This window comes from Pimelobacter simplex (assembly GCF_900114845.1).
GTDB classification, from domain to species: domain Bacteria; phylum Actinomycetota; class Actinomycetes; order Propionibacteriales; family Nocardioidaceae; genus Nocardioides; species Nocardioides simplex.
The window spans coordinates 724,777-836,261 of sequence record NZ_FOUK01000003.1 but is presented as its reverse complement, the minus strand read 5'-3'; the positions used below and the strand labels follow the sequence as shown (position 1 = coordinate 836,261).

The window sequence follows — 111,485 nt, the reverse complement described above, 5'->3', positions numbered from 1 at the left end:
ACGGGGGCTGCGCCCTTTGCTGCCTGGGACGAGAACGAGCGGACGGACTTGCGCGCCGCCAGCGTCTGCTCCGAGGCGTACTTGGACGACTGCCCCATCCGGTACGCGACAGTGCCCCACTCCTTCATGGAGGGTGTCGCCGACTTCAGATCCTTCCCGAGGCCGCGCGTGAAGCCGAAGACCCCTCGCTCGGCCAGTCGGGCCGAGGCCGCGCCGCCGTAGAGCTTGGTCTGCAGGGCGGCGGCAGCCTGGAGGCCACGGGAGTAGAGCGCGAGCGCGGCGACGCCGGCCAGGATCGGGGTGCCGAGGTCGCTGTCGGCGATCGCCGACACGGCGTCGCCGAAGATCTCGATAATCTTGAGCGAGGGACCACCGAGGGGTGCGAGCGCCTCGATTATCTGGAGGATCGCGTCGCCGATCGCACCGGCGGCAGCAGCGACTCGAGGACCGTTGGTCTCGATGTAGTCGATGAACTCCTGGAATCCGTCGGAATCCTTCAGCTCCTCCGACCACTTCGCGAAGTCGCGAGACTGCTCAAGGAGCCAGTCACCGAACTGGTTGTTGGTCGGCTGGAACGCCATCCACAGCTCAGCCAGCCCCTTGGAGAGGTTCCCGACCGTCCGGAGGAGGTCTTCGACAGCGCCGGGCGCCTCCTGCTCAACGAAGGACCAGAACTCGTCCCACTCAGGGCCCGCGAGGGCGTCGGCGCCTTCTGCGATCAGGTCACCGCCGCGGCGGCCGATCAGTTCGGAGATGTCGGCGAACCGGGGCCCGAGCCGGTCGAAGTCCTTGAGCGCCTCCGTCAGCCCCGGGAACCAGCCCGCCGCCGAGGCGTCGCGAATGTAGGTGAGGGTCGGCCGGATCTTGTCGAACTCACGCACGAACTTCCGCGCGTCCGGCCCGAGGCGCTCCATTTCCTCGCGGGCCTTCTGCAGGTTCTCGGCCGTCGGCTCGATCGCTGCCTTGTTCGCCGCCTTGAGGGCGTCTCCAACCCCCTGGGACGCTGCGACGAGCGAGATGGCGCCGATGGCCGCGAACCCGAGCTGGGAGGCGAGTCCAGTGACGGCGGGGACGGCGGTGCCAGCAATGGGGATCGCCGAGGGGCCGAGGACAGCCATGAGGTCCGCGAAGATCCGCACTCGCCCCGAGAGGCGGTCGATCTCGGGGCCAGCCTTGCGCGAGGAGCGACCAATGTCGTCGATCCCGTCGGACACGGTCGGAAGGGTCTTCTTGACCCGCACCCCGGCGCCATCAACGTGGTCGAGCGTGGCGCCGAACATGGCCGCAGCGGCGGTCATCTTCGCCATCGACGTCGAAAAGCCAGCGTCCTCAGCGGAGACGCGGACCGATTCCAGACGCACCGACATGGGGCCTCCTCACGCGGGGGTTGTCGAGACAGATCGCGGCGAGTGCGGCTACGGTCCGTGTTCATGAGCGATGTGCAGACCGACGACCTGACGTTCGTCCGCCGCGACATCGGCCTGGCGCTCCTCGGTGCGCTGGTGGCGAACGTCGGGGTCGGACTCGGGGCCCTCGATCAGGCGTTCTTCGCGCTCGCGGGCATCGCGGGCGTCTGGGTCTTCGTGGTCCTGTGGCACCTCGGCTGGCGCCTCGCCTTTCCGCGTCGAATGGCGCCAGGCGGTCAGGATCGCGTGATGCTAGTTGTTGCCACGCTCGGCGGGCTTGTGCTCGCGGGGCTGCTGGCCGTCGTCGCGATCTTGCTGCTCGACTGACTTCTTCCCGCGGTATCGGACCGAGACGCGGCGGCCGTCGCCGGGACGCTTGCGGGTGGACGGGATCTTGTCCTCGTCACCCATCGCCTTGAGCGCCTTCTTGTCGGCGGCGTGCTGGATGCGGTCGTTCTTGGCGACGCCAGCGCACACGGGGCAGTGGTCCACCTCGATCGCGAAGTGGTTGTCCAGGTCGGAAGTCAGTGAGACGTGGTACCCGCACCCTGAGCAGACGCCGGCCTCGTAGAGCCGCAGCTCAAGCATCTTGGCGACCTCGGAGTCAGACCACTCGGCCTCGCGGTGGATGACCGTGTAGCCGGTGAGGTTGCCCTCGGCGTCGTAGTGCTCGTGGTGCTCGGACGGCTCCCAACCGTTGAGGCGCCGTTCGGAGATGCCGAGGTCGAAGGCTAGGCGTCGGCGCTCACGATCGAAGTGGTCGAGTGCGAGTCGCTCAGGGCTTTTGGGAGGACGGTGACCTTCGACTCCTGCATCTCCACTACGCGACGGACCAGCCCGATCATGTCGGCCGGCGCGATCCGCTTGCGAAGCCAGCCAGACCAGTCGCCCTCCGGGATGGGCTCGCCCTCCCACGACTCGGCCCAGTCGCCGAGGTCGCGCATCAGGTCGGTGGTGTTGACGACGTTGTTGCCGTGGCGTGCGTCGGAGACGTTGTCTTCGCGGGGCGGGTGCTCGTCCTTGTAGGTCTGCCAGGCGTCACCGTCGATGCCACGGAGCACGAGGTCACCTTCGTACTCGCGCATCCGATCCCACAGACTCGCGAGTTCGGCCTCGATCTCGGCGACCCGAGGGGGCATGATCGCCTCCTCCGCGACCTCATCGCTGAGGGGGCCGTCGCCACGCTCGCCGCCCTTGCGGACGCGAGCCTTCGACTCCTTCGCCTCGTCGCTGACCGCCGGCTCGGCGGCGTTGGCGTTGATGACGAGGTCGGCCTTCTCGGCAGAGAGGCGCTGGACCTCGCCGAGGAGCTCGAGGTTGAGGCAGAGGCGCTCGGAGCGGGTGGGGAGCTTGGCGGCCTTCTCGGCGCGCAGCTCTGCGAGGGTCTTGGGCATGGGGTTCTCCTGCCGAGTGGTTGCCGAGTGGGCCCCGTCCGCGACTCGGCAGCGCGGACGGGGCCGTCTTGGGGTGGGTCAGGCCGCGACGACGCCGTTGATGGGCTCGCCGCCGTCGGCGTAGATCACGGACTGGGTGATCGAGAACTGGTCGAACTCGCCGTCACCCGTGCGGCCGCGCCGCTGGCGGCCCAGCTTGACCTTGTGGGCGATGTAGGAGTCGCCGGCCACGAAGGTGGAGCCCTTGCCGTCCATGCCCTGGAACTCGAGCAGGATCTTGGTCGTGCCCGGGGTCATGAGCGTGCGGGCCTCGTTGCCGGGGGCGGCGTCGTCCTCCTGCGGGAGGTGGCTGTACTGCAGGTCGGTGATGGTGTCGGTGGTGTTGCCGAACTCCTGGGGCACCTTGCGGCTGCACATCTTGCGGGGGCCCTCGCCGACGTTCTCGCCGCCCTCGGAGACGAAGTCGCCGTAGAGGTGGCAGGTGAGGATCTCGCCCGCGGTGACGGCGGTGAGCGGGATGGCGGCGAGGTTGGTCGCGGTGTCGAGCACCACGAGTCGGGAGTACCCCTGGGACTTCTGGGTCTCGGGCATGGTGACGGTCATGTCAGTCCTCCTGGGAAGGCGGGTTGGTGATCGGGCTGTCGCCGGTCGACGCAGCCGGGGCGGACGACGCAGCCGACGCCGCCTTCTTCGCCGCCGCCTTGTCGGCGACGGACGTCTTGGGCTTGACCGGCCGCCCGCCGGACCGGGTCTCGGGGCGGGGGTTGCCGGAGCGGGTGCGGGTGGGCTCGTCGAGGACGGTCAGGCCGCGACGCTCGGCGTCGGCGCGGCCGACGTTGAACTCGGTGTCGCCGACGCGGACGCGGACCAGGTCGGTGGCGAGATCGGACATGAGGACTCCTTGTGGTCGATCGACTCAGAGGGCGTGCGTGTACTGCTCGGCGCCGGAGAACCAGCCGTTGTCCGGGCCGGCAGGGCGAGCGGTCTCGAACTGGATCGGGGTCGTGACCTGGCCGGCGACCGGGAGGCACTGGAACTCGAGTGCGATCCGGCAGGTGTCGAGCGTCTTGTGGACGTTGTCGACGCTGGCCTGGGACACGGCACGGAGCAGGGTTCGGTAGCCGGCGACGTCGGAGACCGCGCTGGCCTTGGGGTTGCCGCCGAAGCGCCGGGTCACGATGACCTCGACGTACTCGGTCGGCCGGTCAGCGGGCACCTGGCCGAGCGGGTAGGCGCGGCACTTCGGCGGCAGGGCAGCATTCAGTGCCTCGACGATGGCGTCGAGGTTGGTGGCCGTGGACATCTACCGGAACCCGGCTCGCTGGAACAGGCCGCCGAGTTCGTCGCCGATGGCCTTGGGGAACTCGACGGCGAGGATGTCGACGGAGCGGTCGAGGTTCTGGTGCGGCGACGCCTGGTTGATCGACCCGAACTCGTAGCCGCTGGCCTTCGAGCCCTGCGGCAGCGCGGAGTCGGGCCCGTACTCCCAGTCCAAGTCCCCGCGGCGCTCGGTGGTGAACGAGGGGGCGTAGTCGATGTCGACGTCGGAGTGCATCGTGTGCTGCTCGGACGCGAAGCCCTTGGCGGCGTCGTTGCCGCGCTTGGCGGCCTCCTTGACGACCTTCGCCACCTGAGGGTGGAAGCGGCGCTCGATCGTGGTCATGTCGTCGACCAGCTCGTCGATCTGGTGCTGCACGTGGACGCGCATCAGACCTCCAGCTCGATGACGTCGAGACGCCGTGCGGTGGCGTAGGACTTCACGGGCACCGAGACGACCATGTAGCGGCGCCCGAGCAGAGCGAGGTCGGCGTCCGAACCGACCGCGAGCACGACGTACTCCCACGCGCCACCGACCTGGCCGCGCTCCTCGCCCGGGTTCGGGATCTTCGCGGTGATCGGGATGTGCAGACCGCTGGCAAGCACGGGACGGTCGGTGCCGCCGATCTTGATGTAGCGGGTCGGGGTGTCGCCGCCGGCCTGGGCGCCGGCCTGGACCTTCCCGAACGTCTGGCCCTCGAACGTGAAGGTGGGGATGTCGTAGCCGTCGGCGTCCTTGGTGAGGCCGGTGGGGGAGTAGGCGGCCAGGGTGAGGGTCATCATCGACTCGGCCTGGCGTCGCAGCTCGGGGAGGGCGGCGGTGATGTCGTCGTTGATGGTGGGCTCGAGGCTCACGAGATGTCCTGGGGGGATCGGATGGCGATGGTGTAGCTGGTGGCGTTGACTGCGGGGCCGAAGAGGCTCCAGAGGTCGTCGGTGATGTCGGCGGGCGTGACGGGGTCGTAGCGGCGGGTGACGTTGCCGTCGTCGACCGAGACGGTGATGCTGGTCGCGCCTCCACCGGCGAGGAGGGGGCGGGCCTTGGCGGCGGCGATCTCGGTCTCGACGTACTTCACGGCGTCGGGGTCGAGGTCAGCGATGGGGCCCAGGCGTGCCTTGAGGTGGAGTTCGACGCCGTTGAGCCAGTAGGTGATCTGGTGCTGCTGCTCGGGGGTGAGCGAGTCGGAGGGGCGGCCGAGGGCGACCGCTACGTCTTGCCAGGTGGCGAGTGCCATGACCGCCCCTCCTTCGTGCTCAGGACCGCCGGGTGGCGGTCTTCTTGGCGGTCCGCTTCGCGGCGGGCTTGGCCGGCGCCTCGGCCTCGTCCTCGACCTGGGCGTCAGCCTTGGTCTCGGTCTCGGCGTCGGGCTGGGTGTCGGTCGTGGCGTTGGCGCGTCCCTGCTTGGCGGAGCCGGGGTCGGAGATGTCGAGGTCGCCGCGGTCACTGGTGTCGGGGACCTCGACGGCGGCAGCCTCGGCTGCCGTCTTCCCCTCGACCAGTCGAGCCTGGGCGAACTCGGTCTCGCGCTTGTCCTGCTTGCCGGCGTCCTCGGCGAACACCTCGCCGGGACGGATGCCCGCGGGCCCGGAGGCGTGGATCTCGGGGGAGATCACGTCCGAGCCGTGGGGGTTGCCCTGGCCGGCGTTGGTGGGGGCGAGGAAGTCCTCGGGCTCGGGGTCGACGGCTGCGTCGCGCAGCCGGGTGCCGACGGTGACCTCGGTGAGGTCTCGCGGGTCCGGCGGCTCGGGTGCAGCGTGGGGGTTCTCGGTCTCGCCGTCCACGGTGTAGCCCGCGGCTCGGTAGTAGTTGAGAGCCGCCTCGTCCTCGACCTCGGCGACGCCGTCGGTGAAGACGGCGCCGCCGGGCCCGGGGCCGGCGTAGTGCTTGTTGGGGGCCTCGACCTTCGCCATGGCTACCAACTCCCTTCTGTCTCGGTCCCGGCTCTTGGTCAGGAGAGTCGGATGTTGCGGCGGACCGCGGCGGCCTTGGTGGCCTTGAGGGCGACCGAGACGGGGCCCAGCTCGACCTCTCCGGTCTTGACCGCACCGGCGGTGGTGAAGTCCGGCAGCCACGTGTTGATGAGCGGCTGGCCGGCCAGGGAGACGCCGTGGAAGCCCTGCATGCCCAGGCGCACGGCGTACAGGTCGGTGTAGTTGCCGGCCTGGCCGCCCACGGTCTTGGCGGTGACGGGGATGACGTCGGTGTTCGTGCCGGCCTTGGTGCCCATGTCGACGATCCAGACGTTGCCGAACTTCTCGACGCGGATGGTGCCCTCGGGGCCCTCGTCGATGATGACGGGGTCGCTGACGTACATGCTGGCCCGGCGGGCGATGCCGCGGAGCTTGGTGAGCAGCTTGGTGTTGCCGAGCAGGGCGGTGGCGGGGCCGTTGAGCATGGCGAGCAGCTCGTCGACCACGTCGATGGCCGCGAACGCGGTGTCGTTGCCGGCCGCGACCGTGGTCCAGTCGGTGCCGGCGGCGGCGCCCAGCTCGGTCGAGGAGCCGGTGAGGGCCTTGGACAGGCCGTCGAAGCCGTTGGCGTCGACCGCGGTGTCGCCGTTAATGATGGCGTCGTTGAACGCGGCGACGGCGCCCTCGATCTTGTTCTTCATCTGGAACTCGGTCTCCGCGGCGGCGGCGACCTTGTCGAGAACGCGGTCGATCTGGAACGACCCGCCGAGCGGCTTGAGGTCGGTGGAGAACCGCTGCTTGGTGACCTCCTGCGGCGTGTACTCGCTGTTGATCGCGCGGAAGCCGGCGGTGGCCTGCGTGATCTGGCGGTTGTAGCCGTAGGTGAGGGTGCCGCCGGCACCGGCGCCGTTGACGGCGTCGTGGAAGGGCAGGTTGCCCACCAGCCACGACTGCTTGAGGAACTCGTTGATGACGAAGAGGTCGACGTCGTCGGTGGTGTTGAGCTTCGCCTGGGCGAGGGAAACGGGCATTGCTGTGCTCCTTCTTTGCTCTGCCCGTAGTGCCTACGGGTCAGTGGGTCTGGGCGGCGAGCCGGTTGGCGATCGCCTCACCCAGCGACCCCGCCCGGGCGGGCGGGTTCGGTCGGGGGCCGCCGGGGAACGGCGGGGTGGCCGGGACGGCCGGGGTGGTCTTGAAGACGGGGTCGGCCTCGACCGCGGTCTCGATGGCAGCGCTGACCGCGTCGGCGTCGGTGGGGTCGACGTCCTTGAGGGAGGCCAGGAACGTGGCGGAGTCGAGCAGCCGGGCCGCGTTGGCCTCGTGCTTTCCGGCGGCCTTGAACACGGCGAGCTGCAGGTTCGCGGTGCGGGCGTTGTTGCGCTCGGTGGCGATCTCGGAGGCCAGGGCGTCCGGGTCGGGCGGGGCGTCGTCGTCCTTCTTGAGGCCCAGGGCCTTGGCGAGGGCGTCCATCTGCTGCTGGTGCGCGGTCTGCATCTCGCTGACCTGGGTCTCCAGCGCCTGGCGCTTGTCGCGTTCCTTGGCGAGGTCGGCGAGGATCGCGTCCTTGCCGCCCTTAGAGGGGTCGGGCTCGGCCGGCGGGTTGGCTGGGTCCGCCGGAGGCGTCGGGCTCGGCGCGGGAGCCGGGTCGGCCGGAGCCGGGGTGGGGTCGGGGTTCGGGGTGGGGTCGCCCATCTCGGGTTCTCCTGAGGGTTGCGGGCGCTCCCTCGCGGAGCAGCCCTGTGGGCCCCGTCCGCGTCTCGCGGCGGGAGTCGGTGAGGGTCGAGTGGCGTCGGTGGCGATCCAGTGGCCCGGATGGCGCTGTCGGCGTACACTCGAAGGTGAAGCGGGGCGGCCTCGGTGTTAACTGGGGATGCGCCCCGCTTTGTTAGTTCAGCGGGACCCTGATCAGCCGGCCGTGGCTCATGACCCACAGGCGCTCGATCTTGCGGCCCGCGGTGTGGTTGTAGTCGCGCAGGGCCTCGAGAGCCTCCGGCGCTACGTCGCGGTCTCCGACGTCAACCACGACGTTCGCGACTGTCGGACGGCGCTTGTTCTTGGCTGTGGCCTTCGCGATCTGTCGAGCGATGTGCTTGGCATCGACCGGGGTCGTCGCACGCAGGCCCTTGTGTTCGACCAGGAGGTCGACCGGGAGCGATGGGTCGAACTCGGCACTGCTGTGCCACGCGAAGTCGTTGGCCGGCAGGGTGCCGATCTCGTCGGCGCCGTTAGACCCGGTCGGAATCCACGAGATGCGCTGGCCGAGTCCGGTGACCATCCGCTCGGCGAACCGGACCTCGTCGTCCTCGAGCGACTCGCCAGAGGCGGTGAACTGCTCGCCTTCGAGTGCAGCTTGTCGGGCATTCCAGTACCGCACGTAGTCCGGGTCGCCCGGCTCGGGTTCCGGCGCGGGCGTAGGCGGCTGCGGTGGCCGTGGCGGCTGCGGTGGCCCGTCTCCTGAGGAGCTGTCGGCGCTTGGCGCGGGGGTGCGTCGGCGGCTGGACAGGTCGACGTAGCCGTTGTCGGACAGCAGGTCGACGAGGGCGTCGCGGTCCTCGCCGGCCGCGCGGAAGATGCCCTCGGGTGTCATCTTGCCGTTGCGGGCCAGAACGTGGCCGGACTCCTTGAGTCCAGCGGCCTTCGCGCGGACGTTGACGACCTGGTTGAAGTCGGCGTCGTGCTCGAGGATCGCCCGCCGGTCGGCCTTCGACAGGCCGGTGACGAGTCCGCGGCGAGCGAGGTCGACGGGGTCCTGCACGAGGTCGCGGTTGGCGAGCGTCGTGGGGATCATGACGCAGTCGCAGCCGGGGTGGCGCAGGAACCCGGTGGAGTAGCGGTAGACCCGGCCAGCCAGGACCACGCAGCGTGAGCACGAGGGCGGGTCGAGGTAGCGGACGTGTCCGATGTCCTCGCGGACCGCCACGGCGACCTCTTCGGCTGCCCGGCCTGCGTCTTGGACGAGGGACTCGACGAGGCGGTCGAAGCCGAGGTCGCCGGCCTCGTCGAGCATCGCCTCGAGCATCTGGACCGAGGTGGTGAACGCGGCCGAGTTCAGCAGCGCGTCCGCGGCGGCGTCGAGCGACTGCTCATCGAGCATCGCGGCCACAGCGCGGCTGGCGAGCTGGGCCTGTGCGACCTGGTACTTCGCGACGACCGTCCCGACGGCGATGGTGCCGCGGGATCGGACCCGGCGGGCCTCCCGGGCGGCCGAGCGGGCGGTCAGCGCGGAGCGGCGGTAGTGCTCAGTTGCGGTCCGCAGCATCGCGGCGCACCTGGTCCGCGACGGCGGCGGTGATCGGGTCGAGGAGCTGCCGCTGGCGCTTCTCGGCCCAGTCCTTCACGTCGTCCCCGTCGGCGTTGAAGTACCGCTCCCAGGCGACCTCTTCGGGCATCCCGGCGCTGATGGCGACCTTGGCGGCGTTGGCCTGCTCGGTGTCGGTGACGAACTCCGGGTTGCGCCACTCGGTGCTCATCCGGTTCATGTTGGGCACCGACTTTCCGGCGGCCTTGAGCACGAGCCGGTTGACGTCCTCCCACGAGTCGTCCTCTTCGGCCATCCGGTCGCGAGTGCGGGATACCTCGGAGGACTGGGCGAGCTTGAGACCGTCGGCGGCGACGTTGACGAGCTTGCCCATGATCGAGTCCGCCGAAGTCGGCACCAGCACGGCGCAGTCGATGACGTCGTCACGGACGGCGTCGAGCATCTGCTTGATGTCCTCGGCCTGGAGCTGGCCGTACTTGCCCTCGGGGTTCTCGTTGACGAACATCCGGTTCACGGCCTTGACGAAGCCCTCGACGGGCTCCTTGGTGACCGGGTCGCGGGGGATCTTGAGGCCGGTGGCCCACATGGCCTTGAACGCGCCCTGGTCCTGCATCGCCATCCGGTCCAGCAGCGACTTGTTGAGCCGCTTCTGCGCAGGCAGCGCCCGGTGCCACTCCGGCACGGGAGCGTCGAGCATCCGGGACCGGTTGGGGAACGGCACCAGTGCGACCTCTCCCAGCGAGTTCGTGCCGGTGCCCCGCTCCTGCAGTTCCCAGGACGGCTTCATCGACAGCGCCGAGCGGGCTTGAGTGGCGTAGACCCGGGTCTTGGCGGCGTAGGTGAACACTCCTTCGCTGCCGAGGTCGAGGAACGCCATGATGAGCGGCCCGCCGACGGCGGTCTCGTCGAGCCACACCTTCAGGCCGGCAACCCGAGTCCGACTGCTCCCGGGCGCGTACTCGACGATGCACTGCTCGGGGTGCTCCGGCGTCATCTTCGGAACGCCGGAGTTGGGGTCGACCATCACGTATGCCTCTGAGAGCGAGTGCTTCTCGTGACGCACGAGCCGGGAGCCGCGGTCGAAGTTGTTGGCCTGCCAGACGTCCCAGATGTCGTCATTCGGCTTGCCGTCGACCTTGAACCCGGCGATCCGCATCCGCGCCAGCGGGGCATCCGAGACGACGCCGAGCATGTTGAGCCCGACCGTCTCCAGGAGGCGCTGGAACAGTTCCTCGGCGTCCGCATAGCCCTGCGGCGCGGGGTGGGCGCCGGTGTACCAGGCGTTCCACGTCTTGATCGTCGGCTGACGCTCGCGCAGCTTCTTGTACAGCCGGTCCAGCCACCAGTCGGGAGTCCCAGGCTCAGCCATCAAAGGGCCTCCTTCTGGCGTAGTAGGGGGTGGGCGAGGTCAGTACGAGACGGAGGCGTAGTCGGGCTCGACGATCCAGCCCGCCGCACGCTGGTCGGCTGCGGCCTCGTGGCAGATCACCGACGTGACGGCGGTGTCGATCTTCTGGTGGTGGGCCGGCTTGCCGAGGGTGTACGTGCGGCCAGTGCGGGCGATGATCTTGCGGGCGTTGCGCATGCCCGATTCGGTCAGCGGACAGCCGTCGTGGGTGATCCACTGCAGGTCGGCCTCGAAGCGCCGGATCGCGGGATACATCCGCTGAGCCGAAGTCGTCGGGAACGTCACGAACCGCGGCGAGCCGTCCACGTGCGGCCACTCGGTGGCCCACTCCTCGATCTCGGTCTCATAGGAGGTCTCGTCGTGGAACCCGGGGTCGCAGTAGGCGCGCAGCAGGTCGTAGGTCTCGACGATCTCGGCCCACGCCGCCCGGATCTGGCCGCGGGGGATCTTGTTGTCCCAGTCGCTCGGCTTCCAGATCGTCGGGAGCCGGTCCGGACCGTAGCGGGGGGTGAAGAGGTAGCCCTCGCGGGTCTCGAGCTTGATGACGGTCCAGTCGTTGTTCTCCGAGCCGTCGAACCCGCCACAAACGGCGGTGCCCTCAGGCGGCGGTGGCAACCACATCGGCTCGCCTCGCTGTCCATGCCCCGTCCGGCAGCCACGCGCCGCCACCAGCGCGGATGCGGTTGCCGAAGAACCGCTCGGCCTGCGCCGGGTCGCGCTGCACCAGGGCGACCGCGAGGCCCTCGATGCTGTCGAGGTCCACGTGGTCGGAGCCCTCGTAGACGTAGGCGTGGATCTTGCGGCGGTTCGCCTTCGTTGAGTACGGCAGCGGCTTGCCGTCCTCGCCCAGCAGGTCCGGGTTGGTGTCGGGGTTGCGGTAGTAGGTGAACACGTTGGGCAGGTCGGCCTCGTGGGTCAGCTGCGCGAACGACTCCATCGCCGGGTCGTAGCAGTTGGTGGTCTGCTTGCCCCGCCCACCCATGCCCGCCGCGCCGCGCTCCTGAGCGTCGGCGACCTCGACCATCCCGTTCTGCTTGGTGTAGAGCCCCGACTCGTCGTGCAGGTAGTCCGAGATCGGGTTCCCGAGCCGCGACTTCGCGCTCGAGGACACCATGTCGATCCGGTCGGTCTCCGGGTCGGTGCCCTCGGCCGCGATCCGCATGAACTCCCCGCGTGGCAGCAGCAGATCGGCCAGCGGGGAGCCCTGCCGGCGGATCATCGCGTTCAGTGGGCCCCACACGTTCGTCTTCACCTGCTCCTGGCTGTTGGCCGTGAGCTGGATCAGCGGCGAGGGATGGCGCACACCCATCGGCTCGCCGACCTCGTACTCGTAGTACCAGCCACACGAGCAACCGTGGAGATCGCAGCGGTACACGTCGCCGCGCTTGGCCCAGCCGCCGAACAGCTCCGGGCCGACCGCCGAGACGCAGGTCAGGCACGCAGCCCACGGACCCTTGCCGGTCTTCTGTGGCGCCATGACCTGGGTCAGCCGGTAGACGAACGCCTGGTTCATCGGCGGGTCTTCCGGGTCGTAGACCGCGTCCTCGCGCACCCGGTAGTGGTTCGCGGTGCACCAGAACTGCCAGTCGTACTGACGGAACGGGCGCCCCCGCTTGAACCCCTGTGGGATCACGCAATGCTGCTCGATCCACTCATCAACCAGATCGCCCAGCGTCGGGAAGTCGATCTTCCCCGGGCCCTCCGACAGCATCAGCGCAGCCGCTTCTGCCGGCGCTGACCGACCTCGTCACCCTCCGCAGGCTCGCGCTGCTCCGCGGCCTTCTCGGCAGCCTTGTCACCGACCTCGTTGCGGGCGATCGCCCAGCCGTTCTCCTTGAGTCCGGCCGGCGTCATCCCGATCTGGTCGGCGAACCGGTGGATCGAGCCCTTGTCGGCCGCCGTCGCCTCGCTGGACTCGCACACCACGGTGGTGCGGACCCACATCGCGATCGTGTTCCACCGCCACGGCTCCATCGACCAGGCACACGCCTGCGGGTAGGACCACGCCTGCTCCCACAGCTCGAGCTCGCGCTCGCGGAACGCCTCGGTCGCCTCGGCGTCGAGCACCTGGAACCGGCGCTTGTCCTCGAACTCCCACCGGTAGACCGTGAACGTCATCAGCGGGAAGTCCGGCACCTCGCCGTCATAGCCCTCGCTCGGAAGCGCGGTCAGCGTGTAGCCCTGGCGCTCCGAGGTGCGGCTGTTCGGGTCCTTGCCAGGCCCCGAACGGTTGCGTGCTCCACCCTTCGTCATGGTTCCTCAACTCCCTCGCAGCCTCTCGCTGCGTAGGCAACCCGCCGGGCATCTCGCCCAGCGGTTGGCGCGGTGGCGCCGAAAGCTCTGAACCCCGCGCACCTCCGAGACGCCTGACTTCCGGTTCTTCCCTCGATCCGCGAGGGGGGTCGGGTGGGGGTCTCAGTCCCAGCGTCCAGCGGTGGCGAGGTTGCCGGGCGGGCACTCGGGACCGCGGTAGACGCTGCGGTTCAGGTCGTCGTGGCCTAGGTGCCAGTCGGCTGGGTCGACGTGGTGCGGCTTGCCCTGCTCGGCACAGCGCCAGCAGATGAACTGCTCGCCCGCGTCCATGCGTCGCTGGTAGTCAGCTCGCAGCCGGTCGTGGTGCTTGTCGTAGCCGCGGGCCTGGCGTGTGCCGCGCGCCCGGTCCTTCGCTCGTGCGTGGATGGGGCAGCGGCTGGCGTTGGTGAGCGTGGGGCATCCGGGTTCGAGGCAGACCTTCATGCCCACCCCCGGGTACGACGGACGCCCCGTCCGATGGAGCGGGGCGCCTGGCTGCGGGAACACTTCTCCCGTGCGACCAATTGTGCACGACCGAACGGGGGCGTCGCAAGCACGCCCCGTTCGCGCGTCGTCAGGCCGCATCGTCCTCTTGGTTCTCGAGCCTGACGTGCTCGGCGAGCAGGGTGATGGTGGTCGGGTCCCAGGTCTCGCGGCAGGACACGCACAGCGCGGTGACGTCGGGGTAGTCGCTGATCCGGATGCGGAGGGTGCCGCGTCCCTCGCAGAGCGGGCAGGTGTTGCGGGGCTTGAAGGCGGCGACGTCCCAACCGCTGACGATGCGGGCCTGGGTCCACCAGCGGCGGACGTCGTGCTCGATGGCGTGGCGCGCGCAGCAGTCGGGGGGCTGGTTGCCGTCTCGTCGGGGACGTGGGCCGCACACCTCGGTCGAGGGCAGGAGGCTGCCGAGCAACCGGACGCACAGCTTTGTGTTGATGGGGTCGTCCTCGCCGAGGTCGCGGACCCAGCGGGAAGCCTCGCGGTCGATGTGGATGAACGTGTCGATCGCCTCGATGGACGCGGCCGGCCGGGATGCGTGGCCGCTGCCGCTGCCGATGATCGCGCCCCCGATGGACGGCAGGGTGTTGTTGAGCTGGTCGAGGAGCGAGGGCGCGTCCACGTGGTGGCGCTGGGTGTACGACGTGCCGGCGTTCTCGACGGTGTAGGGCTCGGAGTTCCGGAAGGGGCGGGTCAGCTGGGCCACCATGTCGGTGATGGAGATGTCGGTGCTCAAGATGCGATCCCTGCTGCGTAGTCGTTGGCGTCGCCGTGGGGGAGCCAGCGGGACCCGTCGGCCTTCCTGATGCGCTGGGGCCAGGCGCGTTCCTCCCGAGGTCCACGCCACTGGACGAAGTCGGCGTACCCGGCGGCCACGCTGCGGAGGCCGAAGCCGAACTCGGGCCAGCCCATGAGCGCCGAGGAGCCGCGGGGCCGGAGGTCGCGCTTGCCCTCCTTGCCGGCGGAGTGACCGGCGTGGGCTTCGATCAGCAGGGCGATGCCGCGGTCGCGGATGCTGTCGATGGCGGCGAGCACGGGGGCGGCGTCGTCGTCGGTCTGGAGGGCCTTGGGGTAGAGCCGGTAGAGCGGGCCGATGACGACGAGGTCTGGGGCCCAAGTGTCGAGGAGGTGGTGGATCTTGGCCAGGTCGCGGTCACGGGTGATGTCGATGCGCGGCAAGTTGTCGACCATCAAGTTCTGGGTCGGGTCGCCGACGTAGCGCTGGACCCAGTCGGTGGTGCCGCGGAGCTTGCGGCGGACCTGGCCCTTGGTGTTCTCGCAGTCGATGATCGCGGCCCGGATCGGCTTGAACCTGACCATGGAGTCGAACGGGTGGGCGCCGGCCGACGCGTGCACCGCGAACTGGCGCAGGAGGTGCGACTTGCCGAGGCCCTCCTCGCCAGTGAGCAGCAGCCGGTCGCGTCGCTCGAGGAGCCCGGGTATCAGCCAGTCGGGCTCGTCGTCTTTCTCGGCGAGCAGCTCGGCCAGCGTGACCGCGGTGAAGTCGTCCTCGGTCTGGCCGCTGTCGCGGATCGCGGTGAACTTGGCCGCGTACTTCCCGGCGAGCAGGGCTGGGTTTTCGGTCTCGCTCATGGACGCCTGGAGGGCCTCGCGGGCGGTGCGGTTGACGTTGCGGCGGATGGCCCAGGATCGGACGATCGCGGCGTAGGTCTCGACGTGGTCCGGGATGCTGGCGGCGCCGACGAAGGTGAGCACGGTGGCGTGCTCGGGGGTGCCGGCCGGGAACATCGCGGCGACGCTGACGAAGTCGACGTCCTTGTCGGCTCGATCGAGTGCGCCCATGGCGTCCCAGATCCGCTCGTTGACGAGGCTGTCGAAGTCGCTGCCGATGACCGCCTTGCGCGCCTTCGCCCGGGCGGTCTTGGACTCCATGCAGACGGCGAGCAGGGCGTGCTCGGCCTGGGGGTCGGATCGAACATCGTCTTGGGTCATTCGAAGACTCCCTTCGGCAGTGGCGGCAGGAGGCTGCCGTCGTGGGCGATCTCGCCGGCGGCGGGCGGCCGATCGGTGGGGTAGGGGATGACGTTGCCGGCCTGGCCCTGCTGGGCCTGGAGGCGGATCTGGTCGTACTTCTCGCGCAGCTTCGGCATCGAGAGGATGTTGCTGCGCCAGAAGTCGTGGTCTTGGCACCAGTCGATGGCGCGGTGCACCTGCTCCTCGGTGCGCCCGTCGCGGTCGAGGAGGAGCCGGGCGGAGGTGCGCCAGCCCTTGACGATGGCGGGGCGCTTGGAGCCGTTGGCCTCGATGCGGTCGGCGAGGTGCTGGCAGATCCGCTCGACGTCTTCCCGTTCGTTTTCGGACTTCGGACGTAAAGGGGTTTTCGGGTTCGGGTCGGGTTCGGGTCGGGTCGGGGTAGGCGATAAACCCGAATCGCCTACCCGATCGGCCCCCGATATCGCCCCCGAATCGGGGGGCGAGTCGCTACCCGATTCGGGGTCCTCGGGGCAGAACTCACAGCCCGGCTTCACGATGCCGCGCTTGACGTGCCACTTGACGTGGTTGCCGTACTTCCCGTCCTCGGACTGGCGGTCCTTGCTGATGTTCCAGTCGGTCCAGTCGATGAACGCGTAGCCGGCCTCGCCGCTGCGCTCCTCGGGCCACCAGAAGTCGGCCGCGACTAGCCGCTCGGCGTGCCCCTTCCAGTTGTCGTCGAACCGCTCGAGCTCGTCGACGGGGATCCAGCCGGTGGTGTCGTTCTGGCCGGCCCAGGACCCGGCGAGGACCCAGAGGCCCATGGGGGCGGCGTCCCGCAGGACGCCGTCGGGATTGCTGCGGAGAAGGATGCGGGTCTTGCGGTGGGCGTGAAGTCGATCGTCGACCTTCATCCACGACATGGGGTACGTACTCCTTAGGTGAGAGGCGCCTAGCGGGGGCCGCGAACGAGGTCGGCTACGGCGGCGGGATGGGCGCCTCGAATGTCGAGGAGCAGCCGGTGCTCGTGTTCGTGAACGAGGTGGGCAACCTCGTGGCTGACGTACTTGCGGGCGCCGAGATCGATGAGCACGTGCGCGCCGTCCGGGCAGACGGGGAGGACGCTGAGGGCGCGCCGGTCGACGTCAAGCTGCTCCCGGCCGTCCTCGGCGAGGGCCAGGTTCACGACCACGGTCCCGGTGATCAACTGGGCACCGCCGCCGTCTCAGCCGGGCCAATTGACCCGGCTGGAACAAAGGGCTGTTTGCAGCCCTTTGTTTCCGAGTGTCCAAATTGGACGGGGTCGAGCAGCGGGTAGAGCTGCTCCACGAGGGCATCGAGGGACTCGGCGGGGAGCCGGGCCGGCAGCGGAAACTTGGTGACGCCGTCGGACTCGACCTCGGCGACGATGCTGTTCATCTCCTCGATGAGGCCGACGTAGACCTGGTGGCTGATGAAGTCGGCCAACTCCTGGTTGGTGGCGTCGACACCCGGGGGCCCGCCGTCCATGATCCGGCGGTAGCCGGCCTCGGTCTGATCGCGCCCGTACTCCAACCTGGTGGTGAGGGTGGCCGGCGGGACGCCGAGAATGAGCAGTTCGTACCCGGTCGAGACCATGTGCGCGAAGCCCATCCCGAACGCGTCTCGGGCACGCTGAGTCGACTCCTCGGCCCGAGCGCGCCGCTCGCTGCGGACGGTCCCGACGGTGGTCGGCGAACACCCGACCCGGCGACTGATAGCCCGGTCCGAGTCGTCCGGCCGGCGGATCAGCTCGTGCTCGATCAGGGCGCGCTTCTGCTCCTGGTTGAGGTGCCGGCGCGCGCCGTTCAAGGTGACCGCGAGGTCCATCGCGGCCTCGTCGTCGGCGACCTCCACTACGACGGTGGGGTAGTCGATCCCGAGTTCGCGGGCGATCGCGGATCGGTTGTGGCCGTCGAGGACCCGGCCGTGCTGGTCGACGGTGACTGGGACGAGGACGCCGTTCTTGGCGATGTCCTCCCTGAGGGCCGCGAGCTGGTCCTCGCTCAGCGGCGGCATCGGCTGGAAGACGGACTCAGACGTCTTCGAGGTCACCCGGCACCTCCTCGGCCCGCTCGGCGGTCAGGGTCAGGTGGCGCGCGAGCATCCGGGCCTCGGCCGGCGTCATCACCACGGGCCAGTGTCCGACCTTCATGACGACGGCGCCGGCCCCGACGCCGTGCAGCATCGAGATGTTGGGATCGAGCGGGTAAGCGTCGAGTTCGACGGGGGTCGTGCACAGGATGGAGTGGACCCGGATCATCAGACCGGGCCCCCGTCCGCGGGGCCGGCCTGCTGCTCACGGAGGCGCCGGAGCCGGGCGTTCCGGGCGGCATCTTCCTGCTGCCGGAGCAGCTCGCGGCGGCGAAGGTCTTCGGCGATCGGGCCGTCGAACTGCGCCAGGCGGGTGATGTTGCCGACGGCCGCGTTTGCCGTCGGGTCAGCTGCGGTGTGACGCTTGGACATGCGTCTTCCTCTCGTCTGTGGGGGAGTCGTGTTCAGTGCGTGGCGGGGAGCGTCGTTCTTGGCGGGATGCGCTCCCCACCACGTCATCCGGTGGCCTTCTCGAACTGGGCGTCGATCCACTCCTGGACGTCGGACTCGCGGTAGACGATCCGCTTGCCGAACTTCGCCGACGGAGGTCCGACGTACTGCGGGTCGTCGCCGAAGGACAGCGAGCGCCAGTAGCGGAGCGTGTATTCCGACACGCCAGTCCACTTGGCGACCTCGTCGACGCGGAGTAGCCGTTCGCGCTGGCCGCCCTCTCTGGCGCGGGGGATGTCGGTCATCAGATACCTCCTAAGGTCCGGGGATCGGTGATGCGATCTCCACAGCGAGGTGTGCTGACCGCACTCTCATGCTGCCACTGTCTTTGGTGTGCTGCAAGCACTACAGTGCAGTGGTGCACCAGGAACAGGTAGGGGTCGGCGAGGCCGACGACGACGCGGCCAAGCGCGCGAACCGGCGGTTCGGTGATCGAGTGAAAACGGCTCGGGAGAGCGTGGGGCTAACTCAGCGTGGTCTTGCGGAGCGCATCCAAGCGGACTACGGGCTGACGATCGACCCGTCAGCGATCACCCGCATCGAGAAGGGGGACCGCAGCGCCAGGACCGCCGAGATCAGCGCGATCGCGGGAGCGCTCGACACGACGGTCGCAATGCTCTTCGGGGAATCGCGCACATCGAGCCTTCGCGATCTGCGCGACGAGGCCGACCGGTCGATGCGTGCCGCGCGCCGGGACCTCTCCGTGTGGCTGAGCACGTTGAGCACCATCCGGCACATCCTGAGGATTCACCCTGGGCTGATCGCCGAGATGGGCAGTGCCTCGGTGCCAGGGCCCGAGAGTCCGGAGGACTACCTGTCCTGGGTGCGTCAGCGGCTCCAAGACATCGTCAGGGACTGGGACCCGGTCCTGGCGCCAACCGAGGAGGATGCGCAGGCGCTCCGGAAGATCGGAGCTTCGTTGTTGGGCCACCTCGTGCGGGTCGACCCGCTGGCGTTCCCGATGCCGCCCGCGACGTGGGATGACGAGGGCGGGGGTGATGGCGATGGCGAATCTGCAGAGGCGTGAGAACGGCAAGTGGCGCGCCCGCTACCGCGACCAGACCGGCAAGCAGATCGCGCGGCACTTCGGCCGGAAGATGGACGCGCAGCGGTGGCTTGACGAGGTCACCACCTCGGTGGTCACCGGGCAGTACGTCGACCCGAAGGCCGGACAGGTCACCTTTCGCGCCTACGCCGAGACCTGGCGCAAGGCGCAGGTCCACCGCCCCAGCTCGGCCGCGCACGTCGAGACCATGCTGCGCCGGCACGCGTACCCAGCCCTGGGTGACCGGGCGATGGCGTCGATCCTGCCGTCGGAGATTCAGGCGTGGGTGAAGCGGATGAGCGAGGGCCTGGCGCCGTCGACCGTGGGCGTCATCCACGGGATCGTGTCGTCGGTCTTCAAGGCCGCGGTCCGGGACCGGCGCATCATGGCGAACCCGTGCGAGGGCACCAAGCTACCCACCGTGGTGAGGACCAAGGTCAAGCCGCTGACCACCGAGCAGGTCGACGTCCTGTACGACAAGGTTCCCGACGAGCTCAAGGCCCTGGTGACGTACACGGCCGGCGTCGGGCCGCGGCAGGGTGAGGCGCTGGCGCTGGCTCGAGACGAGCGGCTTCGGCTGCTCGGCACCAACCCGATGGTCAAGATCGACCGCCAACTTGTCACGACCCGCAACGGCAAGACCGAGTTCGGCCCGCTCAAGACGAAGGCGTCGTACAGGGACGTGCCGCTGCCCAAGGTCGTCGTCGTCGCGCTCAACGCGCACATCGCCACGTTCGACGTCGGCGCGGGCGAGCTGCTCTTCACGCTGAACGGCCAGCCGATCACCCGGCAGGCGTTCGGCCACGTCTGGCGCCCGGCGGCGAAGGCGGCTGGGCTCGACGCCGAGACCGGCACCGGGATGCACGCGCTGCGGCACTACTACGCGTCCCTGCTGATCCGGCACGGCGAGTCGCCGAAGGTCGTCCAGGCCCGGCTCGGGCACGCGACGGCGGCCGAGACGCTCGACACCTACAGCCACCTGTGGCCGGACTCCGACGACCAGACGCGCGCCGCGATCGACAGCGTTCTGGGGACCGCGGCTCGCGGTTTTGGGGACTGTGTGGGGACTGGCGACGCCTAGATTCAGAGTCTGCGCAGGTCAAGTGGCATTTGAGGGACGGGCTGGCCTGTAAGCCGGGTTCTGTCGTGGCGACCATCCATCTAGGACTGCCGTTGCCGGCAGCCTCCAGCGACCTACCCGCACACTCGGGCGAGTCACCCTCTCGGCCGAGGCCGTCGTGTGCTGTCTGGTCTTGCTCCGGGTGGGGTTTGCCGAGCTGCGCCGGTCACCCGGCGCACTGGTGGGCTCTTGCCCCACCGTTTCACCCTTACCTCCGGCGAGCCGGAGGCGGTCTGTTCTCTGTGGCACTGTCCCGCGGGTCACCCCGGGTGGGTGTTACCCACCACCCTGCTCTGTGGAGCCCGGACTTTCCTCGGGACCCGTCGCCTCACGGCGGGGGTCACGCGGTCGCCCGGCCAGCCCGTCCGCGGCTCACTCTAGGGAACAACGGCGGGTGGCGGACAGTTGAGGGGCACATGAACGAGACGCCCGAGATCCGGATCCTTCCGCCGATCGTGTTCCCGGGTACGACGGCACGCCACGAGACGGCGTACCGGATTGCCCACGACTTCCTGTCCCGGAGGGCGCCGCGCGAGGCGCTGCAGGTGCTGGAGCCGGCGTTGGAGCAGGAGCCGGACAACCGGGGGCTGCGGTCGTTGCGCGCGTGGGCGTACCTGATGCGGGCGCAGCTGGTGAAGGCGTCGGACGAGCTGGCGACGCTGGTCGCCGACGACCCGGCCGACGTGTGGAGCCGGCATGCGCTGGGGCGGGCGCTCGAGAGGCAGTCGAAGTACGACGACGCGCTCCCGCACCTGCGGCTGGCCGCGGCGATGACCGGCGACCCCGAGCACGAGTACGACGTGCTGCGGGTCGAGCGCCTGGCGGGTCGTCTGGAGTAGGTTCGGGGCATGTCCACGGACGCCGAGTACTGGTTCTGCCTGAAGCATCACACCGTCGAGGGCGTCGAAGGCTGCCCGAACAAGGACCGCCTCGGTCCCTACCCGACCGAGGCGGAGGCCGCCCGGGCGCTGGAGAAGGCGGCGGAGCGCACCGAGGCCTGGGACGACGACCCGGCCTGGAACGACGACGCCGAGGACAAGTAGCCCGTTGGTGCTCTCGCGCCGCCGCCGGATCCGTCCGGTGGCGATCGACCCTGCGACCGGACGGCGGATCTCGCCGTGGCCGTTCGCGGGGCTGGTGCTGCTCGTCTCCTCCTTCTTCCTGTACGTCGCGTCGGGGCTCCTCGCCCCGGCGTGGGCGGTCGCGCTCCTGCTGCTGTCGTGGCTGGTGATGCTGGTCCTCTGCTTCGCGTGGTGGACCTCGCACCCGCGCTGGACGGTGACGCTCGGGTTGTTCTCGTTCGTCTGGTGGTTCGCCGCGATCACGGCCGGCGGGGTGTTCCTCGACTGGACCGCCTGAGATGGCGGGGGAGCAGCCACGGCGCCGCCTCGCTCCCGAGGCACGACGGGCCCAGCTGATCGCCGTCGCCGAGCAGGTGTTCGTCGCGCACGGCTACCAGGGCACGGCGGTCGAGGACATCGCGGCGGCGGCCGGGGTCACCCGGACGCTGATCTACAAGTACTTCGCCGACAAGGACGAGATCTACCTCGAGTGCCTGCGCGCGGCCCGCGACGAGCTCGACACCGCGGTCGTCGCGGCGGCCGGGGGAGCGGCGTCGCCGGAGGACCAGCTGCGGGCGGGGTTCGGGGCGTACTTCCGGTTCGTGCGCGACCGCGGCTCCACGTGGGACGTGCTGTTCGGCGGGGGCGCGGCGGTCGCCGGCCGAGTCGCGGAGGCGGCCGCCGAGCAGCGCTACCGGACGGCGGAGGTCATCGCCGGTCTGGTGCGGACGGCGGCACCCCACGTCGACGGCGAGGCCGCGTCGGCCTACGCCCACGCGATCTCGGGGGCGGCCGAGCAGCTCGCGAAGTGGTGGCGCCGGCACCCGGAGGTCGCGGTCGACGTCCTCGTGGCGCGGATGATGGACGCGCTCTGGACCGGCCTGCGCACGATCGCCGAGGGCGACGTCGCCGAGGCGGACTAGCCGCGCTTCGCCCGGAAGGCCCCGGGGCCGTTGCGCAGGCCGAGCCACAGCGCCGCCTCGCCCCAGGTACGACGGGGGTCGGGCTCCTTGCCCGCGCCCATCCGGTGCAGCTGGTCGGTGTGCCACGAGAGGTCGAGCGCGCCGTCGAGCTGCTTGAGGTTGGCGACCTTGCCGAGGACCGGCCGCAGCCCGGCCTTGACCTCGGAGCTCGGCAGGGTGGCGAGGCCGTCGTGGAGGATCGCGCGCGGGGCGTCGGGCAGCAGGCAGGTCGGACGGCCGAGGCCGACGACGTCGCAGTCGCCCGAGGCGACGGCGGACTCCATCGCGGCGCTGGAGCGGAAGCCGCCCGTCACCGCGATCGGCACGCCGGCCGCGAGGTCGCGCACGGAGGCGGCGTACTCGAGGAAGTAGGCCTCGCGCGCGGCCGTGGAGGCCCGCATCGTGCCCATCATCGCGGGCGCCTCGTACGAGCCGCCGCTGATCTCGATCAGGTCGATGCCCTCGGCGACGAGCGCGGCGACGACCTCGCGGGACTCGTCCTCGGTGAACCCGCCGCGCTGGAAGTCCGCCGAGTTGAGCTTGATGCCGACCGCGAAGCCGGGGGAGGTGGCGGCGCGGATCGCGCGGAGCACCTCGATCACGAACCGGCGCCGGCGCTCGGCGTCGCCGCCCCAGGCGTCGTCGCGCTGGTTGGTGAGCGGCGAGAGGAACTGCGTGACGAGGTAGCCGTGCGCGCCGTGGATCTGGACGCCCGCGAAGCCGGCGCTCTCGGCGACGGCGGACGCGGTGGCGTAGCGCTCGACGATGTCGCGGATCTCGGCGTCCTCGAGCGCGCGCGGCTTGACCGAGCCGGGGACGCGCGCCTGGATCGCGCTCGGGGCGACGGGGCGGGTCCGCCCGACGAGGGCGTTGGCCTGGCGGCCGGGGTGGTTGACCTGCATCCACAGCGGCGTGCCGCCGTCCTGGAAGTCGCTCGCCCAGGCGCGGAGCCCGGCGAGGTGCCGCTCGTCCTCGATGACGACGTTGCCGGGCTCGCCGCGGTGGCGGCGGTCGACCATCACGTTGCCGGTGACGACCAGGCCGTAGCCGCCGCGCGCCCACCAGGCGTAGAGCCGCTGCAGCCGCTCGGACGGGCCGCAGTCGCGGTCGCCGAGGGACTCGCTCAGCGCCGACTTCATGAACCGGTTGGCCAGCTGCTGGCCGCCGGGCAGGGTGAGCGGGGAGGAGAGGTGCGTGGTCATGCGGAGACCTTCTTCTTCGTCGTCGTGGGCGCGGCGAGCGAGGTGGTGAGCCGGCGGGAGACGGCCGCGAACGGGCGCTGGTACGCCGCGCCGAGCACGCGCACGACCAGGTCGACGGCGACGGCGTCCGCGCCGATGAGGACCTTGGGCCGGCGCCGGCGCACGCCCCGCAGGATGGTCCGGGCGGCGTCCTCGGGCGAGGTCCGGGTGAGCTTCTCGTTGAACGTCCGCGCGATCGAGGAGGTGTCGGCCGCGTTGCTGGCGGTGGCGTTGTTCACGATGTTGGTCCTGATCCCGCCGGGGTGGACGCACGTGACGCCGACGGGATGACCGGCCAGCAGCATCTCCTGGCGCAGCGCCTCGGTGAACCCGCGGACCGCGAACTTGGCCGCGTTGTAGGAGCTCTGGGTCGGGACCCCGAAGAGCCCGAAGATGCTCGACACGTTGACGACGTGCCCGTCGCCGGAGGCGACCAGGTGGGGGAGGAAGGCCTTGGTGCCGTGCACGACGCCCCAGAAGTCGACGTCGACGACCTTCTCGATGTCCTCGTACGGGCTCTCCTCGACGGTGCCGAAGATGGTGATGCCCGCGTTGTTGACCACCAGGTTCACGGTGCCGAAGTGCGCCGCGACGGCGTCGGCCCAGGCATGGACGGCGGCCCGGTCGCGGACGTCGAGCACGGTGCAGTGCGCCGTCGTCCCGCGGGCGTCGAGGAGCGCCGCGGTCTCGGCGAGGCCGGCGGCGTCCCAGTCGCTGATCGCGACCCGGGCGCCCTCGGCGGCGAGCTGGAGCGCGAGTGCCCGGCCGATGCCGGACCCGGCTCCGGTGACGGCGGCGACCTTGTCCTGGAAGTCCTTCATGGGCGCCGAACCTAGTTCCCAGTCGAGTGACTTGACAAGTCATCCGACTTGCAAATCTCGCGAGACCTGCGCCACGATCGCGCCATGAGCACCGGGGTCCGCCGCCAGGTCGATCGTCGCGCCGCGACGACCGAGCGGCTCCTCGACGCGACCATCGAGTGCCTCGCCGACGAGGGGTACGTCGCCACGACCACCCGCCGCGTCGCCGAGCGTGCGGGCGTCAGCCAGGGCGCCCAGCAGCACTACTTCCCGACCAAGGCCGCGCTCGTCGACGCCGCGATGACCCGCCTCGTCGAGCAGCTCCTCGCCGACGCCGCCGCCCGCGGCGTCGAGGCCGCGACCGAGCGCGAGCGCGCCGAGGCGCTGCTCGACCTGATCTGGGAGATCCACCACCTCCCCATCACGCCCGCGGTCCTCGAGCTCTTCAACGTCGCCCGCACGGAGCCGGTCCTGGCCCAGCGGGTCGCCGAGATCATCTGCGCCGGCATGAGCGAGATCGAGGCGCTCGCGGCGGCCGCGCTGCCGTCGTACGCGGGGCGCGCGGGGTTCGGCGACTTCATCCAGATCGCCATGGCCACCGTCCGCGGCACGGTTGTCGTCGCCGCGATCCCCGGTGCCACGGCGGCGCACCCGTCGTGGCCGGCGTTGAAGGCGCACCTGCTCGGCAGCCTGGAGCGGCTAGGATCGCCCGCATGACCCTCCGGAAGCACTAGGACGCCGCGGCTCGTTCCCGCGTCCCTGCTCACCTCGTTCCTTCCGGAGGACACCCATGTCCGGCGTCACCGACGCCGGGAGCACCCGCCTGCTTCTCGCGGGCCCTGCCGTCGCGCGCACCTTCGGGTGCGCGCTGCTCGGCCGGCTCGCGTACGGCGTGCTCCCGCTCTGCTTCCTGTTCACCGTCCGCGACGCCACCGGATCGCTGGCGCTCGCGGCGTCCGCCTCGGCCCTGCTCGGTCTCGCCACCCTGGCGATGCCCGTCCACGCGCGGCTGCTCGACCGCCTCGGCCAGCGCCGCGTGCTGCCCGTCGCCGCCGGCGCCTGGTCCGCCTGCCTGGTCGCCGGGGCGGTCCTCGCCCACCGCGGCCACCACTGGCCCGCAACCTGGCTCGTCCTGGCCTTCCTCACCGGCCTGAGCGGCCCGGTGCTCGGGCCGTCGATGCGCGCCCAGTGGTGCGAGATCGCGCCCGAGGGCCCGCAGCGGCGGCGGGCCTACGCCCTCGACGCGGTCGGCGAGGAGTCGCTCTACCTCGTCGGCCCGATCGTCGCCGGCCTCCTGCTCGCCACCGGGCCGGCCTGGATGGGGCTGCTCGTCGCGCCCGCGCTCGTGTGGTGCGGCACGCTCGCCCTCGTCCTGTCGCCGTACCGCCCGGAGGTCGGGGGCGTCACCGCCCCCTCCGGTGGCGCCCGGGTGCGCGCAGCCGGCGCGGTCCGCGCGATCGGCGGCCTGGTCGCCGCCCTGGCGCTGTTCGGCGCCGGCAGCGCCGCCGCCTTCGTCGGCATCGCGGCGCTGGCCGACCGAGCCGGACGGCCCGGCCTGGCCGGCCTGGTCGAGGCCGCGCTCGCCGCCGGCGCCGTCACCGGCGGCCTCCTGTGGGCCCGGCACGGCCGGAGCCGTCCGGCGGGGCTCGTGCTCGCGGTGCTGCTGGCCGTCCTCGCGCTCGCCCAGGGTGTCGTCGCCCTCGCCGGCGGACTGGTGGCCGCGGCCGCCGTCCTGGCTGTCGGCGGGCTCGCGGCCTCACCGGTCTTCGTCGTCGCCTACGCCGCGGTCGACGACCGCGTCCCGGTCGCACGCCGTACCGAGATGTCGACGTGGGTCAACGTCGGCGTCAACGGCGGCAGCGCGCTCGGGACCGCAGTCGCCGGCCTGGTCGCGGCCGGGGGAGCGGCCCTGCCGTTCGCGCTCGCCGCGGCCCTGTCGGCCGGTGCTGCCGGGGTCGCCGCGGCGTGGGGCAGGATGTCCCCATGGCCATCCACATCACCGACGACGCCGCCGCCGACGAGCTGCTGACCAACAACTCCTTCGCGCTCCTGGTCGGGATGATGCTGGACCAGCAGTACCCGATGGAGCACGCGTTCCTGGGCCCGCAGAAGGTGGTCGGCCGCTTCGGCAGCTTCGACCCCGCGGCGATCGCGGTGGCCGACCCCGAGGAGTTCGCGGCGCTGTGCGCGACGACGCCGGCGATCCACCGGTTCCCGGGGTCGATGTCGGCGCGGCTGCAGGAGCTGGCGCGCATCGTCGTCGACCAGTACGACGGCCGCGCCGAGCGGATCTGGACCGAGGCGGCCGACGGCAAGGACCTGCTGAAGCGGCTGCAGGCGCTGCCGGGCTTCGGGGCGCAGAAGGCGAAGATCTTCGTGGCGCTGGTGGCCAAGCAGCTCGGCGTCCGCCCGGCGGGCTGGGAGAAGGCAGCCGGTGACTACGCGCTCGACGGCTTCCGCTCGGTGGCCGACGTCGTCGACCCGGTCTCGCTGCAGAAGGTGCGCGACTACAAGAAGGCCGCCAAGGCAGCGACCAAGGCGGCGGCCACGGCCGGCTGATCGCTTGTTGAACGCGGGATGACGGGGGCCTGAGAGCTTCCTGAGGGCCCGGTGGCACGGGCTCTTCAGGGCCCGTGGCAGAATGACGACAGCGGTCTTGACACCTCCGGTCTTTGCCGCGCCCTAGAACCGTCAGCATCGAGAGGTGTTCGTGTCCTCGAACCATCGTTCGGTCCCGCCCGCCCTGCTCGGCCACCCGTCCATCGTCGCGCTGATCGAGCGCGGAGCTCCGGTGGGCAGCGTCACGGCCGAAGACGTCCGGCAGGCCTTCGCCGCCGCTGAAGTCGCGCCCGCCCAGCTCAAGGCCCTGATGGCGCACCTCGCCGGCCTGGGCATCTCCGTCGCGCTCGGCTCGCCCGTCGACCAGCGTGCCGTGGCCGCGGCCGCGCGCAAGACGGCGGCGAGCACGGCGACGACAGCCAAGAAGGCGCCCGCGAAGCCCGAGGCCGCCAAGCCGGCCCCGAAGCCCGCTCCGGCCAAGCCCGCGGCTCCGGCCGCACCCGCGGCCAAGAAGGCCGCGCCCGCCAAGAAGGCCGACGCCGCTCCGGTCGCCGGCGCCGAGGCGGCCGCTCCCGCGGTGGGCCCCGACGGCAAGAAGGTGCTCCCGGACATCTCCGACGAGCAGTTCGAGAAGGACGTCGCCGCCGACCCCACCATCAAGGAGGACGAGGAGGAGGCCAGCGCCACGTCCTCGTTCGTGGTCTCGGCCGCCGACGACACCGACGAGCCTGCCCAGCAGGTCATGGTCGCCGGCGCCACCGCCGACCCGGTCAAGGACTACCTCAAGCAGATCGGCAAGGTCCCGCTCCTCAACGCCGAGATGGAGGTCTCCCTCGCCAAGCGGATCGAGGCCGGCCTCTTCTCCGACGAGAAGCTCGCCCGTGGCGGCAAGATCTCCCCGAAGATGCTCGAGGAGCTCGAGTGGATCGCCGAGGACGGCCGCCGCGCCAAGAACCACCTGCTCGAGGCCAACCTGCGTCTCGTCGTCTCCCTCGCCAAGCGCTACACCGGCCGCGGCATGCTCTTCCTGGACCTCATCCAGGAGGGCAACCTCGGTCTGATCCGCGCGGTCGAGAAGTTCGACTACACCAAGGGCTACAAGTTCTCGACCTACGCCACGTGGTGGATCCGCCAGGCCATCACCCGCGCCATGGCCGACCAGGCCCGCACCATCCGGATCCCGGTGCACATGGTCGAGGTCATCAACAAGCTCGCCCGCGTCCAGCGCCAGATGCTGCAGGACCTCGGCCGCGAGCCCACGCCCGAAGAGCTCGCCAAGGAGCTCGACATGACGCCCGAGAAGGTCGTCGAGGTCCAGAAGTACGGTCGTGAGCCGATCTCGCTGCACACCCCCCTGGGTGAGGACGGCGACTCGGAGTTCGGCGACCTGATCGAGGACTCCGAGGCGATCGTCCCGGCCGACGCGGTCAGCTTCACGCTCCTGCAGGAGCAGCTGCACGCCGTCCTCGACACGCTGTCCGAGCGCGAGGCGGGCGTGGTGTCGATGAGGTTCGGCCTCACCGACGGCCAGCCCAAGACGCTCGACGAGATCGGCAAGGTCTACGGGGTCACCCGCGAGCGGATCCGCCAGATCGAGTCGAAGACGATGTCGAAGCTGCGGCACCCGTCGCGCTCGCAGGTCCTGCGCGACTACCTCGACTGACGAGAACCAGCCGTGCCGGCGAGGACGACCACGAGTGTGGTCGTCCTCGCCGCATTTCTGGCGGGCTGCAGCACCGAGCCGACCCGGGACCGGACGCCGCCCCCTTCCCAGCAGCCCGCGACCGCGGCACCGGCTCCGACGCCGCCGCCCGCGCGCCCGGTCACCTTCGACGCCGCGAGGGCCGACGCCGCGGTGCGCCACCTCGCCGTCCGGATCGGCCCGCGCCTGGCCACCGGTCCCGGCTTCCGCCGCGCCGCCGACTGGGCGGCGGGCGAGCTGGAGGACGCCGGCTACGAGGTGCGCCGGCAGCGCTTCGCCGTCCCGGCGGGTGACTCGTGGGGCGTGCCGGTGCCGGCCGGACACAGCCAGAACGTGGTCGCCGTCCCGCCGGGGTTCGACTCCACCCGGCCGCACCTGGTGCTGGGCGCGCACCTCGACACCGTCGCGGTCTCGCCCGGCGCTGAGGACAACGCGTCCGGCGTCGGCGTGCTCCTCGCCCTGGCCCGAACGGACCTGCGCGCACGGCTGCCGGTGGTGCTGGTGCTCTTCGGGGCCGAGGAGCCGCGCGGCCCGGGCGACGACGACCACCACTACGGCTCGCGGCACTACGTGGCCGGGCTGAGCGCTCCCGAGCGGCGGGCGGTGCGCGGGATGCTCGCTCTCGACCGGGTCGGGACCGGCGCCGTCGTCCCGGTGGGCAGCGCGACCGAGGACCCGCCGCGGGCGCTGGTGCGGGCGGGACGCCGGGCCGGGGTGCCGACCGCGGCCGAGACCGGCCAGCGCTCCAGCGACCACTGGTCGTTCGTGCGGGCGGGCCTGCCCGGGTTGCGCGTCGGCAGCACGCCGTACGCCGGCTACCACAACGCGCGCGACCTGCCCCGGCTCGTCGACGCCCGGCAGCTCGACCGGGTGGGCCGGCTGGTGCTGGCCTGGCTACGGGGCTGAGGAGCGGAACGGTCCGGTGCTGTTGGTCCAGACGTCGCCCAGGATGTCGGCGGCCAGCCGGCCCCGCACCGGACGCGGCGCGAAGTCGTCGTCCATCGCGTAGGGGACGAGCTGGAAGCCCTTGAGCTCGGTGCCCCAGAACACCGCCTCGAGGACGACGCCCTGCTGGGTCTCGGTCATGAAGTCCATGTCGAACACGAAGTTGCCCAGCGAGTGGGCGATGAGCGTGCCGTCGTGCCACTCCAGCCCCTGCACCCAGTGCGGGTGCCCGCCCACGACGAGGTCGGCGCCCGCGCGCGTGAGCCGGCGAGCCACGCGGGACTGGATCGGCTCGGCGACGTGCGTGTACTGGGTGCCCCAGTGCGGGAGCACGACGACGACATCGACCTCGGTGTCGAGCCGGCGGACCAGCCGCTCGACGTGCGCGAGGTCGCTGTCGACGAGCGGGCCGGTCCGCGGGGGCATCCGCACCGACAGCGCGCCGGGACGCCGGGCGGTCGCCCGCGGGGTCTCGCCGATCGCGTTGAACCCGATCACGCCGAAGCGCACGCCGTTGCGCTCGGCGACGTACGCCGTGCTCGCCTCGGCCAGGTCGCGGCCTGCGCCGAACGCCCGGACCGGGCCGTCGGCGAGCAGGTCGAGCGTGCGCAGCAGCGCGCGCTCGCCGAAGTCGCCGGTGTGGTTGTCGGCCAGCGAGACCGCGTCGAAGCCGGCGTCGGCGAGCCCCTCGAGGATCGCGGGCGGCGCGGCGAAGGAGTCGTCGCCCTGCTGTGGCGGGCCGTCGTCGGAGAGTGTGCTCTCGAGCGTGCCCAGGGTGAGGTCCGCGGAGCGGAGCCGGCGCTGGAGCGGACGCAGCGGCAGGCTCGGGTCGCCGGCCGCGGTCGCGCGGACGCCCACGCGCCGCCCGAGCATGACGTCGCCGACCACCGTCAGCGTGGTGACCGCCGGCGGTGGCGGGCCGGCGACGAGCAGCGGGTAGTCGGCCGGCCGGCGCAGCGGGTCGACGCCGCCGACCCGCGCCGCGCGCACGGTGGCATCGAGCTGCGAGGCGGGCAGCAGCGCGACGGCGTCCCGGTCGCGGCGCACGGCCCGCACCGTCGTGACCAGGCGCAGCGGCCGGTCGCTACCGTCGAGGGTGCGCCAGGTGTCGGCCTCGCCGGCCACGAGCGCATCCGCCTCGGCGACGCTCAGCCGGGGCGCGGGCCGCGACGCGTGCACCGCGACGACGAGCGGGTCGCGGGCCACGGGTGCGGGCGTGCGGCCGGCGGAGGGCGGGTCCGGCGGTGGCTGCTCGGCCGGGGCCGTGCAACCGAGCACCAGCCCGAGCCCGGCGCCGAGGACGCCGAGCCCGAGAGCACCGCGGCGCCGGGTCATGCCGTCATCGTCGCCGAGCCCGGCGGCAGGGTCCAGCAGCCCGGCCGCGGGTCAGTCGCCGGCCGGCACGATCATCGGCGTCCCCGCGACCGGGTCCGGGACGACGACGCACGGCAGCCCGAACGCCTCCTCGACCACCGCGGCGGTGACCACCTCGGCCGGCGGTCCCTCGGCGAGGACCCGGCCGCCGGCCATGACGACGAGGTGGTCGCTGTAGCGGCACGCGAGGTTGAGGTCGTGCAGGACGGTGACGATGGTGCGGCCGGTGGCCCGGTTGAGCGTGCGCAGCAGCCGCAGCAGGTCGACCTGGTGACTGATGTCGAGGTACGTCGTGGGCTCGTCGAGGAGCAGGAGGTCGGTCTCCTGCGCGAGCGCCATCGCGATCCACACCCGCTGCCGCTGGCCGCCGGACAGGGCGTGCAGCGGCCGGTCGACGAGCTCGACGGTGTCGGTCGCGGCGAGCGCGGCGGCGACCGCCGTCTCGTCGTCGGCCGACCAGCTGCGGAACCAGCCTTGGTGAGGGTGCCGACCGCGCGAGACGAGGTCGGCGACGGTGATGCCGTCGGGCGCGACGGGCGTCTGGGGGAGCAGGCCCAGCACCCGGGCGACCTCGCGCGAGGCGCGGTCGAGGATGGGCGTGCCGTCGAGCAGCACCTCGCCCGCCGACGGGCGCAGCAGCCGGGCGAGCCCGCGCAGGAGGGTCGACTTGCCGCAGGCGTTCGCGCCGACGATCGCGGTGACCCGGCCGTCGAGGACGTCGAGGTCGAGGGCGTCGACGACGGTCCGGTCGTCGTAGCCGAGCGACAGCGCGCGCGCTGCCAGTCGTGGGGTCGCGGTCATCCGCCCAGGCCCTTCCGGTTGGTGGTGGCGATCAGCCACAGCAGGTACGGCGCCCCGACGGCGCCGGTGACGACGCCGGTCGGCATCTCGACGGGCAGGAGGTTGACGGCGATGTAGTCCGCGACCAGGCACAGGATCGCGCCCGTCGCCCCCGCCGCGACGATGCTGCCGCGCGCCGGGCCGAGGAGCCGGTCGGCGACCGGTCCGGCGACGAGCGCCACGAACGTGATTGGCCCGGCGACCGCCGTGGCGAGCGCGGTGAGCAGCACGGCGACGCCGATGAGCGTGAGCCGGCACAGCTCGAGGCGGGTGCCGAGCCCGCGGGCGGTGTCGTCGCCGAGTTCGAGTGCGCGCAGCATCCGCTGGAGCAGCGGGACCGTGGGCGCCAGCGCGAGCAGGCACCACAGGAGGACGGCGTTCTCGGCGTCCCCGGCCTGGCCGATCGAGCCGGTCAGCCAGTGCAGCGCCTCGCGGGCCTCGGTCAGCGAGGTCCGGGTCAGCAGGTAGCCGGTGATGCCGGTCGCGAAGGCCGACATCCCGATGCCGATCAGGATGAACCGGTAGCCGCTCACCCCGTCGCGCCACGCCAGCAGGTACATCGCCAGCGCGAAGGCGAGCGCTCCGACCAGCGCCAGCACGGGGATGCTGAGCCCGGCCAGCGCCGGCACCGCGATGCCGGCGACGGCGAACACGCTCGCGCCTGCGGAGATCCCGACGAAGTCCGGCGAGGCCAGCGGGTTGCGCAGCAGCTGCTGGAAGATGGTGCCGGCGGCGCCGAGCGCGATGCCGACGCCGATCGCCGCCTTGACCTGCGGGAACGCCAGGTCCTGCACGATGAAGTCGACCGCCGCGCTCTCCCGGGTGCCCAGCAGCGAGCCCAGCACCTGGTCGAGGCTCAGCCGGACCGACCCGAAGCACAGCGTGAGCAGCCCGAGCAGCACCGCGAGCGCCAGGAGCACCAGCGGGACGAGGACCGCCCGGCGTGCCCGTCGCCGGCGGACCTGGCGCAGCGCCACCGTCGCGGTGCTCACAGCTCCGCCAGCCGGGTCGAGCGCACGAGCGCGATGAAGAAGGGGGCGCCCAGCACGCCGAGCACCACCCCGACCTGGAGCTCGCCGGGCGAGCCGAGCACCCGGCCGAGGATGTCGGCGCCGAGGAGCAGCAGCGGCCCGAGCAGCAGGCAGTAGGGGAGGATCCAGCGGTAGTCCGGCCCGCAGATCGCGCGCGCCACGTGCGGCACGACGAGGCCGACGAAGACGATCGGCCCGCAGGCGGCGGTGGCCGCGCCGCAGAGCACGGCGACGACGGCGAACAGGCCGATCCGGGTCCGGGTCAGCGAGATGCCCAGGCCGCGCGCGGCGTCGTCCCCGAGGGCGAGGGCGTTGAGCGGGCGCCCGCACAGCAGGCCGACCGCCAGCGCCACCAGCAGCACCGGCGCGACGCCGGTCACGATCGGCGCGTAGCGCCCGGACAGCGAGCCGACCTGCCAGAAGCGGAACTCGTTCTGCGCCTGGAGGTCGGTGAGCAGCAGCCCGATGGTGACCGCGCTCAGCCCGGCGGTGATGGCCGCACCGGCGAGCGCCATCTTCACCGGCGTCGCGCCGTCGCGCCCGAGCGAGCCCACGCCGTACACGAGGGCGGTTGCGGCGAGCGCCCCCACGAACGCGAGGACGACGTGCACCTCGATCGCGGTCAGCCCGCCGGCGGTGATGCCGAGGACGACGGCGAGCGCGGCGCCGGACTCGATGCCCATGATCGACGGGTCGGCCAGCGGGTTGCGGGTCAGCCCCTGCAGGATCGCGCCGGCCACGCCGAGCGCGGCGCCCACCAGCACGCCGAGGATCGTCCGGGGCACCCGGAGCCGCACCGTCACGGTGTCGTCGGTGGTCACCGCGCTGAGGTGGCGCAGTGCGTCGAGGACGTCGTGCAGCCCGATCTCGCGCGAGCCCTGGGTGATGCTGAGGAAGACGACGCCCAGCAGCAGGACGAGCAGGACGCCGAGGCCGGCCGGCCGGCCCGCGCGGACACCGCGCCGGGCCGGGGCCTGGGCCTCAGTCACCGATCGAGTCGTCGAGGCCGGAGAGCTGCTCGGTCAGCTTGGTCAGCGCCGTCGCGTAGTGGCCGTAGGTGTGCAGCCAGAAGCCCGGCCACTCGACGATCTGGTCGGCCTTCGCGGCCCGGATCGTCGACCACGTGGGCTGCGACTTCACGGTCTTGCGGTCCGCGGCCATGCTCCGGTTGTCGAACATGAGGACGTCGGGCTGGTACTTGTCGGCGTTCTCCCAGCTGAGGTTCTCCCAGTAGGGGAAGCTCGGGTCCGGGGAGTCCGGCTCGATGATGTCGAGGCCCCAGCGGTCGAAGTCGAGCAGCTCGGGGGCGTACTCCGGGTTCGCCACGTAGAGCACGTCGGTGGCGGGGGAGACGGCGAGGGCGGTGAAGTCCTTCTCCTTCATCGCGGCGACGAAGGTGTCGCGCGCCTCCTCGAAGGCGGCCTTGTCCTTGGCGCCCTGGGAGCTCTCGGTGTCCGCGCCGAGGCTCGCGGCGAGCTTCTCGTAGCCCTCGGCGAGGTCGAGGATCGAGTCGCCCTGCGCGACGCCGACGACCGGGGCGAGCTCGGCGATCTTCTTGCTCTTGGCCTTGACGCCCTCCTCCATGCCCGAGTGCGCCTTCTCGGCCGGCCACCAGTCGGCGACGATCAGGTCGGGGGACAGGGTGGACGCCTTCGCGACGTCGATGGAGCCCCACTCCTCGCCGAGGATCTCGATGCCGTCGAGGTCGAGGCCCTGCAGGTTCGGGTCGGTCTTCACCGACTCGTCGCCGTAGATGCCGACCGGGCGGATGCCGTACGACATGAGCGCGGCCGCCTCGGCGGCGTGGGCGATGATCCGGGTCGGGACCTCGTCCAGGGTGACCTTCTCGCCGGAGCCGTCGGTGAACGACCACGGGCCCTCGGGGGTGGCCGAGGCGCCGGAGGCCGGCTGCGTGTCGTCGTCCTCCTGCAGGTCGGAGGAGCAGGCGGCGAGCGCCAGGGCCAGCGCGGCGGCCGTGACGAGCGACAGGGGGGATCTCATGAGGGAAGGCTAACCTAAGCGATCTGGCAGGACCGCGGAGTCCCAAAAATGCCCGAGGCCCCGAGGAGTGCCTCGGGGCCTCGGGTCCGACGGGCCGGTCAGTCGGCGACGGGCGCCGGCTTGTCGGACAGCTTGTGGGTCTCGTCCTGCACGGTGACGGCCACTTCCTTGAGCGCGTCACCGTGTTCACGAGCGTGGTGGGCGCAGAAGAGAAGCTCGCCGCCGGACGCGAGCTCTACGCGGAGGTAGGCCTGTGCGCCACAACGGTCGCAGCGGTCCTCCGCGGTCAGCGGAGCGCTGGGAGCAACGGCAGTTGTCATCTCTCGGCCTCACTTTCTAGCGATCGCCATCCGTATCGGATGTCGTCCGGATCAACGTAGCGACTAGGTCAAAGATTCCCGTCCTCGGGTGGTCCATGCCACGTTCGCCACATCTCCATCCAAGCACCCGGACCAGGTCCGGTGGTTCATTTTCCACTGCCTGAAACCAGGCTGTGACCATCCGATCGACCAGGATCGCCTGACCCGAGCGGGCGAGCGGCCGATGCTCGCCATGGTCCTCCCGCACGAACGGGTGTGCCTGCACCGACTCCCGGCGTGTCGCGGGTAGATTCATCCCTTCGGAACACCGTTTCACCAGCACCACCCCCGATGAAGGAGCCGGTCATCGCCGACAACACCTACAACGCCGCCCACCTGCTGGTCCTCGAGGGACTCGAAGCCGTGCGGAAGCGTCCCGGGATGTACATCGGCTCCACCGACACCCGCGGCCTGATGCACTGCCTCTGGGAGATCATCGACAACGGCGTCGACGAGGCCCTCGGCGGCTTCGCCCGGCGGGTCGAGGTCACCCTGCACCCCGACGACTCCGTCGAGGTCTACGACGACGGTCGCGGCATCCCCACCGACAAGGAGCCCAAGACCGGGCTCCCCGGCGTCGAGGTCGTGGCGACCAAGCTCCACGCGGGCGGCAAGTTCGGCGGCGGATCGTACGTCGCCACCGGTGGTCTGCACGGCGTCGGCCTGTCCGTCGTCAACGCGCTGTCGAGCCGGATGGACATCGACGTCGACCGCTCGCCGGCGCGCCAGGGGCTGAGCTTCCGCCGCGGCGTCCCCGGGGTCTTCGCGGGCGAGGGCCCGTCGGCCGCCTTCGAGCCGCAGTCGGGCCTGACCCGCAAGGGCGCCCGCGTGGCCAAGGGCAAGTCCGGCACCCGGATCCAGTTCTGGCCCGACCGCCAGATCTTCACCAAGGACGCCGAGTTCGTCCTCGACGGTCTCATCGGCCGCGCTCGCCAGACCTCGTTCATCGTGCCCGGCCTCGAGCTCGTCATCCGCGACCAGCGCGCCGCCGACAAGTCCGAGTGGACCGAGGAGAAGTTCCGCCACGACGGCGGCATCGGCGAGTTCTGCGACTACCTCGCGACCGGTGACCCGGTCACCGACGTCCTGCGGCTGCAGGGCAGCGACGTGTTCACCGAGACCGTGCCGCTGCTCGACGACAAGGGGCACATGACCCCCCAGGACGTCGAGCGCGAGCTGACCGTCGACGTCGCCGTCCGCTGGGGCACGGGGTACGAGAGCGAGCTGCGCTCGTTCGTCAACGTGATCGCCACCCCCAAGGGCGGCACCCACGTGTCGGGCTTCGAGACCGCCCTGACCAAGACCTTCAACGACGCCATGCGCGCCTCGAAGGCGCTCAAGGTCAACGACGACGACGTGATCAAGGACGACATCCTCGAGGGGATGACGGCCGTCGTCACCGTCCGGCTCGCCGAGCCGCAGTTCGAGGGGCAGACCAAGGAGATCCTCGGCACGCCGGCCGCGCGGACCGTCGTCCGCAAGGTGGTGGCCAAGGAGCTCAAGGAGTTCCTCACCTCGACCAAGCGCGCCGAGAAGGCGCAGGCCAAGCTCCTCATGGAGAAGGTCGTCGGGGCGTCCAAGACCCGGATCGCGGCGCGCCAGCACAAGGAGACCCAGCGCCGCAAGAACGCCCTGGAGTCGTCGTCCCTGCCGGCGAAGCTCGCCGACTGCCGCTCCGGCGACAACGAGCGCACCGAGCTCTTCATCGTCGAGGGTGACTCCGCACTCGGCACCGCCAAGCTCGCCCGCAACGCCGAGTTCCAGGCCCTGCTGCCCATCCGCGGCAAGATCCTCAACGTCCAGAAGGCCTCGGTCGGCGACATGCTCAAGAACGCCGAGTGCGCCTCGATCATCCAGGTCGTCGGCGCCGGCTCCGGCCGCACCTTCGAGCTCGACGCCCGCCGCTACGGCCGGATCATCTTCATGGCCGACGCCGACTCCGACGGCGCCCACATCCGCACCCTGCTCGCGACCCTGTTCTTCAAGTACATGCCCGACCTGGTCAAGGCCGGCCGCGTCTACTCCGCCGTCCCGCCCCTGCACCGGATCGAGATCTCCAACCCCAAGAAGGGCCAGGAGAAGTACGTCTACACCTATTCCGACGACGAGCTGCAGCGCAAGCTCGCCGAGCTCAAGAAGAAGAACGTCAAGTGGAAGGACCCGGTCCAGCGCTACAAGGGCCTCGGCGAGATGGACGCTGACCAGCTGGCCGAGACCACCATGGACCCGCGCCGTCGTACGCTGCGGCGGCTGACGGTCGACGAGCTCGAGGTCGCCTCGGAGGTGTTCGAGCTGCTGATGGGCAGCGACGTGGCACCGCGCAAGGAGTTCATCATCCAGGGGGCGTACGAGGTCGACATGGAGACCCTCGACGCCTGATCCCGCCCCCGCGAAGTGCGTGGGTTGCGGGGCCGAAGTGCGCCGGTTGCGGGTCCGAGATGCGAGGGCGCGCTCGGGTCTCGCACCCGCAACCTCCGCACTTCGGACCCGCAACCTCCCTACTTCGCGAGGATGACCAGCTCGCCCGTGGCGCGGGTCATCGCGACGTAGCGGTCGACGGCGCCCTCGATGCCGTCGCCGAAGGCCTCCGGCTCCACCAGGACGACGAGATCGAACTCCAGGCCCTTGACCAGCTCGGGCGACAGCGACCGCACCCGCCCCGACGGCGACCGGTACGACGGCGCGCCGATCACGCACGCGATGCCCTCGCCGTCGGGGTGCTCGGCCAGCCAGGTGTCGACGACGGCGTCGAGGTCGGCGGGGGAGCCGTGGCGGACGGGGAGGCCGGAGCGGCGGATGGAGGTGGGGACGTTGGCGTCGGGGAGGGCGGCGCGGATGACGGGCTCGGCCTCGCGCATGACCTCCTCGGGGGTGCGGTAGTTCACGGTCAGCGAGGCGAGGGTGATCCGGTCGAGGCCGGCGGCGGTGAGGCGGTCGGTCCAGGAGTCGGTGAAGCCGTGGCGGGCCTGGGCGCGGTCGCCGACGACGGTGAAGCTGCGCGACGGGCAGCGCAGGAGGAGCATCTGCCACTCGGCGTCGGTCAGCTCCTGGGCCTCGTCGACGACGACGTGGGCGAAGGGGCCGGCGAGGAGGTCCGGGTCGGCGTCGGGGACGGCGGACGGGTCGTCGAGGGCGCCCCGCAGGTCCTCGCCGCGCAGCATCGACATGATCATCAGGTCCGAGTCGTCGGCGGCGATGAGGTGGTCGACGACGGCGGACATCTCCTCGCGGTCCGCGGCCCGCTGCGCGGCCTGGCGCTGCCGGCGGCGGGACGCGCCAGGGTCGCCGAGGCGCTGCCGGGCGGCATCGAGGAGGGGCAGGTCGGCGGTGGTCCAGGGCGAGCCCTCGGGGCGGCGCAGCGCCCGCAGCTCGTCGGCGCTCAGCCAGGGGGCGCACGCGCGGAGGTAGGCGGGCACCGCCCACAGGTCGCCGACGACGTCGGTGTGGGTGAGTAGGGGCCAGGCGCCGTGGAGCGTGTCGACGAGCTCGGGATGGCGGCGCAGGGAGGCCCGGACGGCGTCCTCGGGCACGTCGGCGGCGGCGTCCGCCGGCAGCTTGTCGACGAGGATGTCGAGCAGCGCGTCCCAGACCTGGTCGCGCGCCTCGTTGTGGGGGACGCCGGGCTCGGGGGCGGTGAACGCCTCGGCCCAGTCGGCGGTGCTCACCCAGAAGTCCGCCCAGGGGGTGTCGACCGACATCCCCTGGGTCGGGGGCTCCTCGTAGATCGCGACCGCCTTCTCGATCGCGCCGACGAGCGCGGCGGACGCCTTGAGCCGGGCGACCTCCGGGTCCGGCTCCCGGACGGCGGCCGCGCCCTCGGGCACCAGGTCGGCCAGGGTGCAGGTCTGGACGCCCTCCTCGCCGAGGCTCGGGAGGACGTCGGCGACGTAGGCCAGGTACGGGCGGTGCGGGCCGACGAAGAGGATGCCGCCGCGGTGGTGTCCCGCGCGGCCCAGCCGCGGGTCGGCGTACAGGAGGTAGGCCGAGCGGTGCAGCGCGACGACGGTCTTGCCGGTGCCGGGCCCGCCGTCGACGACGAGGGTCCCGCGCGAGCCGGCCCGGATGATCGCGTCCTGGTCGGCCTGGATGGTGCCGAGGACGTCGCGCATCTGCTCCGAGCGGTGGCTGCCGAGGCTGGCGATGAACGCGGACTGGTCGTCGAGCGCGGCCCGGTTGCCGGGGTCGTCGAGGCCCTCGGCGGTGAACACCTCGTCCCAGTAGTCGGTGATCCGGCCGCCGGTCCAGCGGTAGCGGCGCCGGCTGACCAGGCCGAGCGGATGGGCGTGGGTGGCCGCGAAGAAGGCCTCCGCGGCGGGCGAGCGCCAGTCGACGAGCAGCCGGCGCCCGTCGGGGTCGGTGAGGCCGAGCCGGCCGACGTACACGGGCTCGGGGGAGTCGGCGGCGACCATCCGACCCAGGCACAGGTCGCGGCCGAACCGGCGCAGGGCGCGCAGCCGGCTGCTCAGCCGGTGCACCTCCTGGTCGCGCTCGAGGGCGCCGGTGCCGCTGCCGCCGGGCGCGCGGCGGGCCTCGTCGAGGCGGGCGGTGAGGTCGGCGACGGTGTGCTCGATGCTGGCGGAGACGGCGGCCAGGTGCTCGTCGTCGTGGGCGATCAGGGTGGGGTCGTTCTTGGCGGAGAGGCGGTCGGGCAGGGCGAAGGCGGAAGCGGTCCGAGGCGTCACGGCGGGAGATTCTCCGGTACGGACGGGGCCTTGCGGCAAGCCCCCATCGGCGCTATACGTTGAGAGTGGTGATGAGCGCCGACCGCGCGGCCGTCGTCAAAGCGCTCAAGTCTCACGGCGCCAAGGCACGTCGCGGGCACCTGAGGATCGCTGTCGGCGACCTCTTCTGGTACGTCGACCCGCGGGTCGAGGGCGCCGGGCCGAGTGCCGCGCTGCGGCTCGAGGTCGGCTGCTGGCCGCCCGCGCTGCCGCCGGAGCCCGACGGCGGCGCCGTCGACTGCCCGCTGCTGCTGGACGTCGCGCTCGGCGACGACCCGGTGGCGCGCACGGACGAGCTCGTCGCCCGGGTCGGCGCGATCGGCGACCTGGGCGCGCTGTCGGCCGCGCTCGGCGACCTGCCGGGCGCGCTGGTCGACCAGGCCCTGCGGGACCTGCTCAGACCTCCTGGCTGAGCAGACCCGTGTCGACGTCGTAGATGAACCCGCCGACCTTGACCGACTCGGGGATGAGCGGGTGCGAGCGGACCTTGCGGACGTCCTCGGCGAGCGACTGCTTCTGGTCGGCGATCACGTGGAAGGCGTGCCAGGTGACGTCGTGGCCGACGGCGGCGCCGATCTTCTCGTGGATCTCGGCCTCGGTGCTGGAGGCCATCGCGCAGCGGGTGTGGGGGATCACCAGGATCCGGTCGACGTTGAGCAGGTGCGCGCCGAGCACGAGCGCCTCGAGCGCCGCCTCGGTCACCCGGCCACCCGGGTTGCGGAAGATCTTGGCGTCGCCGTAGTCGAGGCCGAGCATCCGCAGCGGGTCGATGCGCGAGTCCATGCAGGTGACGATGGCGACCCCGGCATGGGCCTTGCCGTCGAACCCACCCTGGTCGAAGGTGGCCGCGTAGTCGTTGTTCGCCTTCAGGAGGTCGTCGAAGTCACCCATGCGACCAAGATTAGCCACCGGCGCGGAGCACCTCGGCGGTGTCCACGTCGCGAGTACGGGCCCGGGCGAAGACGACCAGCGCGAGGACGGCGGCCGCGAACGCGGCGACCGCGGCACCGAGGAAGACCGAGTGCTCCTGGAGGATGCCGAGCTCGGTGATGCTGAGCTTCGGGTCGTCCTCCTGGGCGGCGTAGAGGCGGCGCAGGCCGATGGTGGTGAGCGCGGAGATGCCGACGAGCATGCCGACCATCCGGGCCACGACGACCAGGGCGCTGGCCAGGCCGTGGGTGTCGTCGTCGGTGGTGGCGAGGATCGCGGCGTTGACCGGCGCGAGGGCGATCCCGAACCCGAGCCCGCCCAGGACGAGTGGGAGGTTGGCGGCGAAGCCGTCGAGGCTGTGCGCGTCCCACTGCGCCATCAGCAGGAAGCCCACGCCGGCGGCGCTCATGCCCACCGCGGTGAGGACGCCGGCGTTGACCCGGCGCAGCAGCCAGCCGCCGAGGACGGCGCCGACCGGCAGCGCGGCGAGGAAGCGGAGCAGGACGAGCGCGGCGCCGAGCTGGGAGGAGCGCTCGGTGGTGGTCCGGGCGAAGAGCGGGATGTCGACCAGGGCCGCGATGAGCGCCCAGCCGACGAGGAAGCTGACGACGAGCGCCCCCCAGGCCGGCGTCGGGCGCAGCGCGCCGCGGGGGACGATGGGGGACGCGGCCCGGCGCAGGTGGAGCAGCAGCAGGACGACGGCGATCGCCGACCCCGCGAGGAACCAGGGTCCCTGCGGCGAGAACACCGCGACCTCAGGGTCGGCGGTCGCGAAGGCGAGCACGATGCCGCCGAGCGCGAGGGCGAGCAGGCCCGCGCCGAGCAGGTCGGCCGCGAGCAGGTGGCCGAACCAGCCGCGCAGGTCGACGAGCGGCGGACCGCCGAGCCAGCGGCCGAACCAGCACCACAGCGCGAGCAGCACGAACGCCGCGATCGTCGCGACGCCGACGGGGGTGACCCAGCGGCTGCCGCCGTCGACGTAGGGGATGAAGAGCTGGCCCCAGGTCAGGTCGCGCTGGAGGCCGCCGGGCTGGACGAACGTGAGGAAGCCCGCGGCGAGGGTCACCGCGAGCAGCGCCAGGCCGACGACATCGGGCAGCCGGCGCCGCCGTGCGGCCATCGCGTCGGCGCCAGGGGAGTCAGGCGTGCCCGCGACCCGCGCGACCACACCCACCGCGACGGTGAGGAGCGCGCCGACCGCGAGGTTGATCGCGAAGATCCCGCGCCAGCTCGTGAACGACAGGACCATGGCGCCGAAGAGCGGGCCGAGGACGCTGCCGAACTCCTGGACGGCCGAGACCAGGCCGAGCGGCAGCCCGCGCCGGTCGACGGGGTAGAGCGCGGCGACCAGCGACATGGTGGCCGGGACGAGCCCGCCGCCGCCGACGCCCTGGAGGAAGCGTCCGGCGACCATGCTCGGCAGGTCGTAGGACAGCGCGGTGATCAGCGAGCCCGCCGAGAAGACCACCAGCGACATCGCGAGGACGGGGACCTGGCCGCGGAGGTCGGCGATCCGCCCGATGAGCGGCAGCATCGCGACGTACCCGAGCAGGAACCCGGAGACGATCGGGGCCGCGCGCTGCAGCTCCTCGACGGGGATGCCGGCGCCCGCCATCATGTCCGGCAGGGCGAGGACGACGACATAGGTGTCGACCGCCGCGAAGGCGACCGCGACCGCGCAGAAGCCCAGCAGCAGCCGGTTCGCCGTGCTCACTCGGGGCTCACTTGGGGGCCGTGATGTCCTTGTCGACGTCGTACTTCGTCACGTCGATCGTGTACGTCATCGGGTCGGCGTCGGGGAAGAACGTGCCGGAGAGCCGGGCCGTGCGCAGGTGACCGCTGTCGTCGACCCGGTAGGTCGCGTCGAAGTCGTCGCCCTCGGCACAGGGGAGGATCTTGCGGATCGAGTCACCCGTGGCGGTGCCCTCGTAGGTGGTGAAGATCTCCTTGTTGTCCGTGCCGCCGCGCTCGGACTTGCCGGCCTTGACGTCGGTGCTGCTGGTGAGCACCGACGAGACGCCGCTCGTCGCGTCGAGGAGCAGCGCCGGGTCGGGGGCGCACAGCTCCTTGGGCTGGAACCGGTCGCTCCAGCCGCCGAGCGCGAGGTGGTTGATCCACAGCGTGCCGTCGACCGAGATCACCGGCACCTCGGAGACCGCGAAGCCGGACACCTTGCCGTCGACCGTCCCCTCGAAGGCGGGCGGGTCGGCGACGATGGTGCCGCTCGCCGACTTGAGGTAGTCGACACCGGGGTCGTCGGAGGTCGAGATGGAGACCTCGACGCCGGACGTGCCGTCGAGCAGCTCCTTGGCCTTCTTGCCCGCGTCGGACCAGGACGGCGCGCCGTCGCCGCCACCGCCGTCGTCGCCGGAGCAGGCGGTCAGGCCGCCGACGGCGACGAGCGTGGAGAGCAGGCCGGCGGCCACACGGGTGGAGGTCGTCATGCGCTCACCCTGACACATCGCCCGAGGACGGCGGCGCGGGATCCGCGGACGAGCCGCCGGACGGGGCGGCGCCGAGGGCCACGGACAGCGGGCCGGCGACCGCGACGATCGGCTGGCTGCCGGGCAGGCCGGAGCCGTCGCGACGGCCGGTGGCCTCGGGCAGGTCGACCGGCGCGCCGCTGGCCGCGGTGGCCCGGGCGGGCGCGGGCCCGGCCCAGGCGAAGACGAGCGTGTCCTCGCCCTTGAGGAAGCGGTGGCAGCGCACGCCGCCGGTGGCCCGGCCCTTCGCGGGGTACTCCCAGAAGTCGGTCACCTTGACCGAGCCCGGCTCGGTGCCGGGCAGGGCCGTGGCCGAGCCCGAGGCGGTCACCAGGACCACGCCGCCGGGCGCGTTGAGGTCGAGCACGCCGAACCAGACGACCCGCTCCTTGTCGGTCACCCTGATGCCGGCCATGCCGCCGCCGGAGCGGCCCTGGGGGCGCACGCCGTCGGCGGGGTAGTGGAGCAGCTGGGCGTCGGAGGTGACGAAGCAGAGCTCCTCGGAGCCGGTGGTCAGCTGGACCGCGCCGACGACCTCGTCGCCGTCCTTGAGGGAGATGACCTCCCACTCGTCCTTGTTGAGCACCTCGGGGTTGACCCGCTTGACCACGCCCTGGCGGGTGCCGAGCGCGAGCCCGGGACCGTCGGTGGTCAGCGTGGTGAGCGCGAGCGCGCGCTCGCCCTTGGCCAGCTCGAGGACCTCGCTCAGCGGCAGGCCGCCCTGGAGGTTGGGCTCGTTGGCCGAGGGCGGGATCGCCGGCAGGTCGAGGACGGCGAGCCGCAGCAGCCGCCCGGCCGAGGTCAGCACGCCGAGGTCGGCGCGCGCCGAGGTGCGGACCGCCGAGACGACGACGTCGTGGTTGGCGCGGCCGCCGCCGGTGCCGATCTCGTCGGCGGACGTCGTCCGGGCGAGCAGGCCGGTCGCGGACAGCAGCGCGAAGCACGGGTCGTCGGCAACCTCGAGGGGCGCGGCGGCCGCGGCGACCGCCGTGGTGCCGGCCGACTCGAGCAGGACGGTGCGCCGCGGCGTACCGAAGGTCTTGGCGACCTCGGCCAGCTCGGAGGAGACGAGCTTCTTGAGCAGCGCCTCGTCGGCGAGGATGGCGTCGAGCTCGGCGATCTCCTTGCGGAGCTCGTCCTGCTCCTTCTCGAGCTCGAGCCGGGAGAACTTGGTGAGCCGGCGCAGCTCCATGCCGAGGATGTACTCGGCCTGGATCTCGGAGAGCTCGAAGACGCTCATCAGCCGCTCCTTGGCGGCCGCGGCGTTGTCGCTGGTGCGGATGACCTGGATGACCTCGTCGATGTCGAGCAGCGCGAGGAGCATGCCGTCGACCAGGTGCAGCCGGGCGGCCTTCTTGTTGCGGCGGAACTGCGAGCGGCGCCGGACGACCTCGTAGCGGTGCTGGAGGAAGACGTCGAGCATCTCCTTGAGGCCCATCGTGCGCGGCTGGCCGTCGACCAGGGCGACGTTGTTGATGCCGAAGGAGTCCTCGAGCGGCGTCAGCTTGTAGAGCTGCTCGAGCAGGGCCTCGGGGACGAAGCCGTTCTTGACCTCGATCACCAGGCGCAGGCCGTTCTCGCGGTCGGTGAGGTCCTTGATGTCGGCGATGCCCTGGAGCTTCTTGGACTGGACCAGGATCTTGATCCGCTCGACGATCTTCTCGGTGCCCGTGCCGTAGGGGAGCTCGGTGACGACGATGCCCTTGCGGCGTCCGATCGTCTCGACCCGGGCGGTCGCGCGCATCTTGAAGACGCCGCGGCCGGTCTCGTAGGCGTCGCGGATGCCGTCGAGGCCGACGATCTTGCCGCCCGTCGGCAGGTCGGGGCCCGGGATGAACCTCATCAGCCCCTCGATGTCGGTCTTGGGGTGCTGGATGAGGTGGCGCAGCGCCTGGACCACCTCGACCAGGTTGTGCGGCGCCATGTTCGTCGCCATGCCGACCGCGATGCCCGTCGTCCCGTTGACGACGAGGTTGGGGATGGCCGACGGCAGCACCGACGGCTCGTACTCGCGGCTGTCGTAGTTGGGCCGGAAGTCGACGGTGTCCTCGTCGATCGACTCGGTCATCGCCAGCGCGGGCGGCGCCATCCGGCACTCGGTGTAGCGCATGGCCGCCGGCGGGTCGTCGGGCGAGCCGAAGTTGCCGTGGCCGTCGACCATCGGCAGCCGCAGCGACCACGACTGCGCCGTCCGCACGAGGGCGTCGTAGATCGCGCCGTCACCATGCGGGTGCAGCCGGCCCATGACCTCACCGACGACGCGCGCCGACTTCACGTGCCCGCGGTCGGGCCGCAGGCCCATGTCGTTCATCGTGTAGAGGATGCGCCGCTGGACCGGCTTGAGACCGTCGCGCGCGTCGGGCAGCGCGCGGGAGTAGATCACCGAGTACGCGTACTCCAGGAAGGACGACTGCATCTCGTCGCGGATGTCGGTGTCGAGGATGTGCTCCTCGAAGTCCTCCGGGAGGGGATCCTGCTGGGTACGCCGTGCCATGGGGGGCATTCTTCCGGGTGGCGCCGACAGGTGCGGCAGGGGCTCGCCGTGTCCCGTCTGTGTTCCCGCGAAGTGACACGTTCCGTGCTCCTTCGCCCGCCGGAACGTGCCCCTTCGGCGGCCGCGTGCAGCCGATGATTCCTGGGGCGGGCGCCGGTCTGACCCACCATGGCGACAGTGATGATGCACGCGGTGGCGTCCCTCGACGGCTTCATCGCCGATGACAACGACGACGTCGGACCGCTGTTCGACTGGTACTTCAACGGGAGCCGGCCGCTCACCGACGGCGCCGACCACGGTCCCTTCGCCGTCTCGGAGGCGTCGGCGGCCTACGTGCGGCCGATGTGGCAGAGCATCCGGGCGATCATCCAGGGGCGGCGCCTGTTCGACCAGACCAACGGCTGGGAGGCGACCCCGCCGGCGGGGGAGCACCTGCTGGTCGTCTCGCACCGGCCGAAGCCGGAGGGCTGGCACCCGGAGGCCGAGGTCCCGTTCTTCGACGACATCGCGGCGGCGGTCGAGGAGGGGAAGCGGCGAGCCGGTGACGGCGTGCTGGCGATCTGCGCCGGCGACATGGGTGGGCAGGCGCTCGCCGCGGGTCTGGTGGACGTCGTGGCGATCGATGTCGTGCCCGTGGTGTTCGGCTCCGGGAGGCGCTACTTCGGGTCGGTGGCGGGCCAGCACCTGCTCGAGGATCCGGACGTCGTCGTGCAGGGGGACCGGGTCCTGCACCTGAAGTACCGCGTGCGCCGCTGACGCGTGTGGCCGGGGCCGATAGATTTCTCCCCGTGAGCCCCGACCCGACCCCGACGGACGAGATCGAGGCGCCGCCCGCGCACTGGGAGGGCGACGTCCTGCTCCGTGACGGGCGGACGGCGCACATCCGGCCGATCCGGCCCGAGGACGACGAGCTGCTGGTCGAGTTCTACGCGCGGGTCTCCGACGAGTCGAAGTACTACCGCTTCTTCTCGCCGATGCCGGTCCTCTCCGACCGCGACGTACGACGGTTCACCCACGTCGACAACCGCGACCGGGTCGCGCTGGTGCTGATCCTCCAGGAGCGGATGATCGCCGTCGGCCGCTACGACGTCGTCGAGGCCCGCGAGGCCGAGGTCGCGTTCCTGGTCGAGGACGAGCACCAGGGCCGCGGGATCGCCCAGCTGCTGCTCGAGCACCTCGCCCAGGCCGGCCGCGAGCGCGGCGTCGAGCGGTTCACTGCCGAGGTGCTGCCCGACAACAGCCGGATGATCCAGACCTTCCGCGACGCCGGCTACCGGGTGGCGAGCGGCTACCACGACGGCGTGATCACGCTGGAGTTCCCCATCGACCCCACCGACACCGCGATCGGCGTGATGCGCGACCGCGAGCACGCCGCCGAGGCCGCGTCGATCCACCGCTTCTTCCACCCCCGCTCGGTCGCGATCATCGGTGCCAGCCGCCGGCAGGACACGATCGGCCAGGTCCTGGTCCGCAACCTGGTGACGGCCGACTTCACCGGCCGCGTGTACGTCGTCAACCCGAGCGCGCCCGCGGTGTCGGGCATGCCGGCGTACAAGAACGTCAACGAGATCCCCGACGAGGTCGACGTCGCGATCGTCGCGGTGCCCGCCGACGCGGTGACCGACGTCGTGCTCGACTGCGCCAACAAGGGCGTGCACGGGCTCATCGTCATCTCGTCCGGCTTCGCCGAGACCGGCGAGGAGGGGCGCAAGCGGCAGCGCCACCTGGCCGGCCTGTGCCGCTCCTACGGCCTGCGGCTGATCGGCCCCAACTGCCTGGGCGTCCTCAACACCGACCCGACCGTGCAGGTCAACGCGTCGCTGTCGTCGGTGATGCCGGCCCGCGGCCGTGCGGGCTTCTTCTGCCAGTCCGGCGCGCTCGGCTCGGCGATCCTCGAGAAGGTCAAGAACCGTGGTCTCGGCATCTCGACCTTCGTCAGCGCGGGCAACCGTGCCGACGTCTCCGGCAACGACCTCCTCCAGTACTGGGAGGAGGACGACGCGACCGAGGTCGTCATGATGTACCTCGAGTCCATCGGTAACCCGCGCAAGTTCTCCCGGATCGCCCGCCGGGTCTCGCACCGCAAGCCGATCGTCGCCGTCCGCTCCGGGCGGACGACGCAGGGCGTGCCGATGGGCCACACCGTCCGCCGGATCGGCGCACCGCAGGCCGCGGTCGACGCGATGTTCCGCCAGGCCGGCGTGATCCAGGTCGACACCCTCGACGACATGTTCGACGTCGCCCAGCTGCTCGCCCACCAGCCGCTGCCGCGGGGGCGCCGGGTCGCCATCGTCGGCAACTCCGACGCGCTCGGGCTGCTCGCCGCCGACGCCGCCTCCGCGGTCGGGCTCGTCGTCAACCGCTCGGTCGCGCTCGGCGCCGACGCCACCGCCGAGGACTTCGAGGACGCCCTCGACGACGCCATCGACGACCCGGACGTCGACTCGGTCATCGCCGTCTACATCCCGCCGCTCGACATCTCGGGCGAGGAGGTCGCCAACGTCCTGGCGGCCGTGGGGGAGCAGTCCGACAAGCCGCTCGTCTCGTCCTTCCTCGGCGCCGAGGGCATCCCCGAGCTGCTGCGGGTTCCCGACGTCGCGGGCTCCTCGGCCGGCCGCGGCTCGGTGCCGTCGTACCCGGCGGTCGAGGCAGCGGTCCGCGCGCTGGCTCGCGTCGTCGAGTATGCCGTGTGGCTGCACGCACCCGACGGCCCCTCCGCCGATGCCGGCGAGGTCGATGCCCGCAGCGCGAAGCGGCTGGTCGACCGGATCCTCGCCGACCCCGAGGTCGCCGCCACCGATCGCGAGGTCGAGCTCGACCAGGCCCAGCTGACGACACTGCTCAACGCCTACGGCATCCAGCTCTGGCCGACGATCCCGGTCGCGAACCTCGACGAGGCGATCGCGGCGGGCGAGCAGCTCGGCTGGGACGTCGTCCTCAAGTCCACGCTGCCGGCGGTGCGCGAGCGCCCCGACCAGATCCACGTGTGGCGCAACATCCCCACCGCTCCCGAGATGCGCGAGGCCTGGGACTACCTGGGCGGCCTGATCGACCCGGGCATCGGGCGCTTCGTCGTCCAGCGCAACGCTCCGACGGGCGTGCCGATCTCGGTGCGCTCGTTCGAGGACCCGCTGTTCGGGCCGGTCGTCTCGTTCGGCATCTCCGGGCCGGTCATCGAGCTGCTGGGGGACTGGTCCTACCGGATCCCGCCCCTGGGCCAGCACGAGGTGGCCGCCATGGTGCGCGAGGTGAAGAGCTCGCCGCTGCTGTTCGGCTACCGCGGCGCCGACCCGGTCGACGTCGGGGCCATCGAGGACCTCATCACCCGGGTCGCCGAGCTCCAGAACGACCTCCCGCAGGTCGCCTCGCTCGAGCTCTCGCTCGTGCTCGCCGGGGTCGACGCGGCCACCGTGCTCACCGCGTCCGCGCGGGTGGCGGCGGTCAAGGACCCGCGGCCGGACTCGCTCGTGCGCCGGATGCCCGACCTCGCCACCACCATCCCGGACTGAAAGCGGGCCTGAGGGCGCCTCTCGCCGCGCTGCCGCGCCGGTCGTGCGAGGATTCCCGCATGCCCACACGTGCCCGCGCTCACGAGGGAGACCGCCACGCCGAGCTCCAGGCCGCGATCAACCGGACCGGCTACTACCCCGAGGTCGTCTCCGACGCGGTCACCGACGCACTCGGCGGGGAGCCGGTGGTGTCGTACTACGTGCACCACGAGCCGACCTTCGAGCGTGACGAGGTCCGCCGGCACCAGACCGTGATCGTGCTGACCCCGAGCCGGCTGATCCTGGCGCACACCGACGAGCACGCCGGCGACGACCTGCTGCCCGAGCCGTACACGTCGACCTCCACCGAGGCGGTCAGCCTGCGCGCCGTCGCCTCCGTCGTCGTCACCCGGATGACGACCAACCCGACCGCCGGCCCGCGCCCGCCCGCCGAGGCGGTGCTGACCATCGGCTGGGGTGCGGTGAGCCGGATCGACCTCGAGCCGGCCGGCTGCAGCGACCCCCAGTGCGAGGCCGACCACGGCTACACCGGGACGTCGTCGTCCGACGACTTCTCGCTGCGGGTCTCCGCGGCCGCCGACGGCACCGACGCGGTCGGCGGGCTCCTCTCGTTCGCCGCGTCGCTCTCCGCGCTGACGAGGGGCTGACCGGGTGGACCAGGTCGAGCAGGCCGCCTTCTGCGAGCCGGCCTACGGCGTCCGCTCGCTCGGCGACGTGGTTCCCGCGATCGCCCACGCGCTCGGGAGCCCTGTCGGGCCGGCCCCCACGGGGCTGACCCTGCCGGACGCGACGTCGTACGTCGTCTTCCTCATCGACGGGCTCGGCGCCCGGCTGCTGGAGCGCTACGCCCACGCGGCGCCGTACCTCTCGTCGCTGCTGGAGAGCTCGACGCCGGCCACGGCGGGCGTGCCGTCGACCACCTCGACGTCGCTGACCTCGCTCGGCACCGGCCTGACGCCGGGCGCCCACGGGCTGGTCGGGTTCACCACGCGCATCCCCGGCACGAGCGAGCTGCTCAACGCCCTGCTGTGGGACCACGACATCGAGCCGACCCAGTGGCAGCCGCACCAGACGGCGTTCTCGTCGCTGCAGAACGCCGGCGTGCGGGTGACCGTCGTCAACAAGCGGGAGTTCAACGGCAGCGGGCTCACCGTCGCCGCCCACCGCGGTGCAGACTACGTCGGCGTCGACCGGGTCGGCGAGCGGATCGCCGCCGTCCTCGACGCCTCGACCCCCCACGCGGGCCAGGCGGCCCTCACCTACGTCTACGACGGCGACCTCGACTGGACCGGTCACCGCTGGGGCGTCGCCTCCAGCCAGTGGCTCCAGCAGCTCGCGATGATCGACCACGAGGCCGAGCAGCTCCGCGAGGCCCTGCCCCACGACCGCCGCCTCCTCGTCATCGCCGACCACGGCATGGTCGACGTCGGGCCCGACCACCGCATCGACGTCGCCGCCGACGACGACCTGCGCTCCGGCGTCGCCCTCGTCGGCGGCGAGGCCCGGTTCCGCCACCTCTACTGCGCCGGCGGCGCCGTCCCCGACGTCGTCGCCACCTGGCGCGAGCGCCTCGGCGAGCGCGCCGACGTCCTGACCCGGGCCGACGCGATCGGCCGCGGCTGGTTCGGCCCGGTCGACCCGTCGGTGCTGCCGCGGATCGGGGACGTCGTCGTCGCGTGCAAGGGGGAGTTCGCGGTGCTCTCGACCGAGGGGTTCCCCTATGAGTCGCGGTTGATCGGCATGCACGGGTCGCTGACGCCGGACGAGATGTTGATCCCGGTGCTGCTCGACTGAGCTTCGCTGGCCCGATCACAGCCAGAAGGTCGGAGGATCGACCGGGGCCGGCCGGGGGCGGGCATCAAGCTCGCGAAGATCCCGGCCACGAATCTGGGCATTCCGCCTCCACTGTCCGGGACCCGGTCCTAGTTTCGATTTCATGATGCTCCCCCACAAGATCGCAGCGCTCGGCGCTGCCGCCCTCCTCGCTCCTCTCGCCCTGACGGTCGCGGCGCCCGCCGCCCACGCGGACGAGAGCTACGCCGGCTCGATCGGTGCTGCTCCGATCGGAGTCTTCTACCAGCCCAACGCGAACGAGACCTGCAGCACGACGAACGCGTCGGTCGCGCTGCCCTACAGCTCGGTCGACTACGTCTCGCAGTCGTCGGGGCCGCGTCGCTTCGTGGTGCACGCCGCGGACGTGCCCGCCGCCGCGCAGCTCGCGTTCTACGTCTACCGCAACGGCGTCTGTGTCGCTGCCGACTACCAGCCCGACCCGGGCGAGGAGTCCACCGCGACGGTCGACCTCGATCGCGTCGTCCTCGCGAAGGGTGACCGGGTCTCGGTGCGCATCATCTCGTTCGCGAACCCGGCTTGGCGCCTCGACATCCTCCAGCCCGGTACGGCGAACGCCGCCGCGGCAGGCAAGGGCGCGTCGTACGTGAAGCTGCCGTACCAGGTGAGCTGCGCGAGCAAGAAGGCCACGGTGCAGGTGGCCGGCAAGGCGAAGGCGCGCAAGATCAAGTCGATCACGTTCACTGCCGGTGGCAAGAAGGTCGCTGCGGTCAAGGGCGTGCGGGCGCGGCAGAACATCAAGCTGAAGGGCATCCCGGCGTCGGCGACGTCGATCAAGGCGGTCGTGAAGCTCAAGGGCGGCGGCAAGGCCAAGGTCACCCGGGCCTACAGCGCCTGCCGCTGACGCGGCGTCCGGTTGGCGGAGGCGGATCTCGGCAAAACGCCTCCGCCGACCGGGCCGGGGTCCTAAGTTCGAATTTCATGAGGACCCCCCACAGAATCGCAGCGCTCGCCGCTGCCGTCATCGCGCCGGTCGCCTTCGTCGCCCCGGCCGCCCACGCGGACTCGACCTCCACCGGGACGATCGAGACCAGCGACCCGCAGATGAACTTCCTCGAGCCGGACCCGAACACCGACCAGTGCGTCAAGGCCGTGGATCCGGGCAACCAGACCGCCCACTACGACACGGTGGCGTTCGTCTCGAAGACCAACGGGCCGCGCCGGATCACGGTCCGGAGCACCCTCCCCACGCCGGTGCCGTTCGCCATCTACGCCTACCGCAACGGCACCTGCGTCGCCGCCGACTACATGCCGGACGACGCCGCAGAGGCTTCCCAGGGCGTCACCGACCTCGACAACATCGTCTTCGCCAAGGGCGACCGGGTGACGATCAAGTTCTTCGCCCTCGGCCCGACCGGCATCCCGTGGCGGCTCGACATCCTCCAGCCCGGTTCCGCGAACGCGGTGGCCGTGGGCAAGGGCAAGTCGTACGTGAAGCTGCCGGAGCAGGTGTCGTGCGGCAGCAAGAAGGCCACGGTTCAGGTGGCCGGCAAGGCGAAGGCGCGCAAGATCAAGTCGATCACCTTCACTGCCGGTGGCAAGAAGGTCGCGGCGGTCAAGGGCGTGCGGGCGCGGCAGAACATCAAGCTCAAGGGCATCCCGGCGTCGGCGACGTCGATCAAGGCGGTCGTGAAGCTCAAGGGTGGCGGCAAGGCCAAGGTCACCCGGGCCTACAGCGCCTGCCGCTGATCAGGAGAACGGCAGCGGCTCCGGCGAGAGGCTGACCGCGCGGGCTCGGGCCGCGGTCAGCCCACGCCGGTGGTGCTGGCGGCAGAGGACCTCGTAGGCGACCTCGACCTCGTCGTCGACGGCGGGCACCTGCTCGGTGGGGTCGACGTCGCCGACGACGACGACCTCTCCCTCGGTGACCATGACGCCGTTCTCGGTGCGGGCGTTGTGGGTGGCGCGCTTGCCGCACCAGCAGAGGGCCTCGACCTGGAGGACCTCGGTGCGGTCGGCGAGCTCGACGAGGCGGGCCGCGCCGGGGAAGAGGCGGGTGCGGAAGTCGGTGAGGATGCCGAAGCAGAAGACGTCGATCTGGAGCTCGTCGACGACCTTGGCCAGCTGGTCGATCTGGTCGGGCGTGTAGAACTGCGCCTCGTCGCAGATCATGTAGTCGATCCGCGCGCCCTGGGTGAGGGCCTCGACGGTGTAGCGCCAGAAGTCGAAGGCGCCGTCGACCTCCTGGGCGTGGGCGCTGAGGCCGAGGCGTGAGGAGACGATCGCGACGCCGGCCCGGTCGTGCGAGGTGAAGAGGCGGCCGACCCGGCCGCGCGCGGCGTGGTTGTGGTTGGTCTGCAGCGCCAGGGTCGACTTCCCGGTGTCCATCGTCCCGGTGCGGAAGGTCAGCTCGGCCACCCGCGCATCCTCTCATCGCCCCAAGATTGGGGACGCGTCGGCGCCGGGTCGGTGAAGTTCTGGTGAAACGGGTGCGCTCGGGGCCAACCGGGCGAACACTGGGACTCCAGCCCGACTCAAGGGAGGTGGGGGACGTGGGGGACGTCGCCGCACTCGTACGACGTGGCGCTCGGCGCGCCCTCCTGCTCGCCGTGGTGCTCGCGCTCGTCGCGGTCGTGCTCGCCACCACCGGGATCCTGGACCGCGGTGGGCCGCCGCGGCCGAGCGCCGGTCCGGCCGCCCCGGACACCGCGGCGCCGACCCCGGCCGCGCCGTCGCCCGCGCCCGTCGTCCCGGCTCCCGCGACCGTCGACCCGCCGGCCGCTCCGGCTCCGGCCGCGAGTGCGGACCGGACCGCGACGGTCCAGGCCGCCGGCCTCCTCGTCGTCCCCGAGATCGACGCGCGGCCGGCCGCCGACCGGCTGGCCGCGGCCCCGCTCCCGGCGGTGACCGCCTACCAGCGGGCCGCGACGGTCATCGACACGGCGACGACGTGCCACCTCGACTGGCTGGTGCTCGCGGCGCTCGGCCGGATCGAGTCCGGTCACGGGCTGGGCCTCGGTGAGCCCGGCGCCTACCGGGTGACGGCGAAGGGCCGGGTCCGCCCGGCGTACTACGGGCGGCCGCTCAACGGCCGCGGCGGCCGCTCCGCGGTCTCCGACACCGACGGCGGTCGCCTCGACGCGCGCCCCCTGTGGGACGCGCCGGTCGGGCCGATGGGACTCCTCCCGGCCACCTGGAGCACCGTGGCGGTCGACGCCGACGGCGACTCCGTCCGCGACCCGCAGGACCTCGACGACGCCGCGCTCGGTGCCGCCGTCCTGCTCTGCGCCGAGGGCCACGACCTGGCCCGGCCGAAGGCGCTGCGCAAGGCCCTCGGGAGGTACGACGCCACGAAGGGCTTCCCGGCCGCCGTGCGGCGCCTGGTGGCCGGATACGAGAAGGACCTGGCCGCGACGACGGTGCTGCTCCCGGGCTCAGGGCTCGCGCCGGTCCCGGCCGACCTCGTCGACGGCACCGTGCCCGCGATGACCGCCCGGACGCCGGAGAAGAAGTTCGTCCGCGCCCCCGAGCCCACGCTGGTCACCCCGCCGAAGCCGACGCCGGCCCCGCAGCCGACGCCCACCCCGGAACCGGAGCCGGAGCCCACGCCCGAGCCCACGCCCGAGCCCACGCCCGAGCCGACGCCCGAGCCCAAGCCCACACCGGAGCCGACCCCGGACCCCCAGGACGACCCGACCCCCACCCAGGAGCCGACCCAGGAGCCCGCTCCCGAGCCCGCCCCGGAGCCGACGCCGGAGTCCGGCCCGGCGTCCTAGAGTGGGGTCCGTGACGACGGACGCACTTCTCGGGACCAGCGACCTGCCCCACCAGCTGCCGCGGTTCGCGGCCATCACCGACGACGACTACGCGCCCGCGGTCGCGACCGCGATGGCCGAGCAGATCGCGGCGATCGAGGCGATCGCCGCCGATCCGGAGCCACCGACGTTCGCCAACACGCTGGAGCCGCTGGAGCGCAGCGGCGTCCGGCTCGGTCGGGTGCTGCGGGTGTTCGGCAACAAGGCCAGCGCCGACTCCAACCCGGCGATCGACGCCGTCCGGGCGGAGCTCGCGCCCCGGCTGGCCGCGCACAGCGACGCGATCCTGCTCGACCCGGCGCTGTGGGAGCGGCTCCAGGCGGTCCATGCCGACCGGGGCGCGCTCGACGCGGAGGCGGCGTACCTGGTCGAGCGCTACGTCACCGAGTTCCGGCTCGCGGGCGCGGCGCTCGGCGACGACGACAAGGCGCGGCTGCGGGCGCTCAACGAGGAGATCTCGACCAAGGAGACCGCCTTCGAGCTCGCCCTCCAGGCCGACAGCAACGACCTCGCGGTCGTGGTCGGCGACCCGGCGCAGCTCGACGGGCTCACTCCGGGCGAGGTGTCCGCGGCGGCCGCGGCGGCGGAGTCGCGCGGGCTGACCGGCCAGCACCTGCTCACGCTCGTGCTGCCGACGGCCCACCCGCACCTGGCCTCCCTGACCGACCGCGACCTGCGCCGCCGGCTCTCCGAGGCCCAGCGCAGTCGTGGCAGCCGCGGGGGCGAGCACGACACCCGGGCGCTGGCGCTCGCCATCCTCCGGCTGCGCGCGGAGCGCGCCCGGCTGCTCGGCTTCGACAACCACGCCGCCGTGGTGACCGCCGACAACACCGCCGGGACGCCGAAGGCGGTCCGCTCGCTCCTCGAGCGGCTCGCCGCGCCGGCCGCCCGCAACGCCCGCCGCGAGCAGGAGGCGCTCTCCGAGGAGGCCGGCTTCGCGGTCGAGCCCTGGGACTGGCCCTACTACGCCGAGAAGGTCCGCACCGCCCGGTACGACGTCGACCTGGCCGCGCTGCGACCGTGGTTCGAGGCGGAGCGGGTGCTGCGCGACGGCGTCTTCTTCGCCGCCGAGCGACTCTACGGCCTCAGCTTCACCGAGCGCCCGGACCTGCCGGGCTACCACCCCGACGTCCGGGTCTTCGAGGTGAGCCGCGACGGCACGCCCATCGGGCTCTACCTGCTCGACCTCTACACCCGCGACTCCAAGCGCGGCGGGGCCTGGATGAGCAGCTTCGTCACGCCCTCGACCCTGCTCGGCGTCGAGTCCGCGGTCGTGTTCAACAACCTCAACGTGCCGAAGCCCGCCGCGGGTGAGGCCACGCTGCTGACCTGGGACGAGACCCGCACGCTCTTCCACGAGTTCGGCCACGCGCTGCACGGGCTGCTGGCCCGCGCGACCTACCCCAAGTTCGGCGGGACGGCGGTCTTCCGCGACTTCGTCGAGTACCCGTCGCAGGTCAACGAGATGTGGATCCTCTGGCCCGAGGTGCTCGCGAACTACGCGGTGCACCACGAGACCGGCGAGCCGATCCCGGCCGAGGTGGTCGAGCGGCTGCGTGCGGCCGAGACGTTCAACGAGGGGTTCGCGACGAGCGAGTACCTCGCCGCCGCGCTGATCGACCTCGCCTGGCACGAGCTCGGTCCCGACGAGGTGCCGTCCGACGTCGCCGAGGTCGCGGCGTTCGAGCAGCGGACCCTGGCCGGCGCGGGCCTCGACAACGCGGCGGTGCCGCCGCGCTACTCGACGCCCTACTTCGCGCACAGCTTCAGCTCGGGCTACGCCTCCGCCTACTACTCCTACATCTGGAGCGAGCTGCTCGACGCCGACACGGTCGCCTGGTTCAAGGACAACGGCGGCCTGACCCGTGAGAACGGCGACCAGTACCTGCGCCACGTGATCGGGATCGGGGGCACCCGCGACCCGCTGGAGTCCTACGAGGAGTGGCGCGGACGGCCGGCGCCGATCGAGCCGCTGCTCGCCCGGCGCGGGCTCGACTGAGTCAGGACCGGCGCCAGCGCGACCGCGGCGCCGGGCTGGGGGCAGTCGGCGGGGCTTCCTCATAGGTGCGCCACTCGCCCTCGTACGGCGTCAGCCCGTCCTCGTCGATCCGCCGGCGCAGCTCGGCCACGGCGGCGCGCGGGTCGTCGAACCGCAGCCCGGCCAGCTGGTTCGGGCTGAAGCGCCACCAGGCGACGTCGAGGAGGTCGGCGACGAGCTCCGGCTCGAAGCGGTAGCGGATCACTTTCGCGGCGACCCCGCCCACGATGGCGTACGGCGGCACGTCGCGGGTCACGACCGCGCCCGCGGCGACGACGGCCCCGTCGCCGACGTGGACGCCGCGGAGCACGACCGCGTTCGCGCCGATCCAGACGTCGTTGCCGATGGTCGCGGGAGGGCGGCTGAAGCCCTCGGCCCTCAGGGGCGCGCCGTCGTCGGCGGAGGGATGCCAGCCGAACCGGCTGCCGTCGTACTGGAAGGGCGAGGTGGACAGCCAGCCGGTGGGGTGGTCGGGCTCGCCGATCCGCACGCCGGCGGCCAGCGAGCAGTAGCGGCCGATCGAGGAGCAGCTGTCGATCACACCGCCGACGAGATAGCTGAACGCGCCGATCTCGAGCGCGGTCTTGGAGACCGTCGGGCCCATGAACCGGACCGGCCCCTCGATACGCACCCGCGAGACTCGCTGGTGCTTCAGCCGGGCGCGGCCCTCGACGTGCGGCGTCTGCGACATGACGGCGATGCTGTCATATCGCCGGCCCGGCTCAGCCGGTCGGCCGCACCCGCAGCAGGACGTCGTGACCGTCGCCGTTGTCGGTGGTCACCAGCAGCGACCCGTCGCGGGCCGCGGTGACGTCGCGCAGCCGCCCGAAGCGGCGCAGCTCGGTGGGGGCGGCGGTCCAGCGCAGCACGCCCTTGCGGTTGAACCGCACGAACAGCAGCCGCTGGTCCTTGAGGACGGCGACGGCGAGCGCGCCGTCGTAGCGTCCCCAGGCGGCGCCCCGGACGAAGGCCGCGCCGGACGGCGCGATCGTCGGGTCGCCCGAGCGCCAGCGGGCGGCGAGCTGCTTGCCGGGCAGCCGCTGGTCGGTCATGGGGCGCTCCTCGTTGTAGCCGGGCACCGGGTTCCAGCCGTAGTTGCCGCGCTTGCGGATCAGGTTGATCTCGTCGTCGCGGTAGGAGCCGTGCTCGACCGACCACAGCGTGCCGTCGGCGCGCTGGGCCAACCCCTGGACGTTGCGGTGGCCGTAGCTGAGGACGTAGCGGCGCTTGCCCTTGCGGTCGGCCCACGGGTTGGTGGGCCACGCGCGTCCCGTCATCCGGTCGATCCGCAGCACCTTGCCGCCGAGCGAGCGGAGGCTCTGGGGGTTGCGCCCCTTGGCCGCGTCGCCGGTGCCGACGACGAGCGCCCCGTTGCGCATCACGAGCAGCCGACAGCCGCCGTGCCGGCCGATGCTGTTGGACGGCAGCCCGGTGAGCAGGGTGCGGACCGCGGTGGCGCGGGTGAGGCCGGCGTCGAGGGTCCAGGCGATGACCCGGATGTCGTGGCGTCCGCCTGCCAGGCGCCAGCCGGCGCAGGTGTAGATCCGCCGGTTGGCGCTGAACTGCGGGTCGACCGCGAGGCCGAGCAGCCCGGTCTCGCCGCGGGCCCAGACGCTCGCGCTGGGGAAGCCCAGGTCGCGGTGGCTGCCGGTGGCCGGGTCGACCAGGGTCAGGGCGCGCCGCTCGCGCTGGGTGACGAGCAGCTCGCCGGTGGGCAGCTCGGCGACCTCCCACGGGTGGTCGAGGCCGTCGGCGACGACGCCGACCTGCAGTGCCGGGGCGGCCGTCCGGCCGGGCTCGTCGGCGCGGCAGCCCGCGGCCGAGAGGGTGGTGGCGAGCAGGGCGAGGACCGGCAGGACGACGAGACGACGCACGCGCATGCGACGACGCTACGCCGTCCCGCCGGTCGGCGCGCGCTAGAAGGTGTGCTCCTCGGCCGGGAAAGCGCCGGACTTCACCTCGGTGTCGTAGGCGCGGGCGGCGTCGAGCAGCGTGGTGCGCAGGTCGGCGTACTGCTTCACGAACCGGGGGAGCCGGCCGGTGCGCAGGCCGAAGGCGTCCTGCCAGACGAGGACCTGGCCGTCGCACTGGTTGCCCGCGCCGATGCCGATGGTCGGGATCTCGAGCTTGGCGGTGACCTCGGCGGCGACGTCGCCGGGCACCATCTCCATGACGACGGCGAACGCGCCGGCCTCCTGGACCGCCTCGGCGTCGCGCAGGATCCGGTCGGCGGTCGCGCCGCGGCCCTGCACCCGGTAGCCGCCGAGCGTGTGCTCGGACTGGGGGGTGAAGCCGATGTGGGCCATCACCGGGATGCCGCCGCGCGTCATCCGCTCGATCTGCGGGGCCATCTCGGCACCGCCCTCGAGCTTGACGCAGTGCGCCTCGGCCTCCTTCATGAACCGGGCGGCCGTCAGGTACCCCTGCTCGGGCGAGGCCTGGTACGAGCCGAACGGCAGGTCGCCGACGACGAGCGCCCGCGAGACCGAGCGGCTCACGGCCCGGGTCAGGGGGAGCAGCTCGTCGACCGTGACCGGCAGCGAGGTGGTGTTGCCGAAGACGTTGTTGGACGCGCTGTCGCCGACGAGGAGGATCTCGATCCCGGCCTCGTCGAAGATCTGCGCGGTGTACTGGTCGTAGCTGGTGAGCATGGAGAAGCGCTCGCCGCGCTGCTTCATCTCACGCAGGTGATGGGTGCGGATCCGCTTGATCGGCGCGGACGCGCTCGCGGCAGGTGCCGCGGGACCGCCGTAGGGGGCGGCTTCTTCGGGGGCGTTGCTCATCGTCGAGCTCCGTTTCTGGTGACTCGCGGCCCGCAGCAGCGGGTCCACGTTCGTTGACGGACACCGACGAGGCTAGTCGTGGACCGCCCCGGTGCGCGCTGTGTGCTCGGTCACCCCGGAGCCGCCGTACCGACCGCCGCGTCGGCCGCCGCCTCGAGCTCGGCGACGACGATGCGGCGCATGCCGAGCATCGCCCGGGTGGCGGCCATCGCCCGCTCCGGGACGGGGTCGGCGACGAGCTCGTACAGCCGCACCGGCACGATCTGCCAGGACAGCCCGAACCGGTCCTTGAGCCACCCGCACACCGACTCCTCGCCGCCGTCGGCGAGCGAGTCCCAGTAGTAGTCGACCTCGGACTGGTCGCGGCAGGCGATCGAGAACGAGATCGCCTCGGTGAACGGGAACGCGGGCCCGCCGTTGATCCCCCGGAACGTCATCCCGTCGAGCGTGAACTCCCCGGCCATCACGCTGCCGGGCGTGCCGGGGCCGGCGTCGCCGTAGCGGCTGAGGTGGTCGATCGAGGAGTTCGGGAAGATGCCCGTGTAGAAGCGCGCCGCCTCTTCCAGCGTGTCGTCGAACCACAGGCACGGCTGGATCGGGCTCCTCGTGATGCTCATGCGGAGGGAGACCGCCGCCGTGCGCGGGACTCATCGGCCCGCCGGCAGGTCGCGCCAACCATCCGGGCCGGGTTCGCGTTGGATGGGTGGACGGACCGGAGGACGCAACCCCATGGACGACGACTTCACCGCCTGGGCGGCGGGCGCGGAGCAGGCGCTGCTGCGCTCGGCGTACCTCCTCACGGGGGACCTGCACCGGGCCGAGGACCTCGTCCAGGAGGCGCTCGTCAAGGTGGCACTGCGCTGGCGGCGGCTGCGCGCCGGCCACCCGACGGCGTACGCGCGGCGGATCATCGCCAACGACCACATCTCGCTGTGGCGCCGGCACGGGCGGGAGGTGCCGGTCGCCGCGCTCCACGACGGGGCGTCCGCCGTCTCGTCCGACCCCGAGGCGGTGCTCGTGGTGCAGAAGGCGCTGGCCCGGCTCACGCCGTCGCAGCGCGCGGTGGTCGTGCTGCGGCACTTCGACGACCTGAGCGAGCAGGAGACCGCCGAGGCGCTCGGCGTCTCGGTGGGCACGGTCAAGAGCCAGAACGCGGCCGCGCTGACCCGGTTGCGGACGGGCGCCCCCGAGCTGCTCGACCTGGTGGTGCCCACCGGCCTGGGGGAGCGGGCGGCGCGCGAGGCCGGCCGCCGGACCCAGCGGCGGGTGCTCGGCGGGACGGCGGTCGCCGTCGTGCTGGTGCTGCTGGCCGGCGTCCTGGTGCTGCGCGGCGGCGGGGACGCCGAGCCGCCGCCCATCGCGCCGACCACGGCGCCGACCAGTGCGCCGACCAGTGCGCCGACCGATCCGGCGTCGGCCGCGCCGGGCGTCGAGCAGTGGGACCCGTTCACGGTGCCCCGCGCCCCGGTCCGCGCCTCGATGCTGCCGCGCCGCCTCGACCCGCCGCCCGCCGGCACGGTGCCGAACGTCCGCGACGAACCACTGCCGGGCGGCGCGGTGCTCGCGTGGCCCGAGCGCGGCGCCGACCTGCGCCTGCTCGGCGCCGACGGCACCTGGCGCTGCGTCAAGGGGACCGGCGACCTGCTCGCCGACACGCTCGGCGGCACCGTCGTCCCCGCCCTGTCGGACGACGGCACGCAGGTCGCGTTCGCCACGTACGACGGCATCCGGGTGGTCGACGTGACCGCCGGCGGCGCCGTCGGCGACCGGACCGTGCCCTGGCCGCAGCCCCTCGCCGAGCGCTGGGACAACCCGCCGGCGCTGACCTGGCTCCCGGACGGCGAGGGCTGGTTCGTGGCGCACTGGACCGGCGGCTGGCTGGTCCGTCCCGACGGGAGCGGCACGCGGGCGCCTTACGGCACCGCCGGCGGGACCTCCGTGAGGGTCGCGCGCGACGGCACCGTGGTCACGCAGCAGGAGGCCTTCCAGGGCTTCGACCTCTGGCAGGGGGATCGCCGGGTGCGGAGCCTGCCGTCCAACTACTGGGCGACGGGGATCGTCAGCGGTTTCGGCCGGATCGCGTTCGTCGGCGCGGGCACCCGGCTGCCCGCAGGCACGACCGGCCTGGTCGCGCTCGACGACACCACGGGTGACCTGGTCGCCGCGGCGATGGTGCCCGACCCGAGCTCGGTGTACGGCGACAACGGCTACCTCCGCACTGTCGGGCTGCTCGACGCCGACACCCTCCTGGCGCTGGTCGGGCCGATGAGGTTCGGCGAGATGGAGATCGGTGACGAGACCTGGCACCTCGTCGCGTGGCACCCGAGCACGGGTGCGTTCGAGCGGCTCACCAGCGGGCCGCCGTCGATGCGGGGCGTGAGCGTCGCGGTGGGTCCGCTGGCCGGTCCCTAGACTCGACCCCGTGGACTTCTACTCGGCCTATGCCCACGGGTTCGCCCGGGTCGCCGCGGTGACGCTGCCGGTCGCCGTCGCCGACCCGGCGACCAACGCCGCCCGCACGATCGAGCAGGCGCGGGCCTGCCACGACGAGGGGGTGGCGGTCGCCGTCTTCCCCGAGCTGGGGCTCACCGGCTACGCCGTCGACGACCTCTTCCTGCAGGACGTGCTCCTCGAGGCGGTGCACGCCGGGATCGCCGAGATCGTCGCGGCCTCGCGCGACCTGATGTCGATCCTGGTCGTGGGGGCGCCGCTGCGGCACGGCAACCGGCTGGTCAACTGCGGGGTGGTCATCCACCGCGGCACGGTGCTGGGGGTGGCGCCGAAGTCGTACCTGCCGACCTACCGGGAGTTCTACGAGCGGCGCTGGTTCGCGCCGGGCGACGACCTGCTCGGCCAGGAGATCGTGGTCGCCGGCGAGAGCGTCCCGCTCGGGCCCGACCTGATCTTCACCGCCACCGACGTGCCCGGGCTGCACCTGCACGTCGAGATCTGCGAGGACATGTGGGTGCCGGTGCCGCCGAGCGCGCAGGCCGCGCTCGCGGGGGCCACCGTGCTGGCCAACCTGTCGGGCAGCCCGATCACGATCGCCCGGGCCGAGGACCGGCACCTGCTGGCGCGCAGCGCGAGCGCCCGGTGCAGCGCGGCGTACGTCTACGCCGCCGCCGGGCAGGGCGAGTCGACCACGGACCTCTCGTGGGACGGCCAGACGATGGTCTACGAGCTGGGCGACCTGCTCGGCCAGAGCGAGCGGTTCCCCGACGGACCGCGCCGGACCGTCGTCGACGTCGACCTCGACCGGCTCCGGCAGGAGCGGCTGCGCCAGGGCACCTTCGACGACAACCGGCGGGGGACCGGCGTCGAGGCCGGTGACTTCCGCTGGATCGAGCTCACCCTCGACCCGCCGGCCGGCGACCTCGGGCTGCGGCGCAAGGTGGCCCGCCACCCGTTCGTGCCCGACGACCCGGCCCGGCTCGCGCAGGACTGCTACGAGGCCTACAACATCCAGGTCTCGGGCCTCGAGCAGCGGCTGTCCGCGATCGGCCAGCCCAAGATCGTGATCGGCGTCAGCGGCGGCCTCGACTCCACCCACGCGCTCATCGTGGCGGCCAAGGCGATGGACCGGCTCGGCCGCCCGCGCAGCGACATCCACGCGTTCACGATGCCGGGCTTCGCGACGGGCGACACCACGAAGTCGTACGCCACGCGGCTCTCGCTCGCGCTCGGCTGCACGTTCGAGGAGCTCGACATCAAGCCGGCCGCGCGGACCATGCTCGAGGGCCTCGGGCACCCCTTCTCCGACGGCGAGCCGGTCTACGACATCACGTTCGAGAACGTCCAGGCCGGGCTGCGCACCGACTACCTCTTCCGGCTGGCCAACCACCGCGGCGGCATCGTGCTCGGCACCGGCGACCTCTCCGAGCTCGCGCTCGGGTGGTGCACCTACGGCGTGGGCGACCAGATGTCGCACTACAACGTCAACGCCGGCGTGCCGAAGACGCTCATCCAGCACCTGATCCGCTGGGTGATCGACACCGACCAGCTCCACGACGGGCACTACGACGACGACGCCGACAAGGTGCTCCAGGCGATCCTCGAGCAGGAGATCACCCCGGAGCTGATCCCGGGTGGCGAGCAGCGCACCGAGGACTCGGTGGGGCCCTACGCGCTGCAGGACTTCACGCTCTACCACGTGCTGCGCCGCGGCTACCGGCCGAGCAAGATCGCCTTCCTGGCGCACCACGCGTGGGGGAGCGGCGAGGCGTCGTACGACCTGGCGACGATCCGCAAGTGGCTCGAGGTGTTCGTCCGCCGCTTCTTCAGCAGCCAGTTCAAGCGCTCGGCGCTGCCCAACGGGCCCAAGGTGAGCCCGGGTGGGACGATGTCACCCCGGGGCGACTGGCGGATGCCGTCCGACGCGAGCCCGGCCGCCTGGCTGGCCGAGCTGGCGGCAAACGTCCCGGAAGCGTAAGGATGGGGAAACACCTGCCGACAGGACACATGAGGGCCTGATCAGGCCCCTTTCAGGGGACGAGGGAGGTCGACGGGCCGTGGGTCGCAGGACAGCCACCGCCTCGGGTGCTCCCCGGGTCGCTGTCGCCGAGCGGGTGGTGGCGTACGCCTCGTGGGGCTGGCTGATCGTCGGGCTGCTGGTCAACCAGGTGGCCGCGTCGGCGACCCACCAGAGGAGCCAGACCATCCTGCTGGCGACGCTCACCGTCTTCTTCCCCATGCTGGTGCTGCGCCTGGCGCTCGCCGTCCGCCTCTACTCCGGGCGCCGGACCGGGCTGCTCCTGCTCCTGGCCGCGGTGACCGCGTGGGCGATCGGCTCGATGTCGGTCAACTCCGGCGGGGTGGCCACCCAGCACCAGTTCCCGGCGACCGGCGAGTGGTTCTTCCTGCTGTCCTACCTCGGGATGGCCGGCTACCTCATGCTCGACGTCGACCGGCGTCAGATGCAGCCCACCCGCGGGTGGCTCGACATCGCCGTGATCTGCGGCGGCACCTCGTGCGTCGCCTCGCTCCTGCTGGTCACGCCGATCCGGCTGGCCTCGGGGCAGGAGGGCGTCCCGCTGCTGCTGGCGATGATCTACCCGCTCGCCGACCTCGTGCTCGCGCTGGCCGTGCTGGGCCAGTCGCTGCTGCTGGCCCGGACGGACCTGGTGAAGTCGGTCATGCTCGGCGTCGCGTTCACGCTGCTGGCCGCGGCGGACTCCGCCTTCGCGCTGCAGGCCTCGGCCCGCACCTACGACTTCGGCAACATCAGCATCGCGCTGTGGGGCGGCGCCTTCGCGCTGCTGGTGACGGCGGCGTGCCGGCCGCCGACGCCCTTGATCCGGACCGTCCCCAAGGCGGCGGGCACCGCGGTGCTGGTGGCCGCGGGCGCGGTCGCGATGGCGGTGCTGATGATCCGGCCCGAGGAGGAGCTCGCCTACTACACGGTGCCCCCGGCCGTGTTCACGATGGTGACCGTGGCCTGGCGGATGGGCCTCGCCCTGCGCGACGCCAACCGGGCGACCGAGGCGTTCGCGCTGTCCCGCACCGACGACCTGACCAAGCTGCCGAACCGGCGGGCCGTGCGGGTGCGGCTGGAAGACAGCATCGCCGCCCGCGAACCGCTCGCCCTGATGCTGCTCGACCTCGACGGCTTCAAGGAGATCAACGACGCGCTCGGCCACCAGGTCGGCGACACCGTGCTGCGCCTGGTCGCGCTGCGGATGCGCGAGGCGGTCGGACCCCGCGACGTCGTGGCCCGCCTCGGCGGCGACGAGTTCGCGATCATCGTCCCCGGCTGCGACGAGATCGAGCTCATGGAGACCGCGCACGAGGTGCTCCGTGAGCTCGGCAAGCCGATCTCGGTCGACGGCATCGAGATCTGCCCGTCGGGCTCGATCGGCATCACGGTCGCCGGACCTGACGAGCCGGGCAGCGGCGAGATGCTGCGCCGGGCCGACGTCGCGATGTACCAGGCCAAGGCGACGAGCATGGGCGCGGCGCTCTACGACGTCGAGCTCGAGGACTTCTCGCGAGGCCGTCTGCAGCTGGCCGAGGAGCTGCGCAAGGGGATCGCCGACGGCCAGATCGAGGTCTGGTACCAGCCGCAGCTCGACGTCGCGTCGATGCGGATCTCCGGCCTCGAGGCGCTCGTGCGCTGGCGGCACCCGGTGCAGGGCGTGATCAGCCCGGTGTCCTTCCTGCCCGCCGCGCGCCGGGCCGGGCTGATGGCGGCGCTGTCCGAGACCATCGCGCGCCAGGCCGTGCGCGACCACCGGCGTCGCCTCGACGCCGGGGTCGACCTGCGCGTCGCGGTCAACTGCGCGCCCACCGAGCTGCTCGGCCAGGCCTTCCTCCCCCAGCTCTACGCGGCCATCGACGAGCACCAGATCCCCGCCGAGGGGCTGGTCCTGGAGATCACCGAGGACTCCTTCCTCGCCGACCCGCACCACACCCGCGAGGTGCTGATGGGCCTGCGCGAGCACGGCGTCCAGGTGTCGATCGACGACTACGGCACCGGGTTCTCGTCGCTGACCTACCTGCGCAACCTGCCGGTCCAGGAGCTCAAGATCGACCGCTCGCTGGTCCGCAACGTCGCCGTCGACGACCGCAGCCGCGAGATCGTGGCCTCGACGATCCAGCTCGCCCACGCCCTCGACATGCGCATCGTCGCCGAGGGCGTCGAGAACGCCGCCGACCTGGCGGCCCTCGCCGAGATGGGCATCGACACCGTCCAGGGCTACCACATCGCGCGGCCGATGCCGCCGACCGAGATCGACGAGTGGGTCCGGCATTGGCGTGCGGACGCGGCCGCGGTGATGATGCTGGGATGAACGCCGCCCCCCTGCGCTTCGTCCTCGATCCCGTCGGTGCCGAGCTGGAGGCCGCGCTGAAGTGCGAGGCCGACGTCTTCCTCGACACCTACGGCAACACCGCCGACGAGATGGACCGCGAGTACGGTCCCTACCTCGGCGCCACCGGCTTCATGACGGTGCTCGACGAGAACGACGAGGCCGTCGCGATGGCCCGCATCATCGAGCCCGGGCCGGCCGGCCTCAAGACGCTCAACGACACCGCCCGGGAGCCGTGGGGCGTCGACGGGCTCCGCTCGGCGCGCTCGGCCGGCGTCGACGTCGACAAGACCTGGGACATCGCCACGATCGCCGTCCGGCCGGGGTCGGGGCGGGGCGGGCTGTGCGCGGCCGCGCTCTACCACGGCATCGTCACCGCGGCGTTCGCCAACGGCGTCGAGTACGTCGTGATGATCATGGACTCCGGCGCGCGCCGGCTGCTCTCGGCGCTGGGCCTGCAGACCCAGGTGCTCCCGGCGACGTCCACGGGGGAGTACCTGGGCTCGCAGCGCAGCACCCCGCTGTGGGCGAACCTGCACCGGATGTTCGAGCGCCAGCGCCAGGCGGACCCGGACGCCTACCGGCTGATCTACCAGGGCATCGGCCTCGACGGCATCGCCCTGCCGACCGACTGGCGCCGGCGCTCCTGAGCCCCCGCGGCCCCGGGGGCTAGCCCTCCCGCCGGCGGTCGCCGCGCATCAGCCACGCCATCGCGAAGCTGCAGAACGCGAGGGCGAGCATGCCGACGGCCAGGTAGGCCAGCTGGTCGACGCTGAACAGGTTGGCGGCGAGCAGCACGAACCAGACGCCGAGCACGTCCCCGCCGATCTGCGGCATGGCGGCGACGAGCAGGCCGGCCAGGACCGTGATCGCGCCGATCCAGAGGACCGCGTCGGCGGCGTCGCCGGGCAGGAGGTCGTTGGTCCAGGTCGCGAGCGTGGCCTGCCAGGTGGCGCTGTCGGTCACGACATGGGTCAACATGTCGAGCCCCCACAGGAGCGGGAGCACGGTGAGGGTCACCCAGAGAGCCACCCGGCCCTGGTGGGTGGCATCGATGGTGGCGAAGTGCGTGAGGTCGTGCATCTCCTCGCGCATGTCGTGGGAGAGGTGGTCCCACGCGTGGGTGCTGGCCATGGTCGGCCCCTTTCTCGAGCGGTCCCTCTGTAAGGGACATCAGATTCGACGGTAGACCTGGCGCGATCTTTCGACAAGACTCGTGTCTGCTAGAAAAACCGGAGAGGAGCGCGCCTGTGGACGAGGCGTTCGGACGACGGGTCGCGCGCGTCGGCAGCCTGGCCGACCCGGTACGACGAGCGCTCTACCGCTTCGTCGCCGAGCAGCCCGGCGCGGTGAGCCGGGACCAGGCGGCCAGCGGGGTCGACGTCCCTCGGCACACGGCGAAGTTCCACCTCGAGCGCCTCGTCGACGAGGGCCTGCTCGTCACCGAGTTCCGCCGGCTCACCGGGCGCACCGGCCCCGGCGCCGGCCGCCCGGCCAAGCTCTACCGCCGGGCCCGCCGCGAGCTGACGGTCAGCGTCCCGAGCCGCCGCTACGACCTCGCCGGCCAGGTGCTCGCCGACGCCGCCGAGCGCGCGCTGGCCGGGACGCCCATGGCTGCGGCGCTCACCGAGGCCGCCGAGCACGCAGCCGGCCAGGTCGCCGCCGACGACCGTCCGCTCGCCGCCACCCTCGACGCCCTCGGCTACGAGCCGCGCGCCGACGAGCACGGCGTCACGCTCGGCAACTGCCCGTTCGACCGGCTCGCGGCCGAGCACCGCGACCTGGTCTGCGGCGTCAACCGGGCCTTCGTGGCGGGCCTCGCGGGGCGTCTCGACGACGGCGTCCACGCCGCCGTACCGGTGCCGCCGGGGCCAGGGTGCTGTGTCCGACTCCGGCGCGAAACAGACACCCCCTAGGGTGTGCCCATGGGTAAGCAAGAGGACTTCGTTCTCCGCGCTCTCGAGGAGCGGGACGTCCGGTTCGTGCGGCTCTGGTTCACCGACGTGCTGGGCTTCCTGAAGTCCGTCGCCGTCGCCCCTGCCGAGCTCGAGGGCGCCTTCTCCGAGGGCATCGGCTTCGACGGCTCGGCGATCGAGGGCTTCGCGCGCGTCTACGAGGCCGACATGCTCGCGCTGCCCGATCCGACGACCTTCCAGATCCTGCCGTGGCGCAGCATGGAGGGCCCGGCGACCGCGCGGATGTTCTGCGACATCGTGATGCCCGACGGCTCCGCGTCGTACGCCGACCCGCGCAACGTGCTCAAGCGGACGCTGAGCAAGGCCGCCGAGCAGGGCTTCACCTTCTACACGCACCCCGAGATCGAGTTCTACCTGTTCAAGGACGAGCCGCAGCCGGGCGTCGAGCCGGTCCCGATCGACCGGAGCGGCTACTTCGACCACGCCGCCCACTCGCACGGCTCGGACTTCCGCCGCGAGGCGATCACGATGCTCGAGGCGATGGGCATCTCGGTGGAGTTCAGCCACCACGAGGGCGGCCCGGGCCAGCAGGAGATCGACCTGCGCTACGCCGACGCGCTCACCACCGCCGACAACATCATGACCTTCCGCACGGTCATCCGCGAGGTCGCGCTCAACCAGGGCATCTGGGCGACGTTCATGCCCAAGCCGTTCACCAACCACCCCGGCTCCGGCATGCACACGCACGTCTCGCTCTTCGAGGGCGACCAGAACGCCTTCTACGAGGCGGGCGCGGAGTACCAGCTCTCCAAGACCGGCCGCCAGTTCATCGCCGGCGTGCTGCGCCACGCGAGCGAGATCAGCGTCGTCACCAACCAGTGGGTCAACTCCTACAAGCGGCTGATGTTCGGCGGCGAGGCGCCGTCGTACATCTGCTGGGGGCACAACAACCGCTCCGCGATGATCCGGGTGCCGATGTACAAGCCGCTCAAGGGCCAGTCGACCCGCATCGAGCTGCGCACCATCGACTCGGCCTGCAACCCCTACCTGGCCTACGCCGCCGTGCTCGCTGCCGGGCTCAAGGGCATCGAGAACGACTACGAGCTGCCCCGCGAGGCCGAGGACGACGTCTGGGCGCTCACCGAGCGCGAGCGGCGCAGCCTCGGCATCGAGCCGCTGCCCAAGAGCCTGCACGAGGCGATCGTGGTCGCCGAGCACTCCGAGCTCCTCGCCGAGACGCTGGGGGAGCAGGTCTTCGACTTCTTCCTGCGCAACAAGCGCGCCGAGTGGGACGAGTACCGCGGCCAGGTCTCGGTGTTCGAGCGGGATCGCATGCTGCCGGTCCTGTGACCACGGCGCCGACGCCATGCCTCGCGCCACACCGCGTACCGAGCTGATCCGGCTCGGCTTCGTCGACCTCGACGCGGCCCAGGCCGGGCTGGCCGAGCTCGGCCCGGGGGCGGCCGACCTGCTGGCCTACCTCGGCCGCACGGCCGACCCGGACGCCGCGCTGCGCGGCCTGGTCCGGCTCGCCGACGCGGCGGGGGAGCAGCAGGGCGACGACGAGCGCGCCGAGCTGCTGCGCGCCGTCCGCGACGACGAGGGCACGGCGATGCGGCTGCTCTCGGTGCTCGGCGCGAGCGTGGCGCTGGCCGACCACCTCGGCCACCACCCCGAGCACTGGCGCGAGCTGACCGACCCGGCGCTCGGCTCGACCCGGCCTGCGGCCTACGCGATGCGCGCGGCCCTCCTCGAGGCGGTGACCGACCGACCCGAGCGCGAGGCGGTCGACGGGCTGCGGGTCGAGTACCGCCGCCAGCTACTCCGGCTCGCCGCTCGCGACCTGGCCCACGACCTCGCCGTCGACGACGCCGCGGCCGAGCTCTCCGACCTCGCCGCGGGCACGCTCGACGCGGCGCTCGCCGTGGCCCGGACGCGGATCGGTGCCGCCGCTGACGACGTGCGGCTCGCGGTGATCGCGATGGGCAAGTGCGGTGGCCACGAGCTCAACTACGTCTCCGACGTCGACGTGATCTTCGTGCACGAGGGCGACGAGCGGGTCGCCGCGCGGCTCGCGGCGCAGCTGATGCAGGTCTGCTCCGACCACACGGCCGAGGGCACGATCTGGCCGGTCGACGCGGCGTTGCGGCCCGAGGGCAAGGCCGGCCCGCTGAGCCGGACGATCGGCAGCCACGAGGCCTACTACGAGCGCTGGGCCGAGCAGTGGGAGTTCCAGGCGCTGCTCAAGGCCCGGCCGGTCGCCGGCGACCTCGCCCTGGGTGCGGAGTTCGTGGCGATGGTCGCGCCGATGGTCTGGTCGGCCGCCGACCGCGAGGGCTTCGTCGACGCCGCCCGCGCGATGCGCCGCCGGGTGCTCGACCACATCCCGGCGAAGGAGGCCGACCGCCAGCTCAAGCTCGGGGCCGGCGGCCTGCGTGACGTCGAGTTCGCCGTCCAGCTGCTCCAGCTCGTGCACGGCCGGGCCGACGAGCGGATCCGGCCGCCGACGACGCTGAGCGCCCTGGCCCGGCTCACCGAGACCGGGTACGTCGGCCGCGAGGACGGCGAGGCGCTGCACCGCGCGTACGCCTTCCTGCGCCAGCTCGAGCACCGGATCCAGCTGCACCGCCTGCAGCGCACCCACGTCGTCCCGTCGGACGAGGCGTCGCTGCGCCGGCTCGGCCGCAGCCTCGGGTTCCTCAAGGAGTCCGAGAAGCGGCTCGACGCCACCTGGCAGCACCACCGCCGCGAGGTCAGCCGGCTGCACCAGAAGATCTTCTACCGCCCGCTGCTCTCGGCCGTCGCGCGGATCGGCTCCGACGAGGTCCGGCTCTCCTCCGAGGCCGCCGGGGCCCGGCTGACCGCCCTCGGGTACGCCGACGCGCAGGCCGCGCTGCGCAACCTCGAGGCACTGACCGCCGGGGTCACCCGCACCGCGACCATCCAGCGGACGCTGCTGCCCGCCATGCTCCAGTGGTTCGCCGAGTGCGCCGACCCCGACGGCGGCCTCTTCGGCTTCCGCCGGATCAGCGAGGCGCTCGGCCGCACCCCCTGGTACCTCTCGACACTGCGTGACGAGGGCGAGGCCGCCGAGCGCCTCGCCCATCTGCTCGCCACCTCGCGCTACTGCACCGACCTGCTCGAGCGCGAGCCCGCGGGGGTCCGGCTGCTCGCCGGCGACCTGACGCCGCTCGGCTCCGAGACGCTGGTCGACGAGATGCTCGCGACCGGGGGTCGCCAGGACGGCTTCGAGAAGGGCGTGCGCGCGGTGCGCGCGGTCCGCCGCCGCGAGCTCCTGCGGATCGCCGCCGGCGACGTGCTCGGCCAGACCGACGTCGCCGAGGTCGGCTTCGCGCTCACCCGGCTGACCGACGCGACCCTCGAGGCCACGCTCTGGGGCGCCCTCGAGTCGACCGCCCGGGCGCGCGGGCTCGACACGCCGCCCACCCGGATGGCGATCGTCGCGATGGGCCGCTACGGCGGCTTCGAGCTCTCCTACGGCAGCGACGCCGACGTGCTGTTCGTGCACGAGCCGGTCGACGGCGCCGACGCCCACGAGGCGGCGACCTTCGCGCGCCTGGTCGCCGAGGAGGTGCGCCGGGTGCTCGCCGTCCCGGGGCCCGACCCGGCGCTCGTCGTCGACGCCGACCTGCGCCCGGAGGGGCGCAACGGGCCCCTGGTGCGCACCCTCGACGCCTATGCGGCCTACTACGCCAAGTGGTCGCAGGTGTGGGAGGCACAGGCGCTGCTGCGCGCCGACGCCGTCGTCGGCGACCCGGGCCTGCGCGAGCGGTTCACCGCGCTCATCGACCCGCTGCGCTACCCGGCCGGCGGGCTCGACGACGACGCCGTCCGCGAGGTGCGCCGGATCAAGGGCCGCGTCGACAAGGAGCGGCTGCCCCGCGGCGCCGATCCCGCGCTCCACCTCAAGCTCGGCCGCGGGGGACTGGCCGACATCGAGTGGACGATCCAGCTCCTCCAGCTGCGCCACGGCGCCGAGGTCCCCGGCCTCCGCACGGCCCAGACCCTCGCCGCCCTGTCGGCGGCCGCCGAGGCCGACCTGATCACCCGCGAGGAGGCCGAGACCCTCGGTACCGCCTGGCGGATGGCGACCCGGGTCCGCAACGCGCTGCTGCTCGCGCGGGGTCGCCCGGGCGACCAGTTCCCCATGGCGACCCTCGAGCGCCGGGCCGTCGCGGGCATCCTCGGCTACCAGCTCACCGAGACCGACCGGCTGCTCGACGACTACCTCCGGGTGACCCGTCGGGCCCATGCCGTGGTGGACCGCGTCTTCTGGGAGTGAGGTTCGGCAGCCCTCACCCGCAGGCGCGATCGATATGTCATGATGTGCGGTGTCGGGCCGCGGCCGACCCCCCCAGAGGTCGCGGCCCGACGCCCTTTTTCCGGACGTGCGTCCGGGATCCGGCGCTCCGGGGGCCGGGTGCGTTGACCGCTAACGGGCCGGTGCCGAGGGTGGGCGCATGACGATCCTGCGGAGCCTGCGTACCCTGCGCGGCCGGCTCGTGGCGGTCACCGCGGTGGCCACGATGCTGCTGACCGCGACGCCGCCCGCCCAGGCCTATGCGACGTACACGCCGTCGGGCGGCCCGGCGGTCAACCTCGTCGGCACCGGCATCGGCCTGACCGACATCCCGATCGGCCAGACGATCTCGTGCGGGTCGTTCACGATGGCCGGGGGCGTGAGCAGCCCCGGCCTCAGCCGCGCGTACCCGACGCCTGCGGTCAACCTCCCGACGCTGGCCAGCGCCGGCTGCAGCAACACCTGGTGGGGAGCGGTCACCTTCGCCCTCGCGCCGACGTGGCGGCTCGCGATGACCGGCGACCCCAGCGGCGGGGTGTGGCCCGCGCGGCTGACCGAGGTGAAGATCAGCGGGGTCGTCTACGGGTGCGCCATCGAGGTCACCGGCGTCGTCAACGGCACCTTCGCGGTCGGCCTCCAGCGGTTCACGCCGGTCGCCGGGCCCTCCGGGCTCCAGGTCTCCGCCGCGGTGGGCGGTGCGCCGTGCGTGACGATCGACGTCGCGGTGGGCGACCCGATCGCCGTCGGCGGCTACTGGACCAACACCGCGCTGCCGCCGATCGCCCTCGCCAACCCCTGAGCACCGCGGCGCCCGCGGACGCCCGCGGGCGCCGGGGTCAGGTCCGGGCTGTGTCATGCTTAGGTAATGCAAACCTCAGTTCGTGCGGACGACGCGGACGCGGACGCGGACGCGGCTGCCCCGGTCGCCCCGGTCGCGCGCGTCGCGCCCGTCGCGGCGACGGGCGCGCTGCCCGGGGTCCCGGTGCGGACCGGTCGCGGCCGGCGGACCGCCGTCCTGGTGGGAGCGGTGCTCCTGCTGCTGGTGGCGGTGGCGCTCAGCCTCGCGCTGGGCGTGCGGGGCGTGGCGCTGCGCGACACCTGGCAGGCGCTCGTCGACCCGGTCGCCGGCAACGTCGACCACGACGTGATCCGCGGACAGCGGGTGCCGCGGACGATCATCGGTGTCCTCGCCGGGGCCGCACTCGGACTGGCCGGGGGGCTCGCGCAGGCGATCACCCGCAACCCGCTGGCCGACCCCGGGCTGCTGGGCCTCAACGCGGGCGCCTCCCTCGGCATCGTCGTGGCCGCGACCGCGTTCGGCGTGGTCAGCCCGGGTGGCTCGGTCTGGTTCGGCTTCCTGGGGGCGGCGCTCGCGGCGGTCCTGGTGTTCGCCATCGGGCACGGCCGGCCGGTCCAGCTAGCGCTCGCCGGGGCGACCGTGTCGGCGCTCATGGTGCCGATCTCGAACCTGCTGCTGTTCCGCGACGTCGACGCCTTCAACCAGCTCCGGTTCTGGGCGGTCGGCGCGCTCACCGGCCGCGACGTCGACGCGATCGCCGGGCTGTGGCCGTTCCTGCTGGTCGGCGCGCTCATCGCGCTCTTCGTCGCCCACCGGCTCAACGGCCTCGCGCTCGGCGACGACGTCGCGGCGGCGCTCGGCCAGAGCGTCGGGACGACGCGCCTGCTGGCGGGCATCGCCATCGTCGCGCTGGCCGGCGCCGCCACCGCGCTGGCCGGCCCGATCGCCCTCGTCGGCCTCGTCGTGCCGCACGCGGCGCGGCGCCTGGTCGGGCAGGACTACCGCTGGGTGGTGCCGCTGTGCGCGCTCCTGGGGCCGATCCTGCTCGTCACGGCCGACATCATCGGCCGGCTGGTCCGCCAGGACGAGCTCGAGGCCGGCGTCGTCGCCGCCCTCATCGGCGCCCCCGTGCTCGTCGCGGTCGCGCGCGGACGGCGGGTGGCCGGCCTGTGAGCACCCTGTCCACCCCGACCACCGAACCGCTGGTCCGGCTGCGCCGGCGCCGTCGTACCCGCGCGGGCGCGGTGGTGCTCGTCGGCCTCGCGGCCTGCCTCGTGCTCGTCCTGGTCAGCCTCGACCTGGGCATGGCCGGCGTCCCGCCGGAGCGCGCGCTGCCGGCGATCTTCGGCGTCGGCGACCGCTTCGACCTGCTCGTAGTGCAGAAGCTCCAGCTGCCGCGCGCGCTGGCCGCGATCCTGGCCGGGCTGGCGTTCGGCCTGTCCGGGGCGCTCTTCCAGTACACGCTGCGCAACAACCTCGCGAGCCCCGACATCCTCGGCATCTCCGGCGGTGCCTCGCTCGGCGCGATCACCGCCATCACGGCGTACGGCGCCACCGGGCTCGCCATCACCGGCTCGGCCCTGCTCGGCGGCCTCGCCACCGCCGTCGCGATCTGGGCGCTGGCCTGGCGCGGGGGACTGCACGGCATCCGGTTCGTTCTCGTCGGCGTCGGCCTGTCCTACGTCTGCGCCTCGCTCATCTCGTGGCGCCTCTCCGAGGCCGACCTGCGCGAGGGCGGCACGGTGCTGCTGTGGACGGTCGGCAGCGTGGCCGACATCCGCGACGGCATGCTCGGCCTGCTCGCGCTGGGCGTGGGCGTGCTGCTCGTGCTCGGCCTCGTCGTGGGCCGCCAGCTGCGCCCGCTGGCGCTGGGCGACGACCACGCGAGCGGACTCGGCGTCGCCCCCAACCGAGCCCGGGCGCTGGCCCTGCTGGTCGGCGTCGGCCTCGTCGCGCTGGCGACCGCCGTGGCCGGGCCGATCGCCTTCGTCGCGCTCGTCTCGCCCGCGATCGCGCGCCGCCTCGTCGACGACGGCGGCGCCGCGCTGCTGCCCTCCGCGGTGGTCGGCGCGACCCTCACCCTCGCCTCCGACGTGGTCGGCCAGGTGGCGCCGTTCGGGCTCGATGCGCCCGTCGGCGTCGTGACCGGCCTGGTCGGTGCGCCCTACCTCCTCTGGCTGCTCGCCCGCAGCGAACGAAAGGCGGCCTCATGAGCACCGCGATCACCGCGAGCGGGCTGTCCCTCGGCTACCGCGGCCGGCACGTCATCGAGAACCTCGACCTGGTGCTGCCGCCCGGCAAGGTCACCGCGATCGTGGGACCCAACGCCTGCGGCAAGTCCACCTTGCTGCGCGGCCTGGCCCGGCTGCACCCGCACTCCGCGGGCACGGTCACGGTCGACGGGCACGAGATCGGCGCGCTCTCGCGCAAGCAGCTCGCGCGGCTGATCGGCGTGCTGCCCCAGACGTCGGTCGCCCCCGACGGCGTCCGCGTGGCCGAGCTGGTCGGCCGCGGCCGGTTCCCGCACCAGGGCTGGTTCGGCCGGCACTCGAGCGACGACGACGCGGTCGTGCTGCGCGCCCTCGAGGCGACCGGCGTCGCCGAGCTGGCCGAGCGCCGGCTCGAGGAGCTCTCCGGCGGCCAGCGGCAGCGCGTGTGGATCGCCATGGTGCTCGCCCAGGAGACGAGCGCGGTGCTCCTCGACGAGCCGACCACCTACCTCGACGTCACCCACCAGCTCGAGCTGCTCGACCTGCTCGCCGACCTCAACGCCGAGCGGGGGACCACCGTGGTGATGGTGCTCCACGAGCTCAACCACGCCGCGCGCTACGCCGACCACATGGTCGTCATGTCCGCCGGCCGGGTGGTGGCCGAGGGCGCGCCGGGCGACGTCCTGACCGTCGAGTGCGTGCGCGACGCCTTCGGCCTCGACGCCGAGGTGATCCCCGACCCGGTCACCGGCGGCCCGCTCGTCGTCCCGCGCGGGCGTCCACGGGCCGAGGCGATCGCGACCCGCTGACCGGATGCTGTTAGGTTACGCTTACCTAACCCCGAGAACGAGGAGAGCCGCGTGCGCACCACACGTGCCTTCCGCCGCGCGACCGCCCTGCTGGCGGCCACGGCGGCCGCCCTGGCCCTGACGGCCTGCGGCAGCGACAACGACAAGGCTGCCGACGGTGGCGCCGCCACCGGCAAGGCGACCGACAGCTTCCCGATCACGGTCGAGAACGCCTACGGCGAGACCGTCATCAAGGAGGAGCCGAAGCGCGTCGCCACCTGGGGCTGGGGCTCCACCGAGGCCGCCATCGCCTCGGGCGTCTACCCGGTCGCCGTGGCCGAGCAGCTGTGGACCGTCGGCAAGGGCAACCTGCTGCCGTGGGTCGAGGAGGCCTACGACAAGGCCGACGTCGAGCACCCCGCACTGCTGACCGACGACGGCTCCGGCACCACGGTCCCGTACGACGAGTTCATCGCGGCCAAGCCCGACCTGATCCTCGCGCCCTACTCGGGCCTCACCGAGGAGCAGTACAAGACGCTCAGCGACATCGCGCCCGTCGTCGCCTTCCCCGAGGCGCCGTGGACGACGCCCTGGGACGAGACCATCTCGATCACCGCGAAGGCCCTCGGCCGCAGCGCGCAGGGCGAGAAGATCCTCGGCGACATCGACACCTACTTCGCCGACGAGGCCAAGAAGCACCCCGAGTTCGCGGGCAAGACCATCGCCGGCGTGTGGGCCAGCCCCAACTCGCTGTCGGTCTACACCGCCCTCGACCCGCGGGTGGCGATCATGTCCAAGCTCGGCTTCGAGGTCGCGCCCAGCGTGGCGAAGCTCGACTCGTCCAAGGGCGGCTTCTTCTTCGAGATGAGCTACGAGAAGGCCGACGAGCTCGACGCCGACGTGATCATCAGCTACCACGACACCGACGCCGAGGCCGCGGCCATGCTGAAGGACCAGAAGGCGCTCGCCATCCCGGCGGTCAAGAACGGCGCCGTCGCCCAGGTCGTCGGCCGGGTCAACGTCTCGTCCGTCTCCCCGCCCACCGCGCTCAGCTTCACCTGGAAGGACGGGCTGCCGGCTCTCGTTGACACGCTGGCGGGGGTTGTCGCGAAGTAGCGGCCCGGCAGTTTCACCGCCTAGGCGGTGAAACTGCCGGTTGGCCGAGGGATATCCCTCGGCCATCCGGGAGTTTCGTACGTCCAGTGGCTCTGCAACTGGTTGAACATTCAAGTAGTACTCTGACGGGATGACCACCTTCCCCGACCCCGTCGTGGTCCGCCGCGGCGCCCCGGACGCCGACCCCAGCGACCCCGTCGCCCCCGCCGCCCCCACCACCCCGGTCGTCGTCCTGCTGCACGGGCGCGGCGCGGACGAGTCCTCGATCATCGCCCTCGCCGCCCACCTCCCGCCCGGACCGTCGTACGTCGCGGTGCGGGCGCCGATCGCCGAGGGCGGCGGCTATGCGTGGTTCGCCAACCGGGGCATCGGGCGGCCGGTGGCGGCGTCGCTGGCCGAGACGATGGCGTGGTTCCGGAGCTGGCTCGACGCCGAAGTGCCCGTGACGTCCGGGCGGCCTGTCGTGCTGGTCGGGTTCAGCGGTGGTGCGGCGTTCGCCGGGGGACTGCTGCTCGCCGAGCCGGAGCGGTTCGCGGGCGCTGCGATCCTGCACGGCACGTTGCCGTTCGACGCCGGGGTGCCGGTGACGCCGGACCGGCTGGCCGGCGTCCCGGTGTTCGTGGCGCAGGGGGAGGCTGACACGGTCATCCCGCGCGAGCTGCTCGACGCCACCTGGAACTACCTCGCCGCGGACGCCGGCGCGGTGACGACGCCGTGGCGCGACGCGGGCGGGCACGGCGTCTCGGCCGGCGCGGTCGCGGCGCTCGGGACGTGGCTCGAGGCCGTGACCGCGTGAGCAGTTGACCGGGTGACCGGTCAGCGGGGTGCGTCGGGGTGGATGCTCCGGGTCTCGGCGCGCTCGTAGGTGCGCGGCAGGTGGTCGCGCACGTAGATCTTCGGGAGTGCCTTGGCGACCGACAGCGCCACGTAGATGACGGTGTTGATCGCGACGAAGGCCGCGAGGACGCCGAACGCGTGGCTGCGGACCAGCGACTCGGGGAACAGGATCCCCAGGCTGCCGACCTGGCTCACGAGCTGGCTCACGAGGCCGGTCACGAGTCCACCCGGACGTCGTGCGGAGTGGTCGCGACCACGTGCTTCCAGGTGGCGGTGCGGCCGAGCGACATGTCGATGATCCCCTTCAGGTAGACGATGTCGAGGAAGAGCGCGTAGAAGAGCTCGGGGAACAGGGTCGCCGCGAGCAGCCGGGCGCGCCAGCCGCCCTTCCACACGGTGACGATCCGCTCGACCGTGAAGATCAGGCCGGTGCCGAGCCAGAACGGGAACCACACCCAGGTGTCGAACGACAGCGCCATCAGCACCATCAGCAGCAGGTAGGCGCCGAGCGCGATGACGCCGTACCCGATGCCGAGCTGCTGGGCCCAGTAGCGGAAGGTCGACGAGCGCATGCCGTACTCGCCGAGGTTCTCGAGCGCGCCCCGCTGCCAGCGCAGCCGCTGCGCCCACAGGGTCCGCCAGCTCGGCATCACCTCGGTGACGACGGTGCAGTCGCTGGGGGAGATGACCAGCCCGCCCAGGGTCTTGAGCGCGAGCGTGATCTCGTTGTCCTCGGTCAGCACCAGGGTGTCGTACACGTCGCCCGGGACGCCGGGCAGGATCCGGCCCCGCTCGGCCGCGACCGTGCGCAGCGCGCGCGGCCGGAAGACCGTCGCGGTGCCGGTGAGCACGAAGACCCGGCCCCGGCGGCGCTGCAGGTCGCGGGCGTAGCGGGTGTACTCGTTGCGCTGGAACTGCCCGATCAGGCCCTTGCCCTCCTCGCCGTAGAAGAGGCCGCCGATCGCCATGAGCGCGCGGTCGTCGGTCATCCGGCGGACCACGGAGTCGAGGAAGCCGGCGTCGAGGACGGTGTCGGCGTCCATCACCATGACCAGGTCGTTCTCGCCCTGGCCCGGCAGGAGGTCGCGCAGCGCCTGGTTGAGGCCGCCGGCCTTCTTGTGGGTGTTGGCGACGGTCTCGAAGACCTCGGCGCCGCCGGCGCGGGCGATGGCCGCGGTGTCGTCGGTGCAGTTGTCGGCGACGACGACGACCCGCTCGGGCGGGCGCGACTGCGCGAAGAGCGAGGCCAGGGTGGCGCCGATGCTCGCCGCCTCGTTGTGGGCGGGGACGAGCACGGTCAGCGTGACCGGGCCGTGGAAGACGCCGCGGGTCTCGGCCATCACGTGCTTCGGCGAGAGCGGCAGGCTGGCGCCGTCCTCGCTGCGGCGTGCCCGGTTGGCGATGCGCCGCTCCAGCAGTGCGACGCCGGCCGCGAAGAGCAGCGCGAGTCCGGCGGCCGCGGCCAGGGTCGGCACGCTCGGTGCCTCGTTGTCGTAGAGCAGGTGCCAGGCACCCAGGACCAGGCCGTCGGCCGGTCGTTCCTCGCGGCCCGGCGTCCCCGACACCGACCACCAGAGCAGTGCGGCCCCGGCCGCTGCGGTCCCGAAGATCAGCAGGCCGACGGCTCGCTGCAATCCGCGCACGGTTCCCTCCCTCTTGTCACCACCTGGCACGTCCCTCCACGATCGAGACTAGGCAGTCCGCCCGAGCCGGGGCAGCGAGATCCGCCAGACCTGACCGATCGACACCCCGGTGCGGGACGAAGGTCCCGATCTCCTTCGGTCCAGGGGTCCGGGGCCGATGGAGGTGAACAGGCTGGTGGGCCCGGGCCACCGCGTACCGGACGGAGGAGCGATGGAGTCCCGCACGGAGGGGGCTGCGCTGCGGCGCTCGATCCTGGACACCATCCCGTTCAGCATCATCGCCACGGACGCGCGCGGCCGGATCGTGACGGTCAACCCGGCGACCACGGCGTTGCTCGGCTACGACCGCGACGAGCTCGTCGGAGCGCCGCTGAGCGTGGTCGACGGCGCGCGCCGCCGCCTGTCCGCGGGCGGTGCGCCTGCGCTCACCGACGACCAGGGCGACGACGTCGAGTGGGTCTACCGGCGCCGCGACGGGACGACGGTGCCGGTCCAGGAGGCGATCGTCCCCCTGGACGCCGAGGACGGCGAGGCGCCCGGCTTCCTCGTGGTCGCCTACGACATCACGCACCGCGCGCGGACCCGCGACCACGTCGAGCACCTCGCGACCCACGACAGCCTGACCAACCTGCCCAACCGGGCGCACCTGCTGCGGCACCTGGAGGGGGCGCTCGAGCGCGCCGAGCAGACCTCGCTGCACCTGGCCCTCGTGCTGCTCGACCTCGACCACTTCAAGCGGATCAACGACTCGCTCGGGCACCACATCGGCGACGAGCTCCTCGTGGTGGTCGCCGAGCGGCTGCTCGCCTGGACCCGGTCCGACGACCTGGTCGCGCGGCTCGGCGGCGACGAGTTCGCCGTCGTCCTGCACGACCTGCCGCCGTACGCCGACCTCGAGCGCCGGATGGAGGAGCTGATGGTCGACGTCCTGGCTCCGGTGGTGGTGCACGGCTACGAGCTGGCGGTGACCGGCAGCATCGGCGGCATCCGCTATCCCGCGGACGGCGAGGACCCGGCGACCCTGCTCAAGCACGCGGACATCGCGATGTACGAGGCCAAGGCGGCCGGCCGCAACGCCATCCGCTGGTTCGACCACGGCATGCTCAAGGACGACGACGGCCGGCTCGCGCTCTCGGCCGCCCTGCGCCAGGCCCTGGAGCAGGGCGAGCTGTCGCTGGCCTACCAGCCGCAGCTCGACCTCGCGACCGGCCAGGTCGTCGGCGTCGAGGCGCTCGCCCGCTGGACCAGCCCGACCCTCGGCCCGGTGCCCCCGGACCGGTTCATCCCGGTGGCCGAGGACGGCGGCATGATCACCCACCTGGGCAATTGGGTGCTGCGCACGGCGTGCGAGGCGCTCGTCCGGATGCAGGAGGAGCTCGGCCACCCGCTGCGGCTCGCGGTCAACGTCTCGCCGCGCCAGCTGCGCGGCCGCGCCTGGCTCGAGGAGATCGCCGACGCCATCAGCAGCGCCGGCATCGCGCCCGCCCAGCTCGAGGTCGAGATCACCGAGGGCCTGCTCATCGAGGACCACGGGGACGTCGTCGCGATGCTGGAGTCGCTGCGCTCGCTGGGCGTCGCGATCGTGGTCGACGACTTCGGCCGCGGCTACAGCAGCCTCGCGTACCTGACGAAGTTCCCCATCGACAAGATCAAGATCGACCGCTCGTTCATCTCCGAGATCACCTGCGCCGACAACGACGCGGCCATCGTCGACGCGATCATCGTGATGGCGCACGCGCTCGGCATGACCGTGGTCGCCGAGGGCGTCGAGACCGCGGTCCAGGAGCGCTACCTGCGCGAGCGGGGGTGCGACGAGGTGCAGGGCTACCGCTACAGCCCCGGCGTCCCCGCGGACGACGTCGTCCAGGTGACCCGGGCGCTGTCGGGCTGAGGCCGGCGGCTCAGGAGCCCGCGGCGAGCTCGGCCTGGTGGCCGGCCGCCCAGGTGGCGAGCCCGGCCAGCGGTCCCTCGGCGAACGACGTGCCGAGGGCGGTGAGCCGGTAGACGGCCGCGTCGCGGCGGTCGGCGGACGCCGTCCGGGAGACCAGGCCGCGCGCGGTCAGCCGGCGCAGCGACTCGGTCAGCACCTTGTCGCTCGCGCCGGCGATCCGGTCGAGCAGCACGCTGCGCCGGGTCGGTCCCAGCCGCAGGGCCGAGAGGACGACGGGGTCCCAGGTGTGGCTGATCAGGTCGGCGCCCGCACGCACGTGGCAGTCGGAGACGAACGTCTCGCAGCCCTGGTCGTCCATGCGTCCAGCCTGCCACCTCCGTCCCCACCGATCGGTAGGAAGCGCGCTCCTAGCGTCGTCGTGACATCCCGCGAGACGAAGGAGACGCACATGGAGATCGGACTGCTGGGCACGGGGAACCTTGCCGCGGCGTTGGGCGAGGCCTGGGCCCGGGCGGGGCACGGCGTGGTCGTCGCGGGCCGCGACGCCGGCCGGGCGCGCGCGGCGGCGGAGCGGATCGGGGCCGCGGGCGCGGTCGCACCCGCGGTGCTGGGGGAGCGGGCCGAGGTGGTCGTCGTCGCGGTCGCCTGGGACGGGCTGGACGACGCGCTGGCGCTCGCCGGTGGTCCCGAGGGGAGGCTGGCCGGGCGCACCGTCCTCGACTGCACCAACCCGGTCGACTTCGCGAGCGGGCGGCTGCTGCCGGCGTCCGGGTCGGCCGCCGAGCGGGTCGCCGCGGCGGTCCCGGGCGCGCACGTCGTCAAGGCGCTGCACCTGTTCGCCGGCGCCTCCTGGCCGTACGAAGGCCCGTCCGGTGCCGCCCCCGTGGTCGCGCTCTGCGGAGACGACCCGGCCGCGCTCGGCCGGGCAGGGGACCTGGTCGCGGACCTCGGCGCCCGGGCCGCCGTCGTCGGCGGGCTGGACGCCGCCCGGCAGGCCGAGGAGGTGGCCGGGTTCGTCATGCGGCTGGTGGTGGCGGGCGCCAACCCGCGCCTCGCGGTCCCGGACGTGCCGCGCGGTGAGGCTCAGTAGCTCTTCGGGAGCCCCAGCATCGCCGTCCCGATGTGGGCGAGGACGAGCTCCTCCGCGACCGGGATGTTCTTGGCGATCCGCGCGTCGCGGAAGATCCGCTCGACGGGGTACTCCTTCGAGTACGCCATCCCGCCGAGCGTCTGGAACGCCTGGTTGGCCGCCTCCCAGCCGACCTGGGCGCCGGTCAGCTTGGCGACATTGGCCTCGTTGCCGCAGGGGCGGCCCTGGTCGAAGAGCCAGGCGGCCTGGTAGGTCATCAGCCGGCCGAGCTCGGTCTTCGCCTTGATCTGGGCCAGCGGGAACTGCAGGCCCTGGTTGGCGCCGATCGGGCGGCCGAAGACCTCGCGCTCGCGGGCGTAGTCGCAGGCGATCCGCAGCGCCGCGTCGGCGGTGCCGATGCCGCCCGAGGCGGCCAGGATGCGCTCCGGGTTGAGCACGTCCCACAGGACGGCGAAGCCGGCGTCCACCTCGCCGATGACGTGGCTCGCGGGCACCCGGACGTCGTCGAGGAACACCTGGCTGGACTGCAGGATGTTGCTGCCCATCTTGGGGATCGGCGTGTACGACAGCGTGCCGGCGGCGAGCGCCTCCTTGACGTCGACCAGGAAGAGCGTGAACCCGGCGGTCCGTGACAGCCCGCGCTCGCGGGTGTCGGCGGCGGGGATCGTGCGGGTCACCACGACCATCCAGTCGGCGTTCTCGACGTTGGAGATCCAGACCTTCTGGCCCTTGATGAGGAAGTCGGCCGCTTGCCCTGAGCCTGTCGAAGGGTCGCGACGAGCGGCGGTCTTGATCTCGATGGCGTTGCTGCCGGCGTCGGGCTCGGTGAGGGCGAGGCAGAACTGCACGTCGCCGGTGGCGAGGCCGGGCAGGATCCGTTGCTTCTGATCGGCGCTGCCGTGCCGGGTGAGCGTCATCGCGCCGAAGCCGGGCGTGGTGACGTAGAAGAACGTGCCGGCCACGCCGCCGGACGCGCACAGCGTCATGTTGGCGACGGCCAGCTCGAGCAGGCCCTGGCCGCCCCCGCCGTACTCCTCGGGCACGCAGAGCCCGAACCAGCCGCCGTTGCCGAGGTCGTCGAAGACCTCCTGGGGGAAGCGGTGCTCCTCCTCGCAGCGCGACCAGTAGGCGTGGTCGTACTTGGCGGCCACGGCCGCGACGCCCTCGCGGACGGCGAGAGCGCTCTCGGGCAGGTCGAAGTCCACGGAGGCTCCTTCAGACGAGGGGACGGCGGAACCGGCGGCGCAGGCGGGTGTCGGCGAGCCACAGGTTGAACGGGAAGATCCGCAGCGGGCGGGGGAGCAGCCGCTCGACCCGGCCGAGGACGCGCAGCAGCCGGTCGAACCGGGCCTGCCGGCGCCTGCTCCACGCCAGCCCCATCGCCTCGCGGAAGGGCGGCGGCAGGAAGCCGGTGGTCACGAAGACCAGGAACGGCGCCAGGAGCCGGAAGGGCCGCGGGAAGTTGCGCAGCGTGGTCAGCTCCAGCAGGTACGACGCCACGGCGGGGTCGATGTCGACCTCGGCGAGCGACTCCTCCCAGTAGCGGTCGAAGGCCGCCCGGTCGGCGGGCCAGGCCGTGGCCGGCATCTGCAGCGTGGTGCCGAACCGCGCGCAGTGGAGGTAGAGCGCATCGGCCTCGGCGTCGGGCAGCGGGCCGTGCATCTTGGCGATCATGTCGGCGGTGCCGTAGTAGAGGCAGGCGGCGACCCAGGTCTGCAGCCGCGGGTCCATCGCGCGGTACGCGACCTTCTCGCCGGGGCGCGAGTAGACCTGGGCGTGCTGCTTGTTGACCGCCTGCCGGAAGGCGGTTCGGTCGGCGTCGTCGCCGAGGAGGGCGACGGCGAGGTAGGTGAACGTGGTGCGCCCGCGCTTGAAGGGGTGCTTCATCGCCGAGCCGTCGTGGACCCGGCTGTTCATCACGCCGTAGCCGACGCCGGGCCAGCTCAGCTGGAGGATCACGTTGGCCGGGCCGGCCAGGTGCGCGCCGATGCCGGACACGTGGTCGCGCATGTCGAAGCCGGCGGGCACGGGCACGTCGCGCGGCGCGCGGGCGCGCGGTGACGGAGCAGTGGTGGTCACGCTCCCCACGCTAGCCTGTTGTTGGCACGCTGCCAATAGTAGGCTCCGGGACATGACCGCAGCAGCGACCCGTCGCCGTCTCCCCCCCGACGAGCGGCGCGAGCAGATCCTCGCCGCTGCCGAACGGCTCTTCGCCGAGCGTCCCTATGCCGAGGTGGCGACCACCGCGATCGCCCGTGAGGCGGGGGTCGCGCGCGGGCTGCTCAACCACTACTTCGGCGACAAGCGGGCGCTCTACCTCGAGGTCGTCCGGCGCGCCGCGCTGCTCCCGACCCTCGAGGACGTCCCGCTGCCGACCGGCTCGCTCGACGAGCGCGTCGAGGCCGCGGTGACCTGGTTCCTCGGCTCGATCACGCCCGAGCGGGCGACGTACCTGACGGTGCGGGCGGCCGAGGGCGTGGGCGAGGACGCCGAGGTGCGGGCGATCCTCGACGAGGCCCACGACCTCGCGGCCCGGCGGGTGCTCGAGATGGTCGGCGGCGATCCCGCCGACCGCGCCGCGCGCGCCACCGTCCGGGCGTACGGCGAGCTGGCCCGCGGCGCGATCCGGGAGTGGTCGCGCGACGGCGCCCTCACCCGCGACCAGGCGCACCTCCTGCTGCGGGAGGCGCTGCTCGTCATCGTGCGAGCGGTGCTCCCACGACTCTGAGCGCCCGGGCACGCACCGCGGCCGGCCGTCCGTGGGTGTCCCGCTTGACGACGTACATCGCCTGGTCGGCGCGGGCGAGCAGGCTGCGCGGGGTGTCGTTGCGCTCGGAGACGGCGAGGCCGACGCTCGCGGTGATCCGGTCGAAGGGGGCGTCGGAGGCCTGGCCGTAGGGCCGGGCGACGTGGGAGCGCACCCGGTCGACGTACTCCTCGAGGTCGCCGGGGTCGTCGAGGCGGGGCCGGAGCACGACGAACTCGTCGCCGCCGATCCGGGCCACGGTGTCGTCGGGCCCGGCGGTCTCGGCGAGCCGGCGGGCGATCTCGGTGAGCAGCAGGTCGCCCTCGTCGTGGCCCCACGCGTCGTTGACCGACTTGAACCCGTCGAGGTCGATCGCCACCACGGCGACCGTGCCGGGACGCCCGTGCGCGAGCGCGCTCTCGAGCCGCTCGGTGAGCAGGGTGCGGTTGGCCAGGCCGGTCAGCGGGTCGTGCAGGGCCAGGTGGCGCAGCTCGGTGATGAGCGCGTTGCGGGAGTCGCGGAACAGGGCGAGCGTGAGCACCACGAGCGTCAGGCTGCCGATCATCCCCTGCGCGAGCAGCGCCTGCTGCTCGGCCGGCAGGCCCTGCAGGGCGCCGAGGTCGAGCAGCGTGCCGACGAGGACGCAGACGGCCGCGGCGGCGAGGAAGAGCGTGCTGGTCGTCGTCGAGTAGCGCAGCGAGACCCACATCGCCGGCAGCATGATCGCGAACGCGATCGGCTCGCCGGGGTTGACCCAGAACACCCGGCTGAAGACGGCGAGCGTGACGACGACGCAGGCGACGGTCTCGGCCACCCGGGGCCCGGTGAGCACCGGACGCCGCCACCGCGCGTGCTGCAGGCGGAGCACGAGCGCCACCCCGGCCAGCGCGGTGACGCCGTTGCGCACGGCGAACAGTGCGAACGTCTCGGGCAGGTCGCGGTGCCCCACGTGCGCCAGGTAGACGACGGCCAGGGCCGCGGACAGCAGGGTCCCGGCGGTCACCGCCACCACGAGCCGGGCGAGGTCGGCGGGCTCGCGCAGTGCCGCCGGACGCCGGCCGGGCGTGAGCAGGACCGCGGTGACCGCGGCCAGCACCCCGTTGACGCCGGTGAACCAGAGGGACAGGCCGACGGTGGCCCCGGTCGCCAGGGTCGCGGTGAACGTCGTCAGGCCCAGCAGCGCCGCGTGCGCCACGGCCCGGCGCCGGCCGAGCCCGCGCACGTACAGCGCCCACAGGACGCCGACCGCGGCCGCCGGCCAGACCAGCGCGACCTCCCCGTGGTCGACCCGCACGGCCCGGCCGGCCGCGACGGAGAGCGCCTCGGCCGCGGCGAAGCCCAGCGCCGGCAGCGCTGCCCGGACCAGGCGTCGTGCCACGGTGGTGCTCCGTTCGGGTCGGTAGGGGGGCACCGGTCCGATCGGCCACCCGCCCCCGGATCGAAGGACTTCCGGCTCCCGTCGTACCGGACAAAATGGTCGTGGATCGGGGCGGATCACGACCATTTCGTCCGGTACGACGGGGGCGGACCAACCTTCGACCAATCTCGGGGTGGTCTGCTGTGGGGACCGTCACTCTCACTCGGGGAGAAAGTTCATGGGGAACTCTTCGGCGCGCCCTCCCGCGCCCTCGGGCAGCGGCACCGGCCGCGCCCGCCACCTCAGCCGGCGCTCGTTCGTCGGCTACGTCATGGGCGGGACCGGGCTCGTGGTCGCCGCCGACCTCGCGCTCGGCTCCGCGCCTGCGCACGCCCTCCCGATCCCGTCGGTGCCGCAGGTGCCCGAGGTCTACGACCTCAACGACTTCCTGACCCACTGCGCGCTGCCGACCTCGCAGCTGATCGCGATCCACGTCGACGAGCAGGGCGACGCCCACTTCGCGCTGCCGCGGATGGAGGTCGGCCAGGGCATCACCACCTCGACGAGCATGCTCATCGCCGACGAGCTCGACCTGCCGCTCGACCGGGTCCACGTGACACTGGCGCCGGCGCGTCCCGAGCTGCTGTTCAACCAGCTCACCGGCGGCTCCAACACCACCATCTCGACGTACACGCCGATCCGGGTGGCCGCCGCCGTCGCCCGCAGGGCGCTGCTCGAGGCCGCGGCGATCGAGCTCGGGGCGCTGGTCGAGACGCTGGTCGTCAAGGGCGGCACGATCTTCGACAGCCTCGGCTCGTCGCTGACCTACGGCCAGGCGGCCGCGCTCGCGGCGCCGCCGACGACCCGGCAGGTCCGGGTCTCGCTCAAGACCGCCGCCGAGCAGAAGGTCGTCGGTACGCCGCAGCGGCGGGTCGACGCGCTCGACGCCGTCACCGGGCTCAAGAAGTACGCGATGGACCTCACCGAGGCGGACGTCCCCGGTGCGCTGCCGACCATGGTCTGCCGCGCGCCCGACCTCAACGGCACCGCCCGGGAGGTCCGCAACCGGGCGGCGGTGCTGGCGATGCCGGGCGTCACCCACGTCGCGGTGATCCCGACCGGCGTCGCCGTGCGGGCCCGGACGTTCGGCCAGTGCATCGACGCCGTGCGCGCGCTCGACGTCGTCTGGAACGCGGGCTCGGTGCCCGGCAGGTCGGCGGCCGACATCCGCAAGGAGCTGCGCCGCGCCCAGCTGCCGCTCGCGGTGCCCAAGATCGGCGCGACCACCGTCGAGGGCGACTTCGTCTTCCACTTCCGCAGCGGCTCGGCGCTCGAGCCCAACTGCGCCGTGGCCGACGTCCGTGACGGCGGCGCCACCATCTGGGGCGGGCTGAAGTCGCCCGTCGACGCGCAGTCCAAGGTGGCCAAGGCGCTCGGCCTGCCGCAGCGCAAGGTGACGGTCAACGTGGTGCAGGGCGGCGGCTCCTTCGGCCGCAAGCTGTTCAGCGACGCCGCGATCGAGGCGGCCCACGCGTCGAAGGCGTTCGGCGTCCCGGTCAAGCTGATGTGGCACCGCGCCGACGAGCCGCGCCAGGGCCGGGTGCACCCGATGGCGACCTCGCGGGTGCGGGCCACCGTGCTGCTCGGCAGCGTGGTCACGTTCGAGCAGCGGCACACGTCGGTCTCGACCGACTTCACCCACGGGCTCGGCGAGCGGCTCACCGCCGAGGTCGCCGCACTGCCGACCGGGCTGGCCAACCTCGGGTTCTCCGAGACGATCTTCCTGCTCAGCCAGGAGCTGCCCTACAACTTCGGGGTCGTCACCCAGCTGCTCAACGAGTCGAACCAGGACGTCGACCGCTTCAACACGAGCTCGGTGCGCAACATCTACTCACCCGACGTCCGTACGGCGAACGAGCTGATCGTCGACCAGCTCGCGGCCCGGCTGAAGCAGGACCCGGTCGAGTTCCGGCGCCGGCACCTCAAGAGCCGGACGGTCAAGCGGGTGCTCGCCCGGGCCGCCGAGCTGGGGGAGTGGGGCCGGCCGATGCCCGCGGGCACGGCCCAGGGCATCGCGATCCACAAGGAGTACAAGGGGGCGACCGCCGTCCTGGTCGAGATCGACTGCCGCCCCGAGACCGTGCACCGCAAGGTCCGCGACGCCGTCACCGGGCCGCGGGTCACCAAGGCGGTCGTGGTCGTCGACTGCGGCCTCGTGGTCAACCCGCTGGGGGTCGAGGCGCAGATGATGGGCGGCTTCTCCGACGGCATGGCCCAGGCACTCACCTACAGCAACCACCTGGTCGACGGGCACTTCCTCGAGGCCAGCTGGGACAACTCGGCCTACACGCGGCAGTGGAACACGCCCTTCGACTTCCGCTGCGAGGTGCTGGAGTCCGACCGGCGCGAGCCGGGCGGCATCGGCGAGGCGGGGGTCGCCGCATCGATGGCGGCCGTCGCGTGCGCCTACGCACGGGCCACCGGGACGATGCCGACCGAGTTCCCGATCAACGTCCATGCGCCGCTCCACTTCGAGCCCAAGCCCTTCGTCCCGTCCGTCCCGGCGTCGCCGGTCGACGGCCTCGACCACGTCAACTGAGGTGCCTGCCATGCCCCAGCACACTTTCCAGCTCAACGGCGAGACCGTCACCGTCGACGTCGAGGACGACGTCCGGATCCTCTGGGTGCTGCGCGACGTCCTCGGCGTCACCGGCCCCAAGTACGGCTGCGGGATCAACGTCTGCAAGGCCTGCACCTCGCACCTCAACGGCAAGGCGTTCAACCCGTGCTCGGTGCGGGTCCAGGACGTCGGCCCCGACGACGAGATCACCACCATCGAGGGACTCGCTGACACCGTGCCCGGCGACGGGCTGCACCCGATGCAGGAGGCCTGGCTCGAGCACGACGTCGCCCAGTGCGGCTACTGCCAGCCCGGCCAGATCATGGCCGCGGTCGCCCTCGTGCGCCGGGTCCGCGAGGAGGACCGGGCGATCACCGAGGACGACCTCGACGCCATCCGCAACGTGTGCCGGTGCGGCACCTACTCCCGGATCCGGCAGGCGATCCGCACCGGGGCCGACCTCATGGGATGAGACCCGGACGCCGCTGGCCGGCCCCGGTGGCCTGCTCGAGCGCGTGGGCGACCTCGAGCGCACCGAGGTCGTCGCGCGGCGCGGCGACGACCTGGACGCCGACGGGCAGCCCGTCGTCCGAGAAGCCCACCGGGACGGCGGTCGCCGGGCACTCCGTCGCCGACACCAGGCAGGCGGCCATCATCCAGTCGAGGTAGTCCTCGACCGGGACACCGCCGACGGCGGCCGGGTACTCGAGGTCGGCGTCGAACGGCAGCGCCTGGCAGGCGGGGAGCACCAGGGCGTCGTACTCGGCGAAGAAGGCCTGGACCCGGCCGAGCAGTGCCGCGCGCAGCCGGCCCGCGCGGGCGAGGTCGTCGCCGGTGAGGGCGCGCCCGACCGCGACATTGCCGTGGATGGTCTGCTTGACCTGGTCCGGGGCGCGCTCGACGAGCGGGCCCAGGCCCATCAGGTAGTTGAGCCCGCGCAGGGTGCGGAAGACCTCCTCGGCGCCCGTGAAGTCGAGCGAGGTGCGCACGACGTCGGCCCCGAGCGCGCGCAGCGTCTCGGCCTGGGCGTCGACCACGGCCGCCACCTCGGGATCGACGGCGACGGCGCCGCCGAGGTCGGGGGAGACCGCGATCCGCTTGCCGTCGAGCCGGAGCGGCAGCCCGGTCAGGAACGTCCGGCCGGGCTCGGGCAGGCTCAGCGGCGCGCGCGGGTCGGGTCCGGCCTGGACTGCCAGCAGCAGCGCCGTGTCGGCGACCGTGCGCCCCATCGGGCCCTGGACGCCGAGCGTGTACCAGGGGTCACCCGCGGGCCAGGTCGGCACCCGGCCCGGCGCGGGCCGGTGGCCGACGACATTGCAGAACGACGCCGGGTTGCGCAGCGAGCCGCCCATGTCGCTGCCGTCGGCCAGCGAGACCATGCCGGTGGCGAGGGCCGCCGCGGCCCCGCCGCTGGAGCCGCCCGCCGAGCGGTCGAGCGCATAGGGGTTGCGGGTGAGGCCGAAGACCGGGTTGAAGGTGTGCGAGCCGGCGCCGAACTCGGGCACGTTGGTCTTGCCGACGACGACGGCGCCGGCGGCGCGCATCCGCTCGACGATCAGCTCGTCGGTGTCGGGGACGTGGTCGGCGAAGGCGGGCGAGCCGCTCGTCGTCCGCATCCCGCCGGTGGCGTGGAGGTCCTTCACGGCCAGGGTCAGGCCGTGCAGGGGGCCGAGCAGCCGGCCCGCCGCGAAGGCGTCGTCGGCCGCGGCTGCCGCCTTCTCGGCGGCCTCGGCGTCGAGGGTGACGATCGCGTTGACGTCGGGGTTGGTGGCCTCGATCCGGTCGAGCGAGGCCTGCAGCAGCTCGCGCGCGGAGAGCTCGCCGGAGCGGATCAGGCCGGCCTGCTCGGTGGCGGGGAGGTCGCAGAGGTGGGTCACGCGTTGCTCCTGGAGGTGGTGGTGTGGGGGTCGGCGTCGTCCTCGTCGAGGACGACGGTCCCGGAACGGCCCGCGGCCCGCAGGGCGAGCTCGACGACGGCGGCGACGGCGAGGTTGGCGCCCAGCGCGATGACACCGGGGTGGACGCCGTCGAGGTTCGGCGCGGTCGCGGTGATCTGCCACAGGACGAGCACGCCGACGACCAGTCCGCTGCACGCGGCGGGCAGGCCGAGGTGGCGGCGCCGGCCGATGGCCGCGAGGATCGCGGGCGCCAGCTGGGCCAGCCCGGCGAAGGTGAGCAGCAGCAGGTTGCCGAGCAGGTCGGGACGGGCCAGCGCGAGGTAGAGCGAGGCGGCGGTGGCGACGACCACGACGGAGTGGTTGAGCCAGAGCTTGGCGCGCTCGCTGCGCAGGCCGGCCACGTTGTGCGCGATCAGGCTCGACATCGACAGGCACAGGACGCCCGCGGGCACCATGGCCGACGACGCGGCCGCGACGGCGATGACGCCGGTCAGCCAGCCGGGCAGCGCGTCGTGGGCGAGCAGCAGCAGGACGCCGTTGCTGTCGTCGGGCCGCGGCTCGAGGTAGAGCCCGGCGAAGCCGATGATGACCGGCAGGATGATGACGACCTGGTAGATCGGCAGCCAGGTGAAGTTCTGGCGCAGCGGCTTCTTGCCCTTGGCCGACAGGTACGCCGGCCACTGGTGCGCGGTCGCCAGGCTGCCGACGGCGACCGCGCTGATCATCACGCCGGTCACCCACCACAGCTTCGTGAAGGTGCCGGTCTCGGTGTGGCTCGGCACGGTGAGCAGCTCGGGACGGTGCGCGGCGAGGTCGGCGAACATCGGCCCGATGCCGCCGGCGAAGTGCGCGGGCACCGCGATCACCAGGACGAGCATCGCGACGAGCATCAGCACGTCCTTGAGGTACGCCGTGTTGGCGATGCCGCGGATGCCCGACCAGAGCACGAAGGCGACCGTCAGCACGCCGGCCAGGATCATCGCCCAGGTGCGCCCCTGCTCGCTGCCGGTGAGCAGCAGCACGACGGCGCCGAGACCGGTGATCTGGATCTGCAGGTACGGCAGCAGGAAGACGACCGCGATGATGGCGGTGAACCGGCCGAAGCCCCGGGAGCGGTAGCGGTCGGCGAAGAAGTCGGCCTGGGTGAGGTAGCCGTGCCGGTGCCCGAGCTCCCACACCCGCGGGGTGAGGAAGTAGCAGGCGATGAAGGCGATCGGGAGGTAGGGGATCGCGTAGGTGGCCGCGACGCCGCCGGCGAACGCGAAGCCCGCCACGGCGAGGAAGGTGAAGGTCGTGAAGACCTCACCGGCCTGGAGGAACCACATCGTGTAGGCGCCGAAGCTGCGCCCGCCGACGGTCCACTCGGCCAGCGTGGCCGAGGGGCGGCGACGGCCGACGAAGCCGCACAGGGCGATGAGGACGCACCCGGCCAGGGTGACGGCGAGGATCATCGGGAGGCTCCCTCGGTGGGCTCGGCACCGGTGCCGTCGGCATCGATGTCGGCGTCGTCGTCGGTGTCGTCGTCGCGGCGGCCGCGCTCGACGAGGAGCAGCAGCGGCGTGATCGCGACGACCCAGAACGACGTCCACAGGAACAGCCGGGGCAGGCCGAGCACGAGTCCGGCGTTGTTGACGAAGGGCAGGTACACGCTGGCCAGCAGCGCGGCCACCGGGACCAGCAAGAGGGACGCCACGGCAGGGCTGCCGCGGCGGGGGGTGGGGCTCATGGTGCCTCCTGGGCGGACGGACGGAACGTCCAGATCCTGGGCGATCGTGGCGAATCTCGACAAGAACTCCGCGCCAAGTGGCGGATACCGCCACATCGGTGGCTGACATCACGTAGAGTGACCGCTCGTGGACCTGACCTCGCGCCGGGCACCGGCACCGCTCGACCTGCTCGACCGGCGCATCGTCGCCGCCCTCCAGGTCGACGGCCGCGCGTCGTGGCGCCTGGTCGCCGAGACGCTGGGCGAGCCGGAGCGGACCGTGACCCGGCGCGGGCACCGGCTGCTGGCCGAGGGCCTGGTCCGGGTGGTCGGCAAGCACGTGCGCGGGACCAGCCTGATCGCCCGGGCCCAGGCCGCGCCGGGCATGCTCCGGATGAGCACCCAGGCCTGGGCCGGTCGTGCCGACTCGACGTTCGTCTACCTGCTCAGCGGCGTGGCGGGCGCGGTCGCCGAGCTCTACTGCCCGCCGGCCCGGATGGCGAGCCTGGTCGTCGACGAGCTGCCCGGCACGCCGGGCGTCACCTGGTGCGCTACCTCGCCGGTGCTCCACTACTACAAGACCGTCCACGAGTGGCAGCCCGGCATCCTCTCGGACGACGAGGCCGGCGCGCTGCGCACCGGCGCGGGCGCGGTGCCCCAGGTGCCGCCGTCCAACGACGACACCCGGCTCAGCCCGACCGACCAGGTGCTGCTGCGCGCGCTGGCCGAGGACGGCCGGCAGACCTACGACGAGCTGAGCCGCGCCGCGCGGGTCTCCGAGAGCACGGCGCGGCGCCGGGTCGAGGCGCTGCGCGAGTCCGGCCAGGTCTACATCCGCGCCGTCGTCGACCCCGCCGTGATGGGACTCCCGGTGCACGCGCTGCTGTGGCTGCGCACCCCACCGGCGCACGTGGCCGAGGTCGGCACGGCGCTGGCGGCATCGCCGTACGTCCGCTACGCCAGCGGCCTGCTGGGGGAGTTCCAGCTGCTCGTCGAGGTGGCCGTCCCGACCCTCGGCGCGCTCCAGGAGCTCATCACCACCTCGGACTGGGCGGGCCACGTCCAGGGCCTGGAGACCTCGCTCGTGATCGAGACGCTCAAGTCCAGCCAGGTCGTCTACGCCTGAGGCGGCGCCGGCCCGGGCTACTGGGCCGTCATCCCGCCGTCGACCGGCACCACGCTGCCGGTCATGAAGCTCGCCTCGTCGCTGGCCAGGAAGAGCGCCACGTGGGCGATCTCGCGCGGCTCGCCGGGGCGTCCGATCGGCTGGAACGAGTCGATCGTGTCGTAGACCTGGGTCAGCCCGCCCATCATGTCGGCGTGGGCGTGGTTGATCGGGGTGTCGACCCAGCCCGGGCAGATGACGTTGCAGCGGATGCCCTGCTTCGCGTAGTCGAGGGCGATGCCCTTGGTCAGCATCACGCTCGCGCCCTTGCTGGCCGAGTAGACGGTGAGGAAGGGCTCGCTGACGATGCCGTTGACGCTCGACACGTTGACGATCGAGCCGCCGCCCTGGGCGAGCATGTGCGGGATGACGGCGCGGGCGCCGTACAGCTGGCCCTTGACGTTGACGTCGAGGGTGCGGTCGATGACCTCGTCGCTGACCTCGTGGAGCAGTCCGGGCAGGTTGACCCCGGCATTGCTCACGAGGACGTCGACCCGGCCCCAGGCGGTGACGGTGTCGGCGACCATCGCCTCGACCGAGGACCGGTCCGCGACGTCGGTGGTGGTCGCGATCGCCTCGCCGCCGGCGGCGACCACGGCCGCGGCCGTCCGGGCCGCGCGCTCGCCGTCGAGGTCGGCGCAGGTGACCCGGCCGCCCTCCTCGCCGAGGCGCAGCGCGGTGGCCTCGCCGATGCCGGAGCCGGCGCCGGTGACGATGCAGACCTTGCCGGCGACCCGGCCGTTCGATCCGTGGGTGGTGCTCATGTGCGGTGGTCGTGCCTTTCCCGAGAGAGGTGGTGGGGGGAGTGCTCAGCACTCGATCACGTTGACGGCGAGGCCGCCGCGCGAGGTCTCCTTGTACTTGGTCTTCATGTCGGCGCCGGTCTCGCGCATGGTCTTGAGCGCCTTGTCGAGGCTGACCTTGTGCGAGCCGTTGCCGTGGCTGGCCAGCCGGGCGGCGTTGATCGCCTTGACCGACGCGATCGCGTTGCGCTCGATGCAGGGGATCTGGACGAGCCCGCCGACCGGGTCGCAGGTGAGGCCGAGGTTGTGCTCGATGCCCACCTCGGCGGCGTTCTCGACCTGCTCCGGGGAGCCGCCGAGCACCTCGCAGAGGGCGCCCGCGGCCATGGCGCAGGCCGAGCCGACCTCGCCCTGGCAGCCGACCTCGGCACCCGAGATCGACGCATTGGTCTTGGCCAGGATGCCGATCGCGGCGCCGGTGAGCAGGAAGCGGACGATGCCGTCGTCGACCTCCTCCGGCGCGCGGCCGGCCGCCACGAACCGCACCCAGTAGTGCAGGACGGCGGGGACGATGCCGGCCGCGCCGTTGGTCGGCGCGGTGACGACGCGCCCGCCCGAGGCGTTCTGCTCGTTGACGGCGAGCGCGTAGAGGTTGACCCAGTCCATGACGTCGAGCGGGTCGGCGCCGCCGCGGGCCTGCAGCCGGGTGTAGAGCTCGGGCGCGCGCCGGGGGACCCGCAGCCCGCCCGGCAGCACGCCCTCGCGGTGGCAGCCCTCCTCGACGCACAGCGCCATCACCCGCCAGATCTCCAGCAGCCCGGCGCGCACGTCGTCCTCGGTGCGCCAGGTGAGCTCGTTGGCGAGCATCACGTCGGAGACGCTCATCTGCTCGCGCTCGCAGACGGCGAGCAGCTCGGCGCCGGTGCTGAACGGGTACGGCAGCACGGTGTCGTCGGTGACCACCCGGTCGGCGCCGGCCTGGTTCTCGTCGACGACGAAGCCGCCGCCCACCGAGTAGTACGTGCGGGCCCGCAGCACGGCGCCGTCGGCGTCGTAGGCGGTGAAGATCATGCCGTTGGGGTGGGCCGGCAGCGACTGGCGCCGGTGCATGACCACGTCGTCCGTCTCGAAGCGGATCTCGTGGGTGCCGGCCAGCTGCAGCCGCCGGCGCTCGAGGATGGCGGCCACCCGGGCGTCGTAGGTCGTGGTGTCGGTGGTCGCCGGGTCGTCGCCCTCGAGCCCGAGGATGACGGCCTTGACCGAGCCGTGCCCGTGCCCGGTCGCGCCGAGCGAGCCGAACAGCTCGGCGCGGACCCGGTCGACCGCACCGATCTCGCCGTCCGTCGCGAGGCCCTCGGCGAACGTGTGCGCCGCGCGCATCGGCCCGACCGTGTGGGACGACGACGGCCCGATGCCGATCGAGTAGAGGTCGAAGACGCTCAGTGCCACGTGATCACAGGCTTCTGCGTTCCATGGCTCGACGGTACAACCGCCCGGCCCGGTAGGAGGAGCGCACGAGGGGGCCGGAGAGGACGCCGCTGAACCCGATCTCGTCGGCCTCGGTGGCGAGCTCGACGAACTCCTCGGGCTTGACCCACCGCTCCACGGGGTGGTGCCGCGGCGACGGGCGCAGGTACTGGGTGATGGTGACCAGCTCGCAACCCGCCTCGTGGAGGTCGCGCAGGGCCTGGGAGACCTCCACGCGGGTCTCACCCATGCCGAGGATCAGGTTCGACTTCGTCACCAGTCCGAAGGCACGGGCCTGGGTGAGGACGTCGAGGGAGCGCTCGTAGCGGAACGCGGGCCGGATCCGCTTGAAGATCCGCGGCACGGTCTCGACGTTGTGCGCCAGCACCTCCGGCCGGGACTCGAAGACCTCGGCGAGCAGCTCGGGGCGGCCGTTGAAGTCGGGGATGAGGTTCTCGACCCCGGTCTCGGGATTCAGTGAGTGGATGGCGCGGACGGTCTCGGCGTAGAGCCAGGCGCCGCCGTCGGGCAGGTCGTCGCGGGCGACGCCGGTGATGGTGGCGTACTTGAGGCCCATGGTCTGCACGGATTCGGCGACGCGGCGGGGTTCGTCGCGGTCGAGGGGTTGGGGTTTGCCGGTGTCGATCTGGCAGAAGTCGCAGCGTCGGGTGCACTGGTCGCCGCCGATGAGGAAGGTGGCTTCGCGGTCCTCCCAGCACTCGAAGATGTTGGGGCAGCCGGCTTCCTGGCAGACGGTGTGGAGTCCTTCGGACTTCACCAGCTTCTGCAGCGCGGTGTACTCGGGACCCATCTTCGCCTTGGTCTTGATCCACGACGGCTTGCGCTCGATCGGGGTCTCGGCGTTGCGGACCTCGAGCCGGAGGAGCTTGCGCCCCTCCGGCACGACGGCGGTCATCAGAGCCCCGGGTAGAGCGGGTGCGCGGCGGCGAGGGCGGCGACGCGCTCGCGGAGCTTCGCGGCCGCGCCCTCGTCGTAGGTCGGCTTGAGCGCCTCGGCGATCACGTCGGCGACCTCGGCGAACGCGTCGGCGCCGAAGCCGCGGGTGGCCAGGGCCGGCGTCCCGATGCGCAGGCCGGAGGTCACCATCGGCGGGCGCGGGTCGAACGGGACCGCGTTGCGGTTGACCGTCAGGCCGATGCCGTGGAGGCGGTCCTCGGCCTGCTGGCCGTCGAGGGCGGAGTCGCGCAGGTCGACGAGGACGAGGTGGACCTCGGTGCCGCCGGTGAGCACGGAGACGCCCGCCTCGACCACGTCGGGCCGGGTCAGCCGCTCGGCGATGATCCGGGCGCCCTCGAGGGTGCGCTCCTGGCGCTCCTTGAAGTCCGGCGACGCCGCCATCTTGAACGCGACCGCCTTGGCCGCGACGACGTGCTCCAGCGGGCCGCCCTGCTGGCCGGGGAAGACCGCGCTGTTGATCTTCTTGGCCAGCCCGGCCTTGCTGAGGATGACGCCGCCGCGCGGGCCGCCCAGCGTCTTGTGGGTGGTCGTCGTGACGACGTCGGCGTGGGGGACCGGGCTCGGGTGCAGGCCGGTCGCGACCAGGCCGGCGAAGTGGGCCATGTCGACCATCAGGTAGGCGCCGACCATGTCGGCGATCCGGCGGAACTCGGCGAAGTCGAGCTGGCGCGGGTACGCCGACCAGCCGGCCACGATCAGCTTCGGCTCGTGCTCCAGCGCGAGCCGCTCCACCTCGGCCATGTCGACCCGGAAGTCGGTCTCGTCGACGTGGTAGGCCACCACGTCGTACAGCTTGCCGGAGAAGTTGAGCCGCATGCCGTGGGTCAGGTGACCACCGTGGGCGAGGTCGAGCCCGAGGATCGTGTCGCCCGGGTCGAGCAGCGCGAACATCGCGGCGGCGTTGGCCTGCGCGCCGGAGTGCGGCTGCACGTTGGCGGCCTCGGCGCCGAAGAGCTCCTTGACCCGGTCGATCGCGAGCTGCTCGACGACGTCGACGTGCTCGCAGCCACCGTAGTAGCGGCGGCCGGGGTAGCCCTCGGCGTACTTGTTGGTGAGGACCGAGCCCTGCGCCTCCATCACCGCGACGGGGGCGAAGTTCTCGGAGGCGATGAGCTCGAGCGTGCCCTGCTGGCGCGCGAGCTCGGCGGTGATGGCGGCGTGGACGTCGGGGTCGAAGCTCGCCAGCGACTCGTCGAGCACCGGGGTGCCCATCACGCGTCCAGGAGCGCGTCGTAGGCGGCGGCGTCGAGCAGCTCGCCGGTCTCGGCGACCTTGACGACGAACAGCCAGCCGGCGCCGAAGGGGTCGGAGTTGACGAGGCTCGGGTCCGCGTCGACGGCCTCGTTGACCTCGACCACCTCGCCGGTGACGGGCGCGTAGAGGTCGCTGACCGACTTGGTCGACTCCAGCTCGCCGCAGGACTCGCCGGCGGTGATGGTGGCGCCGACCTGCGGGAGGTCGACGTACACGACGTCGCCGAGGGCGTCCGCGGCGAAGGCGGTGACGCCGACCCGGGCGAGCTCGCCGTCGAGGGCCAGCCACTCGTGCTCGGCGGTGTAGCGGAGGTTCGTGGGGTTGCTCATCGTGGTTCTCCTGGGAAGGTCGGTGGTCAGCGGGTGCGGGAGTAGAACGGGAGGGCGACGACCTCGGCGTCCTCGAGGGTGCCGCGCAGCGACACGGCGAGGCGGGTGCCCGGCTCCGCGAGCGCCGGCGGCACGTAGGCCATCGCGATCGGCCGCTCCAGCGTCGGGGACGGCGAGCCGCTGGTGACGACGCCGACCTCGGCGCCCGTCGCGGGGTCGTGCACCGGGTAGCCGGCGCGCGGCGAGCGCCGCCCGCTCGCCACCAGGCCCACGAGGACCCGCTGCGGACCCTCCTCCTTGCGCCGCGCGAGCGCGGCGTCTCCGACGAAGCCCTCCGGCTTGTCGAGGACGACGACCCGCCCGAGGTTCGCCTCGAAGGGCGTGGTCTCCCGGCTCAGCTCGTTGCCGTAGAGCGGCATGCCCGCCTCGAGCCGCAGCGTGTCGCGGCACGCCAGCCCGGCCGGGACCAGCCCGTGCCCCGCGCCGGCCTCGGTGAGCGCGGCCCAGATCGCCGCGGCGTCGTCCGGCCGGCAGTAGATCTCGAAGCCGTCCTCGCCGGTGTAGCCGGTGCGCGCCAGCAGCACGTCGATCCCGGCGACGGTGCCGGCGTCGATCGCGTAGTACTTGAGGTCGGGGACGTGGAGGTCGGTCAGCCCCGCGACGATCGCCGCGGCCTCGGGCCCCTGGACCGCCAGCAGCGCCCAGTCGGCGGACGCGTCGCGGACCTCGACGTCGTACCCCTGGGCGCGGCTGGCGAGCTCGGGCGCCACCACGGCGACATTGCTCGCGTTGGCGACGACGAGGTAGTGCTCGTCAGCGAGCCGGTAGACGACCAGGTCGTCGATGATCCCGCCGTCCTCGGCGCAGATCATGGAGTAGCGCGCCCGGCCCACCCCGATCGCCGACGGCCGGCCCACCAGTGCCCGGTCGAGCGCGGCCCCGGCCCCGGGCCCGGTCAGCTCGATCTCGCCCATGTGGGTGAGGTCGAAGAGCCCGGCCTGGGTGCGGACGGCGCGGTGCTCCGCGGTCTCCGAGCCGTACCGGACCGGCATCTGCCAGCCCGCGAAGTCGGTGAACGACGCACCGAGCGCCAGGTGCACGTCGTGCAGCGGCGTGAGCCGCGGGGTCCCTGCAGGGATCGTGGTCATTGGGAGGCTTCCTCGTAGGGCACGGCCGACGCCGCGCTCGTGGTTGGGTTGCCTCCCCGCTCTGTCATCGCTACCTGAGAGCTTCACCGTCCGGTCGGACGGCTTGCACCGTGGGTGCGGACCGGTGGATCCGGTCCGACTTTCCAGAGTTCGCCTCGTCCCAGCGGTCAGGGTGCCTGAGAGATTCTTGGGGAGATTTGCTCCTTCGGCGCCCCGGCCTCGTGGGCCGGAGACTCTCCCGCTGGGGTTCGAACAGCGCGATGTGGAGTTGTGCCGCTGAGCCTAGGAGGCGACGGGGGTGGGGTCAACGCGGCGGGCCGGTGGGGTGCGCGAAGTGCGGGGGTTGCGGGTGCGAGGTGTGGGGGTTGCGGGGGTGAGGTCGGCCGGTTGCGGGTCGCGACTCCCCGTAGGGTCACGGGGTGGACCGCAGTACGTCGCCCGCGGGCGACCCCGAGGATGCCGACGCCTGGTTCGTCTCCGACGACGCCACCAGCTCCGGCTCCGACGGGTTCGCTCCTGACGAGTTCGAGCGGATCAGCCTCGAGGCCGCGGTGGGGCCGGAGCAGGAGGCGGCGGTCCGGGAGTTCTGGCGGGGGCACCGGGTGGTGGTGATGTCGGTGCGGGGGGAGTACGCCTACCTCGCCGTCCGTGAGGACGACGGCGCGGTGGTGCACGGTGCCGAGCCCGAGTTCGAGGAGACGACGGTGGTGGCCGGGAGCCTGGCTGGGCTCCGGGCGCAGGTGGCGGGGGAGATGCCGCTGCACCCGCTGGTCGCGCGTACGATTCCGCAGTGCCCAGCCCGTACTTCGTCGACCCCTCCGAGCAGCTGAGCGGGATCGACCCCGACGAGCTCGCGATCACTCTCAAGGTGCTGGGGCAGCTGCCGCAGCTGCCGCCGGACCATGACGACATCCGCACGGTGAAGCGGGCGGCGTCGTACATGTACAAGATGATCAAGCGGGCGCGGCGGGCCGAGATCCGGATGGAGCGGCAGAAGCACGACCAGGAGATCATCGAGAAGACGGCGACCGGCTCGGCGATGCGGATCGACGACGAGACGGCGGGCATCCCGCTGGTCTCGACGGCGCAGGGCGCGTTCGCGGGTGAGCTGCTGACGGCGCGCGGCTGCTACATCTGCAAGGAGGACTTCACCCTCGTCGACGCCTTCTACCACTGGCTGTGCCCGCGCTGCGCGGCGATGAGCCACGCCAAGCGCGACCAGCGCACCGACCTGACGGGCAAGCGGGCGCTGCTGACCGGTGGGCGGGCGAAGATCGGGATGTACATCGCGCTGCGGCTGCTGCGCGACGGCGCGCACACCACGATCACGACGCGCTTCCCCAAGGACGCCGTCCGGCGCTTCGCCGCGATGGAGGACTCCGCCGACTGGCTGCACCGGCTCAAGGTGGTGGGGATCGACCTGCGCGATCCCACGCAGGTGATCTCGCTGACCGACGACGTCGCGGCCGACGGCCCGCTCGACATCATCGTCAACAACGCCTGCCAGACCGTACGACGCCTCCCCGGCGCCTACTCCCACCTCATCGACGGCGAGAACGCCCCGCTGCCCTCGGCCGACGACCTCGGGGTGAAGGCGCTGCCCGAGATGGTGACGTTCGACCGGATCTCCGAGGCGCACCCGGCGGCGATCGCCGGTGCGCTGTCGACGACGGCGGTGGCGCACCACGACGGCGAGTCCGCCGAGGCGGCGGTGGCGGCGCACAACGCGGCGTCCCTGACGGCGCTGGCGCTCAAGGCGGGCCATGCGTCCCTGGAGCAGCACCTGGCCGGGACGGCGATCGACGCGGGCGGGCTGATCCCCGACATCCAGGACAACAACTCGTGGACCCAGGTGCTCGACGAGGTCGACCCGCTGGAGCTGCTCGAGGTGCAGTTCTGCAACTCGATCGCGCCGTTCCTGATCAACTCCCGGCTGCGCCCGGCGTTGCGGGCCGCCGTGCAGAACGGGGCGCGGCGGGCCTACATCGTCAACGTGTCGGCGATGGAGGGGCAGTTCTCGCGCCGCTACAAGGGGGCGGGGCACCCGCACACCAACATGGCGAAGGCCGCGCTCAACATGATGACCCGGACGTCGTCGGGCGAGATGTTCGAGACCGACAAGATCCTGATGACCGCCGTCGACACCGGCTGGATCACCGACGAGCGGCCGCACCACGAGAAGCTCCGGATCGCCGCCGAGGGCTGGCACGCACCGCTCGACCTGGTCGACGGTGCGGCCCGTGTGTACGACCCGATCGTGCGCGGCGAGGCGGGCGAGGACCTGTACGGCTGCTTCGTCAAGGACTACGCGCCCTCGCCCTGGTGATCGTCGCGCGCCGACGCGCCGGGTGAGTCCTTGTCAGGTGGCGCGTCGCGGGTGGACGATGCGCGGACGCGACCTTGCGCCGGCCACTCGGGGCCGGTGCTGCCTCGAGGAGTGTGCGCATGACTGCAGTGGAAGGCGCCCACTCGGCGCTCGACGCCGAGCAGGTCGGGTACAAGCAGACGCTCGGCCGGCGACACGTCCAGATGATCGCGATCGGCGGGGCCATCGGCACCGGCCTGTTCCTGGGCTCGGCCAGCCGGCTGCACAGCACCGGCCCGGCGCTGATCTTCAGCTACGCGTTCGTGGGGGTGATCGCCTACTTCCTGATGCGGGCCCTCGGCGAGCTGGTCCTGCACCGGGCGACGTCGGGGGCGTTCGTCTCCTACATGCGGGAGTTCTACGGCGAGCGCGCGGCGTACGTGACGGGCTGGATGTACTGGCTCAACTGGGCGCTCACCGGGATCGCCGAGCTGTCCGCCGTCGGCCTCTACATGCAGTACTGGTTCCCGGACCTGCCCAAGTGGATGACGGTCCTCGTCGCGCTCGCGGTGGTGCTGACCATCAACCTGCTCTCGGCGCGGGCGTTCGGTGAGTTCGAGTTCTGGGCCGCGATCCTCAAGGTCGCCGCGATCGTCGTCTTCCTGATCGTCGGGCTGGTCGTGGTGGTCGGCCACTTCGACATCGGCGGGCACGAGGCGGGGGTGCAGAACCTCTGGAGCAACCCGGGCGGGTTCTGGCCGACCGCGGGCGGCTTCGACTGGTACGGGCCGATCCTGGTGATGTCGGGCGTCATCTTCGCCTACGCGGCGATCGAGATGGTCGGCGTCGCGGCGGGGGAGATGGAGAACCCCGAGCGCGAGGTTCCGAAGGCCGTCAACGCGGTGATCATGCGGATCGCCGTCTTCTACTGCGGCTCGATCCTGCTGCTCGTCTCGATGCTGCCGACCAGCGAGTTCGTGCCCGGGATCAGCCCGTTCGTCACCGTCTTCGACCGCCTCGGCCTCAACTGGATGGGCGCCGCGATCCAGGTCATCCTCATCATCGCGGCCATGTCGAGCCTCAACTCGGGCCTCTACTCCACCGGCCGCGTGCTGCGCAGCCTCGGCATGTCGAAGCAGGCGCCGTCGTTCACGCTGAAGATGAGCGCCTCGGGCGTCCCGTGGGCCGGGATCGTGATGACGTCGGTCGTCTACGTCTTCGGCGCGCTGCTCAACGCCCTCGCCGAGCACGCCTTCGAGATCGCGCTCGAAGCGGCCGCGATCGGCGTCGTGTTCACCTGGGCCTCGATCTTCCTGTGCCAGATCCGGCTGCGCCGGCTCTCCGACCGCGGCGTCATCCCACCCAGTCCGTTCCCGGCGCCGTTCTCGCCGTGGACGTCGATCGTCGGGCTGGTCTTCCTGGCGCTGGTGATCGTCGGCATGGCGATCTCGGGATGGCAGGCCTCGCCGTACTTCTGGGAGAAGACCAACTTCCTCGTCGTGGTGATCGGCATCCCGGTCATCGCGCTGGTGCTGGGGATCGGCTGGCTCTACGCCCGCCCGAAGGTGGTCGCCGACACCGGCGGCCGGATGCAGTCGGTGTGGACGGACGACGGCCCGCGCTATGCCGACGAGGAGCCACTGCCGCCGACCGGAAGGGAGGAGCGCTGATGCGGACGACGATCCGCCGGCGCGGGGCGAGCACGCTCGTGCTCGCCGCGCTGGTCAGCACCGTGCTCACCGCGTGCGGCAGCGACGGCGAGGTCAAGAAGCCCGACCTCGTCGAGGGCGCCCAGCAGGGCGGCTCGCTGACCATCGGCATCTCCTACGACGAGCCCGGCGTCGGGCTCGAGAAGAACGGCTCCTACAGCGGGTTCGACGTCACGACCGCGACCTACGTGGCCGAGGCGCTCGGCGTCGACCCTGCCGACATCACCTGGGTCCGGGCCGACCCCGGCGAGCGCGAGAAGCTGCTCGAGAGCGGGCAGGCCGACCTGGTGTTCGCGACGTACTCGATCACCGACGAGCGCAAGCAGGTCGTCGACTTCGCCGGCCCCTACTTCGTCGCCCACCAGGACCTGCTGATCCGGCGCAACGACACCGAGATCACCGGGCCCAAGACGCTGCACGGCCGGGTGCTGTGCTCGGTCACGGGCACCACGTCGTCGGCGTACGTCAAGGAGCACTACAAGGGCGACATCACGCTCCAGGAGTACCCCCGCTACTCGGCATGCGTCGAGGCGCTGCTCGACGGGAAGGTCGACGCGGTCACCACGGACGACCTGATCCTCGCGGGCTACGCCGCCGAGGACCGCTACCGCGGCAAGCTCAAGGTCGTCGGCGACGGCTTCACCGACGAGCGCTACGGCGTCGGCGTCAAGAAGGGCGACACGGCGCTGGTCGAGAAGGTCGACGCCGCTCTGAAGCAGTACGTCGACGACGGCTCGTGGCGCGCCGCGCTCGAGCAGTCCGTCGGTGGCTCGGGCTACGACATCCCGGACCCGCCGACGCCCGGCACGGCCTGAGCCGTGGCCGCCGTCCCCCAGGCGGTCGAGGCGGCCGAGGTGCTCGCCGCGACCGCTCCCTTCGACCAGCTCGACGCCGGCGCGCTGCGCGAGCTCGCCCGTGACGCGCGGGTCGAGGAGCACGACGACGGCGTCGTCCTGCTCGACGCGTTCACCGCGATGCCGCGCCACGTGCACGTGATCCGCTCGGGCCGGGTCGGACTGTGGGTCGAGCCGGAGAGCGCGACCGACGAGCCGGACCTGGTGCTCGGTCCTGGCGACGTCTTCGGGCTCGACGCGACCCTGACCGGACGCGCGATCGGCCCGCTCGCGGTCGCGTCCGGCCCGGTGAGCGTGCTGCGGCTGCCGGCCGCGCGGGTCTCCGCGCTGCTGGCGGGCGAGCGTCCGGTCGTCGTGCCGGACCGGCTGGCCGGTCCGCCCGTCTCCGAGTCCCCGGCATACGTCGTCGTGGACGAGCTGGTCGTCAGCCGGCCGGTGGTTGCCGCGCCGGGCGACCGGGTGGTCGACGTGGCCCGGCGGATGACGGAGGCCGACCACGGGTACGCCGCCGTCGAGCTGCCCGGGGGCTGGGGGATGGTCACCGACCGGATGCTGCGCGAGCGGGTGCTGGCCGGCGACGTCACGGCCGAGACCGCGGTCGGCGACCTGGTCGCGGGCGAGACGCCCGACCAGGTGGTGAGCGGTGAGTCGGCGGCCACGGCGCTGATCCTGCTGCTCGACCGGCGTGCCGACTACGTCCTGGTCGTCGACCGCGACGGGACGCTGCGCGGAGCCGTCGAGCCGCGCGACTTCGTCGTCTCGTCGACCACCGCCGGCGTCTCGCTGCACGAGCAGCTGCGCCGCGCCGCGACGGTCGAGGAGCTCCAGGAGCGGGCGCGCGGCATCCCCGGCGTCCTCGTGACGCTGCTCGACGGGGGCCTCGCGTCGGCCAAGGTGATCACCGTCCACACGGCCCTGCTCGACACGACCGTGCGACGCATGGTCGAGCTCGTCTTCGCCCGGCACCCGGCGCTCGACCCCGACGCCTTCACCTGGCTCTCGCTGGGCAGCAACGGCCGTGGCGAGGCGGTCCCCAGCTCGGACATCGACTCGGCAGCGGCCTTCGACGACCGGGTCACCGCCGACGACATCGTGCGCTACCGGCACGTCTTCGCCGAGGTCAACGACGGGCTCGCCGCCGCGGGGCTCACCAGCGACCGGCACGGCGCGACCGCGTCCCGGCCGCTGTTCGCGCGGACCAACGCCGCCTGGCGAGCGGCCGGCCGGCAGTGGCTCGCCGCGCCGGCCAGCAACAACGGGGCGATGATGACGTCGCTGCTCGTCGACGGCCGCCCGATCTACGGCGACCCGGGCCTGCCGGCCGTGACCGGCGTGTTCGCCGGCCTGCGCGAGCACCCGGGCACGATGCGGCTGCTGCTCCAGGAGTCGCTGTCACGGCGGGCCCGGCTGCGCTCGCTGCGCGACGTGCTCGCCGGACGGCGGACCGGCTTCGACCTCAAGTCCCACGCGCTGCTGCCCATCGTCAACCTCGCCCGCTGGGCCGCGCTCAGCGTGGGATCCCCGGCGCTGCCGACCACCGAGCGGCTGCGGGCCGCCGCCGGGTCGACCGCGCTACCGGCGGCGCAGGCGCTCGCGCTCGTCGAGGTCTTCGAGGTGCTGCAGCGGATCCGGCTGCGGCACCAGCTGCGCCAGGTCGAGCAGGGCGTCGCGCCCGGCGACCGGGTCGACCTCACCGCCGTCTCGGCGATCGACCGCAGCATCATCACCCGCGCCGTGCGCGAGATCGCCGCCGTGCAGCGGCGCCTCGACAACATCGCCCTGTACGACGACCCGGAGTCGTGGGGCCGGTGAGCACCCGCTACGCGGTGATCGGCGACGTCGGCGGGCACGCCGGGGCGCTGCGCGCCGAGCTCGCCCGGCTCGGGGTGCCCGACGAGGGGCGCGGTCCGATCCCCGACGGACTGGTCGTCGTCCAGGTGGGGGACCTGGTGCACCGCGGCCCCGAGTCCGAGGAGGTGGTCCGCCAGGTCGACGGCTACCTGCGCCGCCAGCCGGGGCGCTGGGTGCAGCTCATCGGCAACCACGAGGCGCAGTACGTCCGCCCGGCCACGTTCCAGTGGCCCACCCCGCTCGACCCGGCGGCGGCCGACCGGGTGCGCGCCTGGTGGCGCGAGGGCCTGATGGTCCCGGCCGCCGTCCTCGCGCCGGACGTGCTCGTCACCCATGCCGGCGTCACGGCGCCCTTCTGGCGCGCGGTGCTCGGCGCGCCGCGCACCGCGGACGAGATCGCCGAGGCGCTCGCCGCCCTGGCCCGCGCCGACGATCCCGCGCTGTTCCGGGCCGGCGCGATGCTCCAGGGACGCGAGCCCGACCCGCGGGCCGGCCCGCTGTGGGCGGCCGCGGCGAGCGAGCTCGTGCCCTCGTGGGCCGGCACGCCGCTCCCGGTCGACCAGGTGCACGGGCACTCGTCGGCGTACGACTGGGGCAGCGGGTCCTGGCGTCTCGCCCCCGAGCTCGTCCCGCACGCGCACCTCGACGCGGACGCGCGCCACGTCACCATCGAGCTCGCCGGGGGCCGGATCGTGGGCGTCGACCCGGACCACGGTGCGACCGCGCACCCGCACTGGCGGGCCTGGGAGCGCACCGCCCCCGGACCGGACACCGGCTAGCGGCCGGTGCGTCGTCCGGGCGTAGATTTGCCGGCATGGCCGACGAGACCCCCGACTCCCCGCCGATCGCCACCGACGTCCCGCCCAGCGGTCCCGGCTGCGCCGACTGCGACGCCGCCGGAGGGTGGTGGGTCCACCTGCGCAGGTGCGCGGCCTGCGGTCACGTGGGCTGCTGCGACAGCTCGCCGGCCCAGCACGCCTCGGCGCACTTCCGGGCGAGCGGGCACCCGCTCATCCAGTCGTACGAGCCGGGTGAGGACTGGTTCTGGGACTACGCGAGCAACGACTACTACGAGGGCCCGGCGCTCGCGCCGCCGACCAGCCACCCTGACGACCAGCCCGCGCCCGGGCCGCGTGGCCGGGTGCCCGCCGACTGGCGGACGCAGATCCACTGATGCTGCACGCGCTCCTCCTCGGCCTCGTGCTCGCGCTCGGGACCGGGCCCACGGTGACGCCGCCGCCCGGCGGCATGGACGTCGACTACCAGCTCGGTGGCGTCGTCGCGCCCGCGCCGAACGTCGGCGTGGTGGTCCGCGACCGGCGGGCCGCGCCGGCGCCCGGCGTCTACAACGTCTGCTACGTCAACGGCTTCCAGACCCAGCCGGACGAGGCCCGGCTCTGGCGCCGCCACCCCGGCCTGGTGCTGCGCCGCGGTGGACGTCCCGTCGTCGACGAGGCGTGGGGCGAGTGGCTGCTCGACCTGCGCACGCCGGCCAAGCGCCAGCGCCTCGCCGCGATCGTCGGCCGCTGGATCGACCGCTGCGCCCGCGACGGCTTCGACGGCGTCGAGCTCGACAACCTGGACTCGTTCACGCGCAGCCACGGCCTGCTGAAGGCACGCCACGCCAAGAAGTACGCGCGCCTGCTCACCCGCCGCGCCCATGCCGCCGGGCTCGCGGTCGCCCAGAAGAACTGGGCCGACCTCGACGGACGCCGGCTGGGCTTCGACTTCGCTGTCGCCGAGGAGTGCGGTCGCTACGACGAGTGCGGGGCCTACGTCGCGACGTACGGCGACCGGGTGCTGGTCGTCGAGTACCGCCGGCGCGACTTCCGCCGCACCTGCGCGGAGTACGGCGACCGGCTCGGCGTCGTCCTGCGCGACCGGGACCTGAGGCCCCGCGGGGTCCGGGCCTGGTGCTGAGCCGGGCGCGGCTCAGGCGAGGGCGACCTCGACCGGGACCGCGCTGCGCAGGGTGTGCCCGACCGGTGAGCTGGCGAGCACCCGGTCGTGCAGCGCCTCGAGGTCCGCGCGGCTCGCGGGGGAGTCGATGGTGACCGTGGCGCGGATGGAGTCGAAGCCGGCATGGCCCTCGGTGAGCCCGAGGAACACGTGCAGGTCGAGGTCGCCGCGCAGGTCGACCCGGAGGTCGCGCAGCTCGATCCCCGCCACGCTCGCGTTGGCGGCGTAGCCGACGGCGAGGCAGTTGCCGAGCGCGCCGAGCAGCTGCTCGACCGGGTTGGGCGCGGTGTCGCCGCCGCCGAGGGCGGGCGGCTCGTCGGAGGGGACGGGCGCGAACGAGCGGACGGCGGCCTCGGAGGTGAAGGCGCCGGTCCAGGTGACGTGCGCGGCCCAGGTGGTCCGGGCGGCGGCCGGGTCGGCCTCGACGGCCTGGACGAGGGAGCCGACGGCGGCGAGGTCGACGCCGTTGAGGTCGGTGCTGAGGGAGGTCATGGGTTAACTGTAGTGATCGACTCATATTTCACGAGAGGTCCGCGGGAGGTCCTGCCGCGGTGGCTGGCGGGACCTGCCGGAGGGCCGGCGTTGTGGATTCCTACGACGGATCCGGCCCGCGTTGGAGGATCACTCCCTCCCGGTCGGGTGTGACCGCCCTCACGATGAGGAGGGCCGGACTGACTGCATGACCAGTCAGTCCTCTCATCCGGAGCACGCAGCGACAGCAAGGAGCACGCCATGGCGCACGCGGCGGACGCCTCGATCACCATCGAGCAGCACGGCGTCGACACCATCCCCGACGCCGACCGCACCGGTCGCCCCCGCGACGTGGTGACCATCCTGATCGGCTCCAACCTGTGCCTGGGCGTCGTCATCTTCGGCTGGCTGCCCGCGACCTTCGGCCTGAGCTTCTGGGAGAGCGTCACCGCGCAGGTCGCCGGCACCCTGCTCGGCTGCCTCCTCGTCGCACCGCTCGCCCTCGTCTCGTTCCGCACCGCCACCAACCTGTCGACGAGCAGCGGCGCCCAGTTCGGCGTCCGCGGCCGGCTGCTCGGCTCGGCCATCGGGCTCCTGCTCTCCCTGGGATACGCCGCCCTGACGGTCTGGACCGGCGGCGCCGCCGTCGTCGGCCCGCTGGCCCGGCTGCTCGGGACGCCGGGCGGCGACGCGGCGTACGCCGTGGGCTACGTCGTGCTCGCGGCCGGCTCGATCCTCGCGGCCGTCTTCGGCTACCGCCTGCTGACCCGGATGAGCTCGTTCCTCGCGGTCATCATGAGCGCGCTGATGCTCGCCGGCGTGATCGCGCTGGCGCCGCGCTTCGACCCCGCGCCGGTGCTCGCCGGCGGGTACCTGCTCGGCGACTTCTGGACCACCTGGCTCCTCGTCCTCGTGGCCGTCGGCATCTCCGGGCCGATCGCGTTCATCACGCTCCTCGGCGACTACACCCGCTACGTCTCGCCGCAGCGCTACTCGCAGCGCCGGGTCCTCGTCGCATCGACCGGCGGGATGGTCGCCGGCGTCCTCATCGCCCAGCTGTTCGGCACCTTCACGGCCTTCGCCGCCCGCGACGCCGGTGACTACGTCGGCGGTCTGGTCGCCGCGGCCCCGTCCTGGTTCCTGGTGCTGCTGCTGGTCAACGGGATCTTCGGCACCGTCGGTAACGCGGGCGTGCTGCTGTACTCGATGGGCCTCGACCTCGACGCGATCGTGCCCAAGGTCAGCCGGGTCCAGTCGACGACGGTCGCCGGGCTCGTCGCCACCGCGCTCGTGTTCGCCGGCTACTTCCTCTGGGACGCCGCCGACGCCGTCACCGCCTTCGTGCTGCTGATGACCGCGGCCGGGACGCCGTGGGCCGTCATCACGCTCATCGGCTTCCGCCGCTCCCGCGGGGTGTACGACGCCGACGCGCTCCAGGTCCTCAACCGGCGCTCGCGCGGCGGCGCCTACTGGTTCACCCACGGCTTCTCGGTCCCGGCCGTCGTCGCCTGGGCGCTCGGCACGGTCGTCGGCCTGCTGTCGGTCGACACCACGATCTGGCACGGCCCGCTCATCGAGGTCACCGGTGGGATCGACCTCAGCCCGCTGCTCGCCGGCCTCACCGGCGGCCTCGCCTACGTCGCGCTGACCCGGGGACACGCCCGCGCCGCGGCTCCGGCGGAGCCGTCCCGGCCGGTCGCTGCGGCGGAGGAGGCACCGGCTCTCCTACGATGAGCGGCGTGCTGGTCGAGGAGCTGGTCCGCGACCCCGAGCTGGACCTCCGGGTCGAGACCGAGGGCAACCTCGGCCTCCCCGTGCGCTGGGTGCACATCATCGAGGTGGCCGACCCGGGGCAGTTCCTGCGCGGTGGCGAGGTCGTCCTGACGGCGGGGGCGTGGCGCTCCAGCGGCCTGGGCGCGGCCGACTACG

General features: G+C 72.5%; 112 protein-coding genes, 1 other RNA gene and 2 riboswitches (2 of these 115 only partly in view). Of the genes, 51 read left to right on the top strand and 62 right to left on the bottom strand.

Annotation, left to right across the window (positions count from 1 at the left end):
* On the bottom strand, nt 1-1,367 hold the start of the coding sequence (locus BM223_RS16785) for a phage tail tape measure protein (RefSeq protein ID WP_141267769.1). Its footprint begins 2,071 nt before the window's first position; 1,367 of the gene's 3,438 nt are visible here — the first part of the coding sequence; it begins with the start codon at nt 1,365-1,367; its stop codon lies off the left edge, out of view.
* 63 nt (nt 1,368-1,430) lie between these two features.
* Here BM223_RS16785 and BM223_RS16780 point away from each other — a divergent pair, with 63 nt between their 5' ends.
* On the top strand, nt 1,431-1,733 hold the full coding sequence (locus tag BM223_RS16780; protein WP_141267767.1) for a hypothetical protein: 303 nt from the start codon (nt 1,431-1,433) through the stop codon (nt 1,731-1,733).
* Here the strand turns inward: BM223_RS16780 and BM223_RS28480 are convergent.
* The 25 genes from BM223_RS28480 to BM223_RS16655 all read right to left on the bottom strand — a co-directional run bounded on the left by BM223_RS28480 (nt 1,659) and on the right by BM223_RS16655 (nt 18,224).
* Complete coding sequence (locus tag BM223_RS28480; RefSeq protein ID WP_141267765.1) at nt 1,659-1,994, bottom strand: hypothetical protein; 336 nt, start codon at nt 1,992-1,994, stop codon at nt 1,659-1,661. The two genes, BM223_RS16780 and BM223_RS28480, sit on opposite strands and share 75 nt — an antisense overlap.
* A 143-nt stretch (nt 1,995-2,137) precedes the next feature.
* Complete coding sequence (locus BM223_RS16770) at nt 2,138-2,800, bottom strand: hypothetical protein (RefSeq protein WP_038679827.1); 663 nt, start codon at nt 2,798-2,800, stop codon at nt 2,138-2,140.
* A 78-nt stretch (nt 2,801-2,878) separates the two neighbouring features.
* A complete protein-coding gene (locus BM223_RS16765; protein ID WP_038679826.1) occupies nt 2,879-3,403 on the bottom strand; it encodes a phage tail tube protein in 525 nt (174 codons plus the stop codon).
* Between the two features lies 1 nt (nt 3,404).
* The gene (locus tag BM223_RS16760; protein ID WP_038679825.1) at nt 3,405-3,692 is read right to left on the bottom strand and encodes a hypothetical protein; all 288 of its coding nucleotides are present in this window, start codon (nt 3,690-3,692) and stop codon (nt 3,405-3,407) included.
* Between the two features lie 24 nt (nt 3,693-3,716).
* Nucleotides 3,717-4,103 (bottom strand): hypothetical protein, encoded by a 387-nt coding sequence (locus BM223_RS16755; RefSeq protein ID WP_038679824.1) that lies wholly within the window; start codon nt 4,101-4,103, stop codon nt 3,717-3,719.
* The gene (locus tag BM223_RS16750) at nt 4,104-4,508 is read right to left on the bottom strand and encodes a hypothetical protein (RefSeq protein WP_038679823.1); all 405 of its coding nucleotides are present in this window, start codon (nt 4,506-4,508) and stop codon (nt 4,104-4,106) included.
* Complete coding sequence (locus tag BM223_RS16745) at nt 4,508-4,972, bottom strand: DUF6093 family protein (protein ID WP_038679822.1); 465 nt, start codon at nt 4,970-4,972, stop codon at nt 4,508-4,510. The genes BM223_RS16750 and BM223_RS16745 overlap by 1 nt, the downstream gene beginning before the upstream one ends.
* Nucleotides 4,969-5,352, bottom strand: coding sequence for a hypothetical protein (locus tag BM223_RS16740; RefSeq protein WP_038679821.1), 384 nt, complete (start codon nt 5,350-5,352; stop codon nt 4,969-4,971). The genes BM223_RS16745 and BM223_RS16740 overlap by 4 nt, the downstream gene beginning before the upstream one ends.
* A gap of 19 nt (nt 5,353-5,371) precedes the next feature.
* Nucleotides 5,372-6,028 carry a hypothetical protein gene (locus BM223_RS16735; RefSeq protein ID WP_038679820.1) on the bottom strand — a complete coding sequence of 219 codons (657 nt, stop codon included), beginning with the start codon at nt 6,026-6,028 and terminating at the stop codon, nt 5,372-5,374.
* A 38-nt stretch (nt 6,029-6,066) separates the two neighbouring features.
* Nucleotides 6,067-7,059, bottom strand: a complete 993-nt coding sequence (locus tag BM223_RS16730; RefSeq protein ID WP_038679819.1) for a major capsid protein — start codon at nt 7,057-7,059, stop codon at nt 6,067-6,069.
* Nucleotides 7,060-7,099: 40 nt separating this feature from the next.
* Complete coding sequence (locus BM223_RS16725) at nt 7,100-7,720, bottom strand: hypothetical protein (protein WP_052138791.1); 621 nt, start codon at nt 7,718-7,720, stop codon at nt 7,100-7,102.
* Between the two features lie 193 nt (nt 7,721-7,913).
* A complete protein-coding gene (locus BM223_RS16720; protein ID WP_038679818.1) occupies nt 7,914-9,287 on the bottom strand; it encodes a hypothetical protein in 1,374 nt (457 codons plus the stop codon).
* Nucleotides 9,268-10,656, bottom strand: coding sequence for a phage portal protein (locus BM223_RS16715; protein WP_038679817.1), 1,389 nt, complete (start codon nt 10,654-10,656; stop codon nt 9,268-9,270). Before BM223_RS16715 ends, BM223_RS16720 begins: the two co-directional genes overlap by 20 nt.
* Nucleotides 10,657-10,695: 39 nt before the next feature.
* Nucleotides 10,696-11,316 carry a hypothetical protein gene (locus BM223_RS29090; RefSeq protein WP_038679816.1) on the bottom strand — a complete coding sequence of 207 codons (621 nt, stop codon included), beginning with the start codon at nt 11,314-11,316 and terminating at the stop codon, nt 10,696-10,698.
* On the bottom strand, nt 11,294-12,406 hold the full coding sequence (locus BM223_RS16705; protein WP_038679815.1) for a hypothetical protein: 1,113 nt from the start codon (nt 12,404-12,406) through the stop codon (nt 11,294-11,296). The genes BM223_RS29090 and BM223_RS16705 overlap by 23 nt, the downstream gene beginning before the upstream one ends.
* On the bottom strand, nt 12,406-12,948 hold the full coding sequence (locus tag BM223_RS16700; protein ID WP_052138790.1) for a hypothetical protein: 543 nt from the start codon (nt 12,946-12,948) through the stop codon (nt 12,406-12,408). Before BM223_RS16700 ends, BM223_RS16705 begins: the two co-directional genes overlap by 1 nt.
* Before the next feature lie 162 nt (nt 12,949-13,110).
* A complete protein-coding gene (locus BM223_RS16695; protein WP_052138789.1) occupies nt 13,111-13,431 on the bottom strand; it encodes a hypothetical protein in 321 nt (106 codons plus the stop codon).
* A 130-nt stretch (nt 13,432-13,561) separates the two neighbouring features.
* Nucleotides 13,562-14,221, bottom strand: a complete 660-nt coding sequence (locus BM223_RS16690; protein ID WP_038679814.1) for a DUF7341 domain-containing protein — start codon at nt 14,219-14,221, stop codon at nt 13,562-13,564.
* Nucleotides 14,218-15,438 carry an AAA family ATPase gene (locus tag BM223_RS16685; protein ID WP_052138788.1) on the bottom strand — a complete coding sequence of 407 codons (1,221 nt, stop codon included), beginning with the start codon at nt 15,436-15,438 and terminating at the stop codon, nt 14,218-14,220. The genes BM223_RS16690 and BM223_RS16685 overlap by 4 nt, the downstream gene beginning before the upstream one ends.
* Nucleotides 15,435-16,340, bottom strand: a complete 906-nt coding sequence (locus BM223_RS29530) for a hypothetical protein (protein WP_052138787.1) — start codon at nt 16,338-16,340, stop codon at nt 15,435-15,437. The genes BM223_RS16685 and BM223_RS29530 overlap by 4 nt, the downstream gene beginning before the upstream one ends.
* Before the next feature lie 29 nt (nt 16,341-16,369).
* Nucleotides 16,370-16,603 carry a hypothetical protein gene (locus BM223_RS16675; RefSeq protein ID WP_141267703.1) on the bottom strand — a complete coding sequence of 78 codons (234 nt, stop codon included), beginning with the start codon at nt 16,601-16,603 and terminating at the stop codon, nt 16,370-16,372.
* A gap of 17 nt (nt 16,604-16,620) precedes the next feature.
* Complete coding sequence (locus BM223_RS16670) at nt 16,621-17,490, bottom strand: ParB N-terminal domain-containing protein (protein ID WP_038679812.1); 870 nt, start codon at nt 17,488-17,490, stop codon at nt 16,621-16,623.
* Nucleotides 17,471-17,698: a hypothetical protein gene (locus BM223_RS16665; RefSeq protein WP_038679811.1), complete on the bottom strand. Its 228-nt coding sequence runs from the start codon at nt 17,696-17,698 to the stop codon at nt 17,471-17,473. The genes BM223_RS16670 and BM223_RS16665 overlap by 20 nt, the downstream gene beginning before the upstream one ends.
* A complete protein-coding gene (locus BM223_RS16660; RefSeq protein WP_038679810.1) occupies nt 17,698-17,901 on the bottom strand; it encodes a hypothetical protein in 204 nt (67 codons plus the stop codon). The genes BM223_RS16665 and BM223_RS16660 overlap by 1 nt, the downstream gene beginning before the upstream one ends.
* Before the next feature lie 83 nt (nt 17,902-17,984).
* A complete protein-coding gene (locus BM223_RS16655) occupies nt 17,985-18,224 on the bottom strand; it encodes a helix-turn-helix transcriptional regulator (RefSeq protein WP_038679809.1) in 240 nt (79 codons plus the stop codon).
* A 113-nt stretch (nt 18,225-18,337) separates the two neighbouring features.
* Between BM223_RS16655 and BM223_RS16650 the strand changes: the two genes are divergently transcribed.
* Nucleotides 18,338-19,006 carry a helix-turn-helix domain-containing protein gene (locus BM223_RS16650; RefSeq protein WP_158510208.1) on the top strand — a complete coding sequence of 223 codons (669 nt, stop codon included), beginning with the start codon at nt 18,338-18,340 and terminating at the stop codon, nt 19,004-19,006.
* Nucleotides 18,984-20,105 carry a tyrosine-type recombinase/integrase gene (locus BM223_RS16645; RefSeq protein ID WP_052139331.1) on the top strand — a complete coding sequence of 374 codons (1,122 nt, stop codon included), beginning with the start codon at nt 18,984-18,986 and terminating at the stop codon, nt 20,103-20,105. The genes BM223_RS16650 and BM223_RS16645 overlap by 23 nt, the downstream gene beginning before the upstream one ends.
* A gap of 33 nt (nt 20,106-20,138) precedes the next feature.
* On the opposite strand, the gene rnpB is transcribed toward BM223_RS16645, so the two are convergent.
* An RNA gene (rnpB, locus tag BM223_RS16640) (RNase P RNA component class A) lies at nt 20,139-20,508 on the bottom strand.
* Between the two features lie 52 nt (nt 20,509-20,560).
* Between rnpB and BM223_RS16635 the strand changes: the two genes are divergently transcribed.
* From BM223_RS16635 to BM223_RS16620, 4 genes are read left to right on the top strand one after another with little or no spacing between them, the layout of a single operon-like run.
* Nucleotides 20,561-20,983 carry a tetratricopeptide repeat protein gene (locus BM223_RS16635; protein WP_052138786.1) on the top strand — a complete coding sequence of 141 codons (423 nt, stop codon included), beginning with the start codon at nt 20,561-20,563 and terminating at the stop codon, nt 20,981-20,983.
* A 9-nt stretch (nt 20,984-20,992) separates the two neighbouring features.
* On the top strand, nt 20,993-21,187 hold the full coding sequence (locus BM223_RS16630) for a hypothetical protein (RefSeq protein ID WP_038679807.1): 195 nt from the start codon (nt 20,993-20,995) through the stop codon (nt 21,185-21,187).
* Between the two features lie 37 nt (nt 21,188-21,224).
* Nucleotides 21,225-21,503 carry a hypothetical protein gene (locus BM223_RS16625; RefSeq protein ID WP_141267701.1) on the top strand — a complete coding sequence of 93 codons (279 nt, stop codon included), beginning with the start codon at nt 21,225-21,227 and terminating at the stop codon, nt 21,501-21,503.
* Between the two features lies 1 nt (nt 21,504).
* A complete protein-coding gene (locus BM223_RS16620; protein WP_038679806.1) occupies nt 21,505-22,128 on the top strand; it encodes a TetR/AcrR family transcriptional regulator in 624 nt (207 codons plus the stop codon).
* On the opposite strand, the gene BM223_RS16615 is transcribed toward BM223_RS16620, so the two are convergent.
* Both BM223_RS16615 and BM223_RS16610 read right to left on the bottom strand, forming a co-directional pair.
* Entirely contained in the window at nt 22,125-23,369 is a 1,245-nt protein-coding gene (locus tag BM223_RS16615; protein ID WP_038679805.1) for an NADH:flavin oxidoreductase/NADH oxidase family protein, read from the bottom strand. The genes BM223_RS16620 and BM223_RS16615 overlap by 4 nt on opposite strands.
* Nucleotides 23,366-24,229 carry an SDR family NAD(P)-dependent oxidoreductase gene (locus tag BM223_RS16610; RefSeq protein WP_052138784.1) on the bottom strand — a complete coding sequence of 288 codons (864 nt, stop codon included), beginning with the start codon at nt 24,227-24,229 and terminating at the stop codon, nt 23,366-23,368. The genes BM223_RS16615 and BM223_RS16610 overlap by 4 nt, the downstream gene beginning before the upstream one ends.
* A gap of 84 nt (nt 24,230-24,313) precedes the next feature.
* Here BM223_RS16610 and BM223_RS16605 point away from each other — a divergent pair, with 84 nt between their 5' ends.
* The 5 genes from BM223_RS16605 to BM223_RS16585 all read left to right on the top strand — a co-directional run bounded on the left by BM223_RS16605 (nt 24,314) and on the right by BM223_RS16585 (nt 29,375).
* Nucleotides 24,314-24,925 carry a TetR/AcrR family transcriptional regulator gene (locus tag BM223_RS16605; RefSeq protein ID WP_052138783.1) on the top strand — a complete coding sequence of 204 codons (612 nt, stop codon included), beginning with the start codon at nt 24,314-24,316 and terminating at the stop codon, nt 24,923-24,925.
* 73 nt (nt 24,926-24,998) lie between these two features.
* Nucleotides 24,999-26,237: an MFS transporter gene (locus tag BM223_RS16600; RefSeq protein WP_052138782.1), complete on the top strand. Its 1,239-nt coding sequence runs from the start codon at nt 24,999-25,001 to the stop codon at nt 26,235-26,237.
* Nucleotides 26,192-26,767 carry an HhH-GPD-type base excision DNA repair protein gene (locus BM223_RS16595; RefSeq protein WP_038679804.1) on the top strand — a complete coding sequence of 192 codons (576 nt, stop codon included), beginning with the start codon at nt 26,192-26,194 and terminating at the stop codon, nt 26,765-26,767. Before BM223_RS16600 ends, BM223_RS16595 begins: the two co-directional genes overlap by 46 nt.
* Nucleotides 26,768-26,912: 145 nt before the next feature.
* Entirely contained in the window at nt 26,913-28,430 is a 1,518-nt protein-coding gene (locus BM223_RS16590) for an RNA polymerase sigma factor (RefSeq protein ID WP_038679803.1), read from the top strand.
* 12 nt (nt 28,431-28,442) lie between these two features.
* Complete coding sequence (locus BM223_RS16585; protein ID WP_038679802.1) at nt 28,443-29,375, top strand: M28 family metallopeptidase; 933 nt, start codon at nt 28,443-28,445, stop codon at nt 29,373-29,375.
* Here BM223_RS16585 and BM223_RS16580 read toward each other — a convergent pair.
* From BM223_RS16580 to BM223_RS16555, 6 genes are all read right to left on the bottom strand, one after another.
* Nucleotides 29,364-30,749, bottom strand: coding sequence for a CapA family protein (locus BM223_RS16580; protein ID WP_052138781.1), 1,386 nt, complete (start codon nt 30,747-30,749; stop codon nt 29,364-29,366). The two genes, BM223_RS16585 and BM223_RS16580, sit on opposite strands and share 12 nt — an antisense overlap.
* A gap of 51 nt (nt 30,750-30,800) precedes the next feature.
* On the bottom strand, nt 30,801-31,589 hold the full coding sequence (locus tag BM223_RS16575) for an ABC transporter ATP-binding protein (protein WP_038679800.1): 789 nt from the start codon (nt 31,587-31,589) through the stop codon (nt 30,801-30,803).
* On the bottom strand, nt 31,586-32,620 hold the full coding sequence (locus BM223_RS16570; protein WP_052138780.1) for a FecCD family ABC transporter permease: 1,035 nt from the start codon (nt 32,618-32,620) through the stop codon (nt 31,586-31,588). The genes BM223_RS16575 and BM223_RS16570 overlap by 4 nt, the downstream gene beginning before the upstream one ends.
* Nucleotides 32,617-33,648, bottom strand: coding sequence for a FecCD family ABC transporter permease (locus tag BM223_RS16565; RefSeq protein WP_038679799.1), 1,032 nt, complete (start codon nt 33,646-33,648; stop codon nt 32,617-32,619). The genes BM223_RS16570 and BM223_RS16565 overlap by 4 nt, the downstream gene beginning before the upstream one ends.
* Nucleotides 33,641-34,660: an ABC transporter substrate-binding protein gene (locus BM223_RS16560; protein WP_038679798.1), complete on the bottom strand. Its 1,020-nt coding sequence runs from the start codon at nt 34,658-34,660 to the stop codon at nt 33,641-33,643. Before BM223_RS16560 ends, BM223_RS16565 begins: the two co-directional genes overlap by 8 nt.
* A 98-nt stretch (nt 34,661-34,758) precedes the next feature.
* A complete protein-coding gene (locus BM223_RS16555; protein ID WP_038679797.1) occupies nt 34,759-34,980 on the bottom strand; it encodes a DUF7455 domain-containing protein in 222 nt (73 codons plus the stop codon).
* Nucleotides 34,981-35,310: 330 nt separating this feature from the next.
* Between BM223_RS16555 and BM223_RS16550 the strand changes: the two genes are divergently transcribed.
* Nucleotides 35,311-37,398 (top strand): DNA gyrase/topoisomerase IV subunit B, encoded by a 2,088-nt coding sequence (locus tag BM223_RS16550; protein WP_038679796.1) that lies wholly within the window; start codon nt 35,311-35,313, stop codon nt 37,396-37,398.
* Between the two features lie 119 nt (nt 37,399-37,517).
* On the opposite strand, the gene helR is transcribed toward BM223_RS16550, so the two are convergent.
* Nucleotides 37,518-39,701 carry an RNA polymerase recycling motor ATPase HelR gene (gene helR, locus BM223_RS16545; protein WP_038679795.1) on the bottom strand — a complete coding sequence of 728 codons (2,184 nt, stop codon included), beginning with the start codon at nt 39,699-39,701 and terminating at the stop codon, nt 37,518-37,520.
* A 71-nt stretch (nt 39,702-39,772) separates the two neighbouring features.
* On the opposite strand from helR, the gene BM223_RS16540 reads away from it, so the two are divergent.
* Entirely contained in the window at nt 39,773-40,153 is a 381-nt protein-coding gene (locus BM223_RS16540; protein ID WP_038679794.1) for a hypothetical protein, read from the top strand.
* On the opposite strand, the gene BM223_RS16535 is transcribed toward BM223_RS16540, so the two are convergent.
* The 4 genes from BM223_RS16535 to BM223_RS16520 are packed head-to-tail and all read right to left on the bottom strand — an operon-like array spanning nt 40,137 to nt 45,647.
* Nucleotides 40,137-40,631 (bottom strand): beta-class carbonic anhydrase, encoded by a 495-nt coding sequence (locus tag BM223_RS16535; RefSeq protein ID WP_038679793.1) that lies wholly within the window; start codon nt 40,629-40,631, stop codon nt 40,137-40,139. The genes BM223_RS16540 and BM223_RS16535 overlap by 17 nt on opposite strands.
* Nucleotides 40,632-40,641: 10 nt before the next feature.
* Nucleotides 40,642-42,384 carry an MFS transporter gene (locus tag BM223_RS16530; RefSeq protein WP_038679792.1) on the bottom strand — a complete coding sequence of 581 codons (1,743 nt, stop codon included), beginning with the start codon at nt 42,382-42,384 and terminating at the stop codon, nt 40,642-40,644.
* 7 nt (nt 42,385-42,391) lie between these two features.
* A complete protein-coding gene (locus BM223_RS16525; RefSeq protein WP_038679791.1) occupies nt 42,392-43,114 on the bottom strand; it encodes an LppX_LprAFG lipoprotein in 723 nt (240 codons plus the stop codon).
* Between the two features lie 4 nt (nt 43,115-43,118).
* Nucleotides 43,119-45,647, bottom strand: coding sequence for a DNA gyrase/topoisomerase IV subunit A (locus BM223_RS16520; protein WP_038679790.1), 2,529 nt, complete (start codon nt 45,645-45,647; stop codon nt 43,119-43,121).
* 168 nt (nt 45,648-45,815) lie between these two features.
* Between BM223_RS16520 and BM223_RS16515 the strand changes: the two genes are divergently transcribed.
* From BM223_RS16515 to BM223_RS16490, 6 genes are all read left to right on the top strand, one after another.
* Nucleotides 45,816-46,403 (top strand): dihydrofolate reductase family protein, encoded by a 588-nt coding sequence (locus BM223_RS16515; RefSeq protein ID WP_038679789.1) that lies wholly within the window; start codon nt 45,816-45,818, stop codon nt 46,401-46,403.
* Nucleotides 46,404-46,435: 32 nt separating this feature from the next.
* On the top strand, nt 46,436-49,156 hold the full coding sequence (locus BM223_RS16510) for a bifunctional acetate--CoA ligase family protein/GNAT family N-acetyltransferase (RefSeq protein WP_235318932.1): 2,721 nt from the start codon (nt 46,436-46,438) through the stop codon (nt 49,154-49,156).
* A 59-nt stretch (nt 49,157-49,215) separates the two neighbouring features.
* A complete protein-coding gene (locus tag BM223_RS16505; RefSeq protein ID WP_038679788.1) occupies nt 49,216-49,803 on the top strand; it encodes a DUF5998 family protein in 588 nt (195 codons plus the stop codon).
* A gap of 4 nt (nt 49,804-49,807) precedes the next feature.
* Nucleotides 49,808-50,950, top strand: coding sequence for an alkaline phosphatase family protein (locus BM223_RS16500; protein WP_038679787.1), 1,143 nt, complete (start codon nt 49,808-49,810; stop codon nt 50,948-50,950).
* 142 nt (nt 50,951-51,092) lie between these two features.
* Nucleotides 51,093-51,851 (top strand): hypothetical protein, encoded by a 759-nt coding sequence (locus tag BM223_RS16495; protein ID WP_038679786.1) that lies wholly within the window; start codon nt 51,093-51,095, stop codon nt 51,849-51,851.
* A gap of 77 nt (nt 51,852-51,928) precedes the next feature.
* Nucleotides 51,929-52,696, top strand: coding sequence for a hypothetical protein (locus BM223_RS16490; RefSeq protein ID WP_038679785.1), 768 nt, complete (start codon nt 51,929-51,931; stop codon nt 52,694-52,696).
* On the opposite strand, the gene BM223_RS16485 is transcribed toward BM223_RS16490, so the two are convergent.
* Nucleotides 52,697-53,365, bottom strand: a complete 669-nt coding sequence (locus tag BM223_RS16485) for a thymidine kinase (RefSeq protein ID WP_038679784.1) — start codon at nt 53,363-53,365, stop codon at nt 52,697-52,699.
* A 134-nt stretch (nt 53,366-53,499) separates the two neighbouring features.
* Between BM223_RS16485 and BM223_RS29085 the strand changes: the two genes are divergently transcribed.
* Together BM223_RS29085 and BM223_RS16475 are read left to right on the top strand one after the other, a co-directional pair.
* Nucleotides 53,500-54,723, top strand: a complete 1,224-nt coding sequence (locus BM223_RS29085) for a lysozyme family protein (RefSeq protein WP_052138779.1) — start codon at nt 53,500-53,502, stop codon at nt 54,721-54,723.
* Nucleotides 54,724-54,733: 10 nt separating this feature from the next.
* On the top strand, nt 54,734-56,761 hold the full coding sequence (locus BM223_RS16475; protein ID WP_038684684.1) for a M3 family metallopeptidase: 2,028 nt from the start codon (nt 54,734-54,736) through the stop codon (nt 56,759-56,761).
* Between the two features lies 1 nt (nt 56,762).
* Here the strand turns inward: BM223_RS16475 and BM223_RS30085 are convergent, their stop codons facing one another.
* The 4 genes from BM223_RS30085 to BM223_RS16455 form a co-directional block, all read right to left on the bottom strand.
* On the bottom strand, nt 56,763-57,491 hold the full coding sequence (locus BM223_RS30085) for a CatB-related O-acetyltransferase (protein WP_052138778.1): 729 nt from the start codon (nt 57,489-57,491) through the stop codon (nt 56,763-56,765).
* A gap of 31 nt (nt 57,492-57,522) precedes the next feature.
* On the bottom strand, nt 57,523-58,680 hold the full coding sequence (locus tag BM223_RS16465) for a PQQ-dependent sugar dehydrogenase (protein WP_038679783.1): 1,158 nt from the start codon (nt 58,678-58,680) through the stop codon (nt 57,523-57,525).
* A 36-nt stretch (nt 58,681-58,716) separates the two neighbouring features.
* A complete protein-coding gene (gene panB, locus BM223_RS16460) occupies nt 58,717-59,583 on the bottom strand; it encodes a 3-methyl-2-oxobutanoate hydroxymethyltransferase (protein WP_038679782.1) in 867 nt (288 codons plus the stop codon).
* A gap of 110 nt (nt 59,584-59,693) precedes the next feature.
* Entirely contained in the window at nt 59,694-60,200 is a 507-nt protein-coding gene (locus BM223_RS16455) for a VOC family protein (RefSeq protein ID WP_038679781.1), read from the bottom strand.
* 112 nt (nt 60,201-60,312) lie between these two features.
* On the opposite strand from BM223_RS16455, the gene BM223_RS29525 reads away from it, so the two are divergent.
* The 4 genes from BM223_RS29525 (at nt 60,313) to BM223_RS16435 (ending at nt 67,036) form a co-directional block, all read left to right on the top strand.
* Complete coding sequence (locus BM223_RS29525) at nt 60,313-61,995, top strand: SigE family RNA polymerase sigma factor (protein WP_075018641.1); 1,683 nt, start codon at nt 60,313-60,315, stop codon at nt 61,993-61,995.
* A gap of 10 nt (nt 61,996-62,005) precedes the next feature.
* On the top strand, nt 62,006-64,012 hold the full coding sequence (locus tag BM223_RS16445; RefSeq protein ID WP_038679780.1) for an NAD(+) synthase: 2,007 nt from the start codon (nt 62,006-62,008) through the stop codon (nt 64,010-64,012).
* 79 nt (nt 64,013-64,091) lie between these two features.
* Nucleotides 64,092-66,368: a putative bifunctional diguanylate cyclase/phosphodiesterase gene (locus tag BM223_RS16440; RefSeq protein WP_143128558.1), complete on the top strand. Its 2,277-nt coding sequence runs from the start codon at nt 64,092-64,094 to the stop codon at nt 66,366-66,368.
* On the top strand, nt 66,365-67,036 hold the full coding sequence (locus tag BM223_RS16435) for a hypothetical protein (RefSeq protein ID WP_052138776.1): 672 nt from the start codon (nt 66,365-66,367) through the stop codon (nt 67,034-67,036). Before BM223_RS16440 ends, BM223_RS16435 begins: the two co-directional genes overlap by 4 nt.
* A 19-nt stretch (nt 67,037-67,055) precedes the next feature.
* Here BM223_RS16435 and BM223_RS16430 read toward each other — a convergent pair whose 3' ends face one another.
* Nucleotides 67,056-67,520, bottom strand: coding sequence for a hypothetical protein (locus BM223_RS16430; RefSeq protein WP_052138775.1), 465 nt, complete (start codon nt 67,518-67,520; stop codon nt 67,056-67,058).
* 116 nt (nt 67,521-67,636) lie between these two features.
* Between BM223_RS16430 and BM223_RS16425 the strand changes: the two genes are divergently transcribed.
* The 9 genes from BM223_RS16425 to BM223_RS16385 all read left to right on the top strand — a co-directional run bounded on the left by BM223_RS16425 (nt 67,637) and on the right by BM223_RS16385 (nt 78,332).
* Nucleotides 67,637-68,302, top strand: a complete 666-nt coding sequence (locus tag BM223_RS16425; protein ID WP_038679779.1) for a helix-turn-helix transcriptional regulator — start codon at nt 67,637-67,639, stop codon at nt 68,300-68,302.
* A 9-nt stretch (nt 68,303-68,311) separates the two neighbouring features.
* Nucleotides 68,312-69,652 carry a glutamine synthetase family protein gene (locus tag BM223_RS16420; protein ID WP_038679778.1) on the top strand — a complete coding sequence of 447 codons (1,341 nt, stop codon included), beginning with the start codon at nt 68,312-68,314 and terminating at the stop codon, nt 69,650-69,652.
* Nucleotides 69,653-69,668: 16 nt separating this feature from the next.
* On the top strand, nt 69,669-72,605 hold the full coding sequence (locus BM223_RS16415) for a bifunctional [glutamine synthetase] adenylyltransferase/[glutamine synthetase]-adenylyl-L-tyrosine phosphorylase (protein WP_038679777.1): 2,937 nt from the start codon (nt 69,669-69,671) through the stop codon (nt 72,603-72,605).
* A 178-nt stretch (nt 72,606-72,783) separates the two neighbouring features.
* A complete protein-coding gene (locus tag BM223_RS16410) occupies nt 72,784-73,422 on the top strand; it encodes a hypothetical protein (RefSeq protein WP_038679776.1) in 639 nt (212 codons plus the stop codon).
* A 66-nt stretch (nt 73,423-73,488) separates the two neighbouring features.
* Nucleotides 73,489-74,595: a FecCD family ABC transporter permease gene (locus tag BM223_RS16405; RefSeq protein WP_082003695.1), complete on the top strand. Its 1,107-nt coding sequence runs from the start codon at nt 73,489-73,491 to the stop codon at nt 74,593-74,595.
* Complete coding sequence (locus BM223_RS16400) at nt 74,592-75,635, top strand: FecCD family ABC transporter permease (protein ID WP_052138774.1); 1,044 nt, start codon at nt 74,592-74,594, stop codon at nt 75,633-75,635. Before BM223_RS16405 ends, BM223_RS16400 begins: the two co-directional genes overlap by 4 nt.
* Nucleotides 75,632-76,441 (top strand): ABC transporter ATP-binding protein, encoded by an 810-nt coding sequence (locus BM223_RS16395; RefSeq protein WP_038679775.1) that lies wholly within the window; start codon nt 75,632-75,634, stop codon nt 76,439-76,441. Before BM223_RS16400 ends, BM223_RS16395 begins: the two co-directional genes overlap by 4 nt.
* 51 nt (nt 76,442-76,492) lie before the next feature.
* Nucleotides 76,493-77,536, top strand: coding sequence for an iron-siderophore ABC transporter substrate-binding protein (locus BM223_RS16390; RefSeq protein WP_052138773.1), 1,044 nt, complete (start codon nt 76,493-76,495; stop codon nt 77,534-77,536).
* Nucleotides 77,537-77,666: 130 nt separating this feature from the next.
* The gene (locus BM223_RS16385; protein ID WP_052138772.1) at nt 77,667-78,332 is read left to right on the top strand and encodes an alpha/beta hydrolase; all 666 of its coding nucleotides are present in this window, start codon (nt 77,667-77,669) and stop codon (nt 78,330-78,332) included.
* A gap of 20 nt (nt 78,333-78,352) precedes the next feature.
* On the opposite strand, the gene BM223_RS16380 is transcribed toward BM223_RS16385, so the two are convergent.
* On the bottom strand, nt 78,353-78,592 hold the full coding sequence (locus tag BM223_RS16380; RefSeq protein ID WP_075018640.1) for a hypothetical protein: 240 nt from the start codon (nt 78,590-78,592) through the stop codon (nt 78,353-78,355).
* Nucleotides 78,589-80,016, bottom strand: coding sequence for a glycosyltransferase family 2 protein (locus BM223_RS16375; RefSeq protein WP_200886987.1), 1,428 nt, complete (start codon nt 80,014-80,016; stop codon nt 78,589-78,591). The genes BM223_RS16380 and BM223_RS16375 overlap by 4 nt, the downstream gene beginning before the upstream one ends.
* A 211-nt stretch (nt 80,017-80,227) precedes the next feature.
* On the opposite strand from BM223_RS16375, the gene BM223_RS16370 reads away from it, so the two are divergent.
* Nucleotides 80,228-81,907 (top strand): putative bifunctional diguanylate cyclase/phosphodiesterase, encoded by a 1,680-nt coding sequence (locus tag BM223_RS16370; protein WP_052138771.1) that lies wholly within the window; start codon nt 80,228-80,230, stop codon nt 81,905-81,907.
* Nucleotides 81,908-81,917: 10 nt separating this feature from the next.
* On the opposite strand, the gene BM223_RS16365 is transcribed toward BM223_RS16370, so the two are convergent.
* Nucleotides 81,918-82,265 carry a winged helix-turn-helix transcriptional regulator gene (locus tag BM223_RS16365; protein ID WP_038679774.1) on the bottom strand — a complete coding sequence of 116 codons (348 nt, stop codon included), beginning with the start codon at nt 82,263-82,265 and terminating at the stop codon, nt 81,918-81,920.
* On the opposite strand from BM223_RS16365, the gene BM223_RS16360 reads away from it, so the two are divergent.
* Complete coding sequence (locus BM223_RS16360) at nt 82,194-82,997, top strand: NADPH-dependent F420 reductase (protein ID WP_307723170.1); 804 nt, start codon at nt 82,194-82,196, stop codon at nt 82,995-82,997. The two genes, BM223_RS16365 and BM223_RS16360, sit on opposite strands and share 72 nt — an antisense overlap.
* On the opposite strand, the gene BM223_RS16355 is transcribed toward BM223_RS16360, so the two are convergent.
* Both BM223_RS16355 and BM223_RS16350 read right to left on the bottom strand, forming a co-directional pair.
* Nucleotides 82,991-84,202, bottom strand: coding sequence for an acyl-CoA dehydrogenase family protein (locus BM223_RS16355; protein ID WP_038679772.1), 1,212 nt, complete (start codon nt 84,200-84,202; stop codon nt 82,991-82,993). The two genes, BM223_RS16360 and BM223_RS16355, sit on opposite strands and share 7 nt — an antisense overlap.
* A gap of 10 nt (nt 84,203-84,212) precedes the next feature.
* A complete protein-coding gene (locus tag BM223_RS16350) occupies nt 84,213-85,076 on the bottom strand; it encodes an oxygenase MpaB family protein (protein ID WP_200886986.1) in 864 nt (287 codons plus the stop codon).
* A gap of 52 nt (nt 85,077-85,128) precedes the next feature.
* Between BM223_RS16350 and BM223_RS16345 the strand changes: the two genes are divergently transcribed.
* Complete coding sequence (locus tag BM223_RS16345; protein WP_038679771.1) at nt 85,129-85,725, top strand: TetR/AcrR family transcriptional regulator; 597 nt, start codon at nt 85,129-85,131, stop codon at nt 85,723-85,725.
* Here the strand turns inward: BM223_RS16345 and BM223_RS16340 are convergent.
* Complete coding sequence (locus tag BM223_RS16340) at nt 85,694-87,121, bottom strand: GGDEF domain-containing protein (protein WP_052138770.1); 1,428 nt, start codon at nt 87,119-87,121, stop codon at nt 85,694-85,696. The two genes, BM223_RS16345 and BM223_RS16340, sit on opposite strands and share 32 nt — an antisense overlap.
* Before the next feature lie 217 nt (nt 87,122-87,338).
* Here BM223_RS16340 and BM223_RS16335 point away from each other — a divergent pair, with 217 nt between their 5' ends.
* Together BM223_RS16335 and BM223_RS16330 are read left to right on the top strand one after the other, a co-directional pair.
* The gene (locus tag BM223_RS16335) at nt 87,339-89,699 is read left to right on the top strand and encodes a molybdopterin cofactor-binding domain-containing protein (protein WP_038679770.1); all 2,361 of its coding nucleotides are present in this window, start codon (nt 87,339-87,341) and stop codon (nt 89,697-89,699) included.
* A gap of 10 nt (nt 89,700-89,709) precedes the next feature.
* Nucleotides 89,710-90,192, top strand: a complete 483-nt coding sequence (locus BM223_RS16330; protein ID WP_038679769.1) for a (2Fe-2S)-binding protein — start codon at nt 89,710-89,712, stop codon at nt 90,190-90,192.
* On the opposite strand, the gene BM223_RS16325 is transcribed toward BM223_RS16330, so the two are convergent.
* The 3 genes from BM223_RS16325 to BM223_RS16315 are packed head-to-tail and all read right to left on the bottom strand — an operon-like array spanning nt 90,182 to nt 93,344.
* Nucleotides 90,182-91,597, bottom strand: coding sequence for an amidase (locus tag BM223_RS16325; RefSeq protein WP_038679767.1), 1,416 nt, complete (start codon nt 91,595-91,597; stop codon nt 90,182-90,184). The two genes, BM223_RS16330 and BM223_RS16325, sit on opposite strands and share 11 nt — an antisense overlap.
* Entirely contained in the window at nt 91,594-93,069 is a 1,476-nt protein-coding gene (locus BM223_RS16320; RefSeq protein WP_052138769.1) for a sodium:solute symporter family protein, read from the bottom strand. The genes BM223_RS16325 and BM223_RS16320 overlap by 4 nt, the downstream gene beginning before the upstream one ends.
* Nucleotides 93,066-93,344 carry a hypothetical protein gene (locus BM223_RS16315; protein WP_052138768.1) on the bottom strand — a complete coding sequence of 93 codons (279 nt, stop codon included), beginning with the start codon at nt 93,342-93,344 and terminating at the stop codon, nt 93,066-93,068. The genes BM223_RS16320 and BM223_RS16315 overlap by 4 nt, the downstream gene beginning before the upstream one ends.
* Before the next feature lie 127 nt (nt 93,345-93,471).
* Between BM223_RS16315 and BM223_RS16310 the strand changes: the two genes are divergently transcribed.
* Nucleotides 93,472-94,449, top strand: coding sequence for an Lrp/AsnC family transcriptional regulator (locus BM223_RS16310; protein ID WP_200886985.1), 978 nt, complete (start codon nt 93,472-93,474; stop codon nt 94,447-94,449).
* A 17-nt stretch (nt 94,450-94,466) separates the two neighbouring features.
* On the opposite strand, the gene BM223_RS16305 is transcribed toward BM223_RS16310, so the two are convergent.
* From BM223_RS16305 to gcvT, 6 genes are read right to left on the bottom strand one after another with little or no spacing between them, the layout of a single operon-like run.
* Nucleotides 94,467-95,252 (bottom strand): SDR family NAD(P)-dependent oxidoreductase, encoded by a 786-nt coding sequence (locus tag BM223_RS16305; protein ID WP_038679763.1) that lies wholly within the window; start codon nt 95,250-95,252, stop codon nt 94,467-94,469.
* A 45-nt stretch (nt 95,253-95,297) separates the two neighbouring features.
* Entirely contained in the window at nt 95,298-96,680 is a 1,383-nt protein-coding gene (locus BM223_RS16300; RefSeq protein WP_038679761.1) for an L-serine ammonia-lyase, read from the bottom strand.
* A gap of 4 nt (nt 96,681-96,684) precedes the next feature.
* Nucleotides 96,685-97,614 carry a lipoyl synthase gene (lipA, locus tag BM223_RS16295; protein ID WP_038679760.1) on the bottom strand — a complete coding sequence of 310 codons (930 nt, stop codon included), beginning with the start codon at nt 97,612-97,614 and terminating at the stop codon, nt 96,685-96,687.
* On the bottom strand, nt 97,614-98,888 hold the full coding sequence (locus BM223_RS16290; protein ID WP_038679758.1) for a serine hydroxymethyltransferase: 1,275 nt from the start codon (nt 98,886-98,888) through the stop codon (nt 97,614-97,616). Before BM223_RS16290 ends, lipA begins: the two co-directional genes overlap by 1 nt.
* A complete protein-coding gene (gene gcvH, locus BM223_RS16285) occupies nt 98,888-99,259 on the bottom strand; it encodes a glycine cleavage system protein GcvH (protein ID WP_038679757.1) in 372 nt (123 codons plus the stop codon). The genes BM223_RS16290 and gcvH overlap by 1 nt, the downstream gene beginning before the upstream one ends.
* A 26-nt stretch (nt 99,260-99,285) precedes the next feature.
* Complete coding sequence (gene gcvT / locus BM223_RS16280; protein ID WP_038679755.1) at nt 99,286-100,407, bottom strand: glycine cleavage system aminomethyltransferase GcvT; 1,122 nt, start codon at nt 100,405-100,407, stop codon at nt 99,286-99,288.
* 51 nt (nt 100,408-100,458) lie between these two features.
* A riboswitch (glycine riboswitch) is annotated at nt 100,459-100,561 on the bottom strand.
* Nucleotides 100,562-100,658: riboswitch (glycine riboswitch) on the bottom strand.
* A 168-nt stretch (nt 100,659-100,826) separates the two neighbouring features.
* Between gcvT and BM223_RS28470 the strand changes: the two genes are divergently transcribed.
* From BM223_RS28470 to BM223_RS16240, 8 genes are all read left to right on the top strand, one after another.
* Nucleotides 100,827-101,237, top strand: coding sequence for a hypothetical protein (locus BM223_RS28470; protein WP_052138767.1), 411 nt, complete (start codon nt 100,827-100,829; stop codon nt 101,235-101,237).
* Nucleotides 101,198-102,733 carry an SDR family NAD(P)-dependent oxidoreductase gene (locus tag BM223_RS16270; RefSeq protein ID WP_082003691.1) on the top strand — a complete coding sequence of 512 codons (1,536 nt, stop codon included), beginning with the start codon at nt 101,198-101,200 and terminating at the stop codon, nt 102,731-102,733. The genes BM223_RS28470 and BM223_RS16270 overlap by 40 nt, the downstream gene beginning before the upstream one ends.
* A 119-nt stretch (nt 102,734-102,852) precedes the next feature.
* Complete coding sequence (locus BM223_RS16265; protein ID WP_052138766.1) at nt 102,853-104,382, top strand: amino acid permease; 1,530 nt, start codon at nt 102,853-102,855, stop codon at nt 104,380-104,382.
* Nucleotides 104,382-105,236 carry a glutamate ABC transporter substrate-binding protein gene (locus BM223_RS16260; RefSeq protein ID WP_038679753.1) on the top strand — a complete coding sequence of 285 codons (855 nt, stop codon included), beginning with the start codon at nt 104,382-104,384 and terminating at the stop codon, nt 105,234-105,236. The genes BM223_RS16265 and BM223_RS16260 overlap by 1 nt, the downstream gene beginning before the upstream one ends.
* A gap of 3 nt (nt 105,237-105,239) precedes the next feature.
* Nucleotides 105,240-107,087 (top strand): putative nucleotidyltransferase substrate binding domain-containing protein, encoded by a 1,848-nt coding sequence (locus BM223_RS16255; protein WP_052138765.1) that lies wholly within the window; start codon nt 105,240-105,242, stop codon nt 107,085-107,087.
* Nucleotides 107,084-107,905: a metallophosphoesterase gene (locus tag BM223_RS16250; RefSeq protein WP_038684641.1), complete on the top strand. Its 822-nt coding sequence runs from the start codon at nt 107,084-107,086 to the stop codon at nt 107,903-107,905. The genes BM223_RS16255 and BM223_RS16250 overlap by 4 nt, the downstream gene beginning before the upstream one ends.
* Nucleotides 107,906-107,940: 35 nt before the next feature.
* Nucleotides 107,941-108,300 carry a UBP-type zinc finger domain-containing protein gene (locus BM223_RS16245; protein ID WP_038679751.1) on the top strand — a complete coding sequence of 120 codons (360 nt, stop codon included), beginning with the start codon at nt 107,941-107,943 and terminating at the stop codon, nt 108,298-108,300.
* A complete protein-coding gene (locus tag BM223_RS16240; protein ID WP_052138763.1) occupies nt 108,300-109,046 on the top strand; it encodes an endo alpha-1,4 polygalactosaminidase in 747 nt (248 codons plus the stop codon). The genes BM223_RS16245 and BM223_RS16240 overlap by 1 nt, the downstream gene beginning before the upstream one ends.
* Nucleotides 109,047-109,058: 12 nt before the next feature.
* Here BM223_RS16240 and BM223_RS16235 read toward each other — a convergent pair whose 3' ends face one another.
* Nucleotides 109,059-109,577: an OsmC family protein gene (locus BM223_RS16235; protein ID WP_038679748.1), complete on the bottom strand. Its 519-nt coding sequence runs from the start codon at nt 109,575-109,577 to the stop codon at nt 109,059-109,061.
* A gap of 240 nt (nt 109,578-109,817) precedes the next feature.
* On the opposite strand from BM223_RS16235, the gene BM223_RS16230 reads away from it, so the two are divergent.
* Together BM223_RS16230 and BM223_RS16225 are read left to right on the top strand one after the other, a co-directional pair.
* Nucleotides 109,818-111,290 (top strand): purine-cytosine permease family protein, encoded by a 1,473-nt coding sequence (locus BM223_RS16230; protein WP_052138762.1) that lies wholly within the window; start codon nt 109,818-109,820, stop codon nt 111,288-111,290.
* 5 nt (nt 111,291-111,295) lie between these two features.
* Nucleotides 111,296-111,485, top strand: partial view of a helix-turn-helix domain-containing protein gene (locus tag BM223_RS16225; RefSeq protein ID WP_038684637.1) — the start only. The gene runs 1,175 nt beyond the window's last position; 190 of the gene's 1,365 nt are visible here — the first part of the coding sequence; it begins with the start codon at nt 111,296-111,298; its stop codon lies off the right edge, out of view.

Excerpts from the sequence above, each read along its gene's own strand:
- BM223_RS16730 (WP_038679819.1), bottom strand. The coding sequence starts at position 7,059 with ATGCCCGTTTCCCTCGCCCAGGCGAAGCTCAACACCACCGACGACGTC.
- BM223_RS16370 (WP_052138771.1), top strand. The coding sequence starts at position 80,228 with ATGGAGTCCCGCACGGAGGGGGCTGCGCTGCGGCGCTCGATCCTGGAC.
- BM223_RS16575 (WP_038679800.1), bottom strand. The coding sequence starts at position 31,589 with ATGACCGCGACCCCACGACTGGCAGCGCGCGCGCTGTCGCTCGGCTAC.
- BM223_RS16725 (WP_052138791.1), bottom strand. The coding sequence starts at position 7,720 with ATGGGCGACCCCACCCCGAACCCCGACCCCACCCCGGCTCCGGCCGAC.
- BM223_RS16505 (WP_038679788.1), top strand. The coding sequence starts at position 49,216 with ATGCCCACACGTGCCCGCGCTCACGAGGGAGACCGCCACGCCGAGCTC.
- BM223_RS16610 (WP_052138784.1), bottom strand. The coding sequence starts at position 24,229 with ATGAAGGACTTCCAGGACAAGGTCGCCGCCGTCACCGGAGCCGGGTCC.
- BM223_RS16645 (WP_052139331.1), top strand. The coding sequence starts at position 18,984 with ATGGCGAATCTGCAGAGGCGTGAGAACGGCAAGTGGCGCGCCCGCTAC.
- BM223_RS16385 (WP_052138772.1), top strand. The coding sequence starts at position 77,667 with ATGACCACCTTCCCCGACCCCGTCGTGGTCCGCCGCGGCGCCCCGGAC.
- BM223_RS16635 (WP_052138786.1), top strand. The coding sequence starts at position 20,561 with ATGAACGAGACGCCCGAGATCCGGATCCTTCCGCCGATCGTGTTCCCG.
- BM223_RS16525 (WP_038679791.1), bottom strand. The coding sequence starts at position 43,114 with ATGACGACCTCCACCCGTGTGGCCGCCGGCCTGCTCTCCACGCTCGTC.
- panB (WP_038679782.1), bottom strand. The coding sequence starts at position 59,583 with ATGAGCAACGCCCCCGAAGAAGCCGCCCCCTACGGCGGTCCCGCGGCA.
- BM223_RS16615 (WP_038679805.1), bottom strand. The coding sequence starts at position 23,369 with ATGACCACGCACCTCTCCTCCCCGCTCACCCTGCCCGGCGGCCAGCAG.
- BM223_RS16595 (WP_038679804.1), top strand. The coding sequence starts at position 26,192 with ATGGCCATCCACATCACCGACGACGCCGCCGCCGACGAGCTGCTGACC.
- BM223_RS16550 (WP_038679796.1), top strand. The coding sequence starts at position 35,311 with ATGAAGGAGCCGGTCATCGCCGACAACACCTACAACGCCGCCCACCTG.
- BM223_RS16520 (WP_038679790.1), bottom strand. The coding sequence starts at position 45,647 with ATGGCACGGCGTACCCAGCAGGATCCCCTCCCGGAGGACTTCGAGGAG.
- BM223_RS16345 (WP_038679771.1), top strand. The coding sequence starts at position 85,129 with ATGACCGCAGCAGCGACCCGTCGCCGTCTCCCCCCCGACGAGCGGCGC.
- BM223_RS16365 (WP_038679774.1), bottom strand. The coding sequence starts at position 82,265 with ATGGACGACCAGGGCTGCGAGACGTTCGTCTCCGACTGCCACGTGCGT.
- BM223_RS16405 (WP_082003695.1), top strand. The coding sequence starts at position 73,489 with ATGCAAACCTCAGTTCGTGCGGACGACGCGGACGCGGACGCGGACGCG.
- BM223_RS16455 (WP_038679781.1), bottom strand. The coding sequence starts at position 60,200 with ATGAGCATCACGAGGAGCCCGATCCAGCCGTGCCTGTGGTTCGACGAC.
- BM223_RS16245 (WP_038679751.1), top strand. The coding sequence starts at position 107,941 with ATGGCCGACGAGACCCCCGACTCCCCGCCGATCGCCACCGACGTCCCG.
- BM223_RS16535 (WP_038679793.1), bottom strand. The coding sequence starts at position 40,631 with ATGGGTGACTTCGACGACCTCCTGAAGGCGAACAACGACTACGCGGCC.
- BM223_RS16770 (WP_038679827.1), bottom strand. The coding sequence starts at position 2,800 with ATGCCCAAGACCCTCGCAGAGCTGCGCGCCGAGAAGGCCGCCAAGCTC.
- gcvH (WP_038679757.1), bottom strand. The coding sequence starts at position 99,259 with ATGAGCAACCCCACGAACCTCCGCTACACCGCCGAGCACGAGTGGCTG.
- BM223_RS29090 (WP_038679816.1), bottom strand. The coding sequence starts at position 11,316 with ATGTGGTTGCCACCGCCGCCTGAGGGCACCGCCGTTTGTGGCGGGTTC.
- BM223_RS16695 (WP_052138789.1), bottom strand. The coding sequence starts at position 13,431 with ATGAAGGTCTGCCTCGAACCCGGATGCCCCACGCTCACCAACGCCAGC.
- BM223_RS16265 (WP_052138766.1), top strand. The coding sequence starts at position 102,853 with ATGACTGCAGTGGAAGGCGCCCACTCGGCGCTCGACGCCGAGCAGGTC.
- BM223_RS16685 (WP_052138788.1), bottom strand. The coding sequence starts at position 15,438 with ATGACCCAAGACGATGTTCGATCCGACCCCCAGGCCGAGCACGCCCTG.
- BM223_RS16540 (WP_038679794.1), top strand. The coding sequence starts at position 39,773 with ATGAGCGCCGACCGCGCGGCCGTCGTCAAAGCGCTCAAGTCTCACGGC.
- BM223_RS16410 (WP_038679776.1), top strand. The coding sequence starts at position 72,784 with ATGACGATCCTGCGGAGCCTGCGTACCCTGCGCGGCCGGCTCGTGGCG.
- BM223_RS16230 (WP_052138762.1), top strand. The coding sequence starts at position 109,818 with ATGGCGCACGCGGCGGACGCCTCGATCACCATCGAGCAGCACGGCGTC.
- BM223_RS16620 (WP_038679806.1), top strand. The coding sequence starts at position 21,505 with ATGGCGGGGGAGCAGCCACGGCGCCGCCTCGCTCCCGAGGCACGACGG.
- BM223_RS30085 (WP_052138778.1), bottom strand. The coding sequence starts at position 57,491 with ATGTCGCAGACGCCGCACGTCGAGGGCCGCGCCCGGCTGAAGCACCAG.
- BM223_RS16600 (WP_052138782.1), top strand. The coding sequence starts at position 24,999 with ATGTCCGGCGTCACCGACGCCGGGAGCACCCGCCTGCTTCTCGCGGGC.
- BM223_RS16765 (WP_038679826.1), bottom strand. The coding sequence starts at position 3,403 with ATGACCGTCACCATGCCCGAGACCCAGAAGTCCCAGGGGTACTCCCGA.
- BM223_RS16435 (WP_052138776.1), top strand. The coding sequence starts at position 66,365 with ATGAACGCCGCCCCCCTGCGCTTCGTCCTCGATCCCGTCGGTGCCGAG.
- BM223_RS16320 (WP_052138769.1), bottom strand. The coding sequence starts at position 93,069 with ATGATCCTCGCCGTCACCCTGGCCGGGTGCGTCCTCATCGCCCTGTGC.
- lipA (WP_038679760.1), bottom strand. The coding sequence starts at position 97,614 with ATGACCGCCGTCGTGCCGGAGGGGCGCAAGCTCCTCCGGCTCGAGGTC.
- BM223_RS16240 (WP_052138763.1), top strand. The coding sequence starts at position 108,300 with ATGCTGCACGCGCTCCTCCTCGGCCTCGTGCTCGCGCTCGGGACCGGG.
- BM223_RS16495 (WP_038679786.1), top strand. The coding sequence starts at position 51,093 with ATGATGCTCCCCCACAAGATCGCAGCGCTCGGCGCTGCCGCCCTCCTC.
- BM223_RS16750 (WP_038679823.1), bottom strand. The coding sequence starts at position 4,508 with ATGCGCGTCCACGTGCAGCACCAGATCGACGAGCTGGTCGACGACATG.
- BM223_RS28480 (WP_141267765.1), bottom strand. The coding sequence starts at position 1,994 with ATGCTTGAGCTGCGGCTCTACGAGGCCGGCGTCTGCTCAGGGTGCGGG.
- BM223_RS16755 (WP_038679824.1), bottom strand. The coding sequence starts at position 4,103 with ATGTCCACGGCCACCAACCTCGACGCCATCGTCGAGGCACTGAATGCT.
- BM223_RS16705 (WP_038679815.1), bottom strand. The coding sequence starts at position 12,406 with ATGCTGTCGGAGGGCCCGGGGAAGATCGACTTCCCGACGCTGGGCGAT.
- BM223_RS16515 (WP_038679789.1), top strand. The coding sequence starts at position 45,816 with ATGGCGACAGTGATGATGCACGCGGTGGCGTCCCTCGACGGCTTCATC.
- BM223_RS29530 (WP_052138787.1), bottom strand. The coding sequence starts at position 16,340 with ATGTCGTGGATGAAGGTCGACGATCGACTTCACGCCCACCGCAAGACC.
- BM223_RS16315 (WP_052138768.1), bottom strand. The coding sequence starts at position 93,344 with ATGAGCCCCACCCCCCGCCGCGGCAGCCCTGCCGTGGCGTCCCTCTTG.
- BM223_RS16335 (WP_038679770.1), top strand. The coding sequence starts at position 87,339 with ATGGGGAACTCTTCGGCGCGCCCTCCCGCGCCCTCGGGCAGCGGCACC.
- BM223_RS16655 (WP_038679809.1), bottom strand. The coding sequence starts at position 18,224 with ATGACCGACATCCCCCGCGCCAGAGAGGGCGGCCAGCGCGAACGGCTA.
- BM223_RS16700 (WP_052138790.1), bottom strand. The coding sequence starts at position 12,948 with ATGACGAAGGGTGGAGCACGCAACCGTTCGGGGCCTGGCAAGGACCCG.
- BM223_RS16605 (WP_052138783.1), top strand. The coding sequence starts at position 24,314 with ATGAGCACCGGGGTCCGCCGCCAGGTCGATCGTCGCGCCGCGACGACC.
- BM223_RS16760 (WP_038679825.1), bottom strand. The coding sequence starts at position 3,692 with ATGTCCGATCTCGCCACCGACCTGGTCCGCGTCCGCGTCGGCGACACC.
- BM223_RS16465 (WP_038679783.1), bottom strand. The coding sequence starts at position 58,680 with ATGCGCGTGCGTCGTCTCGTCGTCCTGCCGGTCCTCGCCCTGCTCGCC.
- BM223_RS16420 (WP_038679778.1), top strand. The coding sequence starts at position 68,312 with ATGGGTAAGCAAGAGGACTTCGTTCTCCGCGCTCTCGAGGAGCGGGAC.
- BM223_RS16415 (WP_038679777.1), top strand. The coding sequence starts at position 69,669 with ATGCCTCGCGCCACACCGCGTACCGAGCTGATCCGGCTCGGCTTCGTC.
- BM223_RS16630 (WP_038679807.1), top strand. The coding sequence starts at position 20,993 with ATGTCCACGGACGCCGAGTACTGGTTCTGCCTGAAGCATCACACCGTC.
- BM223_RS16660 (WP_038679810.1), bottom strand. The coding sequence starts at position 17,901 with ATGTCCAAGCGTCACACCGCAGCTGACCCGACGGCAAACGCGGCCGTC.
- BM223_RS16290 (WP_038679758.1), bottom strand. The coding sequence starts at position 98,888 with ATGGGCACCCCGGTGCTCGACGAGTCGCTGGCGAGCTTCGACCCCGAC.
- BM223_RS16330 (WP_038679769.1), top strand. The coding sequence starts at position 89,710 with ATGCCCCAGCACACTTTCCAGCTCAACGGCGAGACCGTCACCGTCGAC.
- BM223_RS16395 (WP_038679775.1), top strand. The coding sequence starts at position 75,632 with ATGAGCACCGCGATCACCGCGAGCGGGCTGTCCCTCGGCTACCGCGGC.
- BM223_RS16560 (WP_038679798.1), bottom strand. The coding sequence starts at position 34,660 with ATGAGATCCCCCCTGTCGCTCGTCACGGCCGCCGCGCTGGCCCTGGCG.
- gcvT (WP_038679755.1), bottom strand. The coding sequence starts at position 100,407 with ATGACCACGATCCCTGCAGGGACCCCGCGGCTCACGCCGCTGCACGAC.
- BM223_RS16260 (WP_038679753.1), top strand. The coding sequence starts at position 104,382 with ATGCGGACGACGATCCGCCGGCGCGGGGCGAGCACGCTCGTGCTCGCC.
- BM223_RS16490 (WP_038679785.1), top strand. The coding sequence starts at position 51,929 with ATGAGGACCCCCCACAGAATCGCAGCGCTCGCCGCTGCCGTCATCGCG.
- BM223_RS16740 (WP_038679821.1), bottom strand. The coding sequence starts at position 5,352 with ATGGCACTCGCCACCTGGCAAGACGTAGCGGTCGCCCTCGGCCGCCCC.
- BM223_RS16580 (WP_052138781.1), bottom strand. The coding sequence starts at position 30,749 with ATGACCCGGCGCCGCGGTGCTCTCGGGCTCGGCGTCCTCGGCGCCGGG.
- BM223_RS29525 (WP_075018641.1), top strand. The coding sequence starts at position 60,313 with ATGGACGACGACTTCACCGCCTGGGCGGCGGGCGCGGAGCAGGCGCTG.
- BM223_RS16780 (WP_141267767.1), top strand. The coding sequence starts at position 1,431 with ATGAGCGATGTGCAGACCGACGACCTGACGTTCGTCCGCCGCGACATC.
- BM223_RS16305 (WP_038679763.1), bottom strand. The coding sequence starts at position 95,252 with ATGAGCACCACCCACGGATCGAACGGCCGGGTCGCCGGCAAGGTCTGC.
- BM223_RS16665 (WP_038679811.1), bottom strand. The coding sequence starts at position 17,698 with ATGATCCGGGTCCACTCCATCCTGTGCACGACCCCCGTCGAACTCGAC.
- BM223_RS16430 (WP_052138775.1), bottom strand. The coding sequence starts at position 67,520 with ATGGCCAGCACCCACGCGTGGGACCACCTCTCCCACGACATGCGCGAG.
- BM223_RS16235 (WP_038679748.1), bottom strand. The coding sequence starts at position 109,577 with ATGACCTCCCTCAGCACCGACCTCAACGGCGTCGACCTCGCCGCCGTC.
- BM223_RS16555 (WP_038679797.1), bottom strand. The coding sequence starts at position 34,980 with ATGACAACTGCCGTTGCTCCCAGCGCTCCGCTGACCGCGGAGGACCGC.
- BM223_RS16735 (WP_038679820.1), bottom strand. The coding sequence starts at position 6,028 with ATGGCGAAGGTCGAGGCCCCCAACAAGCACTACGCCGGCCCCGGGCCC.
- BM223_RS16720 (WP_038679818.1), bottom strand. The coding sequence starts at position 9,287 with ATGCTGCGGACCGCAACTGAGCACTACCGCCGCTCCGCGCTGACCGCC.
- BM223_RS16715 (WP_038679817.1), bottom strand. The coding sequence starts at position 10,656 with ATGGCTGAGCCTGGGACTCCCGACTGGTGGCTGGACCGGCTGTACAAG.